102 protein-coding genes, 5 tRNA genes and 1 riboswitch (1 of these 108 only partly in view) are annotated in these 112,386 nt (G+C 72.5%); of the genes, 33 read left to right on the forward strand and 74 right to left on the reverse strand.

All coding sequences use genetic code 11. The features are described from left to right. Positions 1 to 247 precede the first annotated feature (247 nt). Genes Q0817_RS04645 through Q0817_RS04690 form a run of 10 tightly spaced genes read left to right on the forward strand, consistent with a single transcriptional unit; the run spans position 248 to position 8,254 of the window. Positions 248 to 568, forward strand: a complete 321-nt coding sequence (locus tag Q0817_RS04645; RefSeq protein WP_298584958.1) for a hypothetical protein — start codon at positions 248 to 250, stop codon at positions 566 to 568. Positions 569 to 606: 38 nt separating this feature from the next. Continuing rightward, positions 607 to 1,497, forward strand: a complete 891-nt coding sequence (locus Q0817_RS04650) for a hypothetical protein (RefSeq protein WP_298584960.1) — start codon at positions 607 to 609, stop codon at positions 1,495 to 1,497. A 19-nt stretch (positions 1,498 to 1,516) separates the two neighbouring features. Beyond that, entirely contained in the window at positions 1,517 to 2,806 is a 1,290-nt protein-coding gene (locus Q0817_RS04655; protein ID WP_298584962.1) for a V-type ATPase 116kDa subunit family protein, read from the forward strand. A gap of 5 nt (positions 2,807 to 2,811) precedes the next feature. Further along, on the forward strand, positions 2,812 to 3,255 hold the full coding sequence (locus Q0817_RS04660) for an ATP synthase subunit C (RefSeq protein WP_298584964.1): 444 nt from the start codon (positions 2,812 to 2,814) through the stop codon (positions 3,253 to 3,255). 6 nt (positions 3,256 to 3,261) lie between these two features. After that, positions 3,262 to 3,492, forward strand: a complete 231-nt coding sequence (locus Q0817_RS04665) for a hypothetical protein (protein ID WP_298584966.1) — start codon at positions 3,262 to 3,264, stop codon at positions 3,490 to 3,492. Continuing rightward, complete coding sequence (locus tag Q0817_RS04670) at positions 3,489 to 4,010, forward strand: hypothetical protein (protein WP_298584969.1); 522 nt, start codon at positions 3,489 to 3,491, stop codon at positions 4,008 to 4,010. The genes Q0817_RS04665 and Q0817_RS04670 overlap by 4 nt, the downstream gene beginning before the upstream one ends. Positions 4,011 to 4,030: 20 nt before the next feature. Beyond that, a complete protein-coding gene (locus tag Q0817_RS04675) occupies positions 4,031 to 5,746 on the forward strand; it encodes a V-type ATP synthase subunit A (RefSeq protein ID WP_298584971.1) in 1,716 nt (571 codons plus the stop codon). 29 nt (positions 5,747 to 5,775) lie between these two features. Then, complete coding sequence (locus tag Q0817_RS04680) at positions 5,776 to 7,188, forward strand: V-type ATP synthase subunit B (RefSeq protein WP_298585183.1); 1,413 nt, start codon at positions 5,776 to 5,778, stop codon at positions 7,186 to 7,188. Then, entirely contained in the window at positions 7,185 to 7,823 is a 639-nt protein-coding gene (locus Q0817_RS04685; RefSeq protein ID WP_298584974.1) for a V-type ATP synthase subunit D, read from the forward strand. The genes Q0817_RS04680 and Q0817_RS04685 overlap by 4 nt, the downstream gene beginning before the upstream one ends. Beyond that, on the forward strand, positions 7,820 to 8,254 hold the full coding sequence (locus Q0817_RS04690; RefSeq protein ID WP_298584976.1) for a universal stress protein: 435 nt from the start codon (positions 7,820 to 7,822) through the stop codon (positions 8,252 to 8,254). Before Q0817_RS04685 ends, Q0817_RS04690 begins: the two co-directional genes overlap by 4 nt. Positions 8,255 to 8,592: 338 nt before the next feature. Here Q0817_RS04690 and Q0817_RS04695 read toward each other — a convergent pair whose 3' ends face one another. Together Q0817_RS04695 and Q0817_RS04700 are read right to left on the reverse strand one after the other, a co-directional pair. Beyond that, entirely contained in the window at positions 8,593 to 8,775 is a 183-nt protein-coding gene (locus Q0817_RS04695) for a hypothetical protein (RefSeq protein WP_298584978.1), read from the reverse strand. A gap of 12 nt (positions 8,776 to 8,787) precedes the next feature. After that, positions 8,788 to 9,729 carry a lycopene cyclase family protein gene (locus Q0817_RS04700; RefSeq protein ID WP_298584981.1) on the reverse strand — a complete coding sequence of 314 codons (942 nt, stop codon included), beginning with the start codon at positions 9,727 to 9,729 and terminating at the stop codon, positions 8,788 to 8,790. Positions 9,730 to 10,072: 343 nt separating this feature from the next. Here Q0817_RS04700 and Q0817_RS04705 point away from each other — a divergent pair, with 343 nt between their 5' ends. After that, positions 10,073 to 12,160 (forward strand): M3 family metallopeptidase, encoded by a 2,088-nt coding sequence (locus Q0817_RS04705; protein ID WP_298584985.1) that lies wholly within the window; start codon positions 10,073 to 10,075, stop codon positions 12,158 to 12,160. A gap of 145 nt (positions 12,161 to 12,305) precedes the next feature. On the opposite strand, the gene Q0817_RS04710 is transcribed toward Q0817_RS04705, so the two are convergent. Further along, entirely contained in the window at positions 12,306 to 12,884 is a 579-nt protein-coding gene (locus tag Q0817_RS04710) for an HIT domain-containing protein (protein ID WP_298584989.1), read from the reverse strand. Then, complete coding sequence (gene thrS, locus Q0817_RS04715) at positions 12,881 to 14,998, reverse strand: threonine--tRNA ligase (RefSeq protein WP_298584990.1); 2,118 nt, start codon at positions 14,996 to 14,998, stop codon at positions 12,881 to 12,883. The genes Q0817_RS04710 and thrS overlap by 4 nt, the downstream gene beginning before the upstream one ends. Before the next feature lie 154 nt (positions 14,999 to 15,152). Here thrS and Q0817_RS04720 point away from each other — a divergent pair, with 154 nt between their 5' ends. Continuing rightward, the gene (locus Q0817_RS04720) at positions 15,153 to 15,803 is read left to right on the forward strand and encodes a hypothetical protein (protein ID WP_298584992.1); all 651 of its coding nucleotides are present in this window, start codon (positions 15,153 to 15,155) and stop codon (positions 15,801 to 15,803) included. Between the two features lie 72 nt (positions 15,804 to 15,875). Here the strand turns inward: Q0817_RS04720 and Q0817_RS04725 are convergent, their stop codons facing one another. Together Q0817_RS04725 and dnaE are read right to left on the reverse strand one after the other, a co-directional pair. After that, positions 15,876 to 16,919 (reverse strand): PRC and DUF2382 domain-containing protein, encoded by a 1,044-nt coding sequence (locus Q0817_RS04725; protein WP_298584994.1) that lies wholly within the window; start codon positions 16,917 to 16,919, stop codon positions 15,876 to 15,878. 184 nt (positions 16,920 to 17,103) lie between these two features. Continuing rightward, positions 17,104 to 20,493 (reverse strand): DNA polymerase III subunit alpha, encoded by a 3,390-nt coding sequence (gene dnaE, locus Q0817_RS04730; protein ID WP_298584996.1) that lies wholly within the window; start codon positions 20,491 to 20,493, stop codon positions 17,104 to 17,106. Positions 20,494 to 20,789: 296 nt separating this feature from the next. On the opposite strand from dnaE, the gene Q0817_RS04735 reads away from it, so the two are divergent. Beyond that, a complete protein-coding gene (locus Q0817_RS04735; protein WP_298584998.1) occupies positions 20,790 to 21,362 on the forward strand; it encodes an MOSC domain-containing protein in 573 nt (190 codons plus the stop codon). 38 nt (positions 21,363 to 21,400) lie between these two features. Here Q0817_RS04735 and Q0817_RS04740 read toward each other — a convergent pair whose 3' ends face one another. The 3 genes from Q0817_RS04740 to Q0817_RS04750 form a co-directional block, all read right to left on the reverse strand. Then, positions 21,401 to 22,369, reverse strand: coding sequence for a TIGR03885 family FMN-dependent LLM class oxidoreductase (locus Q0817_RS04740; protein WP_298585000.1), 969 nt, complete (start codon positions 22,367 to 22,369; stop codon positions 21,401 to 21,403). A 109-nt stretch (positions 22,370 to 22,478) separates the two neighbouring features. After that, a complete protein-coding gene (locus tag Q0817_RS04745) occupies positions 22,479 to 23,318 on the reverse strand; it encodes a fumarylacetoacetate hydrolase family protein (RefSeq protein ID WP_298585002.1) in 840 nt (279 codons plus the stop codon). A gap of 61 nt (positions 23,319 to 23,379) precedes the next feature. Continuing rightward, on the reverse strand, positions 23,380 to 23,703 hold the full coding sequence (locus Q0817_RS04750; protein WP_298585004.1) for a DUF6504 family protein: 324 nt from the start codon (positions 23,701 to 23,703) through the stop codon (positions 23,380 to 23,382). 301 nt (positions 23,704 to 24,004) lie between these two features. Here Q0817_RS04750 and Q0817_RS04755 point away from each other — a divergent pair, with 301 nt between their 5' ends. After that, positions 24,005 to 24,508 carry an N-acetyltransferase gene (locus tag Q0817_RS04755; RefSeq protein WP_298585006.1) on the forward strand — a complete coding sequence of 168 codons (504 nt, stop codon included), beginning with the start codon at positions 24,005 to 24,007 and terminating at the stop codon, positions 24,506 to 24,508. Positions 24,509 to 24,710: 202 nt separating this feature from the next. On the opposite strand, the gene Q0817_RS04760 is transcribed toward Q0817_RS04755, so the two are convergent. From Q0817_RS04760 to Q0817_RS04810, 11 genes are all read right to left on the reverse strand, one after another. Then, a complete protein-coding gene (locus tag Q0817_RS04760) occupies positions 24,711 to 25,130 on the reverse strand; it encodes a pyridoxamine 5'-phosphate oxidase family protein (RefSeq protein ID WP_298585184.1) in 420 nt (139 codons plus the stop codon). After that, entirely contained in the window at positions 25,127 to 25,966 is an 840-nt protein-coding gene (locus Q0817_RS04765; RefSeq protein WP_298585007.1) for an SOS response-associated peptidase, read from the reverse strand. Before Q0817_RS04765 ends, Q0817_RS04760 begins: the two co-directional genes overlap by 4 nt. Positions 25,967 to 26,004: 38 nt before the next feature. Beyond that, entirely contained in the window at positions 26,005 to 26,721 is a 717-nt protein-coding gene (locus Q0817_RS04770; protein ID WP_298585008.1) for a lipoyl protein ligase domain-containing protein, read from the reverse strand. A 44-nt stretch (positions 26,722 to 26,765) separates the two neighbouring features. Beyond that, positions 26,766 to 27,335 (reverse strand): nucleosidase, encoded by a 570-nt coding sequence (locus Q0817_RS04775; RefSeq protein ID WP_298585009.1) that lies wholly within the window; start codon positions 27,333 to 27,335, stop codon positions 26,766 to 26,768. Positions 27,336 to 27,564: 229 nt separating this feature from the next. Continuing rightward, positions 27,565 to 28,563, reverse strand: a complete 999-nt coding sequence (locus Q0817_RS04780) for an MsnO8 family LLM class oxidoreductase (RefSeq protein ID WP_298585010.1) — start codon at positions 28,561 to 28,563, stop codon at positions 27,565 to 27,567. Between the two features lie 129 nt (positions 28,564 to 28,692). Beyond that, positions 28,693 to 29,544: a Rieske 2Fe-2S domain-containing protein gene (locus Q0817_RS04785; protein WP_298585011.1), complete on the reverse strand. Its 852-nt coding sequence runs from the start codon at positions 29,542 to 29,544 to the stop codon at positions 28,693 to 28,695. 97 nt (positions 29,545 to 29,641) lie between these two features. After that, complete coding sequence (sufU, locus tag Q0817_RS04790) at positions 29,642 to 30,106, reverse strand: Fe-S cluster assembly sulfur transfer protein SufU (RefSeq protein ID WP_298585012.1); 465 nt, start codon at positions 30,104 to 30,106, stop codon at positions 29,642 to 29,644. Between the two features lie 39 nt (positions 30,107 to 30,145). After that, the gene (locus Q0817_RS04795) at positions 30,146 to 31,429 is read right to left on the reverse strand and encodes an aminotransferase class V-fold PLP-dependent enzyme (RefSeq protein WP_298585013.1); all 1,284 of its coding nucleotides are present in this window, start codon (positions 31,427 to 31,429) and stop codon (positions 30,146 to 30,148) included. A 67-nt stretch (positions 31,430 to 31,496) separates the two neighbouring features. Further along, positions 31,497 to 31,730 (reverse strand): hypothetical protein, encoded by a 234-nt coding sequence (locus Q0817_RS04800; protein ID WP_298585014.1) that lies wholly within the window; start codon positions 31,728 to 31,730, stop codon positions 31,497 to 31,499. A gap of 248 nt (positions 31,731 to 31,978) precedes the next feature. Continuing rightward, complete coding sequence (locus tag Q0817_RS04805; protein ID WP_298585015.1) at positions 31,979 to 32,356, reverse strand: hypothetical protein; 378 nt, start codon at positions 32,354 to 32,356, stop codon at positions 31,979 to 31,981. A 144-nt stretch (positions 32,357 to 32,500) separates the two neighbouring features. Further along, positions 32,501 to 33,625, reverse strand: coding sequence for a serine hydrolase (locus tag Q0817_RS04810; RefSeq protein WP_298585016.1), 1,125 nt, complete (start codon positions 33,623 to 33,625; stop codon positions 32,501 to 32,503). Positions 33,626 to 33,826: 201 nt separating this feature from the next. Here Q0817_RS04810 and Q0817_RS04815 point away from each other — a divergent pair, with 201 nt between their 5' ends. Beyond that, positions 33,827 to 34,294 carry an ArsI/CadI family heavy metal resistance metalloenzyme gene (locus Q0817_RS04815; protein WP_298585017.1) on the forward strand — a complete coding sequence of 156 codons (468 nt, stop codon included), beginning with the start codon at positions 33,827 to 33,829 and terminating at the stop codon, positions 34,292 to 34,294. A gap of 6 nt (positions 34,295 to 34,300) precedes the next feature. On the opposite strand, the gene Q0817_RS04820 is transcribed toward Q0817_RS04815, so the two are convergent. Then, complete coding sequence (locus Q0817_RS04820) at positions 34,301 to 34,492, reverse strand: hypothetical protein (RefSeq protein ID WP_298585018.1); 192 nt, start codon at positions 34,490 to 34,492, stop codon at positions 34,301 to 34,303. Between the two features lie 260 nt (positions 34,493 to 34,752). Between Q0817_RS04820 and Q0817_RS04825 the strand changes: the two genes are divergently transcribed. Next, the gene (locus Q0817_RS04825) at positions 34,753 to 35,991 is read left to right on the forward strand and encodes a VCBS repeat-containing protein (protein ID WP_298585019.1); all 1,239 of its coding nucleotides are present in this window, start codon (positions 34,753 to 34,755) and stop codon (positions 35,989 to 35,991) included. 70 nt (positions 35,992 to 36,061) lie between these two features. Here the strand turns inward: Q0817_RS04825 and Q0817_RS04830 are convergent, their stop codons facing one another. Next, positions 36,062 to 36,529, reverse strand: coding sequence for a hypothetical protein (locus Q0817_RS04830; protein ID WP_298585020.1), 468 nt, complete (start codon positions 36,527 to 36,529; stop codon positions 36,062 to 36,064). Positions 36,530 to 36,827: 298 nt separating this feature from the next. Here Q0817_RS04830 and Q0817_RS04835 point away from each other — a divergent pair, with 298 nt between their 5' ends. Next, positions 36,828 to 37,952, forward strand: coding sequence for an excalibur calcium-binding domain-containing protein (locus Q0817_RS04835; RefSeq protein WP_298585021.1), 1,125 nt, complete (start codon positions 36,828 to 36,830; stop codon positions 37,950 to 37,952). Between the two features lie 26 nt (positions 37,953 to 37,978). Beyond that, the gene (locus Q0817_RS04840; protein WP_298585023.1) at positions 37,979 to 38,245 is read left to right on the forward strand and encodes a TM2 domain-containing protein; all 267 of its coding nucleotides are present in this window, start codon (positions 37,979 to 37,981) and stop codon (positions 38,243 to 38,245) included. Between the two features lie 16 nt (positions 38,246 to 38,261). Here Q0817_RS04840 and Q0817_RS04845 read toward each other — a convergent pair whose 3' ends face one another. After that, positions 38,262 to 38,474 (reverse strand): hypothetical protein, encoded by a 213-nt coding sequence (locus tag Q0817_RS04845; RefSeq protein ID WP_298585025.1) that lies wholly within the window; start codon positions 38,472 to 38,474, stop codon positions 38,262 to 38,264. Positions 38,475 to 38,652: 178 nt separating this feature from the next. On the opposite strand from Q0817_RS04845, the gene Q0817_RS04850 reads away from it, so the two are divergent. Then, entirely contained in the window at positions 38,653 to 39,402 is a 750-nt protein-coding gene (locus Q0817_RS04850) for a hypothetical protein (protein ID WP_298585026.1), read from the forward strand. A 52-nt stretch (positions 39,403 to 39,454) separates the two neighbouring features. Here Q0817_RS04850 and Q0817_RS04855 read toward each other — a convergent pair whose 3' ends face one another. The 3 genes from Q0817_RS04855 to Q0817_RS04865 form a co-directional block, all read right to left on the reverse strand. Beyond that, positions 39,455 to 40,918: a YdiU family protein gene (locus Q0817_RS04855; protein ID WP_298585027.1), complete on the reverse strand. Its 1,464-nt coding sequence runs from the start codon at positions 40,916 to 40,918 to the stop codon at positions 39,455 to 39,457. A gap of 196 nt (positions 40,919 to 41,114) precedes the next feature. Beyond that, positions 41,115 to 41,729 (reverse strand): bifunctional 2-polyprenyl-6-hydroxyphenol methylase/3-demethylubiquinol 3-O-methyltransferase UbiG, encoded by a 615-nt coding sequence (locus tag Q0817_RS04860; RefSeq protein ID WP_298585028.1) that lies wholly within the window; start codon positions 41,727 to 41,729, stop codon positions 41,115 to 41,117. 62 nt (positions 41,730 to 41,791) lie between these two features. Next, on the reverse strand, positions 41,792 to 42,967 hold the full coding sequence (locus Q0817_RS04865) for a CdaR family transcriptional regulator (protein WP_298585029.1): 1,176 nt from the start codon (positions 42,965 to 42,967) through the stop codon (positions 41,792 to 41,794). A gap of 383 nt (positions 42,968 to 43,350) precedes the next feature. Between Q0817_RS04865 and Q0817_RS04870 the strand changes: the two genes are divergently transcribed. Next, positions 43,351 to 44,556: an FAD-dependent monooxygenase gene (locus Q0817_RS04870; protein ID WP_298585030.1), complete on the forward strand. Its 1,206-nt coding sequence runs from the start codon at positions 43,351 to 43,353 to the stop codon at positions 44,554 to 44,556. 184 nt (positions 44,557 to 44,740) lie between these two features. Continuing rightward, a complete protein-coding gene (locus tag Q0817_RS04875) occupies positions 44,741 to 46,240 on the forward strand; it encodes an FAD-dependent monooxygenase (RefSeq protein ID WP_298585031.1) in 1,500 nt (499 codons plus the stop codon). Here Q0817_RS04875 and katG read toward each other — a convergent pair. Together katG and Q0817_RS04885 are read right to left on the reverse strand one after the other, a co-directional pair. Continuing rightward, a complete protein-coding gene (katG, locus tag Q0817_RS04880) occupies positions 46,209 to 48,416 on the reverse strand; it encodes a catalase/peroxidase HPI (RefSeq protein WP_298585032.1) in 2,208 nt (735 codons plus the stop codon). The genes Q0817_RS04875 and katG overlap by 32 nt on opposite strands. 664 nt (positions 48,417 to 49,080) lie before the next feature. After that, positions 49,081 to 50,007 (reverse strand): M12 family metallopeptidase, encoded by a 927-nt coding sequence (locus Q0817_RS04885; RefSeq protein ID WP_298585033.1) that lies wholly within the window; start codon positions 50,005 to 50,007, stop codon positions 49,081 to 49,083. Between the two features lie 515 nt (positions 50,008 to 50,522). On the opposite strand from Q0817_RS04885, the gene Q0817_RS04890 reads away from it, so the two are divergent. Continuing rightward, positions 50,523 to 51,503: a patatin-like phospholipase family protein gene (locus tag Q0817_RS04890; RefSeq protein ID WP_298585034.1), complete on the forward strand. Its 981-nt coding sequence runs from the start codon at positions 50,523 to 50,525 to the stop codon at positions 51,501 to 51,503. Between the two features lie 85 nt (positions 51,504 to 51,588). Here Q0817_RS04890 and Q0817_RS04895 read toward each other — a convergent pair whose 3' ends face one another. Continuing rightward, positions 51,589 to 53,127: an MFS transporter gene (locus Q0817_RS04895; protein WP_298585035.1), complete on the reverse strand. Its 1,539-nt coding sequence runs from the start codon at positions 53,125 to 53,127 to the stop codon at positions 51,589 to 51,591. A 286-nt stretch (positions 53,128 to 53,413) separates the two neighbouring features. Here Q0817_RS04895 and Q0817_RS04900 point away from each other — a divergent pair, with 286 nt between their 5' ends. After that, on the forward strand, positions 53,414 to 55,042 hold the full coding sequence (locus tag Q0817_RS04900) for an HNH endonuclease signature motif containing protein (RefSeq protein ID WP_298585036.1): 1,629 nt from the start codon (positions 53,414 to 53,416) through the stop codon (positions 55,040 to 55,042). 164 nt (positions 55,043 to 55,206) lie between these two features. Continuing rightward, positions 55,207 to 55,827: a dihydrofolate reductase family protein gene (locus tag Q0817_RS04905; protein WP_298585037.1), complete on the forward strand. Its 621-nt coding sequence runs from the start codon at positions 55,207 to 55,209 to the stop codon at positions 55,825 to 55,827. A 227-nt stretch (positions 55,828 to 56,054) separates the two neighbouring features. On the opposite strand, the gene nrdF is transcribed toward Q0817_RS04905, so the two are convergent. The 22 genes from nrdF to Q0817_RS05015 form a co-directional block, all read right to left on the reverse strand. Continuing rightward, positions 56,055 to 57,053 carry a class 1b ribonucleoside-diphosphate reductase subunit beta gene (gene nrdF, locus Q0817_RS04910; RefSeq protein ID WP_298585038.1) on the reverse strand — a complete coding sequence of 333 codons (999 nt, stop codon included), beginning with the start codon at positions 57,051 to 57,053 and terminating at the stop codon, positions 56,055 to 56,057. A gap of 92 nt (positions 57,054 to 57,145) precedes the next feature. Continuing rightward, positions 57,146 to 59,305 carry a class 1b ribonucleoside-diphosphate reductase subunit alpha gene (gene nrdE, locus Q0817_RS04915; protein ID WP_298585039.1) on the reverse strand — a complete coding sequence of 720 codons (2,160 nt, stop codon included), beginning with the start codon at positions 59,303 to 59,305 and terminating at the stop codon, positions 57,146 to 57,148. Further along, positions 59,302 to 59,799, reverse strand: coding sequence for a class Ib ribonucleoside-diphosphate reductase assembly flavoprotein NrdI (gene nrdI / locus Q0817_RS04920; RefSeq protein ID WP_298585040.1), 498 nt, complete (start codon positions 59,797 to 59,799; stop codon positions 59,302 to 59,304). The genes nrdE and nrdI overlap by 4 nt, the downstream gene beginning before the upstream one ends. Before the next feature lie 72 nt (positions 59,800 to 59,871). Beyond that, positions 59,872 to 60,108: a glutaredoxin-like protein NrdH gene (gene nrdH, locus Q0817_RS04925; RefSeq protein ID WP_298585041.1), complete on the reverse strand. Its 237-nt coding sequence runs from the start codon at positions 60,106 to 60,108 to the stop codon at positions 59,872 to 59,874. 298 nt (positions 60,109 to 60,406) lie between these two features. After that, entirely contained in the window at positions 60,407 to 61,888 is a 1,482-nt protein-coding gene (locus tag Q0817_RS04930; RefSeq protein WP_298585042.1) for an aldehyde dehydrogenase family protein, read from the reverse strand. Positions 61,889 to 62,033: 145 nt separating this feature from the next. Next, the gene (locus Q0817_RS04935; RefSeq protein ID WP_298585043.1) at positions 62,034 to 63,104 is read right to left on the reverse strand and encodes an App1 family protein; all 1,071 of its coding nucleotides are present in this window, start codon (positions 63,102 to 63,104) and stop codon (positions 62,034 to 62,036) included. 106 nt (positions 63,105 to 63,210) lie between these two features. Next, on the reverse strand, positions 63,211 to 64,428 hold the full coding sequence (fdhA, locus tag Q0817_RS04940; RefSeq protein ID WP_298585044.1) for a formaldehyde dehydrogenase, glutathione-independent: 1,218 nt from the start codon (positions 64,426 to 64,428) through the stop codon (positions 63,211 to 63,213). Positions 64,429 to 64,671: 243 nt separating this feature from the next. After that, a tRNA-Ala gene (locus tag Q0817_RS04945) sits at positions 64,672 to 64,747 on the reverse strand. Between the two features lie 111 nt (positions 64,748 to 64,858). Further along, on the reverse strand, positions 64,859 to 65,269 hold the full coding sequence (gene rsfS, locus Q0817_RS04950) for a ribosome silencing factor (RefSeq protein WP_298585045.1): 411 nt from the start codon (positions 65,267 to 65,269) through the stop codon (positions 64,859 to 64,861). Between the two features lie 101 nt (positions 65,270 to 65,370). Further along, a complete protein-coding gene (locus Q0817_RS04955; RefSeq protein ID WP_298585046.1) occupies positions 65,371 to 66,336 on the reverse strand; it encodes a hypothetical protein in 966 nt (321 codons plus the stop codon). Next, on the reverse strand, positions 66,336 to 67,016 hold the full coding sequence (gene nadD, locus Q0817_RS04960) for a nicotinate-nucleotide adenylyltransferase (protein ID WP_298585185.1): 681 nt from the start codon (positions 67,014 to 67,016) through the stop codon (positions 66,336 to 66,338). The genes Q0817_RS04955 and nadD overlap by 1 nt, the downstream gene beginning before the upstream one ends. A gap of 61 nt (positions 67,017 to 67,077) precedes the next feature. Beyond that, a complete protein-coding gene (locus Q0817_RS04965) occupies positions 67,078 to 67,326 on the reverse strand; it encodes a hypothetical protein (protein WP_298585047.1) in 249 nt (82 codons plus the stop codon). 119 nt (positions 67,327 to 67,445) lie between these two features. Continuing rightward, positions 67,446 to 68,804 (reverse strand): glutamate-5-semialdehyde dehydrogenase, encoded by a 1,359-nt coding sequence (locus Q0817_RS04970; RefSeq protein WP_298585048.1) that lies wholly within the window; start codon positions 68,802 to 68,804, stop codon positions 67,446 to 67,448. Further along, positions 68,801 to 70,054 (reverse strand): glutamate 5-kinase, encoded by a 1,254-nt coding sequence (gene proB / locus Q0817_RS04975; RefSeq protein ID WP_298585049.1) that lies wholly within the window; start codon positions 70,052 to 70,054, stop codon positions 68,801 to 68,803. Before proB ends, Q0817_RS04970 begins: the two co-directional genes overlap by 4 nt. A gap of 112 nt (positions 70,055 to 70,166) precedes the next feature. After that, a complete protein-coding gene (obgE, locus tag Q0817_RS04980; protein ID WP_298585050.1) occupies positions 70,167 to 71,732 on the reverse strand; it encodes a GTPase ObgE in 1,566 nt (521 codons plus the stop codon). A gap of 154 nt (positions 71,733 to 71,886) precedes the next feature. Further along, positions 71,887 to 72,144, reverse strand: coding sequence for a 50S ribosomal protein L27 (gene rpmA, locus Q0817_RS04985; RefSeq protein ID WP_017834601.1), 258 nt, complete (start codon positions 72,142 to 72,144; stop codon positions 71,887 to 71,889). A 60-nt stretch (positions 72,145 to 72,204) separates the two neighbouring features. Then, on the reverse strand, positions 72,205 to 72,516 hold the full coding sequence (gene rplU, locus Q0817_RS04990) for a 50S ribosomal protein L21 (protein ID WP_017834600.1): 312 nt from the start codon (positions 72,514 to 72,516) through the stop codon (positions 72,205 to 72,207). Between the two features lie 220 nt (positions 72,517 to 72,736). After that, positions 72,737 to 74,257: a bifunctional hydroxymethylpyrimidine kinase/phosphomethylpyrimidine kinase gene (locus tag Q0817_RS04995; RefSeq protein WP_298585054.1), complete on the reverse strand. Its 1,521-nt coding sequence runs from the start codon at positions 74,255 to 74,257 to the stop codon at positions 72,737 to 72,739. Next, complete coding sequence (gene thiE / locus Q0817_RS05000; protein WP_298585055.1) at positions 74,254 to 74,937, reverse strand: thiamine phosphate synthase; 684 nt, start codon at positions 74,935 to 74,937, stop codon at positions 74,254 to 74,256. Before thiE ends, Q0817_RS04995 begins: the two co-directional genes overlap by 4 nt. 85 nt (positions 74,938 to 75,022) lie before the next feature. Next, positions 75,023 to 75,898, reverse strand: coding sequence for a hydroxyethylthiazole kinase (thiM, locus tag Q0817_RS05005; protein ID WP_298585057.1), 876 nt, complete (start codon positions 75,896 to 75,898; stop codon positions 75,023 to 75,025). Continuing rightward, a riboswitch (TPP riboswitch) is annotated at positions 75,890 to 75,983 on the reverse strand. It overlaps the preceding gene by 9 nt. A 46-nt stretch (positions 75,984 to 76,029) precedes the next feature. Beyond that, positions 76,030 to 76,764 (reverse strand): nuclear transport factor 2 family protein, encoded by a 735-nt coding sequence (locus tag Q0817_RS05010; protein ID WP_298585058.1) that lies wholly within the window; start codon positions 76,762 to 76,764, stop codon positions 76,030 to 76,032. Positions 76,765 to 76,957: 193 nt separating this feature from the next. Further along, the gene (locus Q0817_RS05015; RefSeq protein ID WP_298585059.1) at positions 76,958 to 80,203 is read right to left on the reverse strand and encodes an Rne/Rng family ribonuclease; all 3,246 of its coding nucleotides are present in this window, start codon (positions 80,201 to 80,203) and stop codon (positions 76,958 to 76,960) included. A gap of 427 nt (positions 80,204 to 80,630) precedes the next feature. Between Q0817_RS05015 and Q0817_RS05020 the strand changes: the two genes are divergently transcribed. Continuing rightward, a complete protein-coding gene (locus Q0817_RS05020) occupies positions 80,631 to 81,263 on the forward strand; it encodes a vitamin K epoxide reductase family protein (RefSeq protein WP_298585060.1) in 633 nt (210 codons plus the stop codon). A gap of 84 nt (positions 81,264 to 81,347) precedes the next feature. Here the strand turns inward: Q0817_RS05020 and ndk are convergent, their stop codons facing one another. The 5 genes from ndk to Q0817_RS05045 form a co-directional block, all read right to left on the reverse strand. Then, positions 81,348 to 81,764 carry a nucleoside-diphosphate kinase gene (ndk, locus tag Q0817_RS05025; protein ID WP_298585061.1) on the reverse strand — a complete coding sequence of 139 codons (417 nt, stop codon included), beginning with the start codon at positions 81,762 to 81,764 and terminating at the stop codon, positions 81,348 to 81,350. Positions 81,765 to 81,807: 43 nt separating this feature from the next. Further along, positions 81,808 to 82,233 carry a DUF4233 domain-containing protein gene (locus Q0817_RS05030; protein WP_298585062.1) on the reverse strand — a complete coding sequence of 142 codons (426 nt, stop codon included), beginning with the start codon at positions 82,231 to 82,233 and terminating at the stop codon, positions 81,808 to 81,810. A 64-nt stretch (positions 82,234 to 82,297) separates the two neighbouring features. Beyond that, a complete protein-coding gene (locus Q0817_RS05035) occupies positions 82,298 to 83,671 on the reverse strand; it encodes a folylpolyglutamate synthase/dihydrofolate synthase family protein (RefSeq protein WP_298585063.1) in 1,374 nt (457 codons plus the stop codon). After that, positions 83,668 to 87,039, reverse strand: coding sequence for an isoleucine--tRNA ligase (ileS, locus tag Q0817_RS05040; protein WP_298585064.1), 3,372 nt, complete (start codon positions 87,037 to 87,039; stop codon positions 83,668 to 83,670). The genes Q0817_RS05035 and ileS overlap by 4 nt, the downstream gene beginning before the upstream one ends. A 343-nt stretch (positions 87,040 to 87,382) precedes the next feature. Next, positions 87,383 to 88,162, reverse strand: a complete 780-nt coding sequence (locus tag Q0817_RS05045; protein WP_298585065.1) for an SDR family oxidoreductase — start codon at positions 88,160 to 88,162, stop codon at positions 87,383 to 87,385. An 84-nt stretch (positions 88,163 to 88,246) separates the two neighbouring features. Here Q0817_RS05045 and valS point away from each other — a divergent pair, with 84 nt between their 5' ends. Beyond that, positions 88,247 to 90,907, forward strand: a complete 2,661-nt coding sequence (gene valS / locus Q0817_RS05050) for a valine--tRNA ligase (RefSeq protein WP_298585066.1) — start codon at positions 88,247 to 88,249, stop codon at positions 90,905 to 90,907. Between the two features lie 127 nt (positions 90,908 to 91,034). On the opposite strand, the gene Q0817_RS05055 is transcribed toward valS, so the two are convergent. The 6 genes from Q0817_RS05055 to Q0817_RS05080 form a co-directional block, all read right to left on the reverse strand. Next, the gene (locus Q0817_RS05055) at positions 91,035 to 91,640 is read right to left on the reverse strand and encodes a DsbA family protein (RefSeq protein WP_298585068.1); all 606 of its coding nucleotides are present in this window, start codon (positions 91,638 to 91,640) and stop codon (positions 91,035 to 91,037) included. 63 nt (positions 91,641 to 91,703) lie between these two features. Then, positions 91,704 to 92,999, reverse strand: coding sequence for an ATP-dependent Clp protease ATP-binding subunit ClpX (gene clpX / locus Q0817_RS05060; protein ID WP_298585070.1), 1,296 nt, complete (start codon positions 92,997 to 92,999; stop codon positions 91,704 to 91,706). A 157-nt stretch (positions 93,000 to 93,156) separates the two neighbouring features. Further along, on the reverse strand, positions 93,157 to 93,834 hold the full coding sequence (locus Q0817_RS05065) for an ATP-dependent Clp protease proteolytic subunit (RefSeq protein WP_298585071.1): 678 nt from the start codon (positions 93,832 to 93,834) through the stop codon (positions 93,157 to 93,159). A 61-nt stretch (positions 93,835 to 93,895) separates the two neighbouring features. Then, a complete protein-coding gene (locus Q0817_RS05070) occupies positions 93,896 to 94,576 on the reverse strand; it encodes an ATP-dependent Clp protease proteolytic subunit (RefSeq protein WP_298585072.1) in 681 nt (226 codons plus the stop codon). Between the two features lie 191 nt (positions 94,577 to 94,767). Continuing rightward, positions 94,768 to 96,219 (reverse strand): trigger factor, encoded by a 1,452-nt coding sequence (gene tig, locus Q0817_RS05075; protein WP_298585073.1) that lies wholly within the window; start codon positions 96,217 to 96,219, stop codon positions 94,768 to 94,770. A 109-nt stretch (positions 96,220 to 96,328) separates the two neighbouring features. Next, a tRNA-Pro gene (locus Q0817_RS05080) sits at positions 96,329 to 96,401 on the reverse strand. Positions 96,402 to 96,643: 242 nt separating this feature from the next. On the opposite strand from Q0817_RS05080, the gene Q0817_RS05085 reads away from it, so the two are divergent. Next, positions 96,644 to 96,714: transfer RNA gene (locus Q0817_RS05085), tRNA-Gly, on the forward strand. An 86-nt stretch (positions 96,715 to 96,800) separates the two neighbouring features. Here Q0817_RS05085 and Q0817_RS05090 read toward each other — a convergent pair. Genes Q0817_RS05090 through Q0817_RS05100 form a run of 3 tightly spaced genes read right to left on the reverse strand, consistent with a single transcriptional unit; the run spans position 96,801 to position 98,886 of the window. Then, on the reverse strand, positions 96,801 to 97,442 hold the full coding sequence (locus Q0817_RS05090; RefSeq protein ID WP_298585074.1) for an SAM-dependent methyltransferase: 642 nt from the start codon (positions 97,440 to 97,442) through the stop codon (positions 96,801 to 96,803). A gap of 31 nt (positions 97,443 to 97,473) precedes the next feature. Continuing rightward, positions 97,474 to 98,364 (reverse strand): Fpg/Nei family DNA glycosylase, encoded by an 891-nt coding sequence (locus Q0817_RS05095; protein WP_298585075.1) that lies wholly within the window; start codon positions 98,362 to 98,364, stop codon positions 97,474 to 97,476. Then, positions 98,365 to 98,886 carry a ribose-5-phosphate isomerase gene (locus Q0817_RS05100; protein ID WP_298585076.1) on the reverse strand — a complete coding sequence of 174 codons (522 nt, stop codon included), beginning with the start codon at positions 98,884 to 98,886 and terminating at the stop codon, positions 98,365 to 98,367. Between the two features lie 232 nt (positions 98,887 to 99,118). Here Q0817_RS05100 and pepN point away from each other — a divergent pair, with 232 nt between their 5' ends. Continuing rightward, positions 99,119 to 101,686 carry an aminopeptidase N gene (gene pepN / locus Q0817_RS05105; protein WP_298585077.1) on the forward strand — a complete coding sequence of 856 codons (2,568 nt, stop codon included), beginning with the start codon at positions 99,119 to 99,121 and terminating at the stop codon, positions 101,684 to 101,686. Positions 101,687 to 101,844: 158 nt separating this feature from the next. Next, the gene (locus tag Q0817_RS05110) at positions 101,845 to 102,264 is read left to right on the forward strand and encodes a globin (protein WP_298585186.1); all 420 of its coding nucleotides are present in this window, start codon (positions 101,845 to 101,847) and stop codon (positions 102,262 to 102,264) included. Between the two features lie 6 nt (positions 102,265 to 102,270). Here Q0817_RS05110 and Q0817_RS05115 read toward each other — a convergent pair whose 3' ends face one another. Together Q0817_RS05115 and Q0817_RS05120 are read right to left on the reverse strand one after the other, a co-directional pair. After that, positions 102,271 to 102,939, reverse strand: coding sequence for a hypothetical protein (locus tag Q0817_RS05115; protein ID WP_298585078.1), 669 nt, complete (start codon positions 102,937 to 102,939; stop codon positions 102,271 to 102,273). A gap of 5 nt (positions 102,940 to 102,944) precedes the next feature. Further along, complete coding sequence (locus Q0817_RS05120; protein ID WP_298585079.1) at positions 102,945 to 103,430, reverse strand: thioesterase family protein; 486 nt, start codon at positions 103,428 to 103,430, stop codon at positions 102,945 to 102,947. Positions 103,431 to 103,504: 74 nt separating this feature from the next. On the opposite strand from Q0817_RS05120, the gene Q0817_RS05125 reads away from it, so the two are divergent. Then, the gene (locus Q0817_RS05125) at positions 103,505 to 104,395 is read left to right on the forward strand and encodes an acyl-CoA thioesterase II (RefSeq protein WP_298585080.1); all 891 of its coding nucleotides are present in this window, start codon (positions 103,505 to 103,507) and stop codon (positions 104,393 to 104,395) included. 64 nt (positions 104,396 to 104,459) lie between these two features. On the opposite strand, the gene ettA is transcribed toward Q0817_RS05125, so the two are convergent. The 6 genes from ettA to mptB all read right to left on the reverse strand — a co-directional run bounded on the left by ettA (position 104,460) and on the right by mptB (position 110,268). Then, entirely contained in the window at positions 104,460 to 106,142 is a 1,683-nt protein-coding gene (gene ettA, locus Q0817_RS05130; protein ID WP_298585081.1) for an energy-dependent translational throttle protein EttA, read from the reverse strand. Positions 106,143 to 106,256: 114 nt separating this feature from the next. Beyond that, the gene (locus tag Q0817_RS05135) at positions 106,257 to 106,865 is read right to left on the reverse strand and encodes a single-stranded DNA-binding protein (protein ID WP_298585082.1); all 609 of its coding nucleotides are present in this window, start codon (positions 106,863 to 106,865) and stop codon (positions 106,257 to 106,259) included. Between the two features lie 183 nt (positions 106,866 to 107,048). Beyond that, positions 107,049 to 107,183, reverse strand: coding sequence for a hypothetical protein (locus Q0817_RS05140; RefSeq protein WP_298585083.1), 135 nt, complete (start codon positions 107,181 to 107,183; stop codon positions 107,049 to 107,051). A 429-nt stretch (positions 107,184 to 107,612) separates the two neighbouring features. Beyond that, the gene (locus Q0817_RS05145) at positions 107,613 to 107,843 is read right to left on the reverse strand and encodes a hypothetical protein (protein ID WP_298585084.1); all 231 of its coding nucleotides are present in this window, start codon (positions 107,841 to 107,843) and stop codon (positions 107,613 to 107,615) included. Between the two features lie 710 nt (positions 107,844 to 108,553). After that, positions 108,554 to 108,626: transfer RNA gene (locus Q0817_RS05150), tRNA-Arg, on the reverse strand. Between the two features lie 70 nt (positions 108,627 to 108,696). Beyond that, positions 108,697 to 110,268, reverse strand: a complete 1,572-nt coding sequence (mptB, locus tag Q0817_RS05155) for a polyprenol phosphomannose-dependent alpha 1,6 mannosyltransferase MptB (protein WP_298585085.1) — start codon at positions 110,266 to 110,268, stop codon at positions 108,697 to 108,699. 155 nt (positions 110,269 to 110,423) lie between these two features. Between mptB and orn the strand changes: the two genes are divergently transcribed. From orn to def, 3 genes are all read left to right on the forward strand, one after another. Next, positions 110,424 to 111,041, forward strand: a complete 618-nt coding sequence (orn, locus tag Q0817_RS05160) for an oligoribonuclease (RefSeq protein ID WP_298585086.1) — start codon at positions 110,424 to 110,426, stop codon at positions 111,039 to 111,041. Between the two features lie 130 nt (positions 111,042 to 111,171). Beyond that, positions 111,172 to 111,245 (forward strand) — tRNA-His (locus Q0817_RS05165). 98 nt (positions 111,246 to 111,343) lie between these two features. Further along, positions 111,344 to 111,916, forward strand: coding sequence for a peptide deformylase (gene def, locus Q0817_RS05170; protein WP_298585087.1), 573 nt, complete (start codon positions 111,344 to 111,346; stop codon positions 111,914 to 111,916). Between the two features lie 155 nt (positions 111,917 to 112,071). Here def and Q0817_RS05175 read toward each other — a convergent pair whose 3' ends face one another. Beyond that, positions 112,072 to 112,386, reverse strand: partial view of a YaaA family protein gene (locus Q0817_RS05175; RefSeq protein ID WP_298585088.1) — the 3' portion only. 459 nt of this gene lie beyond the right edge of the window; the window shows 315 of its 774 coding nt (coding positions 460–774); its start codon lies beyond the right edge, outside the window; its stop codon occupies positions 112,072 to 112,074.

Below are 112,386 nucleotides of genomic sequence, written 5' to 3' on the forward strand. Positions count from 1 at the left end.
AGATCTCACGGTGGCCGCACCCTCGTCCGGAACGACGAGCAGGGCCACCGCGCTACACCACTATCGGGGGCTCAACTCGGGGCCATCGGCACGCGCCTACACTGACCTTCAATCCTGACCGGAGTGAGGTCGCATAGTACGGAGCAACATTCTGGACCGCTTCCGCCCTGTGGGCGCGCCGGGTCCGGCCGACTCCGCGACGGGCCGTGTTGACGACGAGCTGGGCCCAGCTGAGGAACTGGCCCCCGTGTTCGCCGCTCTGTCCGACGACGTAGCTTCATGCCGGGTCCTGGTGGAAGACGCGCGTCGGAGGGCGGAGGAGGAGATGGAGACTGCCAGGGGCCGAGCGGCGGCCATTCTGGCCCGCGCCCGACTGGAATCCGACGCCCGGCGCGCGGGCGCTGCCCAGAGCGCGGAGCGATCGGGCTCCGCCCAGGACGCACATCTGCTCGAGCGCGCCGCCGCCGAAGCGGCCACCCTCAAGGACGAGGCGCGGCGACAGATGCCGTCCGTGGTGGCCGTGCTCCTCGATCGCATCGTGGCGTATGGGAGCACCGGGCCATCATGAGGGCGGATTGGGTCGCAGCCTCCGTGCGTGCCCGATCCATGGCACAGCACCGCGTGGGGGTGGCCGTGTGCCGGCGCATGGCCGCCCAGGACGGCTTGGCCGGCGCTCTGTCCCTGGGGCCTGAATGGGCGACCCCGGGTGGGTTCGGTGGCATCCTCGACCTGGAGCAGGCCGAGCGTGCTCTCAACGAGGCGTTCCTGTGGCGGCTGCGGGTGTTGGCCGGGTGGTTGCCTCCTACCGGGACCGGTCTGGCCCGGGCCGCGGCCGGACTCTTCGAGATCGAGAACGTCGTGGCACTGGCCCGTCGGCTCGACGGTGGCGGGCAGGAGACGCCGCCGTTCGACCTCGGGACGCTGGCTACCGCCTGGCCGCGGGTGCGGACGGCCACGTCAACCGAGGAACTGGCCCGTGTCCTGGACGGCCCCCCATGGGGGCGCATCGGCTTCGAGATCGACGGCGCCGGCTCTTTGCGAGACGTCCTGTTACTGGCCTGGTGGAGGCGGCTGGCCACGGTCGCGCCGAGGGCACGGCCCTGGTACGGGATGGTGTGCGTTCTCACGGCGGCCCGGCTCCAGCTTTTCGACGGCGCGGCGCCGATGCAGCCTCTCCTACGTTTTCTGCGCCCGGTCCTGGGCAGGACGTGGGAGACCGCGGACGGCATGACGGCGTTCGCCGCCGCCGTCCCGCCGCACCTGCGTGGCATCATCTCGGGCGTGGAGCAGCCGGAGGGGTTGTGGCGGGCGGAGGCCAGGTTCGGCTTCGCGGTGGAGGACGACGGGTTCCGTCTGCTGCACGGCTCCCTCCCGGGCGCCGAGGTGGTGCTGGGTGCTCTGGCCGTACTGGCCGTCGACGCCTGGCGGGTCCGGGTGGCGCTGACTGCGGCGACCATCGGCGCCGGAGCCGGTGAGGTGCTCGATGTCATGGCGTGAACGGTTGGTCCCGGCTCGCATGGAACGGGTCGGTCTGGTTGTGCCGGCCCTGGGCCTGCGGCCGATGCTCGTCGAGGTAGCCCGTTGCGCGGTCGTCGAACTCGACCTCCCGCAGGAACCGGGCACCGGGCCGGAGGAACTGGAGAAGGCTGCCGCTGCCGCTGTGACGTCCGGCCCGCTGGTAGGACTGGTCGGGTGGATGCCCGCCCAAGAGGTCCCCGCACTTGCCGCGGCACTTGCCCCCGTCGGGGCCGCCGTCGTGCGGTTGGACCGGCCGCGCTGGGCCCAGCCGCCGACGTTGCTGGGGAGCAGCGGAGGAAGCGGGATCTCCCGGACACTGGTCGACACCTACGGCACCGTTCCCTACGCCGATCTGGACCCTTCCCGTGCCGCGGGGGTCGCCTACGTGCTGATGTTCGGGATGATGTTCGGCGACGTCGGGCACGGCGCCGTCCTGTTCGCGCTCGGCCTGCTGCTGAGGACCGGCCGCATCCGCCGGGCGGCCCGCCTGCGCAGGGCCTGGCTTTTCGTGAGTGCCGCCGGCCTGACCTCGATGGTCTTCGGGGCGCTGTACGGGGAGGCGTTCGGCCCCACCGGGCTCGTCCCCACCCTGTGGCTGGATCCCTTGGCGGAGCCGGTCCGGCTCATGACCGCCGGGCTGGTGCTCGGAGCGCTACTGCTGGCCGGCGCCTACGCCATCGGCACGGTTAACCGGGTCCGGGAGGGCGGGTGGGGTCTGGCCCTGTACGCCCAGTCCGGTGTCGCCGGGTCATTGCTGTTCCTCGCCGTCGGGCTACTGGTCTGGGGGCTGACCACAGGGATGGATCCGCTGGTGGCGGCCGGGGTCGTGACGGCGCTGTGCGCGCTGGTCCTCGTCTTCGTGGGCCTCTACACGGAGGCCGGCAGAGGGGCGAGCGGCATGCTCCAGGCGGTCATCGAGCTGATGGACACGGTGGTGCGGCTGGGATCGAACCTGGTTTCCTTCGCCCGTCTGGCCGCCTTCGGGCTGACCCACGCGGCTCTGCTGATGGTTGTCTGGCAGGCAACGACCGCCCTGTGGGAACCGGGGTGGCGGGCCGTCGCTGCGGCCGCCGTGTTCGTGGTGGGCAACGTCCTGACGTTCGCCTTGGAAGCACTGGTGGCCGGCATCCAGGCGCTACGCCTTGAGTACTACGAGCTGTTCTCCCGCGTGTTCCAGTCCGCGGGACGGGCCTTCCAGCCCTGGGCACCGGTCCTCGATGCCCCCTCCTCGATCTCCTCCTCTGCTCCGGGCGGCACCGCTGACGCCGATGCCCCGGACGAAAGGTGACGTCCATGAATCCCTGGTTCGGTATGCTCCCCGTCCTCCTCCTGGTGTGCGCGGGCACCGTCCTGCTGGCCAGGCGCCGGAAACGGACGGCCCTCGTGGTGCTGACGGGACTCAACCTCGCGGTGCTGGTCGCCGCCGTGGCGGTGCTGCTCTCCGCACTCGGGGCGGACCCCTCGGTCGCGACGGAGCCGGCGACACCGCTCGTCCCAGCGACGACCACCCCGGCGCCGACCGGGGCCGGCGGATCGGCCCTGATCGCGGCCGCCATTGCCGTCGCGGGGTCCTCGATCGGAGCGGCGATCGCGGTCGCCTACACGGGCTCGGCGGCCCTGGCCGCGATGAGCGAACGGCCGGAAATCTTCGGCCGAGCCATGGTCATCGTCGGTCTGGCCGAGGGCATCGCCATCTACGGTCTGATCATCGCCATCGTCCTCATCGGCAGGGCGTGAGCGGCCGTGGACGCCACTTCGGCCAGGGTCCGCGCCATCGGTGAACCCGCGCTGCTGGCCGGCTACGCACTGTGCGGGGTTGACGTTCTCCCTGCCCGCAACGACGAGGAGGCGCGCGGAGCATGGGCCGCCCTGCCGCCGGGCACCGCGGTCGTGCTGCTGACGGCGGATGCGGGTCGCGCGCTGGAACCGTTCATGGTGGACCAAAACGCCCCGATGACCGTGGTGCTGCCATGAGCGGGACAGCGCCGGTCTCCGCGGCCGCCCTCGAACCGGTGCGGCGGACCCTGCGCGAGGCCGCGCAGCGGGAAGCCGCGGACATCCTCGAGGGCGCAGCCCGACAAGCACGAGAGCTGGAGGACGCGGCCCGGACCGAAGCCGCCGGCATCCTGGCTGCGGCTGCGGCGGAGGGTGAGGCCGCGGCACGAGCCGAGGCCGCACGACGCTCGGCCCGGGTCCGACGGCAGGCGCACGAGCTGGTGCTGGCCCAGCAGAACGCTCTGCGTCAAGACCTGCAACGGCGTCTCCGGGAGGCGGCCGTGGCCCTGCGGACAGACCCCCGGTACCCCGAGCTGCGGGAGCGGCTGAGAGAGCAGTGCCGCCAGGTCCTGGGCCCGGCCGCCACGGTGCGAGAAAGCCCGGAGGGCGGGGTGGTGGCCGAAACCGGCACCCGCAGCCTGGACCTGTCCCTGCCCGTGCTGGCTGCCCTGGTCTTCGAGTCGGCGCCGGAGGCGAGCTCGCTGTGGCGCCGGTAACGCAGCGACGGGTGGGAAACGTGGTGCGCGTCAGCGGGCCCTTGGTGGAGGTCGAGGGCATCGAAGGCCTGGCCATGCTGGAGCTGGTCGAAGTGGGGCCCTACCGCATCAGCGCCGAGACCGTGGCCGTCACCGGACCACGGGCGACGCTGCAGGCCTACGAGTACACCGGTGGGCTGAAGGTCGGGGACCTCGCAGCCGCCACCGGCGCCGAGCTGTCCGGGGTGCTGGGGCCCGGCCTGCTCGGGCAGGTCTTCGACGGTCTGATGCGCCCACTGTCCATGGCCCCGCTGTGGCTGGCTCCGGAGCGGACCGGCTCGGCGCAGGCCAACACCTTCCTGGAACGCCGGTGGAACTTCGACCCGACCGCTACGGTGGGTTCCCGACTCGCCCCGGGTGACGTCCTGGGAACCGTGCCGGACTCAGGAGCCGTGGAACACCGGCTTTTGGTGCCGGCGGGCGTCACCGGCGAGCTCACCTGGCTGGCGCCACAGTCCCGGCTCCGAGGCTCGGACGTGGTGGCCCGGGTAGGAGACCACGACGTCCGGCTTGCCGAGCGTGCGGCGCTACGACGGCAGCGCCCGTTCAGGACCCGGCACGCCGAGGTGGTCCCCTTGCACACCGGCCAGCGAGTCCTGGACCTGCTGTTCCCGCTGGCGCGCGGGGCCGCCGCCGCGGTACCCGGCGGCTTCGGGACGGGCAAGACCCTGCTGCTCCAGCAGATCGCCAAGTGGAGTGATGCCGATGTCATCGTCTACGTCGGGTGCGGGGAGCGGGGCAACGAGATGGCCGACGTCCTGGAAGGACTGTCCGAGCTGGAGGACGGGCGGACGGGGGGCCGACTGATCGATCGCACCGTCATCATCGCCAACACCTCCAACATGCCGATGATGGCGCGTGAGGCCAGCATTTTCACCGGTATCACGGTGGCGGAGTTCTACCGGGACATGGGCCATGACGTCGTGGTGATCGCCGACTCCACGTCCCGTTGGGCCGAGGCGCTGCGCGAGTTCGCCAACCGCAACGGTGATCTGCCTGCCGAGGAGGGCTACCCGGCCGACCTCTCCTCTGCACTGGCTTCCTTCTACGAACGAGCCGGTCGTGTGACCACCTTGGGGGGCAGGACGGCATCGGTCACGGTGATCGGGGCGGTCTCGCCCCCGGGCGGTGACATGAGCGAACCGGTCACCACGGACTCCCAGCGCTTCGTCCGGGCCCTGTGGATGCTCGACCGGGATTTGGCGTACTCCCGGCACTATCCGGCCGTGAGCTGGACCGGGTCTTTCGCCCGCGACGTCGATGCGTTGGGAGCGTGGCAGGCGACGCATGGCCGGCCAGGCTGGGTCGAGCGGCGGGCCCGGGCCGCGGCCCTGATCGCCGAGGCCGATCGGCTCGAGTCCCTGGCGGAGGTCATCGGGGTGTCCTCGCTGCCGGGCCATGAGCGGATGACGATGCTCGGCGGGCGGCTGCTGCGCGAGGGCGTGCTGATGCAGAACGCCCTGAGCGCCAACGACGGGTTCTGCTCGGTGGAGAAGACAGCCGCGCTGCTGGACCTGGTGCTCGACGTCGTGGCGGCCTGCCGGCGACTGGTCGAGCAAGGGATCGCAGCCGCAGCCGTCGAGCAGGTCGATTTCGGCCCGGTACTGCGCGCCCGCGAGGAGAGCGGACCCTCGGACGCGGCCGGTGTCGCCGCGTCGCGCACGGTGATGCTGGGCCGGCTGGAGCAGCTGCTGTGACCGGCTCACCCGATCCGGGTGCCGCTCCCGTGGAAGCGGCGGCCTCACCGCAGCAGATCGGCGTCCAGGTCTCCTACGGTGACGTTCGAGAACTGCGCGGACCGCTGCTGGTCCTCGGCGGAGCCGACGGCGTCGGCTGGGACGAGTTCGCCGAGGTGGATCTCGCCGGCGGTGGGCAACGCCACGGCCTCGTGCTGGAAGTGGATCGGGACATCGCCACCCTGCAAGTGCTGGAGAGCACCGGCGGTATGGCACTGGGGGGGATCAGGGTCCGTTTCGCGGGCCGCCCGTTGCACATCCAAGTGGGTTCCGGGTGGCTGGGACGGGTCTGCAACGGCCGCGGAGAACCGCTCGACGGCGGCCCTCCGGTGACCGGTGCCACCTTCCTCCCGGTCAGTGGGTGGCCCCTGAACCCCGTCCACCGTGAGCCACCGCGACAGCCGGTGCTGACCGGTTTGTCGGTGATCGACGCCCTGACCACGTTGGTGCGGGGACAGAAGCTGCCCATCTTCTCCGTGCCCGGGCTGCCTCACCTGGCGCTGGCCACGCAGATCGCCTCCCAGGCGACCTCCGAGGGCCGGTCCTTCCGGGTGGTGTTCGCAGCCATGGGTCTCACGCACGCCGACATCGCCTACGTCCGGGACCGGCTCGAGGAGCGGTCGGCGGCCGGGGAACTGGTCCTCCTGCTCAACGCCGCCAACGACCCGGTGATCGAGCGGATCCTCACACCGCGGATCGCGCTCACCGTCGCCGAGCACCTGGCCTACGCCGAGGGCCACGACGTCCTGGTGATCATGTCGGACATGACCAGCTACGCCGAAGCGATCCGCGAGGTCTCTGCCGCCCGGCGGGAGATCCCCGCGCGGCGTGGCTACCCCGGTTATCTGTACAGCGACCTGGCCACACTCTACGAACGGTGCGGCAGGGTCCAGGGCCACGACGGCTCGGTGACAGTCCTGCCGGTGCTGACCATGCCCGGCGGGGACATCACGCACCCGGTGGCCGACCTCACCGGGTACATCACGGAAGGCCAGATCGTCCTGGCCCCCGACGTCCTGGCCCGTGGCATCTACCCCCCGGTGGACGTCCTCTCCTCCCTCTCCCGGCTGATGCGCAGCGGCGCCGGGAAGGGCCGCACCCGCGAGGACCACCTGGACGTGGCGGCCCAGATGATCGCCGCCATGGCCCGGGCTCGCCAGGCCGCGGAACTGGCAGAACTGGTGGGTGTGGCCGCGCTCAGTGAGACCGACCGCAGCTACATCGCCTACCGCACGCACCTGGAAAGAGATTTCCTCAACCAGGGCCCCGAGGAGTTCAGATCCCTGGAGGAGACGCTGGACCGGGCGTGGGCCGCGCTGGCCGCCCTGCCCCCCGCCGAACTCACCATGGTGTCCACCACCTTCTTGGACCGTTATCTCCCCGGGCGGAAGGACCGGTCGTGAGCGGCACGGGGCGGGCGCAACGGACCAGACTCGAGCACCGACTCACGACGGCCCGGCACGGCGCCAAACTGCTGGACCGCAAGCAGCACATCGTGGCGGAAGAGCTCGAACGCCTCCAGCTGCGGGCGGGCCTGGTCCGGACCCAGTGGGAGGACCTGGCCGCCGAGGCGGTCCGCTGGCTGGGCCGCGCCGCGGCCCTGGACGGGCTCGCACGGATCACGAGCGCGGCACCGCAGGGGCGAGCCGAGGTGCTGGTGCACCGGGAGACGGCCATGGGAGTGGACTACCCGGCCGATGCGCACTGCCGGTGCCAGCTGACACTGCAGGACACCGGCAGCTCGGCGCTGATCCGGGCGGCAGCCGCCCACCGCGCGGCGCTGGAGGCCGCAGTGCGCTACGCCGCAGCCCAGCGGGCGGTCCGGTTGCTGACAGCCGAGCTCACCGCGACGAGATCTCGTCGCCGAGCAGTCGAGAACCGGTGGATCCCACAACTGGAGCAGCAACTGCTGGAAGTGGCACGCCAGATCGAGGCGCAGGAACTGGAGGAGACCTTGCGACTGCGCTGGGCCGCAGACCGACGCCCCCGAAACCGCGGTCCGACGGCGCCGACCCCAGAGAGGACGGAAACAGCATGAACAGGGTGATCCTGGTGGCCGTCAACGATTCCCGAGCTGCCTTTAACGCAGCAACAGTGGCCGTCGACTACGCCCGCACCCTCGGTGCGACCCTGCGGGTCGTGAGCGTCGTGAACCCGCCAGCGCCGGCCCGGTATCCCGGTGTCGCCGACCCCTCCGAGATGGCGCGGAGCCACGAGCTGGCGGCCCAGGCCTCCCTCCGGCACGTCGCAGCACTGGCAGCCGCCGCAGGCGTCGAAGTGACGTCGAGCTTGCGCCACGGGCAGGTGGCGGCCGAGATCCTGGCCGAGGCCCGGCTCATCGGCGCCACGCTGATCGTCATGGCTCTCGTCGACCGCCCTGGCCACACCACTCCGTATATCGGGGGGCACACCCTGCGCGTGCTGGAGTTCTCCTCCGTCCCGGTGCTGGTGGTGCCGCTCGCTCCGTGACCTGCACCGCTCACCCTCATCGTGAGCTGGACAGGCACGGTCATCGACATCTTCGCCGACATGGCAGGTTCTGTCGTCGGCGGAGGGACTGCTGGGATTGACAAGCGGTGCTTTGACAGAGCTGGGTGGCAACCAGAACCCTCCGGGGCTGGTCATTGCCACGCCGGGCCGTGCTCGGCCGGACTCTGCGAGGCAGCCCCACCACACGTCGTGTGGCGGGGGTGCTACTACCTCGGGGGCCCGCAGCAATCTTCATGCCCCTTGGATCAAATCTGTTGTCACCGCGTGCAGAAGATCGGTTTGCCGGTTCGCCCGGACAAGGGGTTCTGATGACGGGCTCAGATCCATGGACGTGGCTGCAGGAGCATCGTGACCGGCATGGACCCGAGCAGCCCCCGTTCCTGTGCGAAAGTGGTTCGCTCGTCGAGGAAGTCCAGGACGAGATCAGCATCGCCGGAGGTGAACGCGGCCTTCATGAATTGCACCGCGTGTTCAGGATCGTGTTTCCACATCTTGAGCACGGGTTTGTCGTATCAGCGGAAGCGTGGGGACGGCCGGGGAGTGTCAGGTGACCCGGTGGATGCCAGCGTGGAGGCGATGTGTTGGGTCTGGCGAAGGATTCGGGTGAAGCCGTATCCAGTGGTGGCCTTGACGGCCCCGGAGGGACATCCGATGGGCACATGGCTGCCGCGGGGAGAACTGGGGCGGATGCCCAAGGGGATGGAGCCCCGTTCCACGGACACCAAGGAGAACTTGCTCACACCCCACACCTCACGCAGGTAAGCCGACGTTGCCTGTTCGAACGAGAATTCCGGGGTTGGGACCTTCCCCGGCATGATCCGGGTGACTTCAACGACGGCTTCTCGGGTTGAGATCGGCAGGACGCAGTGGAAATGCACGGGGTGGTGTTCACCGGACCGAAAATCAATGAAGGTGGCAATCGATGGGTCAAAGGCATCGTGCGCAGTTCGCACCCGTCGAACCTCACCCGACATGAGCAGTGGTGCCTTGATCCCGGTTAGGGGCACGGTGCTGTCGAAGCAGTGGGATGCCGTGAAGAGCCGGCCATCGGAGAGGGCCACTTCCACCGAGTCGGCATGGGCCCGTACTCGTGAAACTTGTGCGTCAAGACGGGTGATGTGAGGGTTGGCATCAATGACTTCGTCGAGGCATCGGAAAACGGCCCGTGACGAGGTGAGGCACAGGCGGTGGCGCTTGAGCGGCAGGACCTGCTGGGCAGGTCCTGCGTCGACCGCGAGGCTCGTGAACGTGGCTGCGGGAGTCAGGGGCAACGGGAGGGCGTTGTCGTGCCAGTAGATCAGGGAACGGTGCGGGTAACGTTCTTCGGCGTCGTCGATGATGAGGATCCGCGCCCCGGTCAGCTCTGGTTCCCGACTCAGGAAGTAGGCGAGGCTTCGCCCGGCAAGTCCGCCCCCGGCAATGACGACGTCGTACTCCTGCGCTTGGTGGGGCATCAGTAGAGCACTCCCTTTCCGGACGCAGGCATCTCCGCGGCCGCCCTCAGAACCGTCAGCGACCCTCGGGGCGATGGTGCTGACAGGAGCGACCGCCTGGTGTGAGCGGCGCCGAATGTGCCCCACCACAGCGCTGCCGAGCCTCCGCCCCCGGACCGGAACCACGTCCCCGTTCCGGCAAGAAGGAGGACGCGTTGTCCAGTCTGACCGATCTGCGAGAGGTCGTCGACGTCGTCGATGTCCGCATCGCCTCGTCGACGGGCGCGGCGTGCTCACACCCCCGTCACACGGGGAGGCTAGTCTTGGTCGCACCCGTCCGCCCATAACGACAGAAGCCGCCCCCTTGGACAACCCACTCCTTCGCCCCAGCGAGCTCCCCTACGAGCTGCCCGACTTCGGACGGATCAAGGAGGAGCACTTCCTGCCGGCCTTCGAGACGGCGATGGCCCAGGACCTCGAGTGCGTGCGGACCATCCTGGCCGACCCGGCCCCACCCACCTTCGCCAACACCATCGAGGCCCTCGAACGTGGCGGTCTGCCCCTGGACCGAGTCGAGTCGGTCTTCTTCACGCTGACCGCCGCCCACAACACGGAGGGCATCCAACGGATCTACCAGGAGCTTGCCCCGCGGCTGTCGGAGCACAAGGCGGACTTCACGCTCAACAAGGAGCTCTACGCCCGGGTGCGGCGGGTCGACCGCACGGGCCTGGAGCCGTGGCAGCTGCGGGTGCTGGACGAGTACGTCTCCTGGTTCGCGAACTCCGGCGCGGAGCTCAGCCTGGACGACCAGCAGCGGCTCCGGGAGATCAACGACGAGCTCTCGGAGCTGAGCATCAGCTACGGCAACGACCTGATCAGGGAGGTCAACGCCTCGGCCGTGGTCGTCGACGACCCCGCCGAGCTGGACGGCCTGTCCCCCGCGGACATCGAGGCCGCCGCCTCCGCGGCCGCCGAGAACGGACTGCCGGGCCGGTACCTCCTCACGCCCTCGCTGTTCACCGTCCAGCCGGTGCTGTCGGCGCTCACGGACCGTGCGCTGCGCCGGCGGATCCATCTGGCCGCCGTCAACCGCGGCACCGGCGAGCACGGCGGCGAGGGATCGCAGAGCCGCACGGACCTGCTGCCCGTGGCCGCGCGGATCGCCCGGCTGCGCGCGGAACAGGCCGGACTGCTGGGCTACCGCAGCCACGCCGAGCAGGTCCTGGCCGGGAGCACGGCGCCGTCCCTGGAGGCGGTGCACGAGATGCTGGAGCGGATCACCGGTCCGGCGGTGCGCAACGCGCTCGAGGAGAGGGCCGAGCTCGAGCAGCTGGCCGGGCACCCGATCGAGGCGTGGGACTGGCCGTTCTGGGCCGAGCGGCTGCGCCGGGAGCGCTACCGCGTGGACGCCTCGGCGCTGCGGGAGTTCTTCGAGCTGGAGTCCGTGCTGGAGCACGGGATCTTCCGCACCGCCCGGGAGCTCTACGGGCTCGTCTTCACCGAACGTCCCGACCTGCACGGTTATCTGCCCCAGGTGCGGGTGTGGGAGGTCACCGACGAGGAGGGCCGTGGCGCGGGCCTGTTCCTGGGCGACTGGTTCACGCGGCCCACCAAGCAGGGCGGCGCCTGGATGGGCTCGCTCGTGCACCAGAACCGGCTGACCGGGCAGCGCCCCGTCGTCGTCAACAACGCGAACTTCACCCGGCCGCCCGCGGGCAAGCCCAAGCTGCTGACCCTGGACGAGGTGGTGACCGTCTTCCACGAGTTCGGCCACGCCCTGCACGGGCTGCTCTCCGACGTGCAGCTGCCCTCCTTCTCCGGGACGAAGGTGCCGCGGGACTTCGTGGAATACCCCTCCCAGGTGCACGAGATGTGGGTGCTGCACCCGGAGGTGCTCCGGCACTACGCCCGCCACCACCGCACGGGAGAGCCGATCCCCGAGGAGACCGTGGCGGGCCTGCGGGAGGCCTCCGCGCACGGACAGGGCTACCGGACCGTCGAGTACCTCGCCTCGACCTATCTGGATCTCGCCTGGCACGCGATCGAGGACCCGGCCGAGCTGCCGGAGCCGCGGACCGTGGAGCGGGAGGAGCTCGTCCGCGCCGGGGTGGACGTGGACGGCATCGCCCCGCGCTACCGGACCGGGTACTTCAAGCACATCTTCGCCGGCGGCTACTCCGCGGGCTACTGGTCCTACATCTGGTCCGAGATCCTCGACGCGGACACGGCCCAGTGGTTCACGGCCCGCGGCGGACCGACCCGGGAGAACGGGCGGCGCTTCGCCGAGGAGGTGCTCTCGCGGGGCAACGAGACCGCCCCGATGGAGGCCTTCGAGGCTCTGCTGGGACGGCGCCCGCACCTCGGCGCGCTGCTGGAGCGGCGCGGTCTCCAGCCGCGGGAGGAGTTCGTCCACCGGCGGCGCGGTGCTCCCGCCCGGGACGCCCACGGCTGAGCGCCGAGGCGCCCGGGGCCGGGCGTCGCGGCCGGGGTTCGAGCCCGGCACCCGGCCTCGGAGTCGGCCCGGATGACCGGTGCGGGCCATCAGCACGGAGAGCTCAGACCGAAGAGCTCAGACCGAAGTGTTCAGACCGGAGGGCTCAGGCCACGGGCCAGGCGTCGGCGATGTCCTGGCGGGTGTCCCCCAGGGTCTGCATGATCGCCTTGGTCCCGGCGAGGACGGGCATGAAGTTGGCGTCCCCGTTCCAGCGCGGCACCACGTGCTGGTGCAGGTGCCCCGAGAGGGAGCCGCCGGCCGCGGCCCCCAGGTTGATGCCCACGTTGAAGGCGTGCGGGGACGCGACGCTGCGGATCGTCGCGACCGCGGTGCGGGTCAGGTCCGTCAGCTCCCGCAGCTCCTCCAGCTCGAGCTCCGTCAGATCGGCCACGTGCCGGTACGGGCAGACCATGAGGTGCCCGGGGTTGTACGGGAACAGGTTGAGGATCACGAAGCAGTGCTCGCCGCGGTGGACGATCAGCGACTCCTCGTCCGCGCGCTGCGGGCCGTTGCAGAACGGGCACCCGGGGTCCTCCCGCACGGACGGGTCCTCGCCGCGCACGTAGGCGAGCCGGTGCGGGGTCCACAGCCGCTGGAAGCTGTCGGGCACCCCGGGGATCTCGAACTCGTCCTGGCGGATCCAGTGGTGCGGGGGCCCGGCGTCGGGTGCCGTTCCGGTCACTGCCCCACCCCTGCCGTCTCCGCGGCGGCGCGGGGGTCCTCGGCGGCGGCGGCCGTCGGCTCCTCGTTGATGCGGCGCTGGACGTGCGCCACGATCCGCTCCACGGCCTCGCCGACCGGGACGCCGTTGTCCTGCGAGCCGTCGCGGAAGCGGAAGGACACGGCGTTCGCCTCGGCGTCCTCCCCACCCGCGATGAGCACGAACGGGACCTTCTCCTTGGAGGCGGTGCGGATCTTCTTCGGGAACCGGTCCGAGCCGGCGTCCAGCTCCACGCGCACGCCGCGGGCCCGCAGCGTGTCCACGACACCCTGCAGGTAGTCGTTGAAGGCCTCGGCCACCGGGATCGCCACGACCTGGACGGGGGCCAGCCACGCGGGGAACGCCCCGGCGTAGTGCTCCACGAGCACCCCCATGAACCGCTCCACGGACCCGAACAGGGCGCGGTGGATCATCACGGGCCGCTGCCGGGTGCCGTCGGCGGCCTGGTACTCGAGGTCGAAGCGCTCCGGCAGGTTGAAGTCGAGCTGGATGGTGGACATCTGCCAGGTCCGCCCGATCGCGTCCTTGGCCTGCACCGAGATCTTCGGGCCGTAGAACGCGGCGCCGCCCTCGTCCGGGACCAGGTCCAGCCCGGACTCGGCCGCGACCTCGGCGAGGGTGTTCGTGGCCTCGTCCCAGAGCTCGTCCGAGCCCACGAACTTCTCGGGGTCCTTGGTGGAGAGCTCGAGGTAGAAGTCGTCCAGCCCGTAGTCCTTGAGCAGGTCGAGCACGAAGCTGAGCGTGGTGGTCAGCTCCGCCTTCATCTGGTCCCGGGTGCAGTAGATGTGGGCGTCGTCCTGGGTCATGCCCCGCACCCGGGTCAGGCCGTGGACCACGCCGGACTTCTCGTACCGGTAGACCTGCCCGAACTCGAACAGGCGCAGCGGCAGCTCGCGGTAGGAGCGGCCGCGGGACCGGAAGATCAGGTTGTGCATCGGGCAGTTCATGGGCTTCAGGTAGTAGTCCTGGCCCTGCTTGGTCAGCTCCCCGGTCTGCGGGTCCCGCTCCTCGTCCACGTGCATCGCGGGGAACATGCCCTCGCGGTACCAGTCGAGGTGGCCGGAGACCTCGTAGAGGTGTCCCTTGGTGATGTGCGGGGTGTAGACGAACTCGTAGCCGGCCTGCGTGTGCCGCTCCCGGGAGTAGTCCTCCATGGTCTTGCGGATGATCCCGCCCTTGGGGTGGAACACCGGCAGGCCGGAGCCGAGCTCGTCGGGGAAGGAGAACAGGTCCATCTCCGAGCCGAGCCGGCGGTGGTCGCGCCGCTCCGCCTCGGCGAGGCGGTCCTTGTAGGCCTTGAGGTCCTCCTTGGACGGCCATGCCGTGCCGTAGATGCGCTGCAGCTGCTTGTTCTTCTCGGAGCCGCGCCAGTAGGCGGCGGCCGAGCGCGTGAGGGCGTAGCCGTTGCCGATCAGCTTGGTGTCCGGCAGGTGGGGGCCCCGGCACAGGTCCTTCCAGACCGTCTCCCCGGTCTTGCGGTCCACGTTGTCGTAGATCGTCAGCTCGCCGGCGCCGACCTCCACGGAGGCGCCCTCCGCGGCGGCGTCCACGTCCCCGCCGGAGCCCGGACCCTGTGAGAGGCCGATGAGCTCGAGCTTGTACGGCTCGTCCGCCATCTCGGCCCGGGCCTCCTCCTCGCTCACCGCGCGGCGGCGGAAGGACTGGGTGGAGTTCACGATCCGCTGCATCCGCTTCTCGATCGCCTTGAGGTCCTCGGGCGTGAACGCCTGCTCGACGTCGAAGTCGAAGTAGAAGCCGTCGGTGATGTAGGGGCCGATGCCGAGCTTGGCGTCCTCGTGCAGCTGCTGCACGGCCTGGGCCATGACGTGGGCGGCGGAGTGGCGCAGCACCTCGAGGCCCTCCGGCTCGGAGACCAGCACCCGCTGCACGTCGTCCCCGTCGGCCAGTCCGGTGGCCAGGTCCTTGAGCACACCGTTGACCCGGGCCACCACCACGGAGCGGTCCTCGCGGTAGAGGTCCGCGGCGGAGGTCCCGGTCCCCACCGTGCGCTGCTCGCCGTCGACGGTGATCGTGAGGGGGGCGGACTCGGGCTGGTGCTCGGGCACGGTGGTCATGGGGAAGGTGCTCCTTGGGTCGGCAACGGCACGCACCGGTACGGGGGGCGCGTGGCAGCGGCACCGGCGGGCGGCGCGCACTGCATCGATGGTACCTGTCGGCCGGTGCGGGCAGCGGCGGCGAGATGATGACCAGCGGAGGTGAGGCCACCCAATGTCCGCAGACGTTCCCGAACCGCCCGACCCGCCCGCGCCGGGAGAGGAGGCGCCGCCCTCCCCTCCGCCGCCCCCGCAGCGGCTGTGGACCACCGGCTTCGTGCTGATGTGGGCGGGCCAGTTCCTCATCTCGATGAACTTCTACCTGCTGGTGACCGTCATGGCGCTCTACGCCATGGAGCGCTTCGGCATGGCCACCACCGTGCTGCCCGCCGCCGTCCAAGCCCTCATCCCCGCGCACCGGCGGGGCGAGGGCACCGGGTCCTTCATGCTCTCCACCACCCTGGCCGCCGCGCTGGGCCCCCTGGCGGGACTGAGCCTGTCCACGGCGGTCGGCTACGGCACGCTCTTCGTGGTGTGCACGGCGATCGCCCTGCTGGGCCTCGCCGTGGGCGCCGTCACCCGGGTCCCGGAGCTCAGCTTCTCCCCCGAGCATCGCGCGGGACTGCGGTCCTGCTCCGTGGGGCAGTTCGGGGAGACACGGGCCCTGCCCGTGTCGGCGCTCATGCTCTTCGTGGGCGTGGGCGTGGGCGTGGGCGTGGGGTACGGGGCCGTGCTCTCGGCGGTCCAGGCCGCGGCGGTGGTGGCGCTGGGCCTGGTCTACTACGCGGCCGTGCCCGGCGCGCGGTCCCGGCGGGCACCGGGGTGAACCGCACCCGGCACGACGACGGGGCCCCCGTCACCGAAGCGGTGACGGGGGCCCCGGAGAGACCGGGCGCGATCAGATGCGGTCGCGGCGATCGTCGTCGTCGAGGCCGGTGCCGCGGTCACGGTCGCGGTCGGTCAGGCCGGTGCCGCGCTCGGCGTCGGTCTCGACCTCGACCTGCTCCTTGCGGACGTCGGCGTCGACGCGCTCGGTGTCGCGGACGGTGTCCTTCTCGAGGCCGACCTTCTCGACGCCCACGGTGTCCTTGGCGACGACGGGGCGCTCCTCGTGGAGGCTTACCTCGACGTCCTCCTCGCCGATGGTGCCGGAGGTGGACTCGTTGCCGTTCAGCGGGGTGCGCTCGACACGGACCTCTTCGCGCTCGAGGGGCACGTCCACGGTCTCGTTCTCCGTGACCACGTACTTGCGCAGACGGGCACGGCCGGTCTCGCGCTGCTCCTTGCCGACGTGCAGCTGCTCCTCGTGGCGGACCACGCCGTTGTCGGCACGGTCGGTGAGGTCGCGGTCACGGTCGGTGAGGTCCCGGTCGCGATCGGTCAGGTCCCGGTCGCGGTCGGTGACGGAGCGGTCGACGTCGGCGATCCCGGCGGTGCTGTTGCGGTCGGTGGCGTCCCGGTCCGTCTCGGCGTACCCGGCGGTGTCGGCGGTGCCGGTGGCCGGGACGGCGTTGCGGTCGGTGTCCGCGGCGTAGCGGTCGTCGCGGTCGGCGACGTCCTCGGTGCCGGCGACTCCAGCGGTGCGGTCACGGTCGGTGAGGTCGCGGTCACGGTCACCCGCGTCGGCGCCGGCGTAGTTCATCTTGTAGTAGCGGTAGATCTCCTCCTCCTCGGCCGGGGAGAGGTGCTGGTCCGCGTCCACGTTCGGGGCGTCCTTGACGACGTCCTTGGTGTAGGGAAGGACGAAGCGGTCGCCGTCCTGCTGGGCGCCGTCGACCGGGACGAAGCTCTCCTTGGCACCGAAGAGACCGGTGTTGACCGTCACGAAGGTGACCTCTTCGGTGTTGTCGTCCAGGAAGACCTGCTCGACCTTGCCGATCTTGTCGCCGTCCGACCCGTAGGCGGTGGCCGAGAGCAGTGCGTTGACGTCGTACGTAGCCATGAGAACTCCTTCTCTATTCTGCGAGGCAACGGGCTCCCCTGGACGGGGGGCTCGCCGCGGACGATCTCCGCCCGGAGGCGGGGTGCAGCTCGTCCGCTGTTATTAGTAACCATACTGGCAATCAGTTCGCTGGCCAATGGATTCACCGAGAGTGAAACCCCCTGGAACTGCCCGGTTTCCCGGCTCATCCTGCCCCGGCCCCCGGGGTGCCCGGCGGGGACGCGGCGCGCACGGCAGCCGGGGTTCCCGGGTCGGTGAGGTCCCAGGCCTGCTCCGCGCTGAGGCTGATCCCCCGGGGTCCGGTGCGCCGCGTCCGCCCCCGCACCAGCAGCATCCGCGTGCCGAACAGGTGCTGTCCCGAGCGGTCCTGGGCGTCGGAGAAGAAGGCGCAGTCCACCGCGCCCGTGCCGTCGTCGAGACTGACGAAGACCACCCGCCGGCCGCTGCGCATGGGAGGGGTCATGGTCGAGACCCGCACGCCCGCCACGAGCACCTCGGAACGGTTGCGCAGGTCCAGCAGCCGCTCCGCGGGCGTGACCCCGAGCTCGCGGAGCAGGGGCGCCCAGCTCTCCAGCAGGTGCGCCGAGACGTCCACCGCGAGCAGGTCCAGCTCGGTGCGGACCTTCTCCGCCAGGGTGGGCTCGGGGCGCTCCGCGGGCAGGGCGCGCAGCTCGAGGTCCCCGAGCGGAAGGGCCAGCTGCCCCTCGACCTCCCCGGCCGGCCGGGCCGGCCGGCCGCTGTCCGCCCGGGTCCGCAGGGCGTGCACGAGGTCGGCGCGGGAGGCGGCGCCGCCGGACCGGCGCAGCAGGCCGTCGAAGGCCCCGACGGCCGCGAGACGCTCGAGGGTGCGCCGGGCGGGACGGGCCCGCTGCCGCAGGTCGGCGAGCGAGGCGTAGGGCTGCCCGGCCACGATCCGGCGGACCTCGGCCCGGGAGACCCCGTGGATCCCGGTGAGGGCCAGGCGCACGCCCAGGCGGGCGGGGTCGTCGTCGAGCCGCTCCACGCGGTAGTGCTCGTCGGAGCGGTTGACGTCCACGGGCAGGACGGGGATGCCCATCCGCCGCGCCTCCCCCACGAGCAGGCGCTTGGGGTACATCCCGGGGTCGTGCTCCCACAGTCCCGCGAGGAACGCCTCCGGGTGGTGGGCCTTCAGCCACGCGGACTGGTAGGTGGGCACCGCGAACGCCGCGCCGTGGGCCTTGCAGAAGCCGAACGAGCCGAACGCCGCCAGGGTCTCCCAGACCCGGTCCACGACGTCGAGGGGGTAGTCCCGCGCGCGGGCCCGCTCCCGGAAGAACTCCTCCACCTCGAGCTGGCGCTCCGAGCCCAGCCGGCGGCGCAGCTCGTCGGCCCGGGCGAGACCGCACCCGGTGAAGGTGTCGAGGATGCGCAGGACCTGCTCGTGGAAGACGGTCACACCGTGGGTCTCGGCGAGGATCGGGTCGAGGGCCGGGTGGATCGGGACGGGCGCGGACCAGCCGTGGCGGTGCTCCAGGTAGGGGCGCACCATGTCCGAGTGCATGGGCCCGGGACGGAACAGGGAGATGTCCACGATGAGGTCCCGGACGCTCGTGGGCGCCATCTTGCCGATGAGCTCGCGCTGGCCCGGGGACTCGATCTGGAAGCAGCCCAGGGTGTGGGTCGAGCGGATGAGCTCGAACGTCCTCCCGTCGTCCACGGGGATCGCCTCGAGGTCCAGGCGGGGCCGGTCCGGGTGGATGCGGGCCACCTCGTCGACGGCGTGGGCCAGCGCCGACTGCATCCGCACGCCGAGGATGTCGAGCTTGAGCATGCCCATGGGGTCCATGTCGTGCTTGTCGAACTGGCTCATGGGCATCCCCGTCCCGCTGGACTGCACCGGCGTGCGGTCCAGGAGGCTCAGGTCCCCCAGGATCACCCCGCACGGGTGCATGGAGATGTGCCGGGGCAGCCGGTCCAGGCGCTCGGTGAGGTCCACGAGGAGGTCGAGCTGCTTCTCCTGGGCCACCTGCTCGGCGAAGTCCCGCAGCTCCGGCCGGCGGGCGATGGTCTCCCGCAGCGCCGAGGCCGGCAGGTGCCACAGCTGCTTGGCGGCACCGTCCACGGTCTCGGGGTCGATGCCGAGCGCCAGCCCGGCGTCCCGGACGGCGCCGCGGGCCCGGTAGGCGTTCTGCATGCTCATGAGGCTCACCCGCTCGGGGCCGAAGCGCTCGAAGATCCGCCGGTAGACGCGGTGGCGCTGGGCCGACTCGACGTCGATGTCGATGTCCGGGAGGGTCGAGCGGTCGTTGGAGAGGAAGCGCTCGAAGAGCAGCTCGTGCTCGAGCGGATCCACCTGGGAGACGTCGAGCAGATAGTTGACGAGCGAGGACACCCCGGAGCCGCGGGCGGCGTGGCGGACACCCATCGCCCCGATCATCGCGGAGACCTCGGCCACGGTGAGGAAGTAGGAGGCGAACCCGAGGTCCTCGACCACCCCCAGCTCCCGCTCCAGCCGGTCCCGCACGGCCCGTGTGGCGCGGCGGCCCGGATAGCGGCGCCCCAGACCGGCCTCGCACCGGGCCCGCAGCTCCGCGGGCGCCGGCCGGTCCAGGCCCAGCACGGAGGCCTCCGGCACCACCGGCCGCCCCCATCCGCAGTCGGCGACCGGGTCCAGCCGGCACCGGTCGGCGACCCGCTGGGTGCCTGCCAGCAGGTCCGCGGCACCGGCGGCGCCCAGGTCCGCGGCCCGGGCGATCTCCGCCGCGAGCGCGCGCATCTGCCGGGCGGACTTGAGCCAGCCCTGGCCGTTGGGCTGCAGCGGCTCCGGCGCCGTCGTCCGGCGGGACCCCCCGGTCCGCCCGGCGCCCCCTCCCCTGCCGCCGGGCGCGAGGCCGGCCCGCGCCCCGAGGGTCTCGAGCGGGGTGAGGGCGCGGGCGGCGTCGAGGACGTCGGCGGTGGCGGCCTCGGCGGGGGTGGCGTAGCGCACCGCGTTGGTCAGCACGGGGGTCAGCCCCGCCTCGAGGGCGGCGCGCAGCATCCGCGCCGCGTGGGAGGTGCTGCACGCGGTGCCGGGGGCGGCCAGGTGCGAGACCACCTCCACGGCGAGCGCCGGTGCGGGGAGCAGTGCCCGCCACCGGGCCAGGGCGGCGCGCCCGGTGCGGTAGCGGCGGGCCGCGAGCTCCTGCCCGACGTCGGAGGCGGGTCCGAGCAGCACGGTCAGGACCGGTTCCCCGTGCCGGGGCGAGACGGCGGCGGCCGCGATCTCGGCGGCGGTCACCCCGGGCGGGCCCTGCGTGGCGTGGGCGGTGGAGACGAGCCGGCACAGGGCGGCGTAGCCCGCGCCGGCGGTGTGACCGGCCGCGAGGACCACCACGCGGCCCAGGGCGCGCTCGCGGCCGGGGGCCAGCAGAACGAGATCGACCCCCAGGACCGGGTCGAGGCCGTGCTCCCGGCACGCGCCCAGGTGCTTGATCGCACCGTAGAGACCGTCCCGGTCGGTGCAGGCGAGCACGTCCGCGCCGTCCGCCGCGGCCGCCGCCGCCAGGACGGCGGGCCGGCTGACCCCGAAGTGGGCGCTGAAGGCGGTGGCGACGTGCAGGTGCGGAAAGCTCACGCCCCCATTCGAATACGTGTTCGAATCTTAAGTCAATTGCAAACCGCTGGGGTCGCGAGAGCGCTGGGGTCCGGGGCGGAAGGCCAGACCCTCGGCGGGGCTGCCCACAGGGTCCCCGGACGCCACGAGGGCACCGGCCACCGCCTGCTCCTCTCCCGTGCACGTCGGGGACGAGGTCCGCGTCCTCCACCCGAAGGCCACCGGGTCCACCGCGCTCCCCGCCCGCCCTATGCTGAGCCCTGACGGCAGCACGGCGATGCGACAGGGGCGGCCGTTCCGACGGAGGGATGTGCGGCATGGCGGAGAGCTACCGGTACGACGTGGAGGTCCTGCACCTGCTCGTGTCCCCGGCCCACGCCTACTTCGGCCGCGCCCGGGACGGCGCCGCGGACGTCCCCACCACCGACGCCGACCGGGCCGAGCTGGTGGCCGGCAAGGGCGTCGTCGGCGACCGGTTCTTCGGCAAGGCCGCGCACATGGACGCCGCCGTCACCCTGTTGGCCGTCGAGGCGCTCGAGGCCATGGCCGCGGACCTGGGCGCAGCTCCCTTCGACCCGCTCCTGACGCGGCGCAACGTGGTGCTCCGGGGCGCTCAGCTGGCCCCGTTGCTGGGCGAGGAGTTCGCACTGGAGTCCCGGGGCGAACTCGTGCGGCTGCGGGGCGGGCGGCCCGCCCATCCCTGCGCCTGGATGGACCGGGTGCTCGCCCCGGGCGCGCACGCCGCCATGCGGGGGCGAGGGGGCCTGCGCTGCCGGCCGCTGTCCAGCGGTGCCCTGCACCGCGGACCGGCCGTGCTGCACAGCCCGGTCCCGCTCGAGCCGGATCAGGCCGGCGCGGCAGTCCTGCGGCGGCCGTCCCGGTTGCCGTAGGGCCCGGTGGCTGGCGGCGCTCCCCGGCCCGCGCCGGCTCAGGCCTGCGCGAACCGGGGCAGCACCGACTCCCCGAAGGCGTCGAGGAAGCGGCCCTGCTCCTGCCCCACGTGGTGCAGGTAGATCTCGTCGAAGCCGAGCTCGGCGTACTCGTGCAGCCACTCGGCGTGCCGGCCGAGGTCGGCGGAGACGTTGACCGCCCCGGCGACCTGCTCGTCCCCGATGTCCTCCTGGACCGCCTTGCGCAGGTAGTCCTGGGGCGAGGCGAGCTCGGCCATGGTCACGGGGTCGAAGACGTTGGTGCGCCACTGGTCGAGGGCGATCGCGCGGGCCTGCTCCGGGGTGGTCGCCCAGCTCAGGTGCACCTGCAGGGCGGCCCGGCCGGTGCCTCCGGCCTCGCGCCAGGCGTCGAGCATCCGGCGCAGGTCCTCCAGGGGCTGCTGGACGGTGATGAACCCGTCGGCCACGGGCGCGAAGCGGCGGACCGTCGCCGGGGTCAGCGCGGCCACGAGCAGGTCGGGTGGAACCTCCGGTGCGTCCCAGACCCGGGCGCGGTCGGCGTGGAACGGTTCGCGGCGGGACACCTCCTCGCCCGCGTGCAGCCGGCGGACGACGTCGAAGCTGCCCTCGAGGAACCGCTGCCGCTGCTCCTTGGCCGGCCAGTCCGGGGCGACGGCCCGCTCGTTGAGCTTCTGCCCGCTGCCCAGAGCGGTCCAGAGCCGGCCGGGGAACATGCGGGCGAGGGTGGCCGTGGCCTGGGCGGTGACCACGGGGTGGTAGCGCCGGCCCGGGGCGTGCACGAACCCGAACGTCAGGTCCGTGGTGGCCAGGGCCGCGCCCAGCCAGGAGAGGGCGAACCCGGAGTGGCCCTGGTGCGGTGACCACGGCTCGAGGTGGTCGGAGCACATGGCGGCGCCGAAGCCGGCCTGCTGGGCGTGCGCGACGTCGCGCAGGAGCTGCTCGGGAGGGATCTGCTCGTGGGAGGCGTGGAAGCCGATCGTCGCCATGGGGTCCTCCGGTCGAAGGCGGGAACAGAGCGGGAACAGAGCGGTCTGAACAGAGAGGCGGGAACAGAGCGGGAACGGAGCGGCCGGAGCCTGGAGGACGGGTGCCGGGTCAGCCGGCCGCCGCCCGAAGGTCCTCGGCGGGGGTGCAGACGTTGCGGAGCTCGCCGATGCCCTCGATCTCGGTGACGACCTCCTGGCCGTCGCGCAGCCAGATCCGGCGGGGCTTCTGGGCCAGGCCCACGCCGGCGGGAGTGCCGCAGGCCACGAGGTCGCCGGGCTCGAGGGTGAGGAACCGGCTGAGGTACTCGACCAGCTCCACGGCGGAGAAGATCATCCGGTCGGTGCCGGAGTCCTGGTGCAGCACGCCGTCCACGGTGCAGCGGATCGCCAGTCCCGCCTCGGGGTCGATCTCGTCGGGGGTCACGACCACGGGGCCCACGGGGGTGGTGCGGTCGAAGTTCTTGCCCTGGAACCACTCGGAGGTCCGGCCCTGCCAGTCCCGCACCGAGATGTCGTTCATGATGGTGTACCCGGCGATCGCGGCCCGCGCCTGGTCGAGCGTGGCGTGGCGCAGGGGCGAGCCGATCACCACGGTGAGCTCAGCCTCCCAGTCGATCTTCTCGGACTCCTCCGGCATGGCGATGGGGTCGGTGGGGCCGATGAGCGCGGTGGCGTACTTCGCGAAGATGGTGGGGTACTGAGGGATCTCCTGGCCGACCTCCTCCGCGTGGTCGTAGAAGTTCAGTCCGGCGCACAGGATTTTGCCCGGGCGCAGGACGGGGGTCGCCAGGTCCTCCGGGGCCGGCGCGGGACCCGGCTCCCCGGGCAGGCGCAGGTCGCCCCCGGCCAGGAGGGCCCCGACATCGGGGACGGGAAGGTAGACGGTCCGCCCGTCCTCCTGCCGGAAGGCCTGGGTGGTGCCGTCGCGTCGCACGGTGCCGAGTCTCACGGGTGCTCCCTCACGTCCTGTGGTGCGGTCTCGCCTCCGATCCTATGCACCCCCGGCGGGCCTATGCACAGCGCACCACCCGCGCCCCCGAGGCGCTCGTGGCCGCGAGCAGCCGCCATCGCCCGGTGTCGAGGGTGTGGACGAGCTCGAGGGTCAGCAGCTCGGAGCGGGTGTTCAGCTGGACCTGGACCCGCCACATCTGCTGGTCCACCGCCCCGATCCCACGGTCCCTGGGCAGTCGCGCATCCTCGGACCACCAGGCACGCCGTTCGTACCAGCGGACGGGGTCCTGCGCCACCAGGTAGTTCCGCCCGCGCCAGCGCACGCCCACCGGCACCCCGTCCGTGTCGCAGTCCACGTCGACGCTCTCCGTCAGGAAACCCACGACGGCTCCTCTCTCCCTCGGCCGGCGCCCGTCCCGCGGTGCGCCCTGTCCCCTGGAAGCTAGAACACCTGTACGACACGCTAACCCTTGAGAGCACCGGAACGGAACACATGTTCCCTTTCGGTCGACACTCCGGCCGGGCAGTTCACTATTGCAACTCGACGCCGGGAAGCATGGACAAGCCCAGCGAAATGGATACGCTGAGAGCACGGAGGGCGTGCTCTGCGCGACCCGCCCGGACGTCCCCTGTCCCTCGTCCGACCCGCCGGAACGTACCGGCGTCGACCTCACGGAGGCCTCCATGCCCGGAACCATCACGCTGATCGCCCACACCGCGGCGAACACCAGGACTCCCGCCGTGAACCTGCGTCCGGCCGCCCCGGAGGACGCCGAGAGTCTCGCGCAGCTCTACTACTCCTCCTACGAGCAGGGCGGGGTCTCCAGCCTGGAGGAGGCCCGCCAGGTGATCCGGGGCGTCTTCGACGGGGAGTACGGGCCCTTCCTCCCCGAGGCCTCGCCGGTGGTGGTCGACGACGACGGCGCCGTGGTGGCCGCGGCGCTCGTGCTGGCCCGGCGGGTGGGTGAGGACCTGCCCGACGTCCCCTACATCTTCGAGCTGTTCACGGCGGCCTCCCGCCGCCGCCAGGGCCTGGCCGAGCAGCTCGTGCGCTGCGCCATGAGCACCCTCTACGACAACGGCTACGACCAGGTCAGCCTGCGGATCGCCGAGGACAACGCGGCGGCGCTCGCGCTCTACCTGACGCTCGACTTCAACCGCTGGGTCCCCGAGACGGACTACGTCTGAGCCCGGCGTCCGCTCCGGCCCCGGGGACGCCGGAGCGGACGCCACCGGAGGCGCAGGAGGAGACGCCCGCGGCAACGCCATGAGAACGGCCACGGGAAAGGCCACATGGGAAAGGCCACACGGGAAAGGCCACACGGGAAAGGCCACACGGGAAAGGCCCGGTGCCCGCGATCGCGGGTCCCGGGCCTTTCCCGTGACCGGCTCAGAGCGTGAACTCCTCCCGGTCCGGGGGCTCGACGGCGACGTCGACGAACCGCGCCCAGCGGGGGCGCACCGCCACGAGCCGCGTGCTGTCCTTGCCCGTGGCACCCGGGTGCCGGGACTCCAGCACCTCGGCGGCGTCCCGCTCGGCGGACCCCTCCAGCACGGTGGCCTCGCCCTCGAGCTGGAACTCCTGGCCCGTCCCGGAGACCACCACGAGGGAGACCCGCGGGTCCGCGAGAAGGTTGGCGTACTTGCGGCTGCGCTCGTTCGTGCCGAAGACCAGCCGCCCGTCCTCGAGGGCCGCGAGGTTGATCCACGCGGACTCGGGGCAGCCGGTGCCGCTGTTGGTCGCCACGACCCCGCCGCCGTGGGCGCGGACGAAGCCGGCGACCCGGTCCGCGGCCTCCCGGGGGCTCAGAACAGGCTCCGCTGCGGCACCACGAGCTCCGGGGAGTTGTTGCGCACGTTGCCGACCGCCGGGTCCACCGGGTCGAGCACCCAGCGGGCGGCCGTCCGGTGCGCCTCGGCCCGGACCAGGTCCACGAGCTGCGGGGCGTCCTCCTCCCCCGGGCGCAGCCAGTCCCCCACGTGCTCGGGCGCCAGCGGGATCGGCATCCGGTCGTGCAGCCCGTGCAGCTCCGTGAGCACCGGGTGCTCGTCGGAGGACTCCGGGGAGTCGGTGGTGAGGATGGAGCAGGACAGAAGCCAGGTGCTCCCCGCACCGTCCCGGCCGGGCTGCAGAGCCGCCGAGTGCAGCTCCGTGCCCTCGGGCACCCGCCACCACTCGTAGATCCCGGCGAACCAGATGGTCTCCTCCGGATCCGCCGGGTGGACGTAGTAGGGCTGCTTGCGCCCGCTCTTCCCGGCGCCGGGCTCCTTCTTCCACTCGTAGTAGCCGTTGGCCGGGACCGCGCACCGGCGGGCGCGGACCGCCTTGCGGAAGGACGGCTTCTCGAGGACGGTCTCCGACCGGGCGTTGAACATCTTCGACCCGATCGCCGGGTCCTTGGCCCAGCCCGGTACCAGTCCCCAGCGGGCCACGTGCAGCTCGCGGACCAGCTCACCGTCGTCGTCCCGGCCGCCCCCGCCCGTCAGCCGCTCGAGGACGATCGGCACGTCGGTGGTGGGCGCGGTGTTCCAGTTGGCCCGCAGCCGCTCCTGGTCGGCGGCGTCGCCGAGGCTCTCGTCCGGGACGGCCCCGGTCTCGGCGACGAGGTCGCCCACGGCACGGGCGATGACATAGCGTCCGCACATCTGCTGCCTCCTCGGTCTGCCCGGCCCGCGGCCGGGACTCAGTCGGTGAGCTGCCCGTACCCCAGGTACTCGGAGTACATGCCGTACACCTTGCGGATCCCGCGCTCGACGTCGGCCACGGTGGTGCCCGGGCGCAGGTCGTCCACGGCCCCCGCGGTGGCGGGGTCCCAGTCCAGGTCGAGGGCGGCGTAGACGTCGGTGAGCACCGAGCGGATGGGCTCGGACTGCTCGACGACCAGCACGGTGCTGAAGTACCAGGCGCCCGCGACCACCCGCTGGGCGGTCCCCGCCAGCTTCACCTTCCGGCCCGGGGTCGACGACGACGCCGGGTGCGTCCCGTGCACACTGTGCTCGCCGGCGCAGTACTCGCCCGGGATCTCACCGACGTCGGCCTCGACCTCGAGCTCCTCCAGGGCGGCCACGATCATGTCGCCGAAGAGGCGGTAGCGGTCCTGGATGCCCGAGGTGGGGTCCTCGGCGGCCTCGAGGTGGTCGATGATCAGGCACCCGCCGTGGTAGGCGGCGGCCCGGCCGCCGACCTTGCGGACCAGGGGCTCGAACCCGCTCTCGCGGGCGGCCCGGGCGGCGTCGGCGAAGCCCGGGCGCAGCTCGTCCCGGCGGCCGAAGGCGACCGTGGGCGCCGGTTCGTAGAGGCGCAGGACGGGCCCGTCGCGGCGCACGTCGGCGAGGAGGGTCATGGCGCTCTCGTAGTCCTGCTGGGCGCCCAGGGACTCGCGCTGGCGGAGAAGTTTCATGCTGGTCCCAGTCTAGTGGCGGATCCGGACGGTCCTGCGGCGGGTCATGCCCGGGCGATCCCGCTGCCGCGGAACCACCGACCCAGGGCCAGGGCGCTGACCTCCACCTTCTCGGCCCACGCGACCGCCTCCTCGTCGGCGGCGTCGGAAACGTGCTTGACCATCCGCAGCGGCACCCCCAGGTGCCGGCAGGCCACCGCGATCGCCCAGCCCTCCATGTCCACGAGGTCCGCCCGCGCGGCCAGGGCGTCCCGGGCGGGCCCACCGGCCACGAAGGAGTCCCCGGTGGCGAGCACGGGCCCGTCGCCGCCGAGCTCGATGACGTTGTCCACGGGGATCCCGGCCACCCGCAGCAGCTCCTCGTCCACGTCCCGGTTGATGATCCTGGAGGGCTCGAGCACCCCGGTCAGCCCGTGCTTCAGGGCGCCGGCGCTGCCGATGTTGAGCACCGTCAGCTCCGCCCGGCCCGAGGGGTCCGGGCAGCGGGTCAGCACCGCCTCGGTGGTGCGCACCGCCGCGGCCGACATCCCGACGCCGGTCAGGACCAGGTCGATGTCCTCCGGGAAGTACTTGGTCTCCAGGGGGTGGGCGGCGAGTACGAGCAGCTGTGGCACCCCGTCACTCTATCCGCACTCTCCCGCAGCCCCCTCCTCGCTCTCCCGGGCCGCCCCCGCCGCCCCCGCCGCCGAGTCCCCCCAGTGTGTCGCACACCAGGCTGACACACAGGGTTGATCATGGGGATCTGCGATCAGGTGGGGGACTCGGCGCAGTGGAGAGGATCCCCCTGGGGACTCAGCGGGACGGCGTCCCGTCGGCGGGACGGCGGGACCCGGCAGTGGGACGTCAGGCCGGGCGGGCGGCGAACAGCGCGGCGAGGCGCCGGTCGGACTCCGCCTGGGCGTCGACGTCGTACGCGCCGCCCGTCACGAGCAGCTCGTCCGCCCCGGTCCGCGCGAGCAGCAGCTCCAGCTGCTCCCGGACCTCCGGGGCCGTGCCGTGGACCGAGCCCGTGAGGGTCTCCTCCACGAGGGCCTGCTCCCGGGCCGGGAGCCCGTCCGGCTCCGCGGGCGCCAGGGGCGGGAACTCGCCGCGGGTGCGGGAGGCGGCGAGGGCGCGGGCCTCGGGCAGCAGCAGCTCACGAGCGGCCGCGCGGGTCCGCGCCACCGCGACGTTGGCCGAGACCACCACGCGAGGGATCTGCCACCACGACGACGGGCGGAACTGCGCGCGGTACCGCTCCAGCACTGCGGCGCCGCCGCCGGGACCCTCGCGGAAGAGCGCCGGGCCGCCGAGCACCACGGCGAGTCCCGCCCGGGCTGCGGTCTCCACCCCGGCGCCGGTCGCCAGGACGAAGACCGGTGTCGCGGCGTGGTCCCGGGGCCGGGCGGTCACGGGGGCCGCGCCGGAGAGGTGGGCGAGCAGCTCCGTGAGGTCGGACTCGAAGCGGGCTGCGGCCTGCTTGCCGGTGCGCAGCGCGTCCCGGACGGCGGCGGTGAACCCGAGGGAGCGGCCCACGCCCAGATCGATCCGGCCGGGGTGCAGGGCCTCGAGGGTGGCGGCCTGCTCGGCGACCACGAGGGGCTGGTGGTTGGGGAGCATGATCCCGCCGGAACCGATCCTGAGGCGGCGGGTCCGGGCGGCCAGGGCGGCCATCAGCACCGCCGGCGCGGACCCGGAGATCCCGGGCACCGCGTGGTGCTCGGCCACCCAGAACCGGTGGTAGCCCAGCTCCTCCGCGCGCTCGGCCCGCTCCAGGACGCGGGCGAGGTCCTCGGCCTCCGTGGAGCCGTCCAGGGCATGGGCGCGGTCGAGGAGGGAGAGCGGAACGTCGGAGAGTGGCATGCTGCGCACAACCGGGGCGACGGCGGAAGCATTCCGGGCCGCGGCCGCCCGGAACGGTCAGGGCCCGCGTCCCGCGGTGGCTGGGCTGAGGCCGGAGCCCAGGGCGGCCGGAGCCGGCGCCCGGAGTACTCAGGACCGGAGCCGGAGCTGGATCCGTCCGTCCTGGACACGGGTCTCGTAGCCGGGCTGCGGGGCGGTCGCCGGTCCGCGGACGACGGCGCCGTCCGCGAGCCGGAAGGTGCTGCCGTGCCAGGGGCAGGTGACGCACCCGCCGTCGATCGTTCCCTTCTCGAGCGGGCCGCCCATGTGGCTGCAGACGCTGTCGAGGGCCTCGATCCGGTTCCCGTCGCGGACGAGCAGCACCGAGACGCTGCCGGCCTGCACCCGTCGGTGCCCGCCGGCGGCGAGGTCGGTGTCGGCCAGGACGTCGGTCCACCGCCGCGGGCCCCGCCGCCAGGCGGTGCGGTTGACGTTGACGCCCCGCGCGTAGACGAGGTGGCCGCCCAGGTAGCCCCCGGCCATGACACAGCCGTAGCCGGCCAGCGCGAGAGCCTTGCCGGCACCGCGCCGGCCCTGGAGCCGGGCGGCCAGCGAGGCCGTGTAGAACGTCAGGGCCACGCTGTTGGCGGTGGCGTGCACCAGGCCGATGCGCCGGTCCGCGCCCTGGGTGTCGGACCAGTCGTTGAGCCCGGTCGCGGCCGTGGGCACGGCGGCGGCCAGCCCCGTCGCCACGAGCACGTCGGCGGCGTGGGCCGTGCTCGGGCCGCCGGCCAGGTCCAGCACCGCCGCCATGGTCCACGCCCCGATCGGGACGTCGGTGAGGAGGGGGTGCAGCGGGTGTCCGATGACGGTGCCGCTCAGGACGTTGCGCACCGGCGCGGGCCGCGCCGCCCGGCCCACGGCGCGGGCCACGGGCTCCGCCACCTGGTCCAGTGCCTTCCACTTCTCCACGCGGGCCACCAGGTCCTCGAGCAGTTTCATGACCGCCTCCTCCGTGCCGGGGCGGTCAGTGTCCCACCCGGCCGGGGATGGGGCAAGGGTGTCCCGGGGTGGAAAGACCGGCGGCTCCGGGAGCCGCTCAGCCGGCGCGGTCGAGAGCCTCCTCGGCGGCGACCCAGCCGAGCATCGCGCACTTGACGCGGGCCACGAACCGGGAGACCCCGGCGAAGGCGGCGGCGTCGCCGAGGACCTCCTCGTCGGGGGCCACGGTGCCCCGGGAGCGCAGCAGGTCCCGGAACGCCCCGATCAGCTCCACCAGCTCGGTCCGCGTCATCCCGGGGGCGGCCTCGGCCAGCACGGAGGCCGCGGCCATGGAGATCGAGCAGCCCTCGCCCTCCCAGCTGAGCCGCTCGACCACCGGATCGGCGCCCTCGGGGGCGGGGGCGAGCTCGACGCGCACCGTGATCTCGTCGCCGCACGTCGGGTTGTACTGGTGCGACTCCCCGCTCCCGTGCCCGGGCGCCGGGGCGGCCAGACCCTCCCCGGACCGCCGCTTGGCGTGGTCCAGGATGACCTCCTGGTACATCGCGTCCAGCGCGCTCATCGTCTTCTCCTCGGGTGCTCCGCCGCGGTGGTCACGGCCTCAGCCGGCCACGCGGAAGTAGGTGCGGACCCCGGCGAGCTCGGCCAGGAACCGGTCGACGTCCTCGGTGGTGTTGTAGAGGTAGGCGCTCGCCCGGGTGGTGGCGGTCAGTCCCAGCGCCCGGTGCAGCGGCTGCGCGCAGTGGTGGCCCACCCGCACGGCCACCCCGGCCGCGTCGAGGACCTGGCCGACGTCGTGGGCGTGCACGCCCGCGACGTCCACGGCCGCCAGCCCCATGCGTTCCGCGCCCGGGGCCGGACCGATCAGCCGGATCCCCTCGAGCTCCGCGAGCCCGGCCGCGAGCCGCTGCCCCAGCTCGTGCTCGTGGGCGGCGACCCGCTCCATCCCGATCGCCTGCAGGTACCGCACCGCCTCGGCCAGCGCCACGGCCTGGGCCACGCGCTGGGTGCCGGCTTCGAAGCGGGTCGGGGCGGGCAGGTACCGGGCGGACTCCATCGTGACCTTCGTGATCATGGATCCGCCCGTGAGGAACGGCGGCATCGCGTCGAGCAGCTCGGCCCGCCCCCACAGCGCCCCGATGCCGGTGGGCCCGAGCATCTTGTGCCCGGAGAACACGGCGAAGTCCACGCCCAGGGCGGGCAGGTCCACGGGCAGGTGCGGCACCGACTGGCAGGCGTCCAGCACGCTCAGGGCCCCGGCGGCCCGGGCCAGGCCCACCAGGGTCTCGACGTCTGTGATGGCGCCGGTGACGTTGGAGACGTGGCTGAACGCCACCACCCGGGTGCGCTCGCCGATGACCTCGGCGGCGGCCCCGAGATCGAGGGCGCCGTCGTCGTCGACGGGGATCCAGCGCAGGGTGGCCCCGGTGCGGGCGGCCAGCTCCTGCCACGGAATGAGGTTGGCGTGGTGCTCGAGCTCGGTGGTCACGATCTCGTCGCCCGGTCCCAGCCGGAAGCGCTCGGCCTCCTGGTCCCCGCGCCCGGCCGAGGCGTTGGAGAAGGAGTAGGCGAGCAGGTTGATCGCCTCGGTGGCGTTGGAGGTCCACACCAGCTCCCGCTCGGTGCCGCCGACGAAGCCGGCCACGATTCGGCGGGCCTCTTCGTAGGCGTCGGTGGCCTCCACCGCCAGGGCGTGGGCGCCGCGGTGGACCGCGGCGTTGCGGTGTACGTAGAAGTCCCGCTCGGCGTCCAGGACGGCCAGCGGCTTCTGGGAGGTGGCCCCGGAGTCCAGGTAGACCGCCGGGGTGCCCGTCAGCAGCGGGAAGTCCTCCCGGAGCGCACGCACCTCGGGATCGGTCAGGGGCAGCACGTGGTTTCCTTCCATGGTCCGACACTGTACGTCCCGGGTCCGGTCGGGGGACGGCCGGGCGCCTCGCGGCGTCACGGGCAGGTCAGCGGTTGCGGGGGCGCAGGTAGGTGTTGCCGTTCGCGTCCTTCTCGACCACGAACTCCTCCTGCAGGTCCTGGTACCACTGCTTCGTCTGCGCACTGGCCTCGGCGCCCTTGAGGTCGCGGGGGCTGCGCACGGCGGGCCCGTAGAACCGCATGGTGAAGTCGTCGAAGCGCCGGAAGAGGCTGCGCCTGGGCCGGGCGGGCTCGTCGTCGGGGTGCTGGTGCTGGCGCATGGTGTCCTTCCGGGTGGCGGGCCCTGACCGTCGGTCCCGGGTCGCGTGGTGTCCCGGGCCGGGCGGTCCGGTGCGGGCCGGGGCGTGCCGGGAGGCCGATGGGGACGCCGCGGCCCACGGGGGTCGTGACACCCATGATCTCCCGCCGGACGGCGGAAGCAGAAACCGGCACGGGCCGCGACGGGTCCCGGCCGGCGGGTCCGCGGGGCGGCCCTATGGCCGGTTCCGCGCCGGAGACGTCACGTAGGTCATCCGCGGAGGAGGCGGATCAGCAGTCCCGCTCCCACCAGCACGGTCCCCGCCGTGGTGAGGAGCCACAGCCAGCGGTACGGGGCGATGAGGGCCCAGCGGTGGGGATGGCGGGCGTGGTAGTAGACCGTGACGTCCGCCCCGGCCTCGGGCGCGGTGGCCGGTGGGTGCGACCAGGGCTCCTCGTGGATCTCGTACCGGGTGGTGTGCCAGCGCAGCCGGTGCCGGCCGTCCTCGACCAGGTGCACGGCGGTGGTCCTGACCCACCAGGCGTACAGGCACCGCACGAGCAGCGCGGCCACCAGCAGCGCCCACCCGGCAGTGAGGCACGCGGCGCTCACCACCCCGGTGCGGGCCATCTCGCTGAGCTCGGTCACGAAGGCGAGCCTATCGTTCCGTCCGGCGGGAAGAGTCCGCCGCGGACAGCGGGCGCGGTCGTCCCCGCGCCGTACCCCCGCCTCGTCGCCCGCCCGCGCCCGGCCGCGGGCGGGCGGCGAGGCGGGCGCGCCCGGCCGTGGGCGTCAGGCCCAGGACGCCGCCGCCAGACGGGCGAGGACCGGCCCGAAGTCGTAGGCGGTGGTGCTGTTGGTCATCATCACGATGCCCAGGCCGCGCTCCGGATAGAGGCGCATGACGTTCCAGAAGCCGGCCCCCGTCCCGTAGTGCTCGACCCACTCGTGGGCGCCCGGGGCGGGACGGCGGAACCACCCGATGCCGTGGTCGAACGGTCGTCCCGGGTGGGCGATCGTCCGCATGGCGCGGGCCGCGTCCGGGGACAGCACCCGGCGGCCGTCGATCTGCCCGTCCCCCAGGTGCAGGCGCAGGAACCGGGCGGCGTCGAGCACGTCTCCCACCAGGCCGCCGAACGCGGGACCGTCGACGTGGAAGGGGCGCAGGCCCAGGTGCGCCCCCGTCCGGGAGCCGGCCACCCCACGGGGCAGCAGGAGGCGCAGCAGGGGATCGGCGAGCCGCGGGGCGCGCAGATAGCCGGTTGCCGCCGCGGCGTCCTCCCGGTACGCGAACCCGGTGCGGGTCATGCCCGCCGGGTCCAGCACCGTCTCGCGCAGAGCGGACTCGAAGGGCGCCCCGGTCACCGCCTCGACGACCTGGCCGAGGGCGAGATAGCCCACGTTGGAGTACCGGGCCCTCTCCCCCACCGGATACCGGTACGCCCGACGGCGCCGCATCAGCCGGCGCAGCAGGTCGCCGGCCGGCGGCGACGGCGCCCCGGCCGGGTGGACCCACCGGACGGGAAGCGGGTTGGACAGTCCCGCGGTGTGGGTGAGCAGCTGCTCCACCGTCGGCCGGATCGTCCCGGGGGCCGGCGGGAGGTCCACGTAGTCGTCGGCGGGCGCCTGCAGGTCGAGCCGGCCGGCCTCGGCGAGGGCCATGACGGCCGTGGCGGTGACGGGCTTGGTCATGGAGAACCACGGGTACGCCGTGGCCGGCGTCGCGGGAACCCGCCCGGCCAGGTCGGCCAGCCCGAAGCCGGCCGCGCAGAGCGGTCCGTCCCGGTCGACCACCGCCAGGGACAGCCCCGGGACGTGCCCGGCGCGCATCATCGCCGTCACGGCGTCCTGCAGCTCGGCCGGCGGCGGCCCCGGACCGGGCGCGGAGGCGCTGCCACCGGGCGGAGAACTGTGCATCGGAACCTCCGGGGGCGGGCCGCGGAGGACACCGCCGCCCGACAGGACCACGGTGCGGCCGGGCTCCGGGCCTGTCAAGAGCCCGCACGCACCGCGGGGCCGCACAAGAACGTATTGACGAACATCGATGTTCGTGGCACTCTTCCACATAGACGGACGTCGATATCAAGGAGCGTTCGTCGCACCCGAAAGGAACCCGTCATGTCCAGAGTCCAGCTCGCCCTGCGTGTGGCCGATCTCGAGCGCTCCATCGAGTTCTACTCCACCCTGTTCAACACGGCCCCGGCCAAACGACGCCCGGGCTACGCCAATTTCGCCGTCGCGGAGCCCCCGCTGAAGCTCGTGCTGCTGGAGGGCGAACCCGGTGAGGACACCCGCATGGACCACCTCGGCGTGGAGGTGGAGAGCACCGAGATCGTCGAGGCCGCCGCGCACCGCCTGGCCGACGCCGGGCTGGCCACCCGCCCGGAGGAGCAGACCACCTGCTGCTACGCCGTCCAGGACAAGGTCTGGGTGACCGGACCGGGCCAGGAGCCGTGGGAGGTCTACACGGTCACCGCCGACGCCCGGCCCGACCTCGAGGGCCGGACCGGCCGGGAGCTCTCCGAGGTCGGCGGCGACGGATCGTGCTGCACCGCCGACGCCCGGCCGGAGCCCAGCCGCCGCTGAGCCTCCTCAGGGGTGCTGCCCCGGCCGGCCGGTGTGGACCAGGGCCCAGCCCTGCTCGTGGCGCACCAGGTGGACGTTGGGCTCCAGGAGGCCGCGTCCGGTGCGCAGCTGGTGCACGCCCTCGGCGATCTCCACGGGCTGCGAGCGCCGGTGGACCGCTGTGAGTTCCGAACCGCTCGTGCGCCTCGTCGCGTCCACCCCCAGTGCCTCCGGCACAGGTCGTCCGGCGAGGTCACGAACGGGAACGCCTCTGGTGACCGCCTGTGTTGCAGGAGTAAACTGATGCCCTCAGCTGTTGCGCCTCGGCGCCGGGACGACGCTCCCGGTGCCACCGGTTCCCCGGAGGCGCGCTGCGCGCCGGGGGACGTCTCCCGGTCGGCCGGGGGTCGACCGACGCCTCCGGCACGTGCCACCGGCACCCGTGCCGACGATCCGCCTCACCACCTCGGGGACCCACCATGAAACACCCACTCCTCTCGCGCGTGCTCACCGGCGCGTCCGCCACCGTGCTGGCGACCGCAGGGCTCGCCGTGGGCGCTCCGGCCCACGCCGCGACCGCGCAGCCCGTGTACTCCTACGCCCAGGGCTGGCGCGTGGACCAGCACGTCCGCGAGCTCGCGGACGTCAACGGCGACGGTCGCGCCGACGTCGTCGGCTTCGGCAACGCCGGCGTCCAGGTCTCCTTCGGCCGGGCCGACGGGACCTTCGGCACGCCGAGGATGAGCGTGCGCGACTTCGGCACCGCCCAGGGCTGGTCCAACGCCCGGCACGTGCGCACGCTGGCGGACGTCGACGGCGACCGCCGCGACGACATCGTGGGCTTCGGCAACGCCGGCGTCTACGTGGCCTACTCCCAGGGCGACGGCAGCTTCACCGCGCCGCAGCTCAAGGTCCGCGACTTCGGCTGGAACCAGGGCTGGCGCGTCGACAGGCACCCGCGCGAGCTCGCCGACCTCAACGGCAACCTGACCGCCGACATCGTGGGCTTCGGGTACTCGGGCGTCACCATCTCCCACGCCCTGTCCGACCGGACGTTCACCGGAACCGGCAAGCGCATCGACAGCTTCGGCTGGGACCGCGGCTGGCGGGTCGACAAGAACCCGCGGATGCTCGCCGACGTCGACGGCAACAGCACCGCCGACATCGTGGGCTTCGGCGACGCCGGCACGTACGTCTCCTACTTCTCGGCGCTCGGGGACACGTTCACCCAGCCCGCGCTGGAGATCCGCGACTTCGGCTTCGCCCAGGGGTGGCGCGTGGAGCAGCACCCGCGGATGCTGGCCGACGTCAACATCAACCCCGCCGGCAACGCCGCGGCGGACGTCATCGGTTTCGGCTACTCCGGGGTCTCCGTCGCCCACTCGCTGAACGGAGGGAACTACACCGGCGTGGCCGTGCGGGTGAACAACTTCGGCCAGGCCCAGGGCTGGCGGGGCGACCGTCACCTGCGGACCCACGCGGACATCAACGTCGACGGCATCCAGGACCTGGTGGGGTTCGGCAACGCCGGGGTCTATGTGGCCCACGGCCGGGCGGACAGCACCTTCGGCCCGGTGTATCTGAAGGTCGCCGCCTTCGGCTACGACGACGGGTGGACGGAGGACCGGTATCCGCGTCTGCTCGGTGACGTCAACGGCGACGGTCGCGACGACGTCGTCGGCTTCGGGCACTCGGCCACGTACGTGCAGCTGTCCTGAGACCGCCGACCGCGCTCGGTCGTGACCCGGCCACGGCGCCGCCCCCGTCCACGCGGACGGGGGCGGCGCCTTACTGGGGCAGCGGATCCGAATACGAGTCGCGCTCGTGGACGTAGGCGGCCATGGTGATCACGGTGACGAGCTGCACGGCGACCACCACGAAGGTCCAGCCGCCCTCCGCGACGACCACGTAGACGGCGGCGGAGACGACGAGGACCAGCTGCAGGGCGCGCGAGACGGCGAGCGCACGACCGCGCTCGCCGGGGGCGCCCGCGGAACCGGGGTCGGAGCCAGGACCGGGATCGGGCTCGCCGGCGGGCTCCCGGGGGTCGGGGGCAGCGGGCAGCGGCGCGGCCCGCCGGCGCCGCGCGGCGTGGACCGTGCTGACCAGCACGACGGCGTAGAGCACCGCCACGAGCCCGGTCACGAACAGCATGACGGAGCCGTCGTCGTCGCCGACGCGCAGCCCCACCACGAGACCGAGGGCCACCGGCAGGAGCCAGAGCCCCAGGAGCAGCTTGTCGCGCACGGTCAGCACGAGGCCCTCCCCCCTGGTCGACGATCCCCGTGAGCGCATCCTCGCACCCGGCGAGCCCTCGTGTCTGACCCCTCATCCGGGGATGGCGGAGACCGGTCCGGGGCGGTGACCCGCACCGGTCCGTCCGTCCGGGCTCTTCCGTCCCGCCCCGACGTCACACTCACGCCGGTGACCGTCATCTGCGGCGTGCCGTGCAGTGGCGGACGGGCACCGGACGTAGAACAGGACTGTGCCCCGCGCGCGTTCCCCCGACGCGCTCCCTCCCCCTGGCGCACCCCCTCATTCCCCCAGGAGCACCATGAGCAACACCCCCTCGTCCTCCCCTGCCCCGGGAACGGATCTGGCGTCCCGCCGCGGTTTCGCCGTGGGCAAGTGGATCGTGGCCGTGCCGCTGCACCTCACCCTGGCCATCGGCTTGGTCGTCGGCTGCGCGTCCAGCACCGCCTCCACCGACCCGGTCGCCGACCCCGGGCCCGTGCCGGGAACGGTGACGACGGTGCCCGCCGCCCCGTCCCCGAGCGCCACGCCCAGCACCGGTCCCTCGCCCACGGCCTCGAGGACCCCGGGTTCGGTCACCACGGTCTCCCCGGAGCCCGCCCCGGAGCCGGCGGAGACCCCCGTCCGCGCCGTCACCCCGCCCTCGGGGGCGTTCCTGGCCCTGGAGGACCTGGCGGTCGCCGCCGCCGGGACGATGTCCGACTACGACCGTGACGCCCTGTTCGGCGGATGGATCGACGCCGACGGAGACTGCGAGGACTCCCGCAACGAGGTCCTGGCCCGCGACCTGACCGGCATCACCTCCGCCGACGGGTGCAGGGTCGACACCGGCACCCTCGCCGATCCCTACACCGGGGCGAGCATCGACTTCGTGCGCGGGGTCGCGACCTCGAGCGACGTCCAGGTGGACCACGTCGTCTCGCTCGGCAACGCCTGGGTCACCGGGGCGCGCCGGCTCTCCCAGGCCGACCGCGTGGCCCTCGCCAACGACCCGCAGAACCTGCTGGCGGTCGACGGCCCGGCCAACGGGTCGAAGTCCGACCAGGACGCCTCCGAGTGGCTGCCTCCCAACCGGGCCTTCGCCTGCGACATGGTGGCCGTCCAGATCGCGGTGAAGTCCCGCTACGGCCTGTGGGTCACGGCCCCGGAGAAGGACGCCATGGCCGAGGTGCTCTCCGGCTGCCCCGACCAGCAGCTGCCCGGCGGCAGCCCGTTCGGCGACATCCCCGAGGGCGCCGGGAGCGCTCCGGAACCCGCCCCGGCCCCCGCCGAGGTCCAGGAGGCTCCGGCCGCTCCGGCTCCCGCCGACGTGCACTACGCCAACTGCACGGCCGCCCGGGAGGCCGGCGCCGCCCCGCTGCACCGCGGGGACCCCGGCTACCGGGACGCCATGGACCGTGACGGCGACGGCGTCGCGTGCGAATAGGACGACAGGAGAGCGAGGACCGGACGATGCACGACACCCGCTGCGTCCCCGCCCCCACGGCAGCCACCGCCCCGGGACGGGCACCCCGCCCGCAGCGGTCCCCGAAGAGTCCGACGACGGCGTGGCTGCTCTGGATCTTCCTCGGGGTCTTCGGCGCGCACCGCTGCTACCTCGGCGACTGGAGGACGGCGGTGCCGATGACCCTCACCCTGGGGCTGCTCGGCGTCTGGTCCCTCGCCGACGGCGTCGTCCTGGGCCGCCGGCTGGACCGGAGCACCACCGGCCGGCGCTGAGGTCGTCCCGCCGGGCTCAGCCCTGCCAGGCGGTCCGCCCGCCGGCGCCGCGGGCGAACTCCGCCGCGCGGCGGTGCGGCAGCGCGTCCCACAGGGAGCCGGCGGCCATGCCCACGAACCACAGGCAGGGGAACCACCACCGGCCGCCGCCCAGGTGCAGATAGCACGCCGCGACGAGGACGAGGGTCAGCGCGATGTTGAGGAACATCAGCGTCATCTGGTGCGGCACAGCGGCCCCCTTCACTGGTCGACGGCATGCCCTCCGCATCGTGGCACGGCGCGCCTGGCCCCGTCTGACCCCTCTTGGGTGGGCAACTCCCGGCCGGACCACCGGGTGGGCAACCCGGGTTCGCCGTGCGCGCCGCTTACAGTGGGAACCCCGCCCCCCAGCGAAGCAGAGGCACCCCATGAGCACGAAGGCCGTCGTCACCAGTCTGTTCCTCGCATCCGGCCTCGCCCTGGCCGGCTGCGCCGGAGATCCCCAGGCCCCGGAGAACATCCCCGTCGCCCAGACCTCGCCCTCCCCGTCGGACACCGTTCGGGGGACAACACCGGAGCCGACCACCGAGCCGACCACCGAGCCGTCCCCCGAGCCGACCTCCGAGCCGACGCCGGAACCGGCTCCCGAGCCGGACGAGGACTCCGAGCCGCAGCCCGAGGACGCTCCCCCGGCGGCCGGGGAACCCGTTCCCGCCGATCCGTGGGCCGCGTTCGCCGCCACCCCCGAGGGACAGCCGTACACCGGGACCGTGACCAGGATCGAGCAGCGGGCCGCCCAGGGCGGCGGATTCACGCACCGGCTCACCGCGGACGTGAACGACCGCTCCGTCGCCGTCGAGATCTGCGGTGCCTACCAGTCCGCGATGGGCACCGGCCAGGACCGGATCGACGTCGTCGACACCGTCGGCCAGCTCCTGGCCTTCGCCGCGGGCGGGCCCGGGAGCTGCCAGGTGCAGGTGAACACGGACGTGGGGGCGGTGCCCTTCCCGGAGAAGTTCACCTACGACGAGGCGCTGGCCGCGTGGCGCAGCGGGGTGCCCTACTACGACGCCTTCTGCATCAACTACGACCCGGTGACGGAGGCCGGTGTCGCGCAGTGCACGGGCATCGAGAACGGCACCGTGGACAGCGTGACCGGGGAGTACATCGGGGGGTGACCAGCGCCCGTCCCGTGCTCCCGACCGCCTCGGCTCCGCGGGGACCGGTGCCTCAGGTGCCGCAGTAGGTCGTGTAGGCGCCGAAGTCCTCCGGGGGCCCGGCGGCGTAGCGCTCCAGGCCGGGGCGCTCGTCGTAGGGGGCGGTCACCGCCTCCAGGAGCCGTCCCAGGGGGTCGAGGTCGCCCTCGACGGCGGCGTCGAGCGCCTCCTCGACGAGGTGGTTGCGAGGGATGTACACGGGGTTGGCGCGCTCCATCACCTCGGGGTCAGGGCCCGCGGCGTGCCAGCGCTCGGCCCAGGCGTCGAACGCGGGCACGTCCAAGAGCAGGTCGCGCGCGGCGGGCGCGCCGGCGCGGGCGGTCCTGCCCAGGGCACGGAAGAAGGCGGTCCAGTCGACACGGTCCTGCTGGAGCAGCACGAGCACGTCGTCGACCAGGAACGAGGCGACCTCGTCGTCGAGGTCCTCGGGCAGACCGAGCTTGGCCCGCATCCCCGCGGACCAGGCCGCGCTGTACTGCCGGGGGAATGCCGCGAGGGCCTCCTCTGACAGGGACACCGCCCGGTCCTGGTCCTCGTGGAGCAGCGGCAGCAGGGCCTCGGCGAGCCGGGCGAGGTTCCACTGCGCGGCGACCGGCTGGTTGCGGTAGGCGTAGCGCCCGCCGTGGTCGATCGAGCTGTAGACCGCGGCCGGGTCGAAGGCGTCCAGGAACGCGCACGGCCCGTAGTCGATGGTCTCCCCCGAGATGGTCGTGTTGTCGGTGTTCATCACCCCGTGCACGAACCCCAGGAGCATCCACCGCGCCACCAGTGACGCCTGGGCGGCGACCACCGCCTCGAACAGCGCGAGATACGGGTGCTCGGCACCGGCCGCGTCGGGGTGGTGGCGGTCGATGGCGTGGTCGGCGAGCCGGCGCAGGAGGCCGGCGTCGCCCGTGGCGCGGGCGTACTGGAAGCTGCCCACGCGCAGATGGCTGCTCGCCACCCGGGCGAGCACGGCACCCGGCAGCAGGGTCTCGCGCCGCACCTGCCGCCCCGTGGCCACCACGGCGAGCGAGCGGGTCGTGGGCACGCCCAGGGCGTGCATCGCCTCGCTCACCACGTACTCGCGCAGCATCGGCCCGACCGCCGCGAGACCGTCGCCCCCGCGCGCGAAGGGTGTCCGCCCGGAGCCTTTGAGGTGCAGGTCGCGGCGTCGGCCGCCGGCGTCCACGACCTCGCCCAGCAGCAGGGCGCGCCCGTCGCCGAGGCGCGGGGAGAACGAGCCGAACTGGTGCCCCGAGTAGGCCTGCGCGACCGGCGTCGCGCCGCTGGGCACGAGGTTGCCGACCAGCAGGCGCGCGCCCTCCGCGCTCCGCAGCCACTCGGGGTCCAGCCCCAGCTCGGCCGCCAGGGGCTCGTTGAGGACCAGCAGCCGGGGGTCGGCGACGTCGTCGGCCTGCCACGGCACGGCCAGCTCCCCCAGCTCCTGAGCGAAGCGGCTCTCGAGGACGACGGTGGACGCGGGTACGGTGCTCACACCGTCCACGCTACCCGGAGGATCCGGCGCCGCCGAGGGCCGGCGGGAGCAGAGCCATGTCGCGAGGTCAGGGCCGCACCGCAGGGCCAGGACCGCAGGGCCAGGACCGTGCCGCGACGCCACTGCCGCGCCCGCAGGACCAGGACCGCCCCGCGAGCTCACTGCCGCGCCGCGAGGTCACTGCCGCGCCGCGGGATCAGGACCGGGTGGCGGTCCGCAGCACGGCCACCAGGAAGTCGTCGCCCTCCCGGAACGGGCGCAGGTCCCAGGTCGACAGCAGCAGGTCGGGCACGAGTCCGGCCTGCTCCGCGTCCCGCAGGAACTCCGGGAACGGATAGCCGCGTCCCGCGCCGAAGCCCACGGCCGCCCGCCCGTCGGCGGTCAGGTGCCGGCGGAACCGGCGCAGCACCTCGGCGCGCGTGCTGGGGGCCAGGAAGGCCATCACGTTGCCGGCGCAGACCACGGCGTCGAAGGGTTCCGGGACGCCCCGGGCGGGCAGGTCCAGCTCCGCGAGGTCCCCCACGAGCCACCGAGGACCGGGGTGGTCCTGCTGCGCGGCGGCGACCAGGGCGGGGTCGACGTCCACCCCGACGACGGTGTGCCCGCTGCGGTGCAGATGTCCACCCAGCCGGCCGGGTCCGCACCCGGCGTCGAGGATCCGCGACCCGGGCGGGACCATGGCCTCGAGCAGCCGGGCCTCCCCCACGATGTCCTCACCGGCGGCCGCCATGGCCCGGAACCGCTCGACGTACCACGACGAGTGCCCGGGATCCGCCCGCACTTTCTGCATCCACATGCTCTGCTCGACCACCCCGTCAGGGTACCGTCCGGCCGGGTGACGCCCGGCACCGTCGCCGGACGGGCGGGGGCGCCTCACGGTCCAGGTGGCCGCAGTCGCGCGAGCCGGGCGACGCGGAGCCCGACGTGGAGCTCGCTGCGGGTGCGCCCGTCGTCGAGCTCTAGGTCGAGGCGCTCCTTGAGCCGGTCGAGCCGGTAGTAGAACGTCGAGCGGTGGATGTGCAGCGCGGCCGCGGTCCGCTGCGCGTCGCCCCCGCAGTCGAGGTAGGTCTCCAGCGTCCGCAGGAGCTCCGGGGCCAGACCCGCGGCCAGGACGCGGCGCACCTGCAGCGGCAGGTCCTCGGCCGTCATCGACTCGAGCGGCAGCATCGCCAGCAGCCCATCCAGTCCGGCGTCGTCCCAGGTGCTGACGGGCCCGTGGGCGAGGGGGTCCAGCCACAGGGTGCGCCACGTGCGGCGCGCGAGCCGGAACGAGCGGTGCACGTCGAGCAGGCTGCCGACCACGGGCCCGATGCCGGCGCGCACCGTGTCGACGTCCGGCCGGGCGAGGATGCGCGCCAGGCGCGGGACGACCACGGGCCGGGGGAAGACGAGGACACCGGTGCCGTCGTCGAAGGTCGAGCCCACCACGGACGCGGTCGAGCTCCTGGCCACGAAGTCCAGGGTCCGGTGCACGGCCAGCACGGTCCGGCCCGCCTCGTCCGGCGCGGCCGCCAGCGGGTCCGCGCCGAGGACCACGGCGCAGTACTGCCGCGACGAGCCCAGCAGGCCCTCCCCCACCAGGGCCTCGGCGGCTCCCGGCCGGCGCCCCGGGTCGCCGGCGACGAGGGCCGTGAGCAGGGTCCGTGCCCGGTCCCGGTCCCGCGCCGCGTAGAGCGTCCGCAGGGACAGCAGGACGCCGAGGACCGGCGCCTCGTCGAGCAGCACCCGGACCTCGTCGGCGGACGGGGACCGAGGACCGTCCAGGACGGTGAGCAGGTGCCCGACACGGTGGCGGTGGTCGTGCAGCGAGATGACCAGGCACCGCCCCAGCTCCGGGACGTCCTCGACGGAGAAGCCCTCGGGGCCGGCGGTGGGGACGTCCCACGAGTCGCTGTGCGCGAGCGCGGCGGAGAGCCGGCGCCGATCGTCGTCGGACTCGTGGATCGACCAGGCGACGACGTGCATGGCGGAGTCCAGGACGATCAGCCGGCGGGCGGCTCGTTCGGAGAGGTCCTGGAGCGAGTCGTCCAGGTCGGGGGTCCGGTCCACGGGTGGTCGATGGCTCCTCGGGTTCACCGGGCTGCGGCTCAGCACCGGTCGGGCGGTCGGGCACCATGGGGGCGCCGAACAGCGGTCCGACACACTGTCCGACGGACCGGGAGAATCTTCCCACAGCCGTCCGAAGAGGGTGACGCCGCCCACTGGCTACGGTCGGAGCACGGGACGCCGAGCACGGGACACCGAGCACGAGACGCCGAGCACGGGCCTCGGGGCACAGGCTCCGGGGCACGGACTGCGGCGCACACGCTGCGGCGCACAAGATCCGGGGCTCAAGCTCCGGGGCACGGGCTGCGGGGCACAGGCTGCGGGGCACAGGCTTCAGGGCACGAGCTTTGGCGCACGAGCTGCAGAGCACGAGGAGAGGACCACGAATGACGACCACCGGGAGGCGCATCGCCGTCGTCGGCGCGGGCATCGGCGGGCTGACGCTGGCCATCGAGCTGCGGCGCCGCGGCCTCGACGTCGAGGTGTACGAGGCGGCCGAGGAGCTGCGCGAGGTGGGGGCCGCCGTGGCGCTGTCCGCCAACGCGACCCGCTTCTTCCTCGAACGGTTCGGGCTCGAGGAGCGGCTGAGCGCCCGGTGGGCGGAGGTCGAGGCGCTGGTCTTCCGCGACGGACGGGACGGACGACTGATCGGCCGGCACGGCACGGGCTACCGTGAGCGCTTCGGCGCCCCGTACGTGGGGATCCACCGCGCCGATCTGCAGCAGATCCTCTCCGGGGCCCTCGGAACGGACGGCCTGCACCTGCGCAAGCGGCTGGTCGACGTCGACGACGACGGCGCGGCCGCGGTGCTGCGCTTCGAGGACGGCAGCACGGCCGAGGCCGATCTGGTCATCGGCGCGGACGGCGCCCGCTCCACCACCCGCAGGCTGCTGCTGGGCTACGACGACGCGCTGTACTCCGGGACCAGCGCCTCCCGCGGCATCGTCCCACCCGAGGCACTGTCCGAGCTGCCCGATCCCGGGGCCATCCAGTTCTGGATGGGACCCGGCGCACACCTCCTCCACTATCCGATCGGCGGCGGCGACCAGAACTTCTTCCTCGTGGAGCGCGCCCCCTCCCCCTGGCCGCACCGGCGCTGGGTCGTGCCGGTCGAGGAGGGGTCCCACCTCGACCGGTTCCGCGACTGGCACCCGGCGGTCCGCCAGATGGTCTCGGCGGTGCCCGTGACGGAGCGCTGGGCGCTGTTCCACCGCCCGCCCCTGTCCCGGTGGTCCCGCGGCCGCGTGACGCTGCTGGGCGACGCCGCCCACGCGCTCGTGCCGCACCACGGGCAGGGCGCCAACCAGTCGATCGAGGACGCGATCGTGCTCGCCGACCAGCTCGCCGGGAGCACCGACTGGGACGCGGCGCGCGAGCAGTACGAGCGGCTGCGCCGCGGGCGGACCCGCAAGGTGCAGTACGCCTCGATCACCACCGCCGACGTGCTGCACCTGCCCGACGGCGAGCGCGCCGACGAGCGCAACGCCCGGCTGGGCCACCCCGGCACCGTGGACCGGCACCTGGCGTGGATCCACGGCTTCCGCGCCGACGTCGACGTGCCCGACGAGTCCGGCGGGGGCACCTGGCTCTGAGCCGATCGACGCCGGGGCCGCTCGAGCCGCAGCGGGGGCCGGTGCCGTCTCCGCCGGGGTCGTGGTCGTGCGTGGCTCCTCGTCACTCTCAACGTACAGCGGCGGCAGGGGCTTGTGGCAAGACCCCCCGCGCGGCGCAGAATGCTCGGGCCGGGACCTGGATCTGCGGACGGAGGAGCAGCACATGGACGAGCACGCGGTGGTGGTCGTCGGTGGAGGACCGACAGGACTGATGCTGGCGGGCGAGCTGGCGCTGGCGGGGGTCGACGTCGTCGTCCTCGAGCGGCGGGCCGGCCAGGACCTCGTCGGCTCGCGCGCCGGCGGGCTGCACTCGCGGACCATCGAGGTCCTCGACCAGCGCGGCATCGCCGACCGGTTTCTCGCGGAGGGCACCACCGCCCAGGTCGCCGGGTTCGGCGGTGTCCCCCTGGACATCAGCGACTTCCCCACCCGCCATCCCTACGGTCTCGCGCTGTGGCAGAACCACATCGAGCGGCTCCTGGCCGGCTGGGTCCGCGAGCTGGGCGTGCCGGTCCGCTACGGGCACGAGGTGACGGGCACCAGGCAGGACGGCACCGGCGTCGACATCGAACTCTCGGACGGCCAGCGGCTGCGGACCCGCTACCTCGTGGGCTGCGACGGAGGCCGGAGCCGGATCCGCAGGGCGGCGGGGATCGACTTCCCCGGGTGGGACCCGACGACCAGCAGCCTGCTCGCCGAGGTCCAGCTCGCCGAGGAGCCGGAGTGGGGCATCCACCAGGACAGGATCGGCAAGCACGCCTTCCGCCGGCCCGAGGACGGAGGGCCGGCGGGGGTGATGGTGACCGAGCACCACGTCGGACCCGGCCGCGAGCCCACCCTGCGCGATCTCCGCGAGGCGCTGACCGCGGTGTACGGCACGGACTACGGGGTGCACAGTCCCCGGTGGATCTCGCGCTTCACGGACACGACCCGGCAGGCGGCGTCCTACCGGGAGGGTCGGGTCCTGCTGGCCGGCGACGCCGCGCACGTGCACGCCCCGGACGGCGGCCAGGGCCTCAACACCGGGGTGCAGGACGCGGTGAACCTGGGCTGGAAGCTGGCCCGGGTCGTCGCGGGGACCTCGCCGGAGAGCCTCCTGGACAGCTACCACGCCGAGCGCCATCCGGTGGCCGCCCGCGTGCTGCGCCTCACGATGGCCCAGGTCGCCCTTCGCCGCCCGGACGACCGCATCCAGGCCGTGGGCGAGACGATCGCCGAGCTGCTGCGCATGGACGAGCCACGACGGCGCTACGCCGCGACGATGTCCGGTCTGGACATCCACTACGACCTCGGCGCGGGGCATCCCCTGCTCGGACGGCGCATGCCCGATCTCGACCTGCGCACGGCCGATGGCCCGGCCCGGGTGTTCGCCCTCCTGCGCGAGGCCCGGCCGGTGCTGCTCGAGCTCGGAGAACCGGGCGGCGCCGACCTCGGGCCCTGGACGGACCACGTCCAGCTGGTCACCGCCGAGCACGCCGGCGCCTGGGAGCTGCCGGCGATCGGCACCGTCCCCGCGCCCACGGCGGTCCTGATCCGGCCGGACGGGCATGTGGCCTGGGTGGGCGAGGAGAACCGCGCAGGGCTCGAGGACGCGCTCATCAGGTGGTTCGGCCCTCTCCCCGGGGCCCGTGTCAGCGGAGGTCGAACCGGTCGAGCTCCATGACCTTGACCCACGCGGCGACGAAGTCGCGCACGAACTTCTCCCGGGCGTCGTCGCCGGCGTAGACCTCGGAGATGGCCCGCAGCTGGGAGTGCGAGCCGAAGACCAGGTCGGCCGCGGTGGCCGTCCACCTGACCTCGTCCGTGGCGAGATCGCGGATCTCGAACACGTCCTCCGACGCATCGGACGTCCGCCACTCCGTACCGGCCGCGAGGAGGTTGACGAAGAAGTCGTTGGTCAGCGCCTCCTCGCGGTCGGTGAGGACACCGTGCTCCGACTGCCCGTGGTTCGTGCCCAGGCTCCGCATGCCGCCCACCAGGACCGTCATCTCCGGGGCCGTGAGGTTCAGCATGTAGGCGCGGTCGAGGAGCAGCGTCTCGGGCGAGAGCCGCACGTCGGACTTCACGAAGTTCCGGAAACCGTCGGCCTGCGGCTCGAGCACGGCGAAGGACTCGACGTCGGTCTGCTCCTGCGTGGCGTCCGTGCGCCCGGGCCGGAACGGGACCTGGACCGGGTGCCCCGCGTTCCGGGCCCCCTGTTCGACGGCGGCGCAGCCGCCGAGGACGATCAGGTCGGCCAGCGAGACCTGGGTGCCGTCCGACCGGTCGCCGTTGAAGTCCTGCTGGACCTGCTCGAGGACGCGCAGCACCTCGGACAGCCGCTCCGGCTCGTTGACCTCCCAGCCGCGCTGCGGCTCGAGGCGGATGCGGGCGCCGTTGGCCCCGCCCCGGTTGTCGGTGCCCCGGAAGCTGGCCGCGGAGGCCCACGCGGTGGAGGCCAGCTGCGACACGGTCAGCCCGGAGCCGAGGAGGGTCTCCTTCAGGGCGGCGACGTCGTCGTCCCCGATCAGCTCGTGGTCGACGGCCGGGACGGGGTCCTGCCACAGCTGGGGCTCGGGGACCCACGGTCCCAGGTAGCGCGTGACCGGGCCCATGTCGCGGTGCAGCAGTTTGTACCACGCCTTGGCGAACGCCTCGGCGAACTCGTCCGGGTGCTCGTGGAACCGCCGCGAGATCTTCTCGTACTCCGGGTCGGCCCGGAGCGCGAGATCGGTCGTCAGCATCGTCGGCCGGTGCTTCCGCTCCGGGTCGAAGGCGTCCGGGACGGTCTCGTCGGCGTCCTTGGCGACCCACTGGTGCGCTCCGGCGGGGCTCTCGGTCAGCTCCCACTCGTGGCCGAACAGGTTGCCGAAGAAGCCGTTGCCCCACTGGGTCGGCGTGCTGGTCCAGGTCACCTCCAGCCCGCTGGTGATCGCGTCCGGGCCCTTGCCGGTGCCGTAGCTGCTCCTCCACCCCAGGCCCTGGCCCGTGACCGGGCAGGCCTCGGGCTCGGGACCCACGTGATCGGCCGGCCCGGCACCGTGGGTCTTGCCGAAGGAGTGCCCGCCGGCGATCAGCGCGACCGTCTCCTCGTCGTTCATCGCCATGCGTCCGAAGGTCTCGCGGATGTCCTGGGCGGACGCGAGCGGGTCGGGATTGCCGTTGGGCCCCTCGGGATTGACGTAGATCAGTCCCATCTGCACCGCGGCCAGCGGGCCCGTGAGCTCGCGGTCGCCGGCGTAGCGCTCGTCGCCGAGCCAGGTGTCCTCCGGGCCCCAGAACATCTCCTCGGGCTCCCAGACGTCCTCGCGTCCGAAGCCGAAGCCGAACGTCTTGAACCCCATCGACTCGAGCGCGACGTTGCCCGCGAGCACCAGCAGGTCGGCCCACGAGATCTTCCGGCCGTACTTCTGCTTGACCGGCCACAGCAGGCGCCGGGCCTTGTCCAGGTTGGCGTTGTCCGGCCAGCTGTTGAGCGGGGCGAACCGCTGGGCGCCCTCCCCGGCGCCCCCGCGTCCGTCCGCAGTCCGATAGGTTCCGGCTGAGTGCCAGCTCATCCGGATGAACAGCCCTCCGTAGTGCCCGAAGTCGGCCGGCCACCAGTCCTGCGAGGTCGTCATGAGCTCGGCGAGGTCGCGCTTGAGCTCGTCGACGTCGAGCGTCGCGAACTCCCTCGCGTAGTCGAAGTCGGGGCCCAGCGGGTCGGTCGTGGTCGAGTGCTTCCGCAGCACGCCCAGGTCCAGCTGATTGGGCCACCAGTCCTGGACCGTTCGCGGCTGACCGGTCTTGGGGGTGGGGGCCTCGATCGCCGGGTTCTCGCTCTCGCTGCCGTGCACAGGGGCTTCAGGCGTCTGGGACATGGGTCTTCCTTCCAGGATGGCGGTGCAGGTCCGGGGCCGGTCGTCCAGCAGAGGCGTCGGCCTCGGCGGAGAGCCCGGAATCGTCGACGAGCACGACGTGGTCGCCGGATGCCGTCGGACGCGACAGCGCGCCGGCCGGCCTCCGGAGGGCCTCGTGGGCGTTCCGGGGCGGCAGGGCGGGGAGCGCACGACGGGCGCCGCGGCTGACACGACGACCCACGGTGCCGATGGTCGGGGCCGTGGCGGCGTGCGGGTGCGTGTTCACGGCGTTCGGAAGCGCCGGCGGAGTCGGATCGACCCGCTGGGCGGTGCTCCCAGGGAGCTGCTGGGAATCCAGCTGTGCGTCCACCCCTCACAGTGTTGTGGCCGGTCCGGGGGCCGTCAAGGATCCCCGGGCCGCTCGTCGCGGACCTTGCGTTCCGGGGCGGTCCGGGCTCGCCGGCACCGTTCGCGAGAAGACTCCCGCAACGCACCTGTCCGAGCCCGCACCGTGGTGGATCGAGCGACCCGCCGATCGAGGTGCTGTCCCCGTCCTGCTGCCGGCGGTCGGTGAGGTGCGCGGTGGTGAACCGCCACGGCGAATCGCGCCAACGAGCGGGAGTCAGCCGCTTCGGGGCTGCTGGCCACGGGCCGAGGCGCAGGGGCCCGACCGGAGCACCCCGGGCTACCAGCACATGATGGCGGTGTCCCCGGACCGGCCCGCCCAAGCGAGCCTGACGCGGACGACGTACCGCCTCCCCCGGAAGAGCTTGGCCGACAGGCTGGAGTTGCGGTCCTCCCCGCTGTCGTCGTCGCCGGCGAGGAAGCGCAGTTCTCCGTCGACCTCTTCGAAGAGCACCAAAGTGGTGTCGGCCGCCCCGAAGGTGGCGACCTGGTACTTCCGGGACGCGTCGGGGGTGATCGCGAAGTCCGCCTGCTGCCCCGGGGCCAGGGTCAGGGGTGTGGACCGGAAGGGTTCGAGGGCCGGGAGCGCGTCCGGCAGGACCGGATAGAACTTCCGCACCCACTCCTGGTCCTTGGCCGACAGGCCGCCCGGTGGGCTGATCCCCGGCTGGTACCGGGCGGGCTCCTTGATGAGTCCCTCGGGGAAGGAGTACTGCATGACCGAGTCGGGATCCCAGGTCGAGCCCTCCACCTCGTCATCTCCCAGTTTGCGGAGGACGTTGTGATGCGTCGTCTCCGGAGGCCAGTGGTTCGGCGCCCCGGCGAAGAACTCGTAGACCCTGGTCTCGTCCCACACGATTCCGGCGAACGGGTTCTGGTGCTCGTGGGGCAGACCCATCGTGTGGCCGATCTCGTGCAACGCCGTCGTGCGTCCGTACTCGTCGGTCAGGTCCCAGCCGAAGTTCATCGTCGCGTTCTGGGTGCCGATGGTCAGGACGTCCCTGCCCACGTACGACCACGACCCGTCGGCCTGGTCGAAGGAGATCCTGACCTCCGCCTCCCCCGGCTCGTCCACCTCCCGGAACTCGAGGCCGATCCCCAGGTCCTTCCACTCCTGGAAGGCGCTCCGCACAGCCTGGCACTGGGGCTCGGGGCCGTCCCGGAACGCGTAGTGGAGCACGGTGCCATTGACCCATTTCTGAGCCATCAGCCATACGAGTCGCTGCCTGACGTTCACCAGCCCCTCCGGGAGGGGACGCACGATGCGTGGCTTGACAGCGCAGTAGGGACGGACGGAGGAATCGGACATTCTCGGCTCCTGACAAACACCTGTCATGTGATCCCGAGTCCCGCGCTGCCCGTGCGGGACTGCAGGAGGACCCCAGCAGTCCTTCTTCGTGGCGTGCGGTGAACACCGCCGGAGTGATATTCATCGACATAACCACGGGCGAGTCGCACTGCCAAGAAAGGGGTCCTGCCCGTGGCACGGCTGTGACCATGTGACGCCCAGATGAAGAGTTTCTGCGCCCGTGTTCCTGCCCACGTCAGACCGGCTTTTGGTGTGCTGACGGAAATACCGGGGAAAGTGCTGTCTTTACAGGTGTTTCTTGTGCCATCGCCTTCCCGTCACACCAGAACCGACACCGGACAACCATTCCGTGTCCGCGGATCATTTGCTGTACTGGTCTCAGCAATCCGACATGCCTGAGGGGCGTGGGCAGCATGGAACAGTTCGCCGACCTGGTGCTGGAGGGCGGGGGCGTCAAGGGCATCGCCCTGGTCGGGGCCATCGAGGTCCTCGAGGAGCGCGGCTACCGCTTCAAACGGGTGGCCGGCACCTCCGCCGGAGCCATCGTCGGAGCCCTGGTCGCCGCCGGCGCCCCGGCGACGAAGCTGGTGGACATCATCGGCTCCGTCCAGTACCCGGACTTCCGCGACGGCTCCCGGCTGACCCGATACACCGCGGGCAAAGCCGCCGGGATCCTGGCCCGCAACGGCATCTACCTCGGCGAACACCTTCGCTCCTGGCTGCAGTCCCAGCTCGACGAGTACGGGGTGCGGACCTTCGCCGACCTGCCCTACACCGACGACGAACGGCCCCCCGCCCCGGAGCGGGCCTTCCGTCTGGTGGTCACCGCCTCGGACATCAGCAGGGGTCGGCTGCGCTACCTGCCCTGGGACTACGACGACTTCGGCCGCGATCGGGGCGCTCAGCACGTGGTCGAGGCGGTCCGGGCCTCGATGTCCATCCCCTTCTTCTACCGTCCCGTCCGCTGGGACACCGCGGACGGCCGGAAGGCGTGGCTGGTCGACGGCGGGATGCTCTCGAACTATCCCATCAGCGTCTTCGACGCCCCGTCCGGAACCGCCCCGCGCTGGCCCACCCTGGGCATCAAGCTCTCCGCGCACCCGGACGCGGTCCAGGGCACCAAGTACCCGATCAAGGGCCCGGTGAGCATGAGCCGGGCCATGCTCAAGACCATGACCGGGTTCTACGACCAGATGCACATCGAGTCCCCCGACGCCCAGGCCCGCACCGTCTTCGTCGACACCGGCGCCATCCGCGCCACCGACTTCAACCTCACCGACGACGACCGGGACTTCCTCTATCAGAACGGACGCAAGGCCGCCGAGAAGTTCCTCGACGGCTCGGCCCACCGCCCACCATGGGACTTCAGCGCCTACATCGCCGAACACCGCTGATGCATCCTCAGCTCCGCCGACCCCGCCGAGCTCGCGGGCCGGCCACCGCTCCTGCCGTCGTCCTCAGGGCAGGCTGCCGTCACCCTCAGGTCGAGGGCGCCCGAGCGCCGTCCCCGGCGTTCCCCGGATCTCTGACGCCCTCCGCGGCCCCGCCGGCCCCTGCGGCAACCTGGGCGTACGACGCCGAGACCCGGCGGTAGACCGGGGTCAGGAAGGCCAGCAGCGCGGCCGCGATCATGACGACCCCGGCCACCAGGAACACCAGGGCGATGCCGCGGGAAGTGCCTTCGCCCAGCAGCGGGGCCAGCTGGGCGGCACCGTCCGCGGACCGCGCGTACGGGATGATCCAGAACTGGGCGATCGGTGCGATGAGGAACGCGGTGACCGGCGCCGCCGCGGACTCGAACGCCATGGCGAAGCCGAAGACACGGCCCTGTCGCTCCAGCGGCACGACCCGCTGGATGATCGTCTGTTCGGCCGCCTCCACGAAGGGGAAGAGCACCATGTAGAGCCAGATGCCCAGGACGTAGAGCCACGCCCACTCCCGCACGGTGAACACCGCTCCGAGCACTCCCATCGCCATCACCGCGAACAGCATGGTGCGCAGCGGATTGGACCCCAGCCCGAACTTGCCGATCAGCGCCCCGCCCACGATGAAGCCGGTGGCGCCGAGCGCGAAGACGGCGCCCCAGATCTCCACGGGGAACATCTCCAGACCGTACGGGTCCATCAGTGCCATGTAGACGCCGCCGATGAAGTTGTTGAACGTCGAGAACAGGATCAGCGCGAACAGCCCGGACACGGCCAGCACGGCGGCGAACGCCCCCCGGAGGTCGAAGCTGCCGTGGGCGTCCGTGGATGCGGCGCGCACCTCCTCGGGCATGCGCAGCGTCAACAGGTGCGCGAAGGCCACGGCCGTGAGCGCCACGGCGACCACGACCGTCCAGCCCATGCCCAGCAGCCCGACCGACAGCCCGGAGAGCACCGAGGTCACGATGAACATCAGGCCCTGCACCATGCCCACCAGCCCGTTGGCGTTGGCGCGCCGGTCCGGCTCGATGAGGATCGTGACCGTGGTGGACAGGGCGATGTTGCGCATGTTCTCCACCACCGCCCCGATGAGCACGACCAGGGCGAAGACCCAGATCCACGGCCGGGTCAGATCCGCCATCGAAGCCCCCGGGGCGAGGGAGAACAGGATTCCGGCCAGCACGAACATCACCAGGGTGAAGGCCGCCGCGAAGCGCATCACGGCGAGTTTGCGGTAGCGGTCCACGAAGGTGCCGAAGCTGATGCTGGAGAGCGCGATGAGCAGCATGTAGGCGCCGCCGACCACCCCGGTGGCGATCACGTTGCGGGTCTCCAGGTACACCCAGAACGTGAGGGCGAACCAGAGGTAGCTGGTCGTGATGTTGGCGAGCGCGGTGTTCACCAGGATCCCGGCGAAGGTGCGGGACCGCTGCGCCGGGCTGCGCAAAGAGGTGTCGACGGCGTCCGGATCGACCAGGCCCGGGGCCTCGCCGTCGTCGATCGGAGCGGGCGTGCCGGTCGCGTCCGCGGGAAGTGCCGCACGGCCGACGGGAGCCGCAGCGGCCCGGGACAGACCCGGTTCCTGCTCGTTCATGCGGCTCAGTCTAGTGACGGGCGCGGACAGGCTAACGGCTCCGGGCGGACAACGGAACACAGCCGTGATCGGCCGGAGTTCCGGCAGGTGCAGGCGTCGAGGAACCGGTCTGCAACGACCTGGCCGGTCCTGGCCGGTCACCCGGCCGAGCTCGCGACCGTCGATCCCGGCCGTCGATCGGCCGGGGAACCGGCCCCGGCGGTCGATCCCGGCCGCCGGGGGCCGAGCAGACTCGCGGCCGCCCGGCTCCCCTTATGGCGTCAGAGGTGCCGCGGAGAATGAGGTCATGACGGCGACGGCGCAGCGGCAGCTCCGACCTCCGGTGACCCACGAGGGATTCCCGGACCGGCGCGTGCTCCCGGTACCGGCGGAGCCCGGAGCGCGGGGTGCGGTGGTACGGGCCGCCGCCGTCGAGCTCGCGGACGCCGCCGCCGCGGAGGCTCGGGCGGTGGGCGCACAGATGCGGTGCATCCACCGGCTGTGGCTCGCGGCGCAGGCGGCTCGTACGGCGGCCCGTTTCGAGGCGATGGCGCAGGCCGAGGTCGAGATGACCGCCCGTGGGTCCGTCCGCCCGGACCCGTTGAGCCCACTGGCGGAGGCGGAGCACCAGCTGCTCGTGGACGTCGCGGCCGAGGTGGGACCGGCGCTGAGGCTGCCGTCCGGCACGGCCCGGCGGCGGGTGGAGGACGCTGTTGTCCTGGCCGAGATGCTGCCCGAGGTCCTGGCGGCCCTGGAGGACGGCCGGATCGGTGCGGCCCAGGCCACGGTGATGGTGGAGCAGTGGCGTGAGCTCATCGCGCAGGCGCCCACCTGGACCTCATGGGAGTGCGTCCCGCCGCCCGTCGATGCCGTCTGCCGCCTGATCACCGAGCTGCTGGAACGGGCACCGCACGCCACGGCCGCGCAGCTGCGCGCGATGGCTCGCGCCCGGCGGGCCGTGCTCGTGGCCGACGCCGAGGAGCGCAGCCGGCGCACGGCCCGGAAGAACCGTGCGGTGTGGGTGGAGCCGGCCGCCGACGGGACGGCCTATCTCCACGCGCTGCTGGACGCGCACGTGGCGGTCGCCGTGCACGCCAGGCTCGAGGAGCTAATCGCCCTGCTGGGAGAGCACGTGCCGGCGCCCGACCGTCACGGACCGGCCTTCCGGCCAGGGACGGAAAGCCCCGAGGAGTCCGAGCCGCGCTCGGCCGGCGAGCTGCGTGCCGATGTGCTGGCGGATCTCCTGCTGGACGGCGTCCTGCCGGACGAGCCGCGCTTCTCGCGCGGCGTCCGGGCACGGGTGAGCGTGACGGTGCCGGTGGCGCTGCTCGTCGGCGGAGGCGCCGAGGCGGACGCGGCGGCGTGCGGCACCCCGATGCTGTCCGGCTTCGGCCCGATCAGCACTGAGGTAGCCCGGCAGCTGGCCGCCGGCGCCGGGACCTGGCACCGGGTGCTGACCCACCCCGTGACGGGGGTGGTCCTCGACCACGACCGCACCGTCTACGCCGTGCCCCGGGAGCTGCGTCGCCTGGTCGAGCTGCGCGACGGCACCTGCCGCTTCCCGGGATGCCGGCGCCGGGCCGAGAGCTGCGATCTCGATCACACGGTCGCCTGGGCCGACGGCGGCCCGACGGCCGAGCACAACCTGGCCGCACTGTGCCGGCACCATCACCGGGTCAAGCACCGTGACGGGCACCTCGGACGCTGGTCGGTGCGGCGGATCACGGCCGATCCGGGAGACGGGACGGCCGGCACCCCGATCGACGACGCCGCGGTGCTGGAGTGGACCTCACCGGGCGGGCTCGTGCACCGGCCCGTGCCCGAGCACGTCGGTGGCGGGTGCGCCGCTCTCGGCCGCCCGCGGCCTCCCACTCTCGGCGTCGCAACCGGCGGCCCACCATCGTCGCGAACTGCCGACGACCCTCCGCCCTTCTGAGGCGGGGCCTCGATCGACACCGCCGGCGGCCCGTGTGGGGCGGGACATCGCGACGGGACGGTGAGGGCGTCCCGTCCTCCGGACGAGAGTGATTGACGCCCGCACCCCGTGGCGAAAAGATGGTGCACCACGGATGTCGCAGCAGCACGCCGAAGGACCATGCCATGGGAATCATCCAGGTCGACCTCTTTCTCACCCTTGACGGCGTCTACCAGGCGCCGGGCGGTCCCGACGAGGACCGTGCGGGCGGTTTCGGGCTCGGCGGCTGGCAGGGGGCGTACTTCGACGACGAATCGGGGGAGACGATCGGCTCGGAGATCGAGCACCTGGACGCGCTGCTGCTCGGTCGCAGGACGTACGACATCTTCGCCGGCTACTGGCCGGCGCACGGCGGCGACGACCCGATCGCCGTGAAGTTCAATGCGGTGCCGAAGTTCGTCGTGTCCCGCACCCTGACCGACCCGTCGTGGGAGGGAACCACGGTGCTGACGGATGTCGCGGCCGAGGGGCGAGCGCTCAAGGACCGGTTCCACGAGGTCCACGTCGTCGGCAGCGGCGACCTGGTGACGACCCTGCTGAGGGAGGACCTCGTCGACCGGCTGAACCTCATGCTCTATCCGCTGGTTCTGGGGTCGGGCAAGCGCATCTTCGGCCACGGAACCGTCCCGGCCGCCTTCACCCTGGTGAAGCCGCCACGGGCGTTCCCGAAGGGAGCGGTCTCACTCGTCTACGAGCGGGCCGGAGAACCCGTCACCGGAGTGGACGTCTCGCAACCGGCGCCGTAGACGAACCCCTCACGCGCTGACGGAGGGACGGACTCCTGTCCGGAGTATCCGTCCGATGGAGGGAGAGATCACCAGCTCACGGAGACGACGACGGTCCGGCCCACCTCGGGAAGGTGGGCCGGACCGTCGTCGTCGTCCTCGGGGCTCAGGGCCGGATCAGTGCTCCCGGTCCTCGGACTCGGACGGGGCAGGAGTCCCAGTCCTCGCCCTCGGGGCTCGAGCCTGGATCAGAAGTCCCAGTCCTCGTCCTCCGTGTTCACGGCCTTGCCGATCACGTACGAGGAGCCCGAGCCGGAGAAGAAGTCGTGGTTCTCGTCGGCGTTCGGGGACAGCGCGGACAGGATGGCCGCGGAGACGTCCGTCATGTCCTTCGGGAACAGCGCCTCGAAGCCCAGGTTGTTCAGGGCCTTGTTGGCGTTGTAGTGCAGGAACTTCTTGACGTCCTCGGTCCACCCGACACCGTCGTAGAGGGACTCGGTGTAGAGCACCTCGTTCTCGTAGAGCTCCTCGAGCAGCTCGTAGGTGTAGAGCTTCAGCTCGTCCTGGCGCTCCTGGGACTCCTGGGCCAGGGCCCGCTGGAACTTGTAGCCGATGTAGTAGCCGTGCACGGCCTCGTCGCGGATGATCAGTCGGATCAGGTCGGCCGTGTTCGTCAGCTTGGCCCGGGAGGACCAGTACATGGGCAGGTAGAACCCCGAGTAGAAGAGGAAGGACTCGAGCAGGGTCGAGGCCACCTTCTTCTTCAGCGGGTCGTCGCCCTTGTAGTACTTGATGATGATGTCGGCCTTCTTCTGCAGGTGCGGGTTCTCCCGGGACCAGCGGAAGACGTCGTCGATCTCCTTCATGGAGGACAGCGTCGAGAAGATGGACGAGTAGGACTTCGCGTGCACCGACTCCATGAACGCGATGTTGGTGTACACAGCCTCCTCGTGCAGGGTGACGGCGTCCGGGATCAGGGAGACGGCGCCCACGGTGCCCTGGATGGTGTCCAGCAGCGTCAGACCGGTGAACACCCGCATGGTGAGCTGCTGCTCCTCCGCGGTGAGCGTCTTCCAGGAGGGGACGTCGTTGGAGATCGGCACCTTCTCGGGCAGCCAGAAGTTCGCGGTCAGCCGGTCCCAGACCTCGTCGTCCTTCGGGTCCTCGATCCGGTTCCAGTTGATGGCCTGGGCCTGGTGGTGGAGCAGCTGCACCTTGTCGATGCTCTCGCTCTTCTCCAGAGTCATGATCTGTCTCTTCCTTGAACGGGGTGGACCCCCGCGCGCGTCCTGCGGACGCGCGCGGGGAGTTTCGGAGGTGGTCGCCGGGGCGCCGGCGGTCAGAGCATGCAGGAGACGCAGCCCTCGACCTCGGTGCCCTCCAGCGCCAGCTGGCGGATGCGGGAGTAGTACATCGTCTTGATGCCCTTGCGCCACGCGTAGATCTGCGCACGGTTGATGTCCCGGGTGGTGGCCGTGTCCTTGAAGAACAGGGTCAGCGACAGGCCCTGGTCCACGTGCTGGGTGGCCGCGGCGTAGGTGTCGATGATCTTCTCGTAGCCGATCTCGTACGCGTCCTGGAAGTACTCCAGGTTCTCGTTGTTCATGAAGGGCGCCGGGTAGTACACGCGGCCCAGCTTGCCCTCCTTGCGGATCTCGATCTTCGAGGCGATCGGGTGGATCGAGGACGTCGAGTTGTTGATGTAGGAGATCGACCCGGTCGGCGGCACGGCCTGCAGGTTCTGGTTGTACATCCCGTGCTCCATGACCGAGGCCTTGAGCTGCTCCCAGTCCGCCCGGGTGGGGATGTGCACGCCGGCCTCAGCGAACAGCTGCCGCACCCGCCCGGTGGCCGGGGTCCACTCGCGGTCGGTGTACTTGGTGAAGTACTCCCCCGACGCGTACTGGGACCGCTCGAAGCCGGCGAACACCGCCTTGCGCTCCTTCGCGATCTCGTTCGACGCGCGGACCGCGTGGTACGTGACCGTGTAGAAGTAGATGTTCGTGAAGTCGAGGCCTTCCTCGGAGCCGTAGTGGATGTGCTCCTTGGCGAGGTAGCCGTGCAGGTTCATCTGCCCGAGGCCCACCGCGTGGGACATCTGGTTGCCGCGCTCGATCGAGGGCACCGAGGTGATGTCGGACATGTCCGACACCGCGGTGAGTCCCCGGATCGCGGTCTCCACCGACTGCCCGAAGTCCGGGGACTCCATGGTCAGCGCGATGTTGAGGGAGCCGAGGTTGCAGGAGATGTCCTTGCCGACCTCGTCGTAGTTCAGGTCCTCGTGGTACGTGGACGGCTCGGAGACCTGGAGGATCTCGGAGCACAGGTTGGACATGATGATCTTGCCGTCGATCGGGTTGGCCCGGTTCACCGTGTCCTCGAACATGACGTACGGGTAGCCGGACTCGAACTGCACCTCGGCGAGGGTCTGGAAGAACTCGCGGGCGTTGATCTTCTTCTTGGTGATCCGGCCGTCCGCGACCATCTCGTGGTACTTCTCGGACACGTTGACGTCCGAGAACGGCATCCCGTAGACCCGCTCCACGTCGTACGGGGAGAACAGGTACATGTCCTGGTTCTTCTTGGCCAGCTCGAACGTGATGTCCGGGATGACCACGCCCAGGGAGAGGGTCTTGATCCGGATCTTCTCGTCCGCGTTCTCCCGCTTGGTGTCGAGGAAGCTGTAGATGTCCGGGTGGTGGGCGTGCAGGTACACCGCGCCCGCGCCCTGGCGGGCGCCCAGCTGGTTGGCGTAGGAGAACGAGTCCTCCAGCAGCTTCATGATGGGGATGATGCCCGAGGACTGGTTCTCGATCTTCTTGATCGGCGCCCCGGCCTCACGGACGTTGGTCAGCGCGAACGCCACGCCGCCGCCGCGCTTGGACAGCTGCAGGGCGGAGTTGATCGACCGCCCGATGGACTCCATGTTGTCCTCGATGCGGAGCAGGAAGCAGGAGACGAGCTCGCCGCGCTGCTGCTTGCCCGCGTTGAGGAACGTCGGGGTCGCCGGCTGGAAGCGTCCGGCGATGATCTCCTCGACCAGCTGCGTGGCGAGCAGCTCGTCGCCGTCGGCGAGGTAGAGGGAGACCATGACCACGCGGTCCTCGAAGCGCTCGAGGTAGCGCTGGCCGTCGAAGGTCTTCAGCGTGTAGGACGTGTAGAACTTGAACGCGCCCAGGAAGGTCTCGAAGCGGAACTTCCGGGAGTAGGCCAGCTTGGAGAGCTCCTTGATGAACTCCATGCTGTACTTCGCCAGGACCTCGGGCTCGTAGTACTGGTGCGAGACCAGGTAGTCGAGCTTCTCCTCGAGGTCGTGGAAGAAGACCGTGTTGTTGTTCACGTGCTGCAGGAAGTACTGCCGCGCGGCCTGGCGGTCGGCGTCGAACTGGATGTGACCGTCGGCGTCGTAGAGGTTCAGCAGGGCGTTGAGCTCGTGGTAGCCCAGGCCCCGGTACTTCTCCGGGACGCGCGTGTCCTCGTGGCCGGGCTCGACGCTCACGCCCGGAGCTGCGGAAATTGTCGCCAAAACTGTTCCAATCCTTGATTGACCTCGTGGACGTCCTCGGGGGTGCCCATGAGCTCGAACTTGTAGAGAACGGGGACGTCACACTTGGCCGCGATCTTGTCCGCGGCCAGGCAGAACGCCGGCCCGAAGTTGGTGTTGCCCGCGCCGATGACGCCGCGCAGGAACCGCCGGTTGGTCTCCTTGTTGAGGAACTTCACGACCTGCGGCGGGACGGCCCCGCTGCCGTTGGGCCGCCCGTACGTCGGGGCGACCAGCACGAAGGGCTCGGTGATCTCGGGGGGCTCCTCCCCGGTCAGAAGAGGAAGGCGCAGCACGCGGGCGTCGAGCTTCTCGACGAAGCGGTGCGTGTTGTTGGAGACCGAGGAGAAGTAGACCACCAGTGGGGCGTGGCTGTCCGGTGCCGCGGCGGTGTCGCCGTGGTCCTGCTGAGCGGTCCCGGGACGGGTGCCGGGGTGGTGCGTGCTCATTGCTTCCGCGCTCCGGGATGGGGTCGAAGGTGGGTGGTCGGGCGCCGCGGGGAAGCGGGCGGCGCGCCGGCCTCAGGCCGTGAGGAGGACGGCCAGGGAGGTGATCTTGTCCGGACGGTACCCGGACCAGTGCTCGGTCGCCGTCTCGACGACCGGGACCTGCTGGTAGCCGAGGGCCAGGACGTGGGCCAGGGCGGCCTCGTCCTCGGTGACGTCGACGACGTTGTACTCGATGCCCTTCTTGGTCAGAGCCCGGTAGGTGGCATTGCACTGGACGCAGGACGGCTTGCTGTACACGGTCACGGACATCGCTGTTTCCCCTTGGTCGGTCGGGTGGTTTTCGGGGGAGATCCGGGACTTCCGCAGACTCTGCGGCGGTGAAGGGGTCTCTCCGGGTGGCTGATTTCAATACTACATCTAGTGGCAGGAAGGGGAAGCGACCCCTAGATGCAGTGGTGAGGGTTGTCCACAGCTCCTTTCTCGCTATCCCCAGGAAGGCCCTCGTCCATCCACAGGGGGCCTCCGCAGGGGGTCGCGGATTTCCGCCGCCGGGGTCCCGTTGTGCACAGGCTGTGCGCACCGCGGGACGTCCGGCCGGTGGACAGGATTAATTTTCGGACACGGCGTGTCGGGTCCGGCGGCGGGGCCGGCGCAGCCCGACCGCCGCGGCGGCGAGCCGGGCGCGCAGGCCCCGGTAGGGCGGGTAGGCGACCCGCAGGGTGTCGGGGGCGAGCGGCTTGTCGAGGACCGCGCGCGCGTGGGAGAACGTGGTGAACGAGAACTTCCCGTGGTAGGCGCCGGTGCCGCTCTCCCCCACCCCGCCGAACGGCAGCGCGGGGCTGGTGAGGTGCAGCAGCGGGGCGTTGAAGGACAGCCCGCCGGAGGACGTGCGCCGGCGGAACAGCTCCTTGACCGACCGCTCCTCGGTGAACACGTAGAGGGCCAGTGGCTTGTCCCGGGCGGTGATCAGTTCGACGGCGTGCTCCGCGGAGGACACCGGCACCAGCGGCAGGACGGGTCCGAAGAGCTCCTCGGCCATGAGCGGGCCGTCCGGGGCGGAGCGCACCACCGTGGGCGCGAGGTACCGCTCCCCCGGCTCGGCCGTCCCTCCGCAGACCACGTCCTCGGCGGGGACCTGGTCCAGGAGCCCGGTCAGCCGGTCGAGGTGGCGGCCGGTGACGATCCGCCCGTAGGAGTCGCTCTCGTACGGGTCCGCGCCGTAGTGCTCCTCCACCGCGCGCACGAGCTCCGGCTCGAGGGCCGCCAGCGTCTCAGGGGTGCCCAGCACGTGGTCCGGGGCCACGCATGTCTGGCCCGCGTTGAGGAACTTCCCCCACACGATGCGCCGCGCGGCGGTGCGCAGATCGGTCGAGCCGTCCACCCAGACCGGGGACTTCCCGCCCAGCTCGAGGGTCACCGGGGTCAGGTGCCGGGCGGCGGCGGCCATCACGACCCGGGCGACCGTCCCGTTGCCCGTGTAGAAGACGTGGTCGAAGCGGTGCTCGAGCAGCCGCGTAGTCTCCGGCACGCCGCCCTCGACCACGCTCACGCAGTCCCCCAGGTAGCGCTCGAGCAGTTCGGCCAGCACCCCGGAGACGGTCGCGGAGACCTCGGAGGGCTTGACGACGACGGTGTTGCCGGCGGCGAGCGCTCCCGCCAGCGGGCTCAGGACGAGCTGGACGGGGTAGTTCCACGGGGCCATCACGAGCACGGTCCCGAGCGGCTGGTGCTCCACGCGGGAGCGGGCCGGAGCCAGGCTCAGCGGGACGGGGACCCGGACCGGGGTCATCCACCGGCCGAGCTCCTTGCGGATCCCGGCGATCTCCTCGAGGGTGAAGCCGAGCTCGGTCAGCCACGCCTCCGCCGGGGGCTTGCCGAGGTCGGCGGCCAGGGCCTGCTCGAGCTCCGTCCGGTTCTCCCGCACGAGGTCTTCGAGCCGGTGCAGCCGGTCAAGCCGCGTCCCGAGGTCGAGATCGGGGACGAAGGCCGCCCGGGCGCGGTCGACGGCGGCGTCGACGGCCGGGTATTCCGCGGAGGCGTCTGCCGGTGCGGGTGCGGAGGCGGTGAGGGTGCTGCGGGTGCTGGTCATGGCTCCAGGGTAGGGCCCGGCTCGGACGCCACAGACCGCGGGGCAGGGACCCGTGCCGGCAACAGGGTCCGGCTCGGACACCACAGGCCGCGGGGACGGGCACCGTCCAGGCGGTGGGGTCAGGATCGCCCGGACCCGCCACCGGTCAGAGCAGTCCGTGCTCCGCGAGCTGCCGGGAGATCGAGGCGCCGTCGTTGCCCTCGATCCACAGCGTGCCCTCGGGGATGGTCACCCGCCGCTCCTCGTTGACCAGGGGCGTGCCGGCCAGCAGGGACTCGGCCGGGGACAGGTTGCGGATCACGATGGCGGCCACGTGCTCGGGATAGCGGTTGACGAAGCCGCTGTAGATCTCGGGGTCGTGCTGGCCGTCGTCGCCGATGAGGATCCACCGCACGTGGGGGAAGTTCCGGGCCAGCCGTTCGAGGTTCTGGACCTTGTGCGCGGCCCCGGCCCGGAACCACCGGTCCGTGGTGGGACCCCAGTCCGTGAGCAGGAGGGCCCCGGCCGGGTAGGCGTTGCGCGTGAGGAAGCGGCGCAGGGTGGGTGCCACGTTCCAGGCGCCCGTGGAGAGGTAGAGGAACGGCGCCTCGTGGTGGCGGTGCAGCAGCCGGTCCATCATGACCGCCATCCCGGGGGTGGGCGTGCGCGCGTGCTCGTTGAGCACGAAGGAGTTCCAGGCGGCCAGCAGGGGACGCGGCAGCGCCGTGACCATGACGGTGTCGTCGACGTCGGAGACCACGCCGATCCGCTGCTCGTCCGCCACGACGAACACGCTCGACTCGACGGTCTCGGAGCCCTCCGTCTGCATCCACACGGTGTGCTCCCCCGGGGTCAGGGACACCTGCAGGTCGACGTCGACGACGCCGCCCTTGTCGGCCACGAGGTGGAACTCGAACTCGTCGATCCAGACGTTGACGTGGGCGAAGGCGATGGGCACCGAGGTGAACGAGCGCCAGCCGCGGATGGACTCCACGCTCTCGTCGGTGGACTCGATGAGCCCCCGGGTCTTCAGCAGGGCCCGGCCCAGCACGCGCACGTGGTGTTCGGAGCCGTAGCCCGCGAAGGCCACCATGACCGGGATGTCGCCGCGGGCCTCGGCGCGCCGCTGCCGGAACCGGTGGAGCCGCTGCTCGAGGCGGTAGCCCACGTTGATGGCTTCCTCGGTGACCTGGTCGACGGTCTGCATGAGCTCCGAGCTGCTGGATTTCTTGGCCATGCGCCCAGTGTTCCACAGCGCGCTCCCAGGATGCGGCGGCGCCCGCCGGGCGGAGCGGACCGGCTGTCCGGTCCGCTCCGCCCCGCGGGCGCTGGGTTCCCGCCGGCTAGTTCTTGATGTAGCCGTTCGGGTTGAGCACGTACTTGGTGGCGGCCCCGGCGTCGAACTCGGCGTAGCCCTGCGGCGCCTCCTCCAGCGGGATGGCCTTGGCGTTGACGGCCTTGGCGATCTGGATCTTGTCGTGCAGGATTGCCATCATCAGCTGCCGGTTGTACTTCATCACCGGGCACTGCCCGGTGGTGAAGGCCAGGGACTTCGCCCACCCCGTGCCGAGGCTGATCGACAGGGAGCCCTGCTTCGCGGCCTCGTCCACGGCCCCGGGGTCCCCGGTGACGTACAGGCCGGGAATGCCCAGCGCCCCGCCGGCGGCGGTGATGTCCATCAGCGAGTTCAGCACGGTGGCCGGGGCCTCGTGGGAGGCGTCCTTGCCGTGCCCGCGGGCCTCGAAGCCGACGGCGTCCACGCCGCAGTCGACCTCCGGGACGCCGAGGATCTGCTCGATCTGCTCCGCGGGCGAGCCCTTCGAGACGTCCACGGTCTCGCAGCCGAAGCTGCGCGCCTGGGCCAGCCGCTGCTCGTTCATGTCCCCCACGATCACCACCGCGGCCCCGAGCAGGTGGGCCGAGGCCGCCGCGGCCAGGCCCACCGGTCCGGCGCCGGCGATGTAGACCGTGGAGCCCACGCCCACCCCGGCCGTGACCACGCCGTGGTAGCCGGTGGGGAGGATGTCGGAGAGCATGGTCAGGTCCATGATCTTCTCCAGGGCCTGGTCCCGGTCCGGGAACTTCAGCAGGTTCCAGTCCGCGTAGGGCACCAGCACGTACTCGGCCTGCCCGCCGACCCAGCCGCCCATGTCCACGTAGCCGTAGGCGGAGCCCGGCCGGTCCGGGTTCACGTTGAGGCAGATGCCGGTCTTGCGCTCCTTGCAGTTGCGGCACCGCCCGCAGGAGATGTTGAAGGGCACGGAGACGATGTCCCCGACCTTGATGAACTCGACGTCCGGCCCGCACTCGATGACCTCGCCCGTGATCTCGTGGCCGAGGACCAGGTCCGTCGGGGCGGTGGTGCGCCCGCGCACCATGTGCTGGTCCGAGCCGCAGATGTTGGTGCTCACGGTCCGGAGGATGACCCCGTGCGGGACCTTCCGGCCGATGTTGGCCTCGTTGATCCCCGGCGCGTCCTTGAGCTCGAACTCGGGGTACTCGGTGTCGATGACCTCGACCTTGCCGGGACCCTTGTAGGCGACCGCTCTGTTGCCTGCCATCATGACCTCTTCCGTGGTGGATGTCCGTCACGGACGCCCACGGTGGTGTTCCACCGTCGATGTCCTCGTCGCCGACGGACCTCGCCACGATGTGACCCAGAGCTCCTGTGACCCGGGTCACGGAGAACGGCCGCCGGTGGTGCTGACGCTAACAGGACGCGTCAACGAGCGGAAGGGATGGGGCGGGGAAAGCACAAAGCGAAAGAGCCCGCCCCGCGTGTCGCGGAACGGGCTCCTTCATCCTGGTGGAGCTGAGGGGACTCGAACCCCTGACCCTTTGCATGCCATGCAAATGCGCTACCAGCTGCGCCACAGCCCCAGGTCGTTGCCTCGAAAGACATTATCACAACCTCGAGAGCGTCCTTGTCGGTCACCCTCTCCCGGTTGATCCAGCACCTCGCTGGGCAACGCGTTCATAGTAGACAGCCGATCAGGCTCCAGGCAAATCGTCGGCGGCGGGCGCCGGAGCGGCCTGTCCCATGGCCGGCCCGAGGTCCACCACGGGGCTGTCCCGCCACAGCCGCTCGAGGGCGTAGAACGCCCGGTCCTCGTCGTGCTGGACGTGGATCACCACGTCGCCGTAGTCCAGGAGCACCCAGCGCCCCTCGGACCGGCCCTCCCGGCGGATCGGGCGCAGCCCGAGCTGCTCGACCAGCTTCTCCTCGATCTCGTCGACCACGGCGTTGACGAGCCGCTCGTTGGAGGCGGAGGCGACGAGGAAGGCGTCGGTGATGCCCAGGGCCTCGCTGACGTCGAGGGCCACGATGTCGTGGGCCTGCTTGGCGTCGGCCGCGGCGGCAGCGACCCGGAGGATGGAGAGGGAGAGATCGTTGACAGTCAAGAAGGATCCTTTCCCGGCGAACCGGAGGTTCCGTCCCACGGGGACGGATGGAGTGGGCGAATGGTGCAGGAACGAGTGGTGCAGAACAGCGGGTGGTGCGCTCACAGCACGAAGAGCACGAGCACGACGACGAGGGCCGCGAGCAGCGCCGGCAGCAGCAGGACCCACCAGGCGGTGCCCGTCCGGCGCCGGTACTCCCGCGGCTCGAGCAGCTCGAGCCCCTCGGCGGTGCCGGCCGGCACGGGCGGGGCCGGCGGCTCCTCCTCGGACCACGACTCCGAGGGCGCCGGTGCGGGCTCGGCCGGAGCGGCGGGATCGGGCAGAGCCCCCGGTGGATCCTCGGCGCTCCACGGGGCCTCGTGGTCGTCGGGGGCGGCCGACGTGGCGGCGTGGGAGCCGTGGTGCTCGATGTCCCCTGGCGCCACGATCTCGATGTGCGTGAGCGCGGCCAGGTCCTCCGGCGCGAGCCGGTTGCTGAACAGGGCCGGGTCGACGTGCACGGGGTCGTGGGACACGTGCCCGTCCGGCCCGCCCGGACCGCCGCCGCCGGGGAACACCACGGTGATCTGCTCGAGCGGCTCCTGCGGACCTTCCGGCGGCGCCGCGGAGAGCGGCTCCGGAGGAGGTGCCGCGGGATCCGGGGCGGCCGGTTCCCGGACGGCGGTTCCCGTGCCGGGGTCGGCCTGGGCGGCCCCGGCCTGGGCGGCGAGCTCAGCGAACCGGCGCTGCTTCTCGAGCAGCTCCGGGTCCGCGGGTCCCCCGCCGGCCTCCTCGAGCTCGCGGGCCCGCTCCGCCAGCTCGCGCTGGAGGCGGGCCAGCCGCCGCGGACCGAGGGGCTTGACGGGGCGCACCGGCACGGCGTCCTCGCCGAGGTCGATGACGGGGGCGGGCCCGGAGGCCACCGGTGGCGTGACCGGGCTCCGCTCGTCCTCCCGCTCCGGGGTGTCCCGCACGCCGTCCTCGCCGAGGTCTGTGCGGGGGGCCGATCCGGAGGGCACCGGCGGCGTCCCCGAGGTCCGCTCGTCCTCCCGCTCCGGGGTGTCCCGCACGCGGTCGTCGCCGGCCATCAGGGTGCCTTCGCCGAGGCGTTGCGGGCGCCGACGTGGTCCGCCGCCGCCACGTCCCCCGGACCGAGGTAGAGCGCGTACTTGTGGATGTACTGCACCACGCCGTCGGGCACGAGGTACCAGACGGGCTTGTGCTCGGCCACGCGGGCGCGGCAGTCCGTGGACGAGATCGCCATCGCGGGCACCTCGAGCAGGTTCACGCCGCTGGACCCCACGGGCGCGGCGAGGTCGTGCCCCGGCCGGGTGACGCCGACGAAGTGGGCGAGCTGCCAGAGCTCCTCCGCGCCCTTCCAGGTCAGGATCTCCGCCATGACGTCCGCGCCCGTGATGAAGAACAGGTCCGCCTCCGGGCGCTGACGCTTCAGGTCCCGCAGGGTGTCGACCGTGAACGTGGGCCCGTCGCGCTCGATGTCCACCCGGCTGACGGTGAACCGCGGGTTGGAGGCCGTGGCGATCACGGTCATGAGATAGCGGTGCTCCGCGGGGCTCACCGCCCCGGCCGCCTTCTGCCAGGGGTGCCCGGTGGGCACGAAGACGACCTCGTCGAGGTCGAACTCCCCCGCCACCTCGGACGCGGCCACGAGGTGGCCGTGGTGGATGGGATCGAACGTCCCGCCCATGACGCCGAGCCTGGTGCGGCCCGGCGTCCGGGGCGGGACGGCCGTGCCCGACAGGGGCAGGTCCCGGGTCCGGGCGGCGGTGTCCTGCGAAGCGGTCGTCACGACGGTGGGGTTCCCCGGCTCAGGCGTGGCGCTTGGCGGCGTACTCGTCGAGCATGGCGCGCTCGTCCGCGGGCAGGTCGGCGGGGTCCTCGTGCTCGCCGACCTCCGGGCTCAGGCCCCGGTTGGCGTAGGACAGCGTCACCACCAGGAGACCGATCAGCACCACGAAGATGGAGACTCCCCAGACCCACGCGGGAACTCCGGACTCGGCGGCGGCGGGCCCGCCCTCGGCGGCGGCGAGGACGGTGGTGACGGTCTGCTGGAACATGGGGATCCCTTCTGGCGCCGGCGTGGCGGCGGGGGTGGTCGGTGGGCGGCCCGTGCCGCCGGCGGGCCCGGGCGGTTCTCATCGTACTGAATCCGCGGCGGGCCCGCCGCGTGCGGGACTCAGGCGCGGATGTGCCCGTCGCCCTGGACGATCCACTTCGTGGTGGTCAGCTCCTCCAGGCCCATGGGCCCGCGCGCGTGCATCTTCTGGGTGGAGATGCCGATCTCGGCGCCGAGGCCCAGCTGGCCGCCGTCGGTGAACCGGGTGGAGGCGTTGACCATGACCGCGGCGGCGTCGATCTCGGCGACGAACCGTTCGGCGTCCGCGAGGTCGTTGGTCACGATCGCCTCCGTGTGCCGGGTGGACCACCGGTCGATGTGCTCGAGCGCCTCGTCCAGGGAGTCCACCACCTTCACGGCCAGGTCCATGGACAGGTACTCGGTGCCCCAGTCCTCGTCGGTGGCGCGCAGGTGGTGGCTGCCGGCGGGGAGCATGGCCTCGGCCCGCTCGTCGACGTGCAGCGTGACGCCGGCCCGGTCGAGGGCCGCCAGCACGGCGGCCCCGTGCTGGAACCCGCTGTGCAGCAGGAGGGTCTCCGTGGTGTTGCACGTGCTCGTGCGGTGGGTCTTGGAGTTGACCACCACGTCCACGGCCATGTCCTTCGACGCCGAGTGGTCGACGAAGAGGTGCACGTTGCCCTCGCCGGTCTCGATGACGGGGACCTTGGCGTTCTGGACGACGGACTGGATCAGCCCGTGCCCGCCGCGCGGAATGAGGACGTCGACCTTCCCGCGGGCCGCCATGAGCGCGTTCGCGCCCTCGCGGCCGTACTCGTCGACGCTCTGGACGCAGTCCACGGGCAGCTTCACGTCCGCGAGGGAGTCCCGGATGATGCCCACGAGGGCCCGGTTGCTCTCCTCCGCGGCCGAGCCGCCGCGCAGCAGCACCGCGTTGCCGGACTTCAGGGCGATGCCGGCGATGTCCACGGTGACGTTGGGGCGGGCCTCGTAGATGGCTCCGACCACGCCCATCGGCACGCGCACCTGGCGCATCCGCAGGCCGTTGGGCAGGGTGGACCCGCGCACGAACCCGCCCACGGGGTCGGGCAGGGCGGCCAGCTCGCGCAGGCTCTCGGCCAGCCCGGTGATCCGGTCGGCGTCCAGCTTGAGCCGGTCCAGGAGGGCCGTGGAGGTCCCGTTCACGCGGCCGCGCTCGAGGTCCTTCGCGTTCGCGGCGAGCACCACGTCCTGCTTGCGCTCGATGCGGTCGGCGATGGCGAGCAGCGCCCGGTCCTTCCAGGCCCGGGTGGCGCGGCCGAGGACGCGGGCGGAGTCCCGGGCGTCGTCGGCCATGGCGGCCACGCCGGCGACGGGGTCCTCCCCGAAGATGGCGATGACGCCGTGGTCTGACACGACCGCCTTGTCGGTCGTGCGGGTGGCTTCGTCGGTGGTCACGGAATCGTGTGCGGCGGAAGTCATTTCTTCAGTTTAGTCCGTGCGCCGCGTGCGCGCAGGACCACGAGGTTGTCCACGTGCACGAGCTCCCGGCTGTAGTCGTCTCCGAGCTCGTCCGCCAGGACGGAGGTGGACTTGCCGAGCATCGGCGGGATCTCGTCCGAGGAGTAGTTGCTCAGCCCGTGCGCGATCTCCTTGCCCGCGGGGTCCCGCAGCGAGACGGGCTCCCCCGCCTCGAAGGTGCCGGACACGCCGGTGACCCCGGCGGCCAGCAGGGAGTTGCGGTCGCGGATCGCGTCGACGGCGCCCGGGTCCAGGGTCAGGGAGCCCTTGATGTCCGCGAGGTGGGCCAGCCACAGCAGCCGGACGTTGCGCCGCCCGCCGGAGGTCGCGAACCAGGTGCCGACGTCCTCGCCGTCCAGGGCGCGGGTGATGTTCTGCGCCGAGGTGACGAGCGCGGGGATGCCCGAGGCCGCCGCGATGCGCGCCGCCTGGACCTTGGTCACCATGCCGCCCGAGCCCACACCGGCGGCTCCGACCGACCCGATCTGCACACCCTCGAGGTCCTTGATGGGGTCGTTGACCACCGGGATCCGCTCCCCGCCCTTGCGGGGGTCCATGGTGTAGAGGGCGTCGACGTCGGAGAGCAGCAGCAGGACGTCGGCCTTGATGAGGTGGGCGATCAGGGCGGCGATCCGGTCGTTGTCGCCGAACTTGATCTCCTGGCTGGAGACGGCGTCGTTCTCGTTGACGATCGGGAGCACTCCGAAGTCGAGGAGCCGCTCGATCTGGCGGTGCGTGTTCTTGTAGTGGCTGCGGCGCATCAGGTCCTCCGCGGTGACCAGCACCTGGCCCACGGTGACGCCGAAGCGGGCGAAGGACTCGATGTAGCGGCCCATGAGCAGCCCCTGGCCCACGGCGGCCGCGGCCTGCTTGCCGGCCAGGTTCTTGGGCCGCCGGGACAGCCCCAGGGGCGCCAGGCCGGCCGTGATCGCGCCCGAGGACACGAACACGAGCTCGATGCCGCGGGCCTTCGTCTCGCCGAGGGCGTCCACGATCATCCGCACGGCCTGCTCGTCGATCGAGCTCTCGATGGACGTCAGCGAGGACGAGCCGACCTTGACCACCACGCGGTGGGCGCGCGGGATGTCCTCGCGGCGCTCGATGGGGCTGCGCCGGTTCTTGCCGCGGTTCTCGCTGCTGAGCTGGACCGCGGACTTCTCCGCGACCTCCTCGAGCTGCTCGACGTCGATCTCGTTCGTCTGCTCGTTCATCCTGGGCGTCTCCCTCGTCCGGTGGGCGTCGTCGGTGTGTCGGTCAGTCGTTGGTCGGGTGGTGGCCGCGGGTCGGGCCGTGCGAGCGGTCGGGCCCGTCCCGCGGGCGCGGTCAGTCGTCGGTGCCGGAGCCGTGCGGGGCCTCGCCGCGCCGGGCGTCGACCGACTCGGTCCACACCCCGGCGGTGCGCTCGGCCTCGAGCTCGGCGCGGGCGGCGGCCTTGGCGTCCTTGCGGTCCTGGTACTGCTGGCGCTTCTGCTCGCGGGTGGGACGGTCGATGTCCGCGAAGCGCAGGTCGGTGCCGCGGGGCCCGGCCAGCAGCTCGGCGCCGCCGACCATCGTGGGCTCCCAGTCGAAGACCACGCCGTCGTCCTCGGGCCCGATGAGCACGGCGTCGCCGGGCCGGGCGCCCTGCTTGAACAGCTCCGACTCGACGCCGAGCTTCGCGAGCCGGTCGGCGAGGTAGCCGACGGCCTCCTCGTTGTTGAAGTCCGTCTGCAGGATCCAGCGGTCGGGCTTGTCGCCGCGCACGTGCCACAGCGGCTCGAGGTTGCGCTCCTCGCGGGTGATGGTGAACTCGGGCCCGCGCACCCCCTTGGGGCGCAGGACGACCCGCGGCGCCTCCGCCGGGGCGGGACGCGCCGCCCGGGCCTGCTGCACGACCTCGCCCATGGCGAAGGTCAGCGGGCGCAGGCCCTCGTGGGAGGCGGTGGAGATCTCGAACACGCGGTAGCCGCGGGACTCGAGCTCGGGCCGCACGAACTCGGCGAGCTCCCGGGCCTCGAGGACGTCGATCTTGTTCAGCACCACGAGGCGGGGCCGGTCGTTGAGGGGCACCGCCTGCCCGCCGTCGAGGTCGCCGTCCACCGCGTATCCGGCGAGCTCCGCCTCGATCGTCTCGAGGTCCGAGACCGGGTCGCGCCCGGGCTCGAGGGTCGCGCAGTCGAGGACGTGCACGAGTGCGGCGCAGCGCTCGACGTGGCGGAGGAACTCCAGGCCGAGGCCCTTGCCCTCGGAGGCGCCGGGGATCAGGCCCGGGACGTCGGCCACGGTGTAGCGCACGTCCCCGGCCTGCACCACGCCGAGGTTCGGGACGAGCGTGGTGAACGGGTAGTCCGCGATCTTGGGGCGGGCGGCGCTGATGGCGGCGACGAGACTGGACTTGCCGGCGGAGGGGTAGCCGACCAGGGCGATGTCGGCGATGGACTTCAGCTCCAGGACCACGTCGCGGGCCGAGCCCGGTGTGCCGAGGAGCGCGAAGCCCGGGGCCTTGCGCTTGACGGAGGCCAGTGCGGCGTTGCCCAGCCCGCCCTGCCCGCCCGGGGCGGCGACGAACTCGGAGCCCTGCCCCACGAGGTCGGCCAGGACGTTGCCGTCCTGGTCCTTCACCACGGTGCCGTCGGGGACGGAGAGGACGAGGTCCTCGCCCTTGTGCCCGTGGCGGAGGTCGCCCTTGCCGGGGCCTCCGTTGGGCGCGGACTGGTGGGGCGCGTGGTGGTAGTTCAGCAGCGTGGTGGTCTGGCCGTCCACGCGCAGGACCACGCTGCCGCCGTCCCCGCCGTTGCCCCCGTCCGGCCCGCCGAGCGGCTTGAACTTCTCGCGGCGGATGGACACGCAGCCGTGCCCCCCGGAACCGCCGGAGACGTGCAGGACGACGCGGTCGACGAAACTGGCCACGGGGAACTCCTCTGGTCAAGAACGGACGGGCCCGCGCACGGGCCACGTTAAGACTGTAGAGGGCGGGCGCTGGACGCACCCACCCTCTACACAACAATCAATGGGTGGCGCGGGTCGGAACCCGCACCGGGACCGGCGGAGCCGGTCCTTCCGACTACTCGGCGGCAGCCTGGATGTTGACGACCTTGCGGCCCCGGCGGGTGCCGAACTCGACCTGACCGGCGGCCAGGGCGAACAGGGTGTCGTCGCCACCGCGGCCGACGTTCAGGCCGGGGTGGAAGTGGGTGCCGCGCTGCCGGACGAGGATCTCGCCGGCGTTGACGGTCTGGCCGCCGAAGCGCTTCACGCCGAGGTACTGCGCGTTGGAGTCGCGACCGTTGCGAGTGGAGCTCGCGCCCTTCTTGTGTGCCATGAGGTGTGCCTACCTTCGGGTCTTTACTGGCTGATGGAGTCTGGAGGGGGACCGGGCCGATCAGGCGTCGATGCCGGTCACCTTCACGGTGGTCAGCTCGGCACGGAAGCCCTGGCGCTTCTTGTAGCCGGTCTTGTTCTTGAACTTCTGGATGGAGATCTTCGGACCGCGGAGGTTCTCGACGATCTCGGCCGTGACCTTGACGCTCGCCAGGGTCTGGGCATCCGAGGTGATCTTGTCCCCGTCGACCAGCAGCAGGGCAGGGAGCTCGATGGTGCTGCCTGCTCCGCCGGCGACGCGGTCAAGGGTAACGAGGTCTCCGACGGAAACCTTTTCCTGGCGGCCGCCAGCGCGGACAATCGCGTACACCACTTGGGAACTCACTTCTCTCGACGTCATGTGTAAACAGTGTGGGTCGAGCGCATACCTGTCAGGACCAACGACGTTGAGACGAGCTGTCGGTGACCGGCCCGTGGGACTAGGCCGAGGTCAGCGCAGGTTCGCCGCAATTCAGGAACTGCACCCGCATGTGCCGCCAGGTGGGGTGTCGAGTTTTTACACGCGCGCACCGGCATGGCACCGAAGATCAAGACTACTCGATCCGGTCAATGCCCGCCAACCGGCGCTCCGTCACCGGCGCGGCGAAGAAGTCCCGCTCGAGCGCGCACGCCTCCAGGAACACCTCCCGCATCCGCTCCCGGACGTCCGCCGGGGAGTCGCGCGCCGCGTCGTCGAGCAGCCGGCGGGCCGTGCGGGTGGCCTCCTGGAACTCCTCGTCCGCGTACGTGGCCAGCCAGTCCGCGTAGGGGTGCTCGCCGGCCCCGCCCGCCGCGGCGAGCTTGCCCAGGTGGCGGCCCACGTCGGCGTACACCCAGTAGCACGGGAGCACGGCCGCGAGGCCGACGGGATAGGGCTCCGCGGCGGTGGCGGCCAGCAGGAAGGTGGTGTAGCGCCGCGTCACCTCGCCCGGCTCGTCCCGGGCGCCGCCGTCCCCGGCGTGCCGCAGCCGGGCCCGGTGGAGCTGGGCCTCGGTCTCGGTGCAGGACACCGCCCCGGCCGCGAAGAACAGCCGCTGCTCCTCGTCCGGGGCCTTGGCGGCCAGCAGGGCGAGCGCCCGGCTGTAGCCGTCGAGGTACTGCAGGTCCTGGTCGAGATAGGCGAGGAAGCGGTCCGGCTCGAGCCGGCCGTCGCCGAGGCGGCGGACGAACTCGAGCTCCTCGATCTCGCGCCGCACGGCGGCGGAGTCCTCCCACAGCTCGTCGCTGAACCGCTCCGGCGCCGTGCCCCAGGTCTCGAGAACGTCCTGGACGTGGTGGAAGTGGTGGACGGGGCCGCTCCCGTGGCCGACGGAGAGATCCCCGGAGGCCTCGAGGGCCCCGCGCAGCCAGTCCCTGGCGATCCGCAGGCTCCGCGGCCAGTCCCCGTGCCGGGCCTGGAGAGTGGCCAGGGCCGAGGACAGGGAGCACCCGGTGCCGTGCGAGTTCTCGGTGGGCACGCGGACCCCGTCGAACGCCACGAGGGGCTCCGGGGCGTCCGGGCCCACGAGGGCGTCGGGGGTCCGGTCCCCGGTGAGGTGCCCGCCCTTGACGAGCACCAGGGTCCCGTGGGCGCGGGCCACGCGGTGGCCCTGCGCGAGCGCCTCCTCCCACGACGACGCCGTGTCCTCCCCGGCGAGCACGGCGAGCTCCTGCAGGTTCGGGGTGATCAGGTCCGCGAGGCCCAGCATCGAGCGCAGGGCGTCCTCGGCGTCGGGCTCGAGCAGGCGTCCTCCGGAGGTCGCGACCATGACGGGGTCCAGGACCACGACCGGCGGCCGGTGGGTCACGAGCCACCGGGTGACGGCCTCGATGACCGGCACGGAGCCGAGCATCCCGATCTTGACGGCGTCGATCTCGACGTCCTCGGCGACCGCGTCGAGCTGGGCCGAGAGGAACTCGACCGGCGGGACGTGGATGGAGCGCACGCCCACGGTGTTCTGCACGACGACGGCCGTGACGGCGCTCATCCCGTAGCCGCCCATCGCGGCGATCGACTTGAGGTCGGCGTGCTGGCCGGCCCCGCCCGTGGGGTCGGTGCCGGCGACGGCCAGGACACGGGGCACACGTGCGGTCACGGGGCCACCTCCTCGGCGGGCACGGCGGCGAAGGCCCGCGCGTAACGGGCGGCCGCGGCCGCGGGGTCGGGGTCGGCGCAGATCCCGGAGACCACGGCCAGCCCGGCGGCGCCGGCGGCGCGCAGGCCGGTGGCGTCCTCGACCTGCACCCCGCCGATGGCCAGGCAGGGCAGCGAGGTGCGGGCCGCGGCGCGGGCGAAGCCCTCGACGCCCAGCGGCTCGGGGTGGTCGGGCTTCGTGCGGGTCGCCCGCACCGCCCCCACGCCCAGGTAGTCGACCGTGCCGGCGGGCAGCGCGGAGGCGGCGTCGAGCTCCCGCGCCGTGGCCGCGCTGAGGCCGAGCACGGCGTCGGGACCGCAGATCCGCCGGGCGAGCGCCACGGGCAGGTCCGACTGGCCGACATGCACCCCCGCCACGGGGGCGCCGGCCGCGCGGGCGGCGAGGTAGACGTCCGCGCGGTCGTCCACGAGCACGGGCACCTCCCGGCCCACCCGCTCGGCGACGGCCGTCAGCAGGGCGACGAGCTCGCGGACCGGGGCATTCTTCTCGCGGACCTGGACCATGGTGGCGCCCCCGCGCACGGCGGCCGCCACGACGTCCGGGACCGTCCGGGGCGCGCTCAGGGCGGTGTCCGTGACGAGGTGCAGGGCCAGGGCGGCGGGGTCGAGGCGCGGGCTCATCGGAGGCCCTCCTCGCGCACGAGCTCCGCCCGGGCGGCGACCGTCCCCAGGTGCAGGGCCAGGGCGGCGGGGTCGAGGCGCGGGCTCATCGGAGGCCCTCCTCGCGCACGAGCTCCGCCCGGGCGGCGATCCGCTCCGGCGTGACGGCGTGCAGCCGGTCCAGCAGCGCCACGGCGAAGGAGCCGGGTCCGGTGGAGTCGGCGGCCGCGTCCTCGGCCGCGAGGGTGTACACCGTGGTGGCGGCCACGGCCGCGGCGGCCGGATCCGCGCGCACGGCGGTGAACGCGGCCATGAGGGCGCCCAGGGCGCAGCCGCCGCCGGTGATGCGCGTCAGCAGGTCCGTGCCGTGCGGGACGCGCACGACGGTGCCGTCCGGGGAGCGCACGAGGTCCACGGGTCCGGACACGGCCACCGCCGAGCCGGCCCGCTCGGCGATCGCCGCCGCGGCGTCCCGGGCCGCGTCGACGCCGTGGGTGGAGTCCGTGCCGCGCCCGCCGGTGCCGCCGGCGAGGGCGATGACCTCGGAGGCGTTGCCGCGCACGATCGCCGGCCGGAACTCGAGCAGGTCCCGGGCCAGCGCGGTGCGCACGGGCAGGGCGCCCACCGCCACGGGGTCCAGGACCCACGCCCGGCCCGCACGGTGCCGGGCCCCGACGGCCTCGTAGGCGGCACCGCGCTGCTCGGCGGTGGGCGTGCCGGTGTTGACGAGCAGGCCGTCGGCGAGCTGCGCGAAGACCCCGCCCTCGCCCTGGATGTCGGTCATCGCCGGGGACGCGCCCACGGCCAGCAGCGCGTTGGCGGTGAAGTTGGTGACCACGGCGTTGGTGATGCACTGCACGAGCGGCGCCGCGGAGCGCAGGTCCTCCAGGGCCGCGGCGGCGTCCTCGGCGAGCGCGGGGTCCGGTGGCACCGGCCGGTCGGCTCCCGGTGTGCGGGCGGACGTGGGTACGGCATCGCGCATCTGCGACATCCCTTCGCTAGTACTGGCTAGATCAGGTTCGACGGGTGTGTTCTCAGCCGCTCGCGCGGCACCCCGTGTCAGGTGTGCTGCCAGTCTAGCCGCAGCCGGCTCCCGCCCCGGCTCCCCCGGACTCAGAACATGCCGTTGGCGTGCGCCATCGTCTCCGGCACCGGCTGGGCGACGCCCCAGTGCTCCACGATCCGGCCGTCCTCGAGGCGCCAGAGGTCGTAGCAGGCGACCGTGCCGGCGGGACCGTCGCCACGGTCGTCCCCGGTGGCGGCCTCCGCGACGGTCAGCACGAAGTTCCCCTCGCCGACCACCCGGCGCAGCCGCCGGTACGCGGGCCGCGGGCCGTCCGGCGCGCCGGTGGCGTGCTCGGTGCAGCCGCGGGCGCTCATGTGGTCCTGGACGGCGTGGCGGTCCCCGGCGACGAGGGCGGACTCGACCCACTCGGCGGCGATGCGCTTGTTGTCCTGCGTGCGCTCGTGATCCGTGACCGCGACCGGACCGTCGAGCTGGGGGCGGGTGCCGTCGGCGCCCGTGCGCAGGGGCTCGAGGACGTCCCAGTGCTCGGCGATCCGTCCGTCCTCCACCCGGAAGACGTCGAAGCCGACCAGGGGCTCCGGACCGAGCCCCTCGTACACCGAGTGGACGGCCACCGTCCCGTGGTCGTCGAGCATCCGGACCATGTCCACGCGGAAGTCGTCGGGCATGCTCTGCACGAACTGCCTGAGCCCCTCGCGGCCGTCCGGCGCGAGCGGCGAGTGCTGGATGAAGTCCTCCGTGTAGTGACGGTCCACGGCCGACGGATCCCGGTGGACGAAGAGTTCCGTGCCGGTGGTGCGGATGGTGTCTGCACTGGTCATGGCGATGCTCCCTGGAACGGGCGGCCGCTCTCCCGGCGGACGGGACGGCGGCCCCGGGTGTGCTGTGGTGCGCACCACGGTACGCCGCCGCGCGGAGGGCGGGCAGGCCGGGACGGTCCGTGACGGCCCGCGACGGCGGAGGACCCCGACCGTGCCGGTCGGGGTCCTCCGTGGTGCTGCTCGGCGGGGCGGGTCAGCCCCGGTCGGCGGGCCGGCCGCTGGTGAGGTCCTCGGCCTTGACGCCGACGCCGACGACGGTCGGCGCCCGGCGCGGGGAGTCCTCCGGGGCGCGCTGGGCGACGGCCTTCGCCTCGTGCCGGGCGCCCTCCGCGGTGGCCGCCTGGCCGGCGGTCACCTCGGCCTCGCCCGGCCGGGCCGCCGGTGCCGAGGCACGCCGGGAGCGCCGACGGGGGCGCTCCGGCTCGGCGCCCAGCTGCGCCGGGACCCGCTGCGCCGGTGCCTGCTGCGCCGGGGCTGGAGCCTGCTGCGCCGTGCTCTCCCGCCCAGCGGTCCCCTGCTGGGGGACCTCCGCACGGGCGCCCTCCGCAGCGGCGCCCTCCGCAACGGTGGCCGCCTGGGGAGCGGATGCCGCGGCCGGTGCCTTGGGCTCGAAGGCCTCCGCGAGGGAGTCCAGGCTCAGCGGCCGGGCCTCGGCGGGCTCCTCCACGAGGGCGTGGCCCTGCGGCAGCTCGATGACCTCGCCCTTGATCGTCAGGCGCGAGCCCGGTTCGGCCGGCGAACCGTCGGCGGGGGCCTGCTCCGGTGCGGCCGGGGCGGGACTCTCCCCCGTCTCCGGCTGCTGCTCGGCCGCGTCCGCGCCCTGGCCCCGGTTGCGGCTGCGCTTGCCCCGCCGCTTCTTCCGGGAGCGCCCCGAGCCCTCGGGCCGGGACTCCGCCGGCGGGGCGGCCTCCTCGGCGGGGGCCGGCTCGTCCGCGGCGGCCTCCTCGTGATGGGTGGCAGCGGCGATGGTCGCGAACGCCGTCCGTGCGGCCTCGGCCTTGGCCTTCTCCGCGGGATCCGGCTCGCCGGAGCGCTGCTCCGTCCGGGCGGGCTGCTGCTCGCTCCGGCCCCCGCGGCCGCGCTTGCGCTCGGTCCGGTTCGGCCGCTGGTCGCGGGACTCGCCCGTGGCGCCGCCGGAGCGGCCCTCGAGCGGGTGGTCGTGGACCACCACGCCGCGACCGGCGCAGTGCTCGCACGGCTCGGAGAACACCTCGAGCAGGCCGGTGCCCATGCGCTTGCGCGTCATCTGCACGAGACCCAGCGAGGTCACCTCCGCCACCTGGTGCTTGGTGCGGTCCCGGCCCAGGCACTCCACCAGCCGGCGCAGCACGAGGTCCCGGTTGGCCTCGAGCACCATGTCGATGAAGTCGATCACGATGATCCCGCCGATGTCCCGCAGCCGCAGCTGCCGCACGATCTCCTCGGCCGCCTCCAGGTTGTTCTTGGTGACGGTCTCCTCGAGGTTGCCGCCGGAGCCGGTGAACTTGCCGGTGTTCACGTCGACCACCGTCATCGCCTCGGTGCGGTCGATCACGAGCGAGCCGCCCGAGGGCAGGAAGACCTTGCGTTCGAGCGCCTTCTGGATCTGTTCCTCCACGCGGTAGTTCACGAACAGATCCTCGTCCTCGTCCCACTTCTTGAGCCGGTCGAGCAGGTCCGGCGCGACGTAGGTCACGTACGCCTCGATGTTGTCCCACGCCTCGTCGCCCTGGACGACCATGGTGGTGAAGTCCTCGTTGAAGACGTCGCGGACCGTCTTGATCGTCAGGTCCGGCTCCGCGTAGAGCATCTCGGGGGGAAGCGTCTTCGTCGATCCCGCCCGCTCCTGGATCTGCTCCCACTGGGCGCGAAGCCGGTTGATGTCGTGGGTGAGCTCCTGCTCGGAGGCCCCCTCGGCGGCGGTGCGCACGATGACCCCCGCCCCGTCCGGCAGACGGTCCTTGAGGATCTTCTTCAGCCGGGCCCGCTCGACATCGGGCAGCTTCCGGGAGATCCCGGTCATCGACCCGCCCGGGACGTAGACCAGGTACCGGCCGGGCAGGGAGATCTGGCTCGTGAGCCGGGCGCCCTTGTGCCCCACCGGGTCCTTGGTGACCTGCACCAGGACCGAGTCCCCGGACTTCAGCGCGACCTCGATCCGGCGGGGCCCGCCCTCGACCCGCGACGCGTCCCAGTTGACCTCGCCGGCGTAGAGCACGGCGTTGCGGCCCCGGCCGATGTCGATGAACGCGGCCTCCATGGACGGCAGCACGTTCTGCACCTTGCCCACGTAGACGTTGCCGATGAGCGAGTCCTGCTGGGTGTGCGAGACGAAGTGCTCGGCCAGCACGCCGTCCTCCAGGACGCCGATCTGGATCCGGTTGTCCTTCTGCCGGACCAGCATCTGCCGCTCGACGGACTCGCGGCGGGCCAGGAACTCCGCCTCGGTGATCACCTGGCGGCGGCGGCCGGTCTGGCGGGAGTCGCGCCGGCGCTGCTTCTTGGCCTCGAGGCGCGTGGAGCCCTTCACGGCCACGACCTCGTCGGCCGTGGCGGTCTCCGCGGCCCGGGGCGCCCGGACACGGGTCACGGTGTTGGGCGGGTCGTCGTCGCTGCCGCCCACGAGCTCCATGTCGACCTCGCCGCGGCGGCGGCGGCGACGGCGACGGCTGGTGGTGCCCCCGCCCGAGCCCTGCCCGGCCTCCTCGCCCTCGTCGGCGAGCTCGGCCGTGTCCGGCTCCTCGGGACCGTCGCCCGGGTCCTCGGCGGAGGCGTTCTCCTCCTGCTGGCGGCGCCGCGCCTCCCGGCGGCGGGCGGCGCGCTGCTGAGCGGCCTCGCGCAGCTCGTCGAGGTCCGGGGCGTGGAACATCAGCGAGGCCGCCGTCACGACGGCGGCCGGCGCCGTGCGCGGCTCCCCGTCGTCGTCGGTGTCCTCGTCGTCGGTGTCCTGGGCAGCGGTGTCCTGGCCAACGGTGTCCTGACCAGCGGTGTCCGGACCGGCGGTGTCCTGGGGGTGGTCCTCCCCGGCACCGCTCGTCACGTCCGGCGCGGCCGGGGCGCCGGCCCCGGTGCCCAGGTCCTCGGCCTCGCCGGCGGGCTCGACGCCCTCGGCGGCCTCCTCGGCACCGGGCGTTCCGGGCGCGGGGCCCCCGGGCGCGGCGGCCTCCTGGGCCACCGCACCGGGGCGCTCGTCACCGGGGACCGCGGTCCCCGGAGCGACGTCGAGGGTGTCGGTCCCGGCGGAGTCCCCGCCGGCCGGCTCGGTGTCCGGCGCGGGCTGAGCGGCCTCCGACGGCTCGTCGAGGACGTCACCCGGCGCGTCGGCCGGGATCCCGGGTGCGGTGTCCTGCACCGTTCCCTCCGCCACCGGGAGGTCCCGGCGTGCGTCGTCCGATGTGTTCTGCTGACCAGCGTCCAGGGCGTCCTGCGCCCCGGCCTGGTTCTCCTGTTCGGCATCCATATACAGCTGTGCTCCTGCCGCGGTACGCCGTCCGTACCCGGTCCCCGCAGCGGCTTGGTCGGCGTATCGCCGGTGGGGGTCCACGCGGCGGCCAGAAGTCCTGTGCGTACCCGTCGCGTCCCGCACACCTCGCGAACGGGCGGGGACGGCAACGAGCCAGTCCGGGGCTTCGAGCCGCTGCTCACGAGGGCAACGGTCTTGAGCCGGCGGCGGACGCGCTCAATCCGATGAGAGCCGCGGGTCCTGCCGACCTGGGGTCGAAGTCCGACTGGGCCGAGATCCCGCGTACGGGCGGGCTCGACCGTGGCCAGTATCTCACAGACCCCCCGGTGCGGGCCGGATTGGCCTCGTCACGGCCCGCAACCCTCCGGCAGTGCTCCCGCGCCGGTCCGGGTGGACTCCGGGGAGCATCGCCTAGGATCGGCGTGTGACCTCCACTCCGTCCGCTCTCCACGACTCCCCCGCCGTGCCCCCCGGCCACGACCCCCGCGCCGACCGGCGCTGGGGACTCGTGGCGCTCGTGACGGCGGTCCTGGGCTTCTACGGCGCCGCCACACTGGTGTACGAACGGCTCCAGCTCTTCCTCGACGCCGGGCACCGCACCAGCTGCGACATCAACTCGTGGCTGTCCTGCGGCACCGTGATGCGCACGCCGCAGGCGGAGGCCTTCGGCTTCCCCAACCCCTTCATCGGCATCGTGGCCTACGCGGTCGTCGTGGCCGTTGCGCTGGCGGTGCTGGCCGGGGGCCGGTTCGCCGCCTGGTACTGGTGGGGGCTGCAGCTCGGGGTGACCCTCGGCTGGGTCTTCGTGCTGTGGCTGTGGTGGCAGACCACGTTCGAGATCAACGCGCTGTGCCTGTACTGCATGCTCGTGTGGGTGATGCAGACCGTCCTGGTCGTGCACACCACGGCCCGCAATCTGCGCGCCGGGGTGCTGCCGGCGCCCCGCGGCGTGGCGCGCGCCGCCGAGCAGTGGGCGTGGTTCGTGTCGGCGGCCCTGCTCGTGCTGATCTTCGGGACGGTGCTCGTCCGGTTCGCCGGGGTCATCTTCCCGGCGTGATCCCCGCCGGTCCCGGGCACCGCCCGGACGCCGACGGCCTCCACCCGGACAGGGTGGAGGCCGTCGGTCTCGGCGGAGCCGGTCTCAGGCGAACCAGATGCCGATCTCGCGCTCGGCGGACTCCGGGGAGTCGGAGCCGTGCACGAGGTTCTGCTGGACCGTCGAGCCCCAGTCCCGGCCGAGGTCGCCGCGGATCGTGCCCGGCGCGGCGGTGGTCGGCTCGGTGGTCCCGGCCAGGGACCGGAAGCCCTCGATCACTCGGTGGCCCTCGACGACGGCGGCCACGACCGGACCGCTCAGCATGAACTCGACGAGCGGCTCGTAGAACGGCTTCCCTTCGTGCTCCGCGTAGTGCTGCTCCAGCACCGAGCGCTCCGCGTGCAGCAGGCGCAGCTCGACGAGGCGGTAGCCCTTCGCCTCGATCCGGGCGAGGACCTCGCCGGTGAGGCCGCGGGCCACGCCGTCGGGCTTGACGAGGACGAGAGTGCGTTCCGTGGTCATGGGGGTCCTTCCGAGGTGGGGATCCGGGATGTCGGAGCCCAGCCTAGCCGTCCGGGTGCTCCCGCTCCCACTGCGCCTGGGCGGCGTCGCGGGCGGCGTTCTCCCGGTCCAGCCGCGCCCCGGTGCGCACGGCGTACCACCAGGCGAGCACGGACAGCCCGCCCACGAAGAACATCGTGGGGAGCACGAAGCCCGTGGCCAGGAACACGACCTGCAGGACCCACCCGGCGGTGTACCCCCAGGGCCGGCCCAGCACGGCGGGGGCCAGCCCCAGGAGCAGGGCGAGCGCGGTCCCGCCCGCCAGGAGCCCCGTCCGGGCCCCGTCCCCGAGCTCGCGGCCGAGCACCCCGTAGGCGGTGAGTGCCGCGAAGAACGCGATGAACGCCTCCATGACCAGCACGGAGGAGGCGAACATGGTGCGGATCGAGCGCCGCCGCCCGGGGCGCCGCTCGCGCTGGGCTCTGGTCATGCGTGCCACGTGGGACGGGTCCTCTCCTGCGGGTGGTGCGGTCGGTGCGGGGCGCGGCGCACGCTCACAGCCCCAGCAGCGTGCGGGCCTCGCCGACCACGGTGATCGAGCCCGTGACCAGCACGGCGCCGTCGAACTCCGGGCGGGCGGCGGCGTCCTGGACGGCCTCGGTCATCGCGTCGTCGAGCTGGGGCACGGCGTGGACCACGTCCTCCGGGAAGCCGAGGTCCACGGCGAGCTCCAGGAGCTCCTGCGGGTCGACTGCCCGCGGCGACGAGGACCGGGTGAACCAGAACTCGGTGTGGAACTCCTCGTACTCGTCCAGCAGGACCCGCAGCATCGCCTCGGCGTCCTTCTCCCGGAGCACGCCCACCACGAGATTGAGCTTCCCGAACGTGAAGGCCTCCTTGAGGGCGGCCGCCGCGGCCGTGAGACCGTGCGGGTTGTGCGCGGCGTCGAGGACCACGGGGGGCGCCTTGCGGGCCAGCTCCAGCCGCCCGGGGGACTCGACGGCGCCCAGTCCCGTGCGGACCAGCTCGGGGTTGAGCTCCTTGTCGCCGCCGCCCAGGAACGCCTCCACGGCGGCGACGGCCAGCGCGGCGTTCTCCGCCTGGTGCGCACCGAACAGCGGCAGCAGGACCTCGGGGTACCGCCCGGCCAGGCCCTGCAGGGCGAGCACCTGCCCGCCCACGGCCGTGGCGCGGGCCTCCACGCCGAACTCGACGCCGCCGAAGCGGAACGGGATCCCGAGCTCCCGGGCCCGGGCGAGCAGCACCCCGGCGGCCTCCGGGTCCTGCGCGGCGGAGACGAGGAACCCGCCCGGCTTGAGGATCCCGGCCTTCTCCGCGGCGATCTCCGCGAGCGTGTCGCCGAGCATGTCGGTGTGGTCGAGGTCGACGGGCGTGACCACGGAGACCACGGCGTCGGCCACGTTCGTGGCGTCCCAGGAACCCCCGATGCCCACCTCCAGGACGACGACGTCGACCGGCGCGTCCGCGAAGACCGCGAACGCGAGCGCCGTGACGGTCTCGAAGTAGCTGAGCCGGGGCTCGCCCCGCTCGGCCAGCTCGGCGTCCACGAAGCCGAGGTACGGGGCGATCTCGCCGTACACCCGCACGAACGTGTCGTCGTCCACGGGCGCGCCGTCCACGCTGATCCGCTCGGTGACCCGGGAGAGGTGGGGGCTCGTGAAGCGGCCCACCCGCAGGTCGTGGGCGAGCAGCAGGGCCTCGACCATCCGCGCGGTCGAGGTCTTGCCGTTCGTCCCGGTCAGGTGGATCACCGGGGCGGCGCGCTGCGGCTCGCCCAGGACCTCCATGGCGCGCCGCATCGCGTCCAGGCGCGGCGCCATCCGGTTCTCGGGGGCGCGCTCGAGCAGCCGGGCGTAGACCTCCTCGACGGTCGCCGCGCCGCCGGCCTCCGCGAACGGGGCGCTCATGCCTGCACCGCCCCGGCGTCGGCCGAGGGACCCGCGGAGGTGCCCGCGGAGACCCCGGTCGGGGCGCCCACGACGGACACGGTCACGGACGGCTCGCCCACGCGCAGCTCGAGCTCCGCGGAGAGCGTCTCGCCGGCCACGAGCCCGCGGTTGGCCTCGAGCGCGGCGACCGTCCGCTCGTCGGCGGTGACGACGGTGCGGATCCGGTCGGAGACCTGGAGGGAGGCGTCCTTGCGGGCCTGCTGGATCGCCCGGACCATGTCCCGGGCGGTGCCCTCGGCCTCGAGCTCCGGGGTGAGGTCGGTGTCCAGGACGAGGAACCCCCCGCCGGGCAGGACGGTCACGGCGCGGGACCCGGCCTCGGCGTCCTGCGCCACGACGGTCTCGAGCTCGTACTCGCCCTCCTGGAGCACCGTTCCGCCGGCGGTGACGGTGCCGTCCTCCGCGGTGGACCAGTCCCCCGCCTTGGCGGCCTTGATGACGGCCTGCACGCCCTTGCCCAGGCGCGGGCCCGCGGCGCGGGCGTTGACCTTGAGCTGCTGGGAGATGCCGAACTGCTCCGCGGAGGCCTCGGCGGCGTCGAGCAGGGTCACGGACTTGAGGTTCAGCTCGTCCGCGACGATGCGCTCGAAGGTGCCCGCGAGCTCGTCGCCCCCGGGCACCACCACGGTCATGCCGGCCAGCGGCTGGCGCACGCGCAGCTGGTGGGCCTTGCGCAGCGCGGAACCGTTGGAGCAGATCGTGCGGGTCGTCTCCATGCGCGCCACCAGGCCGGCCTCGGCGGGGAACAGCGAGGCGTCCGGCCAGTCCGTCAGGTGCACCGAGCGCCCGGCGGTCAGCCCGCGCCAGATCTCCTCCGCGGCCAGGGGCAGCAGCGGGGCGGCCACCCGGCAGACGGTCTCCAGGCACGTGTACAGCACGTCGAAGGCGACGGTGTCCTCGTCGAAGAACCGGTCGCGGGAACGGCGCACGTACCAGTTGGTCAGCGTGTCCATGTAGGAGCGCAGGTGCTCCGCGGCGCCCGAGACGTCGTAGCGGTCGAAGGCGTCCTGCACGTCCGTCACGAGCCGGCCGGTGGCGGCGAGCACGAAGCGGTCCATGACGTTCTCGGACTCGTGGCGGGTCCGCGCCTCGTAGCCGGCGCCGCCGTTCGCGGCGTTCGTGTAGAGGCCGAAGAAGTGGTACACGTTCCACAGCGGCAGCATCATCTGGCGCACGCCGTCGCGGATGCCCTGCTCGGTGACGACCAGGTTCCCGCCGCGCAGGATGGGGCTGGACATCAGGAACCAGCGCATCGCGTCGGCGCCGTCCCGGTCCAGGACCTCGTTGACGTCCGGGTAGTTGCGCAGGGACTTCGACATCTTCTGCCCGTCCGAGCCCAGCACGATGCCGTGGCTGATGACGTTGCGGAACGCGGGCCGGTCGAACAGCGCGGTGGCCAGGATGTGCAGCGTGTAGAACCAGCCGCGGGTCTGCCCGATGTACTCCACGATGAAGTCGCCCGGGTTGTGGGTCTCGAACCACTCCCGGTTCTCCATCGGATAGTGCACCTGCGCGTAGGGCATCGACCCGGAGTCGAACCACACGTCGAGCACCTCGGGCACGCGCCGCATCGTGGAGCGGCCGGTCGGGTCGTCGGGGTTCGGGCGGGTCAGCTCGTCGATCCACGGCCGGTGCAGGTCGACCTCGCCGCGGTCGTTGACGGGGAGCCGGCCGAAGTCGGCCTCCAGCTCGGCGAGGGAGCCGTAGACGTCGCGCCGAGGGTGCTCGGGGTCGTCGGACTCCCAGACCGGGATGGGGGAGCCCCAGTACCGGTTGCGGGAGATCGACCAGTCGCGGGCGTTCTCCAGCCACTTGCCGAACTGTCCGTCCTTGACGTTTTCCGGGATCCAGTTGATCTGCTGGTTGAGCTCGACCATCCGCTCCTTGATCCGGGTGACCTCCACGAACCAGGAGGACACGGCGCGGTAGATGAGCGGGTTGCGGCAGCGCCAGCAGTGCGGGTACGGGTGCTCGTAGGTGGCCTGCCGGACCAGCCGGTCCTGCGCCCTGAGGTCCCGGATCACCGTGCGGGCCACGTCCTTGTCGAAGACGTTGCGCCCGGCGATCCCCGCCAGGGGCGCGCCCGGGGCGAGCCGCTCGTCCTCGAAGAGCCGGTAGAAGACCCCGGACTCGTCGAGGGAGAGCACCACCGGGATGTCGTAGCGGGCGCAGACGTTCTGGTCGTCCTCGCCGTAGGCGGGCGCCTGGTGCACCAGCCCGGTGCCGTCGGTCGTGGTGACGTAGTCGGCCACGACGAACTGCCAGGAGGTGGCCGTGCCGAAGCGTTCGGCGTCGGCGAAGTAGTCCCACAGCCGCTGGTAGCGCAGCCCCTCGAGGTCCGCTCCGGGGTGCCGGGCGGTCACGGCCGCGGCCGCGGCCGCCGCCGGGTCCTCGGCCTCGCCCCAGCCGAGGTCCTTGGCGTAGGCGCCCAGCAGCTCCTCGGCGACCAGGAAGCGCCGGCCCGCGAGCTCGCCGCCGCCGGGGACCACGGCGTAGACGATCTCCGGGCCCACGGCGATCGCCTGGTTGGTCGGCAGCGTCCAGGGCGTGGTGGTCCAGGCGAGGGCCTCGACCCCGGCGAGCTCGGCGGCCAGCTCGGGCCGGACCGCCCACGAGGCGTCGTCGAGCACGGGGAACGTGACGGTGACGGTCTGGTCCTGGCGGTCCTGGTAGACGTCGTCGTCCATCCGCAGCTCGTGGTTGGACAGCGGGGTCTCGTCCTTCCAGCAGTAGGGCAGTACGCGGTAGCCGGAGTAGACGAGGCCCTTGTCGTCGAGGGCCTTGAACGCCGCGACGACGGACTCCATGTAGTCCGGGTTGAGGGTCTTGTAGTCGTTGTCGAAGTCGACCCAGCGGGCCTGGCGGGTGACGTAGTCCTGCCACTCGGAGGCGTACTTCATCACGGAGGACCGGCAGGCGTCGTTGAACGCCGCGACGCCCATCCGCTCGATCTCCTGCTTGTCCGCCATCCCGAGCTGCTTCATCGCCTCGAGCTCGGCGGGCAGGCCGTGGGTGTCCCAGCCGAAGCGGCGCTCCACCCGGCGGCCCTGCTGGGTCTGGTAGCGGGCCACGAGGTCCTTGACGTAGCCCGTGAGGAGGTGGCCGTAGTGCGGCAGGCCGTTGGCGAAGGGCGGGCCGTCGTAGAACACGAACTCGTTGGAGCCGTCCCGGCCGGGGTCGCGCTGGTCCACGCTGGCCTGGAACGTGCGGTCCTGCGCCCAGTAGGCGAGGACGCGCTCCTCGACGGCCGGGAACGCGGGCGCCGCGGGAACGCCGCGGGCCGCGGGGTCGGTGGTCGCCTTGGGGTAGACGGGCTGGTCTGACACGGGGTCCATCCTCGTTCTGACGTCGGTGCTGCTCGTGCGGGTCAGGGTGCAAGGACGCTGCCGGCCGGTCGCCCGGGGCGGAACGCGGTACCACCTCGCTTGCGTCCCGGTCCCCGGGGGGACGCAGGCCGCCGCTCGTGACTGCTGTGACGGGCTTACCCGTTCGGTTCTACTGGGGCGCTCCCCTCGGCGGGTCGGGCCTGTTCTTCCGAAGGCTCCCCGGTGATGGCCGGATCGACGCCGCGATGACTGCCCCCATCTTAACCCACCCGGGAGCGCACCGAGGTCGCGGCCGTCGGCGACCGGGCGCGTCCCCGTGGCCGGCAGCCGCGATCTCGCGGGGCTACGAGCGGCGGATCAGCTTGTGCGGGGCCGCCTGGGCCACGGGCTTGATGGTCACGGTGTCGAGGTCCACGTGGTGGGGCAGATTCACCGCGAACGCGCACACCTGGGCGACGTCCTCCGCGGTGAGGGGCTTGTCGACGCCCGCGTAGACCTTCTCCGCGGCCTGCTGGTCCCCGCCGAGGCGGTTGAGGGAGAACTCCGGGGTGTGCACCAGGCCGGGGGCGATCTCGACGACGCGCACGTTGTGCTCGGCCTCCTCGAGCCGCAGCACCTCCGTCAGGGCCCGCTCGGCGTACTTCGCGGCGTTGTAGCCGCCGCCGCCCTCGTAGGCCCGGTGCGCCGCGAGGGACGTGAGGTTCAGGACGGTGCCCTCGCCGTTCTCGCGCAGGGCGGGGAGGAAGGCCCGGGTCAGGCGCATGGTGCCGAGCACGTTGACCTGGTACATCCACTCCCAGTCCTCGGTGCCGGCGTCGGCCACCCGGTCGGTGCCGCGGGCGCCGCCGGAGATGTTGAGCAGCGCGTCCACGCGGCCCTGCTCCTCCAGCACCTGGTCCCGGAGGGCCTCGACGTCCGCGTCCGAGGTGATGTCGCACGGGGCGGGGATGGCCCCGGTCTCCCGGGCCAGCGCCTCGAGGCGCTCGGCGCGGCGGGCCACCGCGTAGACGGTCCAGCCGCTGCGCCGCAGCTCGCGCGCGGTGGCCTCCCCGATGCCGGTCGACGCGCCGGTGACGACGGCGACCCTGCCGGTGTGCGTGTTCGAGCTCTGCTGATCGGTCATGTCCCCACGCTAGCCGGGCGCCGGGCACCGCCCAAGCACCGGGGCGTCGGGGCGCGCACCGGGGCTCGTGAGAGACTGGTCCGCATGGCTGACAACACGCAGGGCACAGACACGCCCGGAACCGCACCGGAGACCACGCCCGCCACGACGCCCGTGACCGTTCCCGAGAAGCCCGCGCTGGAGGGACTCGAGCAGAAGTACGCGCGGAAGTGGCGCGAGGAGGGCACGTTCGCGTTCGACGAGGACACGACCCGCGAGCAGGTCTACTCGATCGACACTCCCCCGCCGACCGCGTCCGGCTCCCTGCACGTCGGCCACATGTTCTCCTACACGCAGACCGACGTGATCGCCCGGTTCCAGCGGATGCGCGGCAAGAACGTCTTCTACCCGCTGGGCTGGGACGACAACGGCCTGCCCACCGAGCGCCGCGTGCAGAACTACTACGGCGTGCGCTGCGACCCCACCCGGCCCTACGTCGAGGGCTACCGCCCGCCGGAGAAGCCGGCGAAGAACCAGCGCGACTGGGACGTGGTGTCCCGCCGGAACTTCATCGAGCTGTGCGAGGAGCTGGCCGTCGAGGACGAGAAGGTCTTCGAGCACCTGTTCTCCACCCTGGGCCTGTCCGTGGACTGGACCCGCACCTACCGCACCATCGACGCCCGCTCCCGGGCGGTCTCCCAGCGGGCCTTCCTCCAGGACCTGGAGGCCGGCAACGCCTACATGGCCGAGGCCCCCACCCTGTGGGACGTCACCTTCCGCACGGCCGTCGCCCAGGCCGAGCTCGAGGACCGGGAGCGCGAGGGCACCTACCACCGCGTCGCCTTCCACCGTCCCGACGGCGAGCCGGTGCACATCGAGACCACCCGCCCCGAGCTGCTGCCCGCGTGCGTGGCCCTCGTGGCCCACCCCGACGACGAGCGCTACCAGCCGCTGTTCGGCACCACGGTGCGCTCCCCGCTGTTCGACGTCGAGGTCGAGGTCCGGGCGCACCCGCTGGCCAAGCCGGACAAGGGATCGGGGATCGCCATGATCTGCACGTTCGGCGACCTCACCGACGTCACCTGGTGGCGGGAGCTGGACCTGCCGACCCGCGCGCTGATCGGCCGTGACGGCCGCTTCGCGAGCGAGACCCCCGAGTGGATCGCCGCGGGCGCCCCGGCCGAGCGCTACGCGGAGGTGGCCGGCAAGACGGTGTTCTCCGCCCAGCAGGCCGTCGTCGAGATGCTCCGCGCGTCCGGGGACCTGGCGGGCGAGCCCCGGAAGGTCATGCACCCGGTGAACTTCTACGAGAAGGGCGACAAGCCCCTCGAGGTCGTCACCTCCCGGCAGTGGTACATCCGCAACGGGGGCCGCGACGCCGACCGGCGCGAGGCGCTGCTCGGGCGCGGACGCGAGATGGACTGGCACCCCGCGTTCATGCGCTCCCGGTACGAGAACTGGATCGAGGGCCTCCACGGTGACTGGCTGATCTCCCGCCAGCGGTTCTTCGGGGTGCCGTTCCCCGTCTGGTACCGGCTCGACGGCGACGGCAACCCGGACTACGACGCCCCCGTCCTGCCCTCCCCCGACCAGCTGCCCGTGGACCCGGCCGCCGACCCGGCCCCCGGCTTCGACGAGTCCCAGCGGGACCGGCCGAACGGCTTCACGGGCGACCCGGACGTGCTCGACACCTGGGCCACGTCCTCGCTGACCCCCCAGATCGCCACGGGCTGGGCGTTCGACGAGCAGCTGCACGCCAACACCTTCCCCATGGACCTCCGGCCCCAGGGCCACGACATCATCCGGACCTGGCTGTTCTCCACGGTGGTGCGCTCCGAGTCGCTGGCCGGCACGGTGCCCTGGACCAACACCGCGCTCTCCGGGTGGATCCTCGACCCGGACCGCAAGAAGATGTCCAAGTCCAAGGGTAACGTGGTGGTCCCCACCGAGGTGCTCGAGAACTACGGGGCCGACGCGGTGCGCTACTGGGCCGCCTCCGCCCGCCTGGGCGCGGACACCGCCTACGACGAGGGGCAGATGAAGATCGGCCGCCGGCTGGCCATCAAGCTGCTCAACGCCTCGAAGTTCGTCCTCGCCCAGGGCGTCACGGAGGCCTCCGTGCTCGGCGCCGGGGCGTCCGCGGACGTCGTGACCGACGCCGTCGACCGGGCGCTGCTCGCCCAGCTGGCCACGGTCGTGGAGCGCGCCACCGCTGCCTTCCGGGACTACGAGTACGCCCGGGCCCTGCAGCTCACCGAACAGTTCTTCTGGACCTTCACCGACGACTACGTCGAGCTCGTCAAGGACCGCGCCTACGGCGCCCGCGGGGAGGCCGCGCAGGCGTCCGTGCACGCCGCGCTCGCCACGACCCTCGACGCGCTGCTGCGGCTGTTCGCCCCCGTCCTGCCGTTCGCCACGGACGAGGTCTGGTCCTGGTGGCGCTCCGGCTCCGTGCACCGGGCGGCCTGGCCGGGCGTCGAGAGCTTCGCGGACGCCGTGACCGACGCCGACCCGGAGGTGCTCACAACCGTGGGCGAGGCCCTCTCCGGGCTGCGCAAGGCCAAGTCGGAGGCCAAGGTCAAGCAGCGCACCGAGGTGCGCTCGGCGACCATCACGGCCGCAGCCGAGGACGTGGCCCGCCTCGAGGCGGGACTCGGCGACCTCAAGGCCGCGGGCAACGCCGCGGAGCTGGTGCTGGTCGCCGGGCCGGAGGGCCTGGCCGTGCGCGACGTCGAGCTCGTCCCCGCGGAGGAGCCGGCCCGGTAGCCCCGCGGGGCCCGCACCCTGAGGGCACGCACCACGAGGACACGCACCACGAGGGCCCGGCCGCCGCGGCGGCCGGGCCCTCGTGCCGTCCCGGCGGGGCCGGGCGGGCGAGCGTCGGGGAAAGGGGTCAGTCGAAGATCGGCTCCGCGCTGCGGGAGCGCTTGAGCTCGTAGAACCCCGGGTAGTCGGCCAGCAGCACGGCGCCGTCGAAGACCTTGCCGGCCTCCTCGCCCGTGGGGGCCGGGGACATGACCGGTCCGAAGAAGGCCGTGCCGTTGACGGCGATCACCGGGGTGCCGACGTCGTCGCCCACCCGGTCCTGCGCCTCCTTCTGCGAGGCCCGGACCAGGTCGTCCCAGCGGTCGGTGTCCGCGGCGGCGGCCAGCTCGGCCGGGAGGCCGACCTCGGCCAGGGACTCGGCGATCACGGCGCGGAAGTCCTTCTGCCCGCCGGGGTGGAGCCGGGTCCCCATGGCGTCGTAGAGCGCCTTGACGTGCTCGGGGCCGTGCTCCTCACGGGCGGCCACGACGACGCGGACCGGGCCCCAGGCCTTCTGCAGGAACGTCCTGTAGTCCTCGGGCAGCTCGTCCCGCCCCTCGTTGAGGACGGCCAGCGACATGATCCGCCAGTCCACCTCGACGTCGCGGACCTTCTCCACCTCGAGCATCCAGCGGGAGGTCATCCACGCCCAGGGGCACGCGGGGTCGAACCAGAAATCCACCTTGTCCGTCATCAGCTTCCTCTCCTGCGGGCGTCCGCCCGGATGGCGGACGCGTCACCGGGTAGAAGCCACGGATCAGGCGGTTTTGTTCCGGTTCTGCTCGTCGCGGATCATCTCGTGGGTGATGACCTCCGGCTCGGCCTGCTTGGCCACGGCCTCCGCGGTCACCAGCACCGCGGCGATGTCGTCCCGGCTGGGGAGCTCGAACATGACGGGCTGGAGCACGTCCTCCAGGATGGCGCGCAGCCCGCGGGCGCCCGTGCCGCGCTTGATCGCGAGCTCGGCGACCGCGGTCAGCGCCTCGGGGTCGAAGGTCAGCTCGACGCCGTCCAGCTGGAACATCTTCTTGTACTGCTTCACGAGCGCGTTGCGCGGCTCGGTGAGGATGCGGGCGAGGTCGGCCACCGACAGCTCGCGCAGCGTGGTCACCACGGGCAGGCGGCCGATGAGCTCGGGGATCAGGCCGAACTTCAGCAGGTCCTCCGGCATGACGTCGGCCATCACCTCGTCCCGCGGTCCGCTCTGCTTGAGCTCGGCGCCGAAGCCGATGCTCGTGCGCCCGGCCCGGGAGTCCACGATGTCCTCGAGCCCGGCGAACGCGCCGGCCACGACGAACAGGACGTTGGTGGTGTCGATCTGGATGAACTCCTGCTGCGGGTGCTTGCGCCCGCCCTGCGGAGGCACCGACGCCACGGTCCCCTCGAGGATCTTCAGCAGCGCCTGCTGCACGCCCTCGCCGGAGACGTCGCGGGTGATCGAGGGGTTCTCGGACTTGCGCGAGATCTTGTCGATCTCGTCGATGTAGATGATGCCCGTCTCGGCCCGCTTGACGTCGTAGTCCGCGGCCTGGATGAGCTTGAGCAGGATGTTCTCGACGTCCTCGCCGACGTAGCCGGCCTCCGTCAGGGACGTGGCGTCCGCGACCGCGAAGGGCACGTCCAGCTTGCGCGCCAGGGACTGCGCCAGGTACGTCTTGCCCGAGCCGGTGGGCCCGACGAGCAGGATGTTGGACTTCGCGATCTCGACGTCCTCGTCACCGGCCGCCGTGGCCAGGGACAGGGGCTTGCCGTTCTCGCCGGCCCGGACCCGCTTGTAGTGGTTGTACACGGCCACGGCCAGCGCCCGCTTGGCGGTCTCCTGCCCGATCACGTACTGGTGCAGGTGCTGGTAGATCTCGTGGGGCGTGGGGAGCTCCTGCTGCTCGAGGTCCTTGACCTCGCTCAGCTCCTCCTCGATGATCTCGTTGCACAGCTCGATGCACTCGTCGCAGATGTAGACGCGCGGGCCCGCGATGAGCTTGCGGACCTGCTTCTGGCTCTTGCCGCAGAAGGAGCACTTGAGCAGATCCGCGGTCTCGCCGATGCGCGCCATGAAACAGTCCTCTGGTCGGGGTACGGGAATCCTCGTCCAGGATAGGCGAGGACCGGGCCCGGCCCCAACATCGGGGCGCCCCGGTGCGCCGCGACTGGTCGGGTCGCGGCGCACCGGGGTGCGGCGGGGCGGGGTGCGGCGGGGCGGGGTGCCCGGGTCAGGAGGTGACGGTCGCGGGCTTGTGGATCTTCCGGGACTCCAGGACGTGGTCCACGATCCCGTACTCCTGGGCGGCGGCCGCGGTGAGGATCTTGTCGCGCTCGATGTCCCGGTTGACCTCCTCGGCGGTCTTGCCGGAGTGCAGGGCCAGGGTCTCCTCCAGCCACTCGCGCATGCGCATGATCTCGTTGGCCTGGATCTCGATGTCCGAGGCCTGGCCGCCGCCCTGGCCGGACATGGCCGGCTGGTGGATCAGCACGCGGGCGTTCGGCAGGGCCAGGCGCTTGCCCGGGGTGCCGCCGGCGAGCAGCACGGCCGCCGCGGACGCGGCCTGCCCGAGGCAGACCGTCTGGACCTCGGGGCGGATGAACTGCATCGTGTCGTAGATGGCGGTCATCGCGGTGAACGACCCGCCCGGGGAGTTGATGTACATCGTGATGTCCCGGTCGGCGTCCTGCGCCTCGAGCACGAGCAGCTGGGCCATGACGTCGTCGGCCGAGGCGTCGTCGACCTGGACGCCCAGGAAGATGATCCGGTCCTCGAACAGCTTGGTGTACGGGTTCTGCCGGCGGTACCCGTAGGGGGTGCGCTCCTCGAAGTCGGGGAGCACGTAGCGGCTGGTGGGCAGGGCGGCCGCGGAACCGGCCGTGGACGAGGGTCCGTGGGTGAAGGTCATGGTTGAGTTCCTCGGAGGTCTGGAAGAGCGTGCCTGGTGGATGGGTGGGACCGCCGAGGTCCTACTCCTGGTCCTTCGTGTCCTGGTCCTTCATGGTCCCGCCGCCGCCGGTCATGGAACCGGCCGAGCTGGCGATGTGGTCGAAGAAGCCGTACTCGAGGCCCCGCTGGGCGTCGAACCAGTTGTCGCGGTCGTTGTCCCGGAGGATCGTCTCGAGGGACTGGCCGGTCTGCTCGGCCGTGAGCTCCGCGAGGCGCTGCTTCATCGAGAGGATCAGCTCGGCCTGGACCCGGATGTCCGAGGCCGTGCCGCCCATGCCGCCGGAGGGCTGGTGCATGAGGATCCGGGCGTTCGGGGTGGAGTAGCGCTTGCCCTTGGTGCCCGAGGAGAGCAGGAACTGGCCCATCGACGCCGCCAGGCCGGTGGCCACGGTCACCACGTCGTTCGGGATGAGCTGCATGGTGTCGTAGATGGCCATGCCGGCGGTGACGGACCCGCCCGGGGAGTTGATGTACAGGAAGATGTCCGCCTGCGGGTCCTCGGCCGAGAGCAGCAGCATCTGCGAGCAGATGAGGTTCGCGTTGTCGTCGCGCACCTCGGAGCCCAGCCAGATGATGCGCTCCTTGAGCAGCCGGTTGTAGACGTAGTCGTCCTGGCCGCCCATGGGGCCGCCGCCCTGGAGGCGCGGGCCGGTGGAGGTTGCGTGGGTCGAGCCGAACGGCGACTCGTGAGCGGAGGTCATGTAACGGTGCCTCTTTCGTCCGTGTGGTCCGGTGATCTCTGAACAGAACACTAGTGCCCGCTCCGGGTCCCGGCCGGTCCCCGTCCGGGTTGTTCGCTGATGGCGCATGGTCGGGCGTGCGCTCCCGCGACGGACGAAGGCGCCGCCGTCCCGGGCGGGACGGCGGCGCCTTCGACAGCGGTCTCAGGACCTCACTTGGCGGAGTCCGGGGAGTCGGCCGACTCGGCGGACTCCGGGGAGTCGGCGGACTCCGGGGACTCGGGCGAGTCCGCGGACTCCTCCTCGGTGCCGGGGGTCGGGGCCGCGGTGGTCTCCTCGGGCTCGACCTCCTCGGCGGGCTCCCCCGCCTGCTCCTCGCCCTGGGGGCGCACGAACTCGGAGAGGTCCACCGTGTTGCCCTCGGTGTCGGTGACGGTCGCGTACTCCAGGACCTTGGCCAGGGCCTTGCGGCGGCGCACCTCGCCCACCATCAGACCGGCCTGGCCCGAGGAGTCCAGCAGCTGGGCGAACTGGTTCGGGTCCATGCCGTACTGCTGGGACATGTTGACGATGTAGTCGATCAGCTCGGACTGCTCGACGCCGATCTCCTCGGCCTCGGCGACCGCGTCCAGCACGATCTCGTTGCGGAAGGCGTCCTCGGCGTTCTTCTGCACCTCGGCCCGGTGGTCCGGGGTGTCGTGGTCGGCCTCGGCCTGCGGGTTGTCGAAGTGCTGGGCGATCTGCTCGTCGATCACGGCCTGCGGCACGGGGATCTCCACGAGGGCCAGCAGCTTCTCCAGGACCTTGTCGCGGGCCTCGACGCCCTGCTCCACCACGCTGCCCTCGGCGGCCTGCTTCTTCAGGTCCTCCTTGAGCTCCTCGATGGTGTCGAACTCGGAGGCCAGCTGCGCGAACTCGTCGTCGGCCTCGGGCAGCTCGCGCTCCTTGACGGCGGTGACCTTGACCTTGACGGTCGCGTCCTCGCCGCTGTGCTCGCCGCCGGCGAGCTTGGTCTCGAAGGTGGCGTCCTCGTCGGCGGAGAGGCCGGTGATGGCCTCGTCCATGCCGTCGAGCATCGTGCCGGCGCCCACCTGGTAGGACAGGTCGTTGGCGGCGTCGACCTCCTCGCCGTCGACCAGGGCCTGCAGGTCGAGGGTCACGAAGTCGCCCTCGGCGGCCGGGCGGTCCACGGTCTTGAGGGTGCCGAAGCGCCCGCGCAGCTCGTCGAGGGCCTTCTGCTCGTCCTCGGCGGAGGCCTCGCGGGCCTCGACCTCGACCTCGAGGCCCTTGTAGTCGGGCAGCTCGATCTCGGGGCGCACGGCCACGTCGATCTCGACCTTGGTGTCGGCCTCGCGGTTCGTCTCGTCCGGCTTGGTGACGACCTCGACCTGGGGCTGGGTCAGCGGCGTGATCTCGTTCTCGGCGAGGGCCTGCTGGAAGAAGGTGTTCAGGCCCTCGTTGAGGGCGTTCTCGACGACGAAGTCGAAGCCCACGCGCTGCTCGATCAGCCGCGCCGGAACCTTGCCGCGGCGGAAGCCGGGGACCTGGATCTGGTTGGCGAGCGAGGTGTAGGTCTGGTCGATGAACGGCTTCAGTTCCGCGAACGGGACGTCCACCACGATCTTGACCTGGGTGGGGTTGAGTTTCTCGACGGCGCTCTTCACTTCCGCTGCACTCCTGAGTGGTAGGTCGGTTGGGTCTTCCGGTGCCGCTCTCCGGCCCGGGACAGTCGGGAAGGCGGCTGCCCGGCGGGGCCGGGCAGCCGCTCCAACGTCGGGGCGACAGGACTCGAACCTGCGATCTCCTGCTCCCAAAGCAGGCGCGCTAGCCACTACGCTACGCCCCGGTACCTGCAGCCTCGGCTGCAACGACTGTGGTCCTGGCACGTGGAAAACGGTCACTTACCAGAAACCACCGGCGAGTCTACCGGCTGGGCGGACGGGGCCGCACCTCGGCCCCGCCGGACCCCGTCCGGGTCGCTCCGCACGGGCTCCGCCGGCCGCCTTCCGCCGCCCCGTCCCGCCGCCGGGATTTGACACCGCGCGCGCCGGGCCGGTTAATGGGATGGGCCTCGTCGGAGCGCCCTGCGGGGATGTAGCTCAATGGTAGAGCCTCAGTCTTCCAAACTGATTACGCGGGTTCGATTCCCGTCATCCCCTCGTCGCCACGAACGCCCCGGTCCCCTGGACCGGGGCGTTCGCCGTTCCGGAGGCACCCCCGGGCCCGCCGGGCCGCGGCCGCCCCGTCAGCGGACGAGACCGACGACCTGCCAGAACCGGCCGCGGTGGGCGTACACGGGCCGCAGGCCCCGGCCGCGCAGCACCGCGAGCATGGCCTCCGGGGAGTGCGCGTAGTTGCGGAACGACCGCCCCGTGGCCCGGTAGAAGACGTTGAGCAGGGCCAGTGACGCCCGGATCCCCGGGGTGCGGGGCGGGAAGCTGAGGACCAGGAGCCGGTCCGCGTGGTCGGCGGCGGCCGTGAGCAGCCGCTCGTGGTCGGGATAGCAGCACACCACGCGGTGCAGGACGACGACGTCGTGGGGCTCCACCCCACCGGGGTCGGCGGCGATGTCGATCCGGCGCCGGGCCGTGCGGCCGACCGTCCCGGCCGCCGCGGCGAGAGCCGCGGCCTCGGCCTCGTAGGAGTCCACGAGCTCGAGATTGGTGGTGCGGGCCGCGCCGCGGCGCAGCAGCTCGAGCTGGACCTCCCCGACCCCGCCGCCGATCTCGAGCACGCTGGCGCCCTCGATCCCCCGGGCGTCCAGGAAGCCGAGGAGCCGGCGCGTGGTCCGGTCCGGGCCGGAACGCCGGTACCGGGCGGCGAGGTGGCGGGCGAGCCGGGGCCCGAACACGCCCTCGTAGGCCCCGGGACCGCAGCAGCTGGTCATGGCACCAGGATATCCCCGCCCGGGACCCGCGTCAGCGCTGGCAGGAGGGGCACCAGAAGAGCGTTCGCCCCTCCAGCTCCCCCGCCGCCACGGGCGTCCCGCACCGGCGGCACGGCAGGCCCTGGCGCCGGTAGACCAGGTGGGCGTGCTCGGGCCACGCCTGCTCCTCCCCGGTCCCCGGACGGTCCGAGGGGTCGGTCGTCACGATCCGGCCGAGCCGCACGCCGGTGCGCATGAGGGCCGCGCTCTCCGCCCACAGCTCCCGCAGCACGGGCTCGCCGAGAGCCCGCCCCGGCGTCATGGGATCCAGTCCGCGCCGGAACAGCGACTCCGCCCGGAAGATGTTGCCCACCCCGGCCACGACGGCCTGGTCCATGAGCAGCGCGCCCACCGGCCTGCGGCTGCGCCGGACCGCGGCCACGAAGGGTGCGGGGTCCGCGTGCGGGTCGAGCGGGTCCGGCCCCAGCCGCCCCCGGGCCGCCTCGGCCTCGGCGGAGCTCTCGAGCACGCACAGCGCCGGCCCGCGCAGGTCGGCCCAACCCTCGTCCCCGACCAGCCGCACGCGCACCGCCCCCACCGGAGGGGGCGGCAGCGGCGGGCCGCCGGCGGGGGCGCCGTCGTCGTGCGCCTCCCGCTCACCGATCCGGCGCGGGGCCCCGATCGAGGAGGCGCCGCGGAAGCGGTCGGTGCCGCCGAAGCTCCACGCGCCGTAGAGGCCGAGGTGCGAGCGCAGCACGCGGTCCCCGGCGAAGTCGAGGAACAGCTGCTTGCCGTGGGCCCGCGCCGCCTCGAGCACGGCACCGTCCAGGGCGGCCGCCCCGTCGGCGAAGCGGCCCTGCGGGGAACTCACGGACAGGGCCTGTCCCACGAAGCAGTCGGCGAACTGGCGGGCGAGCCGGTGGACCGAGTGGCCCTCCGGCACTCAGGCCTCCCGTGCGGCCGGGAACTCGCGCGGGCGCAGCCCCTCGAGCTTGCCGGCGACGGTGCCGGTGGACTCGTACTCGCCGATCTGCGCGATCCGGCGCTCGTGGCGCTCCTCGCCGGAGAAGGGCTCCGCCAGGAACGCCCGGACGATGCCCAGCGCCTCCTCCTGGGGGTGCTGGCGCCCGCCGACCGCCACGACCTGGGCGTCGTTGTGCTGGCGCGCGAGCCGGGCCGTGTCCAGGTTCCAGGCCAGGGCGGCGCGGATCCCCTCGACCTTGTTCGCGGCGATCTGCTCGCCGTTGCCGGACCCGCCCAGGACGATGCCGAGGGAGTCGAGCCCCGCCTCCCGGTCCGCCCGGACGGCGAGCGCGGCGCTGATGCAGAACGCGGGGTAGTCGTCGAGGGCGTCGTACTCGGCGGGTCCGTGGTCGACGAGGTCGTAGCCGGCGGCGACGAGCTCCTCCACCAGGTAGCGGGAGAGGTCCAGGCCGGCGTGGTCGGTGGCGATGTGGACGCGCATGGGCGGCGTGCTCCTGGGGTTCGCGGGAACGGGGCGGGATCGTGGCGCGGGGCCCGCGGAGGCGGACCGGCCGCCCTCCAGCGTATCGGGTGCCGCGGCCGCGCGGACCGGCCGGGGGCTCCCGCGGCGGCCGGGGCCCGGGGGGCATAATGGGACGAATCCCTGCGGCCCACCGGTCGCGGACGCCCCGACCCCCACGTGATCCCGACCCCGACGAGAGGACGGCGCTGAAGTGCCCGGAACCAACCTGACCCGCCAGGAGGCGGCCGCGCGGGCCGAGACCGTGGCGGTGGACGCCTACGAGGTGGTCCTCGACCTCACCCGCGGCAAGCGCGTCTTCCGCTCCACGACCAGCGTGCGCTTCCGGGCGACCCCGGGCTCCGCGACGTTCATCGACGCGATCACCGACGCGGTGCACTCCGTGGTGCTCAACGGCACGGAGCTCGACCCCGCCGAGGTCTCGGACGGCGTGCGGATCCAGCTGCCCGGGCTCGCCGCGGACAACGTGCTGACGGTCGAGTCGGACTGCCGGTACATGAACACCGGCGAGGGCCTGCACCGGTTCGTGGACCCGGTCGACGACGAGGTGTACCTCTACACCCAGTTCGAGGTGGCGGACACCCGGCGGATGTTCGCCGTGTTCGAGCAGCCGGACCTCAAGGCGCGCTTCGCGTACACGGTCACGGCCCCCGCGCACTGGACGGTGGTCTCGACCCAGCCCACTCCGGAGCCCGTCCCCGCCGGTGCGGGCGCCGCCACGTGGTCCTTCGCCCCCACCCCGGTGGTGCCCTGCTACGTGACGGCGCTGATCGCCGGCCCCTACGCCTCGGTGCACGACGAGCTCACCAGCGCCGACGGCCGCACGATCCCCCTGGGCCTGTACGCCCGGCGCTCGCTCATGGAGCACGTGGAGGCCGAGGAGATGTTCGGCATCACCAAGCAGGGCTTCGAGTTCTTCGAGGCGCAGTTCGGGGTGCCCTACCCGTTCGAGAAGTACGACCAGCTGTTCGTCCCGCAGTTCAACGCCGGGGCCATGGAGAACGCCGGCGCGGTGACCTTCGTGGAGCTCTACGTCTTCCGCTCCCGGCCCACGCAGGCCCGGGTGGAGCGGCGGGCCATCACGGTCCTGCACGAGCTCGCCCACATGTGGTTCGGCGACTTCGTGACCATGCGCTGGTGGAACGACCTGTGGCTCAACGAGTCCTTCGCCGAGTTCATGTCCACCCTCGCCGCGGCGGAGAACACCCGCTGGACCGACGCGTGGACCACGTTCGCCGCCGGGGAGAAGTCCTGGGGGTACGAGCAGGACCAGCTGCCCACCACGCACCCCATCAAGGCCGAGATCCGCGACCTCGAGGACGTGCTGGTGAACTTCGACGGCATCACCTACGCCAAGGGCGCCTCGGTGCTCAAGCAGCTGGTGGCCTGGGTGGGCCAGGAGCAGTTCATGGCCGGGCTGAACCGGTACTTCCGCGAGCACGCGTGGGGCAGCACCGAGCTGCGCGACCTCATGGTCCGGCTCGAGGAGGCCAGCGGACGGGACCTCGACCGGTGGGCCGCGACGTGGCTCGAGACCGCCGGCGTGAACACGCTGAGCCCGGCCCTGGAGACCGATCAGGACGGGATCATCCGGGCCTTCCGGATCGAGCAGACCGCGCCCGCGGAGCACCCCACGCTGCGCCCGCACCGGCTGGCCGTGGGCTTCTACGACCACGACGCGGAGCGGGGCAAGCTCGTGCGCACGCACCGGGTCGAGCTCGACGTCGACGGCCCCTCCACGGAGGTGCCGGAGCTCGTGGGACGGGAGCTGCCCGACCTCGTGCTGCTCAACGACGACGACCTCGCCTACGCGAAGATCCGCCTCGACGAGTGCTCCCTGGACACCGCCCTCACGCACCTGAAGAACTTCGAGGACACGCTCCCGCGCGCCCTCGTCCAGGCCTCCGTGTGGGACGGCGTGCACGACGGCGAGACGCCCGCCCGCCGCTACGTGGAGCTCGTGCTCGGCAACATCGCCCACGAGACGGCCTCGACCGGCATCCAGGTGCAGCTGCGCCAGCTCGACACCGTGCTCGACGGCTACGTCGCGGAGCCCGTGCGGGAGACCACCGTGCGCGCCGCCGCCGACCGGCTCCGGCGGCTCACCGAGGAGGCGGCCGCCGGATCCGACCAGCAGCTGCAGTTCCTCAGGGCCTTCGCCCGGCACGCCCGCACCGAGGAGCAGCTGGACGTGCTCGAGCAGCTCCTCGACGGCCGGCGCTCCCTGCCGGGCCTGGCGCTGGACACCGACCTGCGCTGGAGCCTGCTCACCGCGCTGTGCGCCGGCGGGCGCCTCGGCGAGGCGGACGTGGACGGGATGCTCGCGCAGGACAACACCGAGAACGGCGCGATCGCGGCCGCCCGCGCCCGGGCCGCGATCCCCACGGCCGAGGCCAAGGCCCGGGCGTGGCAGCAGATCATGGTGGACGGATCCCTGCCCAACTCGATCCAGGACGCCGCGATCGACGGGTTCCGCACGGCCGCCGACACCTCGCTGCTGGCGCCCTGGGCCGAGCGGTACTTCGCGGCGATCCCGGACGTGTGGCGCACCCGCACCCACGAGCTCGCCCAGCAGATCGCGGTCGGCATGTACCCGAACATCCCCGCCCAGGAGACGGTCGACGCCACGGACGCCTTCCTCGCGGACCTGCCCGAGGACCTGCACGGGCTGCGCCGGCTCGTCCTCGAGCAGCGCGACGCGACCGCCCGCGCGGTCCGCGCGCAGGCCGTGGACGCCGCCTACGAGGCGGTGCGCGCATGAGCGGCGAGCAGCAGCGCCCCCCGTCCGGCGAGCCCGGCACGACGCCCCCGGCCGGCACCGGCCCGGGCGCGGACCCGCGCACCGACCCCGCCGCCGCGGCCCCGCCCGGGGCGCGCTCCTTCGCGGTGGGGGCCCCGCTGTCCCAGCTGCGCCGTCCGGTGCCGCAGGTCGGCGACGAGCGGCAGCAGGCCGAGGCGGGCACGGCGTCGTCGTTCTACGAGCAGGTGGGCGGGCACGAGACGTTCGTGAAGCTCGTGCACGAGTTCTACGTCCGCGTGGCCGAGGACGAGCGGTTCCGGGCGCTCTACCCGGAGGACGACCTCGGCCCGGCCGAGGAGCGGCTGCGGATGTTCCTCGAGCAGTACTGGGGCGGTCCGACCACCTACTCGGAGCGGCGCGGGCACCCGCGGCTGCGGATGCGGCACATGCCGTTCCCCGTGGACACGTGGGCGCGGGAGACGTGGCTGAGGCACATGCGCGCGGCCCTGGACACCCTGGAGCTCTCCCCGCTGCACGACGGGATCATCTGGGACTACTTCGACCGCGCCGCCCACGCCATGGTCAACCGGCCCGGCTGAGGTCCCTCAGCGCTTGGCGAGGACGTGCCCGCCGGGGGTGCTCAGGCGCACCCAGCGGCCGTTCTCGGCCACGGCGACGTCCGCGCCCGGGCGCAGGAAGCCGAGCGAGTACGCGGCGAACGCCGCGCCGTCCGGCAGCGGCGCTCCGGACAGACGACCCGCGAGGGTGTCCGCCCACCCGGACGAGCGGCCCCAGACCTGCGAGCGCACGGTGTCGACGACGGCGGCACCCGCATCGGTGGGCACGGCCCGGGCGACCTCGGCGATCCCGGCCCGGGCGGCCTCGCGCAGCTCGTCCCCGGCGACGTCCCCCACCGGCGACCATCCGCTCAGCGGCGGGGCGATGCCTGCCCAGGAGACGGTCGCGTCCATGGGGGGCAGGCCCACCTCCGTGGCGTACTCGTCCTGGCGCGGCATCCGGTCGAGGACCCCGCCGAGCGGGACGGTGACGTCGAGGGACTGCTCCTGGGCCAGCGCCGCGGTGCGCAGACCCAGCACCGTGGGCGTGCTGTCGAGCAGGCCGTGGGGCTCCAGCACGCACACGTAGACGCCGAGGGCCCGCCCGCGCGCCTGGAAGCGCACCGCGCCCTGGGGGTCCACGCCGCGGGCGCGGGTCAGGTAGGTCCGCAGGTCGGCGACGTCCCGCGGATCCGTCAGGGCAAGGGACCGGTTCACGGGGCTCAGGCCTCGGCGGGGACGGGCCGGCGGGCGAAGCGGGTCGAGGCGTCCGACCACTGGGCCAGCGCGCTGCGCGGCGCCTCGTCGAGGCGCTCGGGCCGTCCGGTGGACCGGTCGATCACGACGACGACCGTCTGGGCCACGGCGTAGACCCGCGAGCCGTCCTCCTCCTGGACGGCGTAGTCGAGCACGAAGCTCGAACCGCCCACGGAGGAGACCCACACGCGCACGAACACCGGATCGGCGCGGTACAGCAGCTGCTCCGTGTACTCGACCTCCTGCCGGCCGATCACGGTCATGCGGTCCCCCAGCAGGGAGCGGAACGTGGCGTCCGCGGGCGCACCGGCCACGGCGCCCCCGGGCAGCGGCCCGGACATGAGCCGCACGCGGGCGTCCTCCAGGTACTGGAGCATCGTGACGTTGTTGACGTGACCGTAGCTGTCGATGTCGCCGAAGCGCATCTGGATGGGGATCAGCAGCGAAGACATGACCCCCATCCCATCACACCGGGGCGGTCCGGTCGCGCCGCGGCGCGTGCGGCGGCTTGGCTAGAGTGAAGCCCATGACCTACAGCCCGATCCCGGACCCCACACAGGCCCTGCTCGACATGCTCGACCTCGCGGACGGGGGTGGCGCGCGCACCCTCGAGGACATCTACGTGGGCCACTCCATCTCCCCCGCGCGCGGCCGGGTCTACGGCGGGCAGGTCCTGGCGCAGGCCGTGACCGCCGCGATGCGCACCGTGGACCCGGAGCGGATCGTCCACTCCCTGCACGGGTACTTCCTGCGCGCCGGGGACGTGTCCCGGCCGATCACCTTCGGGGTGGAGCGGATCCGGGACGGACGGTCCTTCTCCGCCCGCCGCGTGCACGCCTACCAGGAGGGGCGCGCCATCCTCTCGGCCATCGCGTCCTTCCAGGTCCCGGCCCGGGGCCTGGACCACCAGGACGAGTGCCCCCAGAACCTGCCCGACCCCGAGTCCCTGCCGAGCGCCGTGGAGCTGCTGGGCCACGTCGACGCCCCCGAGGCGCAGGCGATCGCCCACGAGCGTCCCTTCGACATGCGCTACATCACCGAGCCGATCTACTTCAGGCCGGACTCCCGCGGCGAGCCCTTCAACGCGGTGTGGATCAAGACCCTCAAGCCGCTGCCGGACGACCCGAACGTCCACCGCGCCGCGCTCGCCTACGCGAGCGACTACACGCTGCTCGAGCCCATCCTCCGGCTGCACGGCAAGACGTGGATCGAGCCGGGCATGAACATCGCCTCCCTCGACCACGCGATGTGGTGGCACCGGGAGGCCCGCGCCGACGAGTGGCTGCTCTACGTGCAGTCCTCCCCCAACGCGTCCTCGGCCCGCGGCCTCGGGGTGGGCCGGATGTTCTCCCGGGACGGACGGCTCGTCGCCACCACCGCCCAGGAGGGCATGATGCGCTTCCCCGAGTTCCACTGAGGCTGCCCGGGCACGACGAAGGGCGCCGGTCCCGGCGGGACCGACGCCCTTCGCGCGGTGGGGCTCAGTCGCGGGTGAGGCGGCGGTGGGTGACGCGGTGCGGCCGCGCGGCGTCGGCGCCGAGGCGCTCCACCTTGTTGGCCTCGTAGGACTCGAAGTTGCCCTCGAACCAGTACCACTGGTCCGGCTCCTCCTCGGTGCCCTCCCACGCGAGGATGTGGGTGGCGACCCGGTCGAGGAACCACCGGTCGTGGGAGACGACCACGGCGCAGCCCGGGAACTCCAGCAGCGCGTTCTCCAGCGAGCCGAGGGTCTCGACATCGAGGTCGTTGGTGGGCTCGTCGAGCAGCAGCAGGTTCCCGCCCTGCTTGAGGGTCATGGCCAGGTTGAGCCGGTTGCGCTCACCGCCGGAGAGCACTCCCGCCTTCTTCTGCTGGTCGGGGCCCTTGAACCCGAACGCGGAGACGTAGGCGCGCGAGGGCATCTCGACGTTGCCGACATTGATGTAGTCGAGGCCGTCCGAGACGACCTCCCACAGCGACTTGTTGGCGTCGAGGTTCGCGCGGTTCTGGTCCACGTAGGAGATCTTGACGGAGTCGCCGATCTTCAGCTCCCCGCCGTCCAGCTCCTCCATCCCGACGATGGTCTTGAAGAGGGTGGACTTGCCGACGCCGTTGGGGCCGATGACGCCCACGATGCCGTTGCGCGGCAGCGAGAAGGACAGCCCCTTGATGAGGCTGCGGTCGCCGAAGCCCTTCTCCAGGTCCTTCGCCTCGATCACGAGGTTGCCCAGGCGGGGCCCCGGCGGGATCTGGATCTCCTCGAAGTCCAGCTTGCGGGTCTTCTCGGCCTCGGCGGCCATCTCCTCGTAGCGGGCCAGGCGGGCCTTCGACTTCGCCTGGCGGCCCTTGGCGTTGGAGCGCACCCACTCGAGCTCGTCGGCCAGCCGCTTGGCCTGCTTGGCGTCCTTCTTGCCCTGCACCTCCATGCGGGCGCGCTTGGTCTCGAGGTAGGCCGAGTAGTTGCCCTCGTACCCGTACAGCCGGCCGCGGTCGACCTCGCAGATCCACTCGGCCACGTGGTCGAGGAAGTACCGGTCGTGGGTCACGGCCATGACGGCGCCGTGGTAGTCCTTCAGGTGCTGCTCGAGCCACAGCACGGACTCGGCGTCGAGGTGGTTGGTGGGCTCGTCGAGGAGCAGGAGGTCGGGCTTCTGCAGCAGCAGCTTGCACAGGGCCACGCGGCGGCGCTCGCCACCGGAGAGGACCTTGACGTCGGCGTCCGGCGGCGGGCAGCGCAGGGCGTCCATCGCCTGCTCCAGCTGGGAGTCGAGGTCCCAGGCGTTGGCGGCGTCGATGTCCTCCTGGAGCCTGCCCATCTCCTCCATGAGGGAGTCGAAGTCGGCGTCCGGCTGGGCCATCTCCTCGGAAATCGCGTTGAAGCGGTCGACCTTGGCCTTGATCTCGCCCACGCCCTCCTCGACGTTGCCGAGGACGGTCTTCTCCTCGTTCAGCGGCGGCTCCTGCAGCAGGATGCCGACGGTGTAGCCGGGGCTGAGCCGGGCCTCGCCGTTGGAGGGCTGGTCGAGGCCGGCCATGATCTTGAGGATGGTGGACTTGCCGGCCCCGTTGGGCCCCACGACGCCGATCTTCGCGCCGGGGTAGAACGACATGGTGACGTCGTCCAGGATGACTTTGTCGCCCACGGTCTTGCGGGCCTTGGACATTGTGTAGATGAATTCCGCCATGCCCTCAAGGCTACCCCGCTCCGCGGCGGCCCACGGGCGGGGACGGAGCAGGAGCGACGGCACCGCGGCCCCCGCTCCGTCCCCGGGGCACCCGCACGGCCCCGCGCGGGGAGCTCAGCCGGCCGCGGGCTGGCGGCTCGGCCGCCGGCCCGGGTCGGCGGCCGCGGCCCCGACGAGCTCGCCGGTCTCCGGGTCGACGCCCTCCGGGACCGCCGGGCCCCCGCCCCCGCCGTCGGGGTCGGGGTCGCCGCTCGCGTCCGACGGATCCCCGCCCGGGGCCGCCGGGGCGTCCGCAGGACCGGTCTCCGCGGCGTCCTCGGGCTGCCCGGCGGGCCGCTCCCCCGTCCGGTCGGCGGGCGGCGAGGAGCTCACGGTGCGCTGGAAGCAGGCCGTGCCGAGGGCGAGGTCGTGCCCGAGGGACACCGCGTCCACGTCCACCGCCGTGTTGCGCCCGTGCTCGCCCTCCCAGAACCGGACCTTGAGCTTGCCGACGACCACCACGGGCTGGCCCTTCTTGATGCTGGCCAGCGCGTTGAGCCCCAGGGCGCGGAACGCCTGGATCGAGAACCAGTTGGTGTGCCCGTCCCGCCACGAATTGGCCTGCTGGTCGAACCAGCGCGGGGTGGAGGCGAGGCGAAAGGTCACCACCACGGTGCCGTCGGGCAGGTTGCGGGACTCGGGATCCGTGGCCACGTAGCCGCGGACGGTGATCTGCTCGGTCATCGGGAACTCCTCTGGACGGCGGCCGGTGCGGCCGGTGCTGGCCCCGGTGGCGGGGTGCACCCAGCGTCCTGCCGGAGCCGGTGCCCCCGCGGCGAACGGGCCCCGGTTGTGGACGGCAGGACCGTCGCCGCCCGAGGGCGCCGCACTGTGCAGTGCGGTGGCGGGACCCGGCGTCCTGATGGCTCAGTCGATGTCGACGGCGTTCCAGGCGATGACGGCGAGGGGCTCCCGGTGCCGCTCCTGCTCGTGGGAGCACGCCCAGCACCAGGGGCCGTAGAGCGGTGGGGCGCCGCACGGGCAGAGCCGGATCCGGGCCATCGGACTCACCTCGATGTTCGTTGCAGTGGCCTGACAGGTGGCGGCCTGCCGGACGACATCCTGCGCGGGTGTCCTCACCCCTACTACCGGCCCAGGGACTCCTGTGGATGCACCGCGGACCGGTTGTCGTGGCCGGCACGGCGCCCGGACCGCCGGAACAGGTGCCGCGGGCGCCCGGTCCCCGCGCGTCGCCCCACCGCTGGGAGCCGTCGCTCCACGCGGCGGGGCGACGACCGCGGACGCCGGCCCCGCACGTCAGCCACGGGAGTCGGCCGCGATCTCGCCACGGCAGTCCGGCCCCGGTGCAGTGCAGGCGCCCGGACGGGAGGCGGAGACCGGCCTCGCGGGCCGCGACCTCCTCCGCCCTCCCGCGCCGGCGCAGCGGCGCCGTGCCCGGCTCGCCGCCGGCCCCGGGCGCGTTCCGATCAGCTAGGCGGCGTGCCCCGGCTCGACCACGATGCAGTCCTCCCGGAAGTCGAGGTGCATGCAGTGCAGCGCGACGACGCCCCGGGTGATCGCCTCCAGCTGCTGCGGATCGATGTCCGGGCCGACGTTGCGGACGATGAAGCCACGGGTGTCCTCCGTGGCCTCCTCCACCGTGTCGTAGTGGTAGTAACGGGCCCCCCGGCCGGTCCACTGCCTGATGATGGTGACGCTCATGGTTCCTCCCCCTGAATCGGATCCGGACGCGTGGTCCGTGGCCGCCCCGGGCACCCCGTCCGGGAACTGCGGCCGTCCCGGCGGGCTGCCGCCGGGGACGTCGCCGAGGTGCTCCTCCGGCTCCTCGTCCGTCCTGGCGCGGAGCTCAGGTGGCCGGATGGCCGCACCCCTCGATGTGCTACTTAACGTATGCGAATTCACAGGGTGGTGCTTGTCCACACTTTCGCGACCGCGAACGATCCAGGGCCGGCCGGGCGGCGCGGGGAGGCGTCGGCGGGGCCGTCCCGGAGCGGGAGGGCCGGGCGGGGCCGGCCGAGGCCGGCGAGGGGGCGCTCGAGCAGGGTACTCCGGGAGACTGCTCCGGCCTCGTGGCAGGCACACGAGGGCGCTCGGTGCCTGCCGGCTCCATCACCGGCGAAAGATGGCCCGCCCGGTCCAGTAAGACCGAGCGGGCCGCGGACACCTAGACGGCGAGATCTGTGTGTCCACCGCACAGCCTACCGCGCCCCCGCTCCGCCCGGGGATGCCGTGGCCCCGAGCAGGCGCCGGCACCCGGTCCGCCCGGCCCCGGCCGAGAGTGCCGTCGACCTCGCCGCTCGAGAGGACCCGCCGCGCACCGCGGCACGAGCTGCCGTCGGATCTGCCGTCGTGGACGACGAGATCCCCGTCGCCCCGGGCGGCGAGGACCGGGACGGCGGGGATCACGAGTGTGCCCCAGGAGGGAGTCGAACCCCCGACCAAGAGATTAGAAGGCTCCTGCTCTATCCACTGAGCTACTGAGGCTTACCGCCCGGGACCGTGTCCTGGGCGCCGCGGACGAGTTTACCAACTCGCCGGGGCGGCACCGGCCGCCTCAGATCACGGCACTCTGCACCGGGGGCTGGTAGCGGCCGCGGAAGAGCCGTCTGGTCGCCGGGTCGATGAACCACAGGTACACGCCGTAGGAGAGGGCGACGACCGCCGCGATCAGCCGGCCGGAACTGAGGTCCAGGTCCAGGTACGGGAAGACGTCCAGCTGGTCGGACACCGCGTAGATCATGAAGAAGACGGTGAGGAAGAACAGGATGTCCACCTGCCAGTCGCTGCGGATGCCCGTGACGGCGAACAGCGGGATGAGCCACACCACGTACCAGGCCTGGATCATCGGGGAGAACAGCACGATCGCGGCGAAAGCCCAGGCCAGACGGCGGATGATCCGCTCGTCCCGGCCCACGAACATCAGCCAGAGGATCACCGGCACCGCGAGGGCCTGCCCCACCGAGTGGATCAGCTCCCGCCACTGGCCCGAGTCCCCGCCCACGGCCGCGGCCAGGGTGGCGGCGAGGCCGCCGACGAAGCCCACGGGGGCGTACCAGATGGACACCGAGCCCGGGGTGGACATGGCGGAGACCCAGCCGAAGCCGAAGCCGTTGATCAGCCCCATCAGCCCGAGCAGGGCGATCGAGTAGGCGAGGACCAGGAACCAGATCACGAAGCGGCGCGTCCACGAGGCGTCCTTGCCCGCCCAGAGCAGGCCGATGAAAGGGAGGAAGACGAGCGTGATGGGCTTGATCGCCACGGACAGGGTGACGAGCGTGGTGCCGAGCAGGCCGCCCCTCCAGTTCCGGTGCACGGCGGCCGCGTAGGTGCCGCCCAGGGCGAGGGCGATCATGATGGCGTCGTTGTGCACGGAGACGATGAAGTTGGTGAGAAACAGGGGGTTCGCCACGCTGAGCCACAGGGCCCGTGCCGGGTTGATGCCGTGCAGCCGCGCGAGCCGCGGGATCAGCCACATGCACGCGATCACGGCGAGCACGCACAGTCCCCGGAACCAGAGCACGGCGGCGTCCGGGTCCGCCCCCGTGACGGCCACCACGAACTGCTCGAGCCACAGGAAGAGCGGCCCGTAGGGCGGCGGGGACTCCGACCACATCTGGTCCGCGCCGAGCTGGAAGAAGTTGTCGATCGTGGAGACGCCGTGCTCGTAGGGGTTCAGCCCGTTGGCCATCACCCGGCCCTGGCCGATGTAGGAGTACACGTCCCGGCTGAACAGGGGGATCGTCACGAGCATGGGGGCGGACCACGCCGCGATGGCGGCGAGCACCCACCGGCCGCTGCCCGGCTCCCACCGGTTGAGCTTCTGCCCCAGCCGCAGCCACTCGCGGATCAGGAGCATCCCGCCCACGGCGAGCAGGAGGATGGAGACGATCACCCCGGTGGTGGTGAAGCGCATGCCGATGATCACCGGCGCCTGCCGCAGCGGGGAGACGGAGGCGAGCCAGCCGACGCCCAGGGAGCCGACGAGGAGCATGACCGAGCCGACGGTGCCCATGATCACGGTCCGCAGCGGCGCCCCGGAGACGTACCGCGAGCTCCCGGGCTCCGCCGGCGGCCGGTCGGCGTCGGGTCCCTCGCCCGGCGCCGGCGTCCTCGAAGTGATCTGCACTGCTCTCCCGATGCGCCCGTCCGTGGTTGCGGGTGCCGCGGCTGGGCGCAGCACGGACCCGTGGTCGCCCCGATCCTATCCCCGGCTCCTGCGGGGATCCCCGCACGGCCACGGCGGGGCGCTGCGCCGTCGGGGCGGCACGGTAGATTGTCCGGGTGGCTAATTCGAACGGACGCATAGTGTGGATCGACTGCGAGATGACGGGGCTGTCCCTCGAGGAGGACGCCCTGATCGAGGTCGCGGCGCTCGTCACCGACGACGAGCTCAACGTCCTCGGGGAGGGCGTCGACGTCGTGATCCGCCCGAGCGAGGCGGCGCTGGCGCAGATGGGGGACTTCGTGCGGAACATGCACACCTCCTCCAAGCTGCTCGACGAGCTCCCCTCCGGCCTGACGATGGAGGAGGCCCAGGAGCAGGTCCTCGCCTACATCAAGGAGTGGGTACCCGAGCCGGGCAAGGCGCCCCTGGGCGGGAACTCGGTGGGCACGGACCGCACGTTCCTGGTGCGTGACATGCCGGAGCTCGTGGCGCACCTGCACTACCGGGTGATCGACGTCTCCACCATCAAGGAGCTCTCCCGCCGGTGGTTCCCGCGCGCCTACTTTCAGGCACCGCCGAAGACCGGCAACCACCGGGCCCTGGGTGACATCCGCGACTCGATCGACGAGCTGCGCTACTACCGCCGCGCCGTGTTCGCCCCCGAGCCGGGGCCGGACTCGGAGACCGCGAAGGGCATCGCCGCGGAGATCTCCGCCTCCCGCACGGGCGCCTGATCCTGCCGACCGCCGGCGGACCTGCCGGGCGTCACCACGAGGGCCTCGGCGTGGTCCGGGGCGCTCCGGGAATGCGGTACACTCGTATGCGTTGCCCAGCGGAAGCACGGTCTTCCGGCGGGCGTTCATGGTGGGCGTAGCTCAGTTCGGCAGAGCGCCTGGTTGTGGTCCAGGAGGTCGCGGGTTCAACCCCCGTCGCTCACCCACTGTGAAAGGCCGTCCCGAGGACTCGGGACGGCCTTTCGTCGTTCCCGGTCCGGTTCGAAGGGGCGCAGGCCCCGGCAAGTCGAAGGAAGTGCGTCATGGCCGTCCGCCCCGTGGTGATCACCGGCGATCCCGTCCTCCACCGTCCCGCCGCGAAGGTGGCGCGGTTCGACGAGGAGCTGCGCGCCCTCGTCGAGGACATGTACGAGACCATGGACGCCGCCCACGGCGTCGGCCTCGCCGCCCCGCAGATCGGCGTGGGCCTACGGATCTTCACCTACACCTTCCAGAACGACGACGGGGTGGCGCCGCGCGGCGTCCTCGTCAACCCGCTCCTGACCCCGGGGAAGGTCTCCCAGGACGCGCCCGACCCGGACGAGGAGTCCGAAGGCTGCCTGTCCGTGCCGGGCCACAGCTGGCCGCTCAAGCGGGCGGACTGGGTCCGGGTCGCCGGGTTCGACGTCGACGGCCGTCCGGTGGACTTCGAGGCCACCGGATGGTTCGCCCGGGTCATGCAGCACGAGTACGACCACCTGGACGGCAAGCTCTACGTGGACCGGCTCAACGACAAGTGGGGCCGGAAGGCACGCAAGGCCGTCAAGGCCGCGGGCTGGGGCCGGCCCGGCCACACGTGGACGCCGGGCGTCGACGAGGACCCGTTCGGCCACTGAGCCTCGTGCGGGCACCGACCCCGGTGCCCGCCACGGCACTCGGGGCTCGGCCGCCGCGGCCCGGACCTCGGTGCCGGCCACGGCCCTCGCGGTCCAGCCGTCGCGGCCCGGCTCCCAGTGCCCCCCGCGGACCCCGGGGGCACGACCGTCGCGGCTCAGTCCTCGGTGCGCACGACGACGAGCTCGCCCGCCGAGCGGGCCGTGGGCTCGGTGAGCTCGGCGGTCCAGCGCTCCCGCGCCGCCGCGAGCAGCTCCTGCGGCGTCCTGGGGCGCTCGCCCTCGGCGGCGCGCTCGAGCAGGTGGCGGGCGAGCAGCCCCCGGGTGTGCTTGGCCATGTGCGAGACGACCTGCCGCTTCCCCTGCCGCTCCCGGACCACCTTCACCCCCACCGTCCGTTCGCGCGGCCCGCGCCACGCCGCCGCGTAGGCGGCCGAACGGCAGTCCACGACGAGCCCGTCCCCGGCCGCTGG

Origin of the sequence: uncultured Kocuria sp., from assembly GCF_947500125.1 — a bacterium.
In the GTDB taxonomy this organism is placed as follows: Bacteria; Actinomycetota; Actinomycetes; order Actinomycetales; family Micrococcaceae; genus Kocuria.

Excerpts from the sequence above, each read along its gene's own strand:
- Q0817_RS04650 (WP_298584960.1), top strand. The coding sequence starts at position 607 with ATGGCACAGCACCGCGTGGGGGTGGCCGTGTGCCGGCGCATGGCCGCC.
- Q0817_RS04655 (WP_298584962.1), top strand. The coding sequence starts at position 1,517 with ATGGAACGGGTCGGTCTGGTTGTGCCGGCCCTGGGCCTGCGGCCGATG.
- Q0817_RS04660 (WP_298584964.1), top strand. The coding sequence starts at position 2,812 with ATGAATCCCTGGTTCGGTATGCTCCCCGTCCTCCTCCTGGTGTGCGCG.
- Q0817_RS04670 (WP_298584969.1), top strand. The coding sequence starts at position 3,489 with ATGAGCGGGACAGCGCCGGTCTCCGCGGCCGCCCTCGAACCGGTGCGG.
- Q0817_RS04690 (WP_298584976.1), top strand. The coding sequence starts at position 7,820 with ATGAACAGGGTGATCCTGGTGGCCGTCAACGATTCCCGAGCTGCCTTT.
- Q0817_RS04700 (WP_298584981.1), bottom strand. The coding sequence starts at position 9,729 with ATGCCCCACCAAGCGCAGGAGTACGACGTCGTCATTGCCGGGGGCGGA.
- thrS (WP_298584990.1), bottom strand. The coding sequence starts at position 14,998 with ATGACCACCGTGCCCGAGCACCAGCCCGAGTCCGCCCCCCTCACGATC.
- Q0817_RS04720 (WP_298584992.1), top strand. The coding sequence starts at position 15,153 with ATGTCCGCAGACGTTCCCGAACCGCCCGACCCGCCCGCGCCGGGAGAG.
- Q0817_RS04725 (WP_298584994.1), bottom strand. The coding sequence starts at position 16,919 with ATGGCTACGTACGACGTCAACGCACTGCTCTCGGCCACCGCCTACGGG.
- Q0817_RS04735 (WP_298584998.1), top strand. The coding sequence starts at position 20,790 with ATGGCGGAGAGCTACCGGTACGACGTGGAGGTCCTGCACCTGCTCGTG.
- Q0817_RS04740 (WP_298585000.1), bottom strand. The coding sequence starts at position 22,369 with ATGGCGACGATCGGCTTCCACGCCTCCCACGAGCAGATCCCTCCCGAG.
- Q0817_RS04755 (WP_298585006.1), top strand. The coding sequence starts at position 24,005 with ATGCCCGGAACCATCACGCTGATCGCCCACACCGCGGCGAACACCAGG.
- Q0817_RS04765 (WP_298585007.1), bottom strand. The coding sequence starts at position 25,966 with ATGTGCGGACGCTATGTCATCGCCCGTGCCGTGGGCGACCTCGTCGCC.
- Q0817_RS04770 (WP_298585008.1), bottom strand. The coding sequence starts at position 26,721 with ATGAAACTTCTCCGCCAGCGCGAGTCCCTGGGCGCCCAGCAGGACTAC.
- Q0817_RS04780 (WP_298585010.1), bottom strand. The coding sequence starts at position 28,563 with ATGCCACTCTCCGACGTTCCGCTCTCCCTCCTCGACCGCGCCCATGCC.
- Q0817_RS04785 (WP_298585011.1), bottom strand. The coding sequence starts at position 29,544 with ATGAAACTGCTCGAGGACCTGGTGGCCCGCGTGGAGAAGTGGAAGGCA.
- sufU (WP_298585012.1), bottom strand. The coding sequence starts at position 30,106 with ATGAGCGCGCTGGACGCGATGTACCAGGAGGTCATCCTGGACCACGCC.
- Q0817_RS04795 (WP_298585013.1), bottom strand. The coding sequence starts at position 31,429 with ATGGAAGGAAACCACGTGCTGCCCCTGACCGATCCCGAGGTGCGTGCG.
- Q0817_RS04800 (WP_298585014.1), bottom strand. The coding sequence starts at position 31,730 with ATGCGCCAGCACCAGCACCCCGACGACGAGCCCGCCCGGCCCAGGCGC.
- Q0817_RS04810 (WP_298585016.1), bottom strand. The coding sequence starts at position 33,625 with ATGCACAGTTCTCCGCCCGGTGGCAGCGCCTCCGCGCCCGGTCCGGGG.
- Q0817_RS04815 (WP_298585017.1), top strand. The coding sequence starts at position 33,827 with ATGTCCAGAGTCCAGCTCGCCCTGCGTGTGGCCGATCTCGAGCGCTCC.
- Q0817_RS04825 (WP_298585019.1), top strand. The coding sequence starts at position 34,753 with ATGAAACACCCACTCCTCTCGCGCGTGCTCACCGGCGCGTCCGCCACC.
- Q0817_RS04835 (WP_298585021.1), top strand. The coding sequence starts at position 36,828 with ATGAGCAACACCCCCTCGTCCTCCCCTGCCCCGGGAACGGATCTGGCG.
- Q0817_RS04840 (WP_298585023.1), top strand. The coding sequence starts at position 37,979 with ATGCACGACACCCGCTGCGTCCCCGCCCCCACGGCAGCCACCGCCCCG.
- Q0817_RS04850 (WP_298585026.1), top strand. The coding sequence starts at position 38,653 with ATGAGCACGAAGGCCGTCGTCACCAGTCTGTTCCTCGCATCCGGCCTC.
- Q0817_RS04870 (WP_298585030.1), top strand. The coding sequence starts at position 43,351 with ATGACGACCACCGGGAGGCGCATCGCCGTCGTCGGCGCGGGCATCGGC.
- Q0817_RS04875 (WP_298585031.1), top strand. The coding sequence starts at position 44,741 with ATGGACGAGCACGCGGTGGTGGTCGTCGGTGGAGGACCGACAGGACTG.
- katG (WP_298585032.1), bottom strand. The coding sequence starts at position 48,416 with ATGTCCCAGACGCCTGAAGCCCCTGTGCACGGCAGCGAGAGCGAGAAC.
- Q0817_RS04885 (WP_298585033.1), bottom strand. The coding sequence starts at position 50,007 with ATGGCTCAGAAATGGGTCAATGGCACCGTGCTCCACTACGCGTTCCGG.
- Q0817_RS04890 (WP_298585034.1), top strand. The coding sequence starts at position 50,523 with ATGGAACAGTTCGCCGACCTGGTGCTGGAGGGCGGGGGCGTCAAGGGC.
- Q0817_RS04895 (WP_298585035.1), bottom strand. The coding sequence starts at position 53,127 with ATGAACGAGCAGGAACCGGGTCTGTCCCGGGCCGCTGCGGCTCCCGTC.
- Q0817_RS04900 (WP_298585036.1), top strand. The coding sequence starts at position 53,414 with ATGACGGCGACGGCGCAGCGGCAGCTCCGACCTCCGGTGACCCACGAG.
- Q0817_RS04905 (WP_298585037.1), top strand. The coding sequence starts at position 55,207 with ATGGGAATCATCCAGGTCGACCTCTTTCTCACCCTTGACGGCGTCTAC.
- nrdF (WP_298585038.1), bottom strand. The coding sequence starts at position 57,053 with ATGACTCTGGAGAAGAGCGAGAGCATCGACAAGGTGCAGCTGCTCCAC.
- nrdI (WP_298585040.1), bottom strand. The coding sequence starts at position 59,799 with ATGAGCACGCACCACCCCGGCACCCGTCCCGGGACCGCTCAGCAGGAC.
- nrdH (WP_298585041.1), bottom strand. The coding sequence starts at position 60,108 with ATGTCCGTGACCGTGTACAGCAAGCCGTCCTGCGTCCAGTGCAATGCC.
- Q0817_RS04930 (WP_298585042.1), bottom strand. The coding sequence starts at position 61,888 with ATGACCAGCACCCGCAGCACCCTCACCGCCTCCGCACCCGCACCGGCA.
- Q0817_RS04935 (WP_298585043.1), bottom strand. The coding sequence starts at position 63,104 with ATGGCCAAGAAATCCAGCAGCTCGGAGCTCATGCAGACCGTCGACCAG.
- fdhA (WP_298585044.1), bottom strand. The coding sequence starts at position 64,428 with ATGGCAGGCAACAGAGCGGTCGCCTACAAGGGTCCCGGCAAGGTCGAG.
- Q0817_RS04955 (WP_298585046.1), bottom strand. The coding sequence starts at position 66,336 with ATGGCCGGCGACGACCGCGTGCGGGACACCCCGGAGCGGGAGGACGAG.
- Q0817_RS04965 (WP_298585047.1), bottom strand. The coding sequence starts at position 67,326 with ATGTTCCAGCAGACCGTCACCACCGTCCTCGCCGCCGCCGAGGGCGGG.
- Q0817_RS04970 (WP_298585048.1), bottom strand. The coding sequence starts at position 68,804 with ATGACTTCCGCCGCACACGATTCCGTGACCACCGACGAAGCCACCCGC.
- proB (WP_298585049.1), bottom strand. The coding sequence starts at position 70,054 with ATGAACGAGCAGACGAACGAGATCGACGTCGAGCAGCTCGAGGAGGTC.
- rpmA (WP_017834601.1), bottom strand. The coding sequence starts at position 72,144 with ATGGCACACAAGAAGGGCGCGAGCTCCACTCGCAACGGTCGCGACTCC.
- thiE (WP_298585055.1), bottom strand. The coding sequence starts at position 74,937 with ATGAGCCCGCGCCTCGACCCCGCCGCCCTGGCCCTGCACCTCGTCACG.
- thiM (WP_298585057.1), bottom strand. The coding sequence starts at position 75,898 with ATGCGCGATGCCGTACCCACGTCCGCCCGCACACCGGGAGCCGACCGG.
- Q0817_RS05010 (WP_298585058.1), bottom strand. The coding sequence starts at position 76,764 with ATGACCAGTGCAGACACCATCCGCACCACCGGCACGGAACTCTTCGTC.
- Q0817_RS05015 (WP_298585059.1), bottom strand. The coding sequence starts at position 80,203 with ATGGATGCCGAACAGGAGAACCAGGCCGGGGCGCAGGACGCCCTGGAC.
- ndk (WP_298585061.1), bottom strand. The coding sequence starts at position 81,764 with ATGACCACGGAACGCACTCTCGTCCTCGTCAAGCCCGACGGCGTGGCC.
- Q0817_RS05030 (WP_298585062.1), bottom strand. The coding sequence starts at position 82,233 with ATGACCAGAGCCCAGCGCGAGCGGCGCCCCGGGCGGCGGCGCTCGATC.
- Q0817_RS05035 (WP_298585063.1), bottom strand. The coding sequence starts at position 83,671 with ATGAGCGCCCCGTTCGCGGAGGCCGGCGGCGCGGCGACCGTCGAGGAG.
- Q0817_RS05045 (WP_298585065.1), bottom strand. The coding sequence starts at position 88,162 with ATGACCGATCAGCAGAGCTCGAACACGCACACCGGCAGGGTCGCCGTC.
- valS (WP_298585066.1), top strand. The coding sequence starts at position 88,247 with ATGGCTGACAACACGCAGGGCACAGACACGCCCGGAACCGCACCGGAG.
- Q0817_RS05055 (WP_298585068.1), bottom strand. The coding sequence starts at position 91,640 with ATGACGGACAAGGTGGATTTCTGGTTCGACCCCGCGTGCCCCTGGGCG.
- clpX (WP_298585070.1), bottom strand. The coding sequence starts at position 92,999 with ATGGCGCGCATCGGCGAGACCGCGGATCTGCTCAAGTGCTCCTTCTGC.
- Q0817_RS05065 (WP_298585071.1), bottom strand. The coding sequence starts at position 93,834 with ATGACCTTCACCCACGGACCCTCGTCCACGGCCGGTTCCGCGGCCGCC.
- Q0817_RS05070 (WP_298585072.1), bottom strand. The coding sequence starts at position 94,576 with ATGACCTCCGCTCACGAGTCGCCGTTCGGCTCGACCCACGCAACCTCC.
- Q0817_RS05090 (WP_298585074.1), bottom strand. The coding sequence starts at position 97,442 with ATGACCAGCTGCTGCGGTCCCGGGGCCTACGAGGGCGTGTTCGGGCCC.
- Q0817_RS05100 (WP_298585076.1), bottom strand. The coding sequence starts at position 98,886 with ATGCGCGTCCACATCGCCACCGACCACGCCGGCCTGGACCTCTCCCGC.
- Q0817_RS05120 (WP_298585079.1), bottom strand. The coding sequence starts at position 103,430 with ATGTCTTCGCTGCTGATCCCCATCCAGATGCGCTTCGGCGACATCGAC.
- Q0817_RS05125 (WP_298585080.1), top strand. The coding sequence starts at position 103,505 with ATGACCTACAGCCCGATCCCGGACCCCACACAGGCCCTGCTCGACATG.
- ettA (WP_298585081.1), bottom strand. The coding sequence starts at position 106,142 with ATGGCGGAATTCATCTACACAATGTCCAAGGCCCGCAAGACCGTGGGC.
- Q0817_RS05135 (WP_298585082.1), bottom strand. The coding sequence starts at position 106,865 with ATGACCGAGCAGATCACCGTCCGCGGCTACGTGGCCACGGATCCCGAG.
- Q0817_RS05140 (WP_298585083.1), bottom strand. The coding sequence starts at position 107,183 with ATGGCCCGGATCCGGCTCTGCCCGTGCGGCGCCCCACCGCTCTACGGC.
- Q0817_RS05145 (WP_298585084.1), bottom strand. The coding sequence starts at position 107,843 with ATGAGCGTCACCATCATCAGGCAGTGGACCGGCCGGGGGGCCCGTTAC.
- def (WP_298585087.1), top strand. The coding sequence starts at position 111,344 with ATGGCCGTCCGCCCCGTGGTGATCACCGGCGATCCCGTCCTCCACCGT.